79 protein-coding genes and 4 tRNA genes are annotated in these 86,816 nt (G+C 63.4%); 27 read left to right on the forward strand and 56 right to left on the reverse strand.

Going from position 1 to position 86,816, the window contains the following annotated elements; genetic code table 11:
• Positions 1 to 43: 43 nt before the first annotated feature.
• Positions 44 to 718: an ArsR/SmtB family transcription factor gene (locus tag ACO6D5_RS06290; protein WP_485824921.1), complete on the reverse strand. Its 675-nt coding sequence runs from the start codon at positions 716 to 718 to the stop codon at positions 44 to 46.
• Between the two features lie 69 nt (positions 719 to 787).
• Here ACO6D5_RS06290 and ACO6D5_RS06295 point away from each other — a divergent pair, with 69 nt between their 5' ends.
• Entirely contained in the window at positions 788 to 1,294 is a 507-nt protein-coding gene (locus tag ACO6D5_RS06295; protein ID WP_485824922.1) for a DUF2938 domain-containing protein, read from the forward strand.
• A 25-nt stretch (positions 1,295 to 1,319) separates the two neighbouring features.
• On the opposite strand, the gene ACO6D5_RS06300 is transcribed toward ACO6D5_RS06295, so the two are convergent.
• Positions 1,320 to 2,279: a helix-turn-helix domain-containing protein gene (locus tag ACO6D5_RS06300; protein ID WP_315527195.1), complete on the reverse strand. Its 960-nt coding sequence runs from the start codon at positions 2,277 to 2,279 to the stop codon at positions 1,320 to 1,322.
• 161 nt (positions 2,280 to 2,440) lie between these two features.
• Between ACO6D5_RS06300 and ACO6D5_RS06305 the strand changes: the two genes are divergently transcribed.
• Genes ACO6D5_RS06305 through ACO6D5_RS06330 form a run of 6 tightly spaced genes read left to right on the forward strand, consistent with a single transcriptional unit; the run spans position 2,441 to position 8,159 of the window.
• A complete protein-coding gene (locus tag ACO6D5_RS06305; RefSeq protein ID WP_485824923.1) occupies positions 2,441 to 3,349 on the forward strand; it encodes an alpha/beta fold hydrolase in 909 nt (302 codons plus the stop codon).
• A gap of 15 nt (positions 3,350 to 3,364) precedes the next feature.
• Positions 3,365 to 4,537, forward strand: a complete 1,173-nt coding sequence (locus ACO6D5_RS06310) for a substrate-binding domain-containing protein (RefSeq protein ID WP_485824924.1) — start codon at positions 3,365 to 3,367, stop codon at positions 4,535 to 4,537.
• 15 nt (positions 4,538 to 4,552) lie between these two features.
• Entirely contained in the window at positions 4,553 to 5,323 is a 771-nt protein-coding gene (locus ACO6D5_RS06315; RefSeq protein ID WP_485824925.1) for an ABC transporter ATP-binding protein, read from the forward strand.
• Positions 5,320 to 6,072 (forward strand): ABC transporter ATP-binding protein, encoded by a 753-nt coding sequence (locus tag ACO6D5_RS06320; protein ID WP_088588562.1) that lies wholly within the window; start codon positions 5,320 to 5,322, stop codon positions 6,070 to 6,072. Before ACO6D5_RS06315 ends, ACO6D5_RS06320 begins: the two co-directional genes overlap by 4 nt.
• Positions 6,069 to 7,079, forward strand: a complete 1,011-nt coding sequence (locus tag ACO6D5_RS06325; RefSeq protein WP_006227026.1) for a branched-chain amino acid ABC transporter permease — start codon at positions 6,069 to 6,071, stop codon at positions 7,077 to 7,079. Before ACO6D5_RS06320 ends, ACO6D5_RS06325 begins: the two co-directional genes overlap by 4 nt.
• Before the next feature lie 12 nt (positions 7,080 to 7,091).
• The gene (locus ACO6D5_RS06330; RefSeq protein WP_315527182.1) at positions 7,092 to 8,159 is read left to right on the forward strand and encodes a branched-chain amino acid ABC transporter permease; all 1,068 of its coding nucleotides are present in this window, start codon (positions 7,092 to 7,094) and stop codon (positions 8,157 to 8,159) included.
• Positions 8,160 to 8,206: 47 nt separating this feature from the next.
• On the opposite strand, the gene ACO6D5_RS06335 is transcribed toward ACO6D5_RS06330, so the two are convergent.
• The 17 genes from ACO6D5_RS06335 to ACO6D5_RS06415 all read right to left on the reverse strand — a co-directional run bounded on the left by ACO6D5_RS06335 (position 8,207) and on the right by ACO6D5_RS06415 (position 20,139).
• Complete coding sequence (locus tag ACO6D5_RS06335; protein WP_485824926.1) at positions 8,207 to 8,710, reverse strand: hypothetical protein; 504 nt, start codon at positions 8,708 to 8,710, stop codon at positions 8,207 to 8,209.
• 88 nt (positions 8,711 to 8,798) lie between these two features.
• Complete coding sequence (gene rpsQ / locus ACO6D5_RS06340; RefSeq protein WP_006227023.1) at positions 8,799 to 9,080, reverse strand: 30S ribosomal protein S17; 282 nt, start codon at positions 9,078 to 9,080, stop codon at positions 8,799 to 8,801.
• Between the two features lie 2 nt (positions 9,081 to 9,082).
• Positions 9,083 to 9,274 (reverse strand): 50S ribosomal protein L29, encoded by a 192-nt coding sequence (rpmC, locus tag ACO6D5_RS06345; protein WP_003806912.1) that lies wholly within the window; start codon positions 9,272 to 9,274, stop codon positions 9,083 to 9,085.
• A gap of 11 nt (positions 9,275 to 9,285) precedes the next feature.
• Positions 9,286 to 9,702 (reverse strand): 50S ribosomal protein L16, encoded by a 417-nt coding sequence (gene rplP, locus ACO6D5_RS06350; RefSeq protein ID WP_006216552.1) that lies wholly within the window; start codon positions 9,700 to 9,702, stop codon positions 9,286 to 9,288.
• 2 nt (positions 9,703 to 9,704) lie between these two features.
• A complete protein-coding gene (gene rpsC, locus ACO6D5_RS06355; RefSeq protein ID WP_006227022.1) occupies positions 9,705 to 10,499 on the reverse strand; it encodes a 30S ribosomal protein S3 in 795 nt (264 codons plus the stop codon).
• A gap of 9 nt (positions 10,500 to 10,508) precedes the next feature.
• Positions 10,509 to 10,838: a 50S ribosomal protein L22 gene (gene rplV / locus ACO6D5_RS06360; RefSeq protein WP_006227021.1), complete on the reverse strand. Its 330-nt coding sequence runs from the start codon at positions 10,836 to 10,838 to the stop codon at positions 10,509 to 10,511.
• Between the two features lie 3 nt (positions 10,839 to 10,841).
• Positions 10,842 to 11,117, reverse strand: coding sequence for a 30S ribosomal protein S19 (gene rpsS, locus ACO6D5_RS06365; RefSeq protein WP_006216555.1), 276 nt, complete (start codon positions 11,115 to 11,117; stop codon positions 10,842 to 10,844).
• A gap of 12 nt (positions 11,118 to 11,129) precedes the next feature.
• Complete coding sequence (rplB, locus tag ACO6D5_RS06370; RefSeq protein ID WP_006227020.1) at positions 11,130 to 11,957, reverse strand: 50S ribosomal protein L2; 828 nt, start codon at positions 11,955 to 11,957, stop codon at positions 11,130 to 11,132.
• Entirely contained in the window at positions 11,958 to 12,254 is a 297-nt protein-coding gene (rplW, locus tag ACO6D5_RS06375) for a 50S ribosomal protein L23 (protein ID WP_006216557.1), read from the reverse strand.
• Positions 12,251 to 12,871, reverse strand: a complete 621-nt coding sequence (rplD, locus tag ACO6D5_RS06380; RefSeq protein ID WP_006216558.1) for a 50S ribosomal protein L4 — start codon at positions 12,869 to 12,871, stop codon at positions 12,251 to 12,253. The genes rplW and rplD overlap by 4 nt, the downstream gene beginning before the upstream one ends.
• Positions 12,872 to 12,875: 4 nt before the next feature.
• Entirely contained in the window at positions 12,876 to 13,565 is a 690-nt protein-coding gene (gene rplC / locus ACO6D5_RS06385; RefSeq protein WP_006227019.1) for a 50S ribosomal protein L3, read from the reverse strand.
• A gap of 465 nt (positions 13,566 to 14,030) precedes the next feature.
• Positions 14,031 to 14,342, reverse strand: a complete 312-nt coding sequence (rpsJ, locus tag ACO6D5_RS06390) for a 30S ribosomal protein S10 (protein ID WP_003806903.1) — start codon at positions 14,340 to 14,342, stop codon at positions 14,031 to 14,033.
• Between the two features lie 74 nt (positions 14,343 to 14,416).
• Positions 14,417 to 15,607 carry an elongation factor Tu gene (gene tuf / locus ACO6D5_RS06395; protein WP_035214420.1) on the reverse strand — a complete coding sequence of 397 codons (1,191 nt, stop codon included), beginning with the start codon at positions 15,605 to 15,607 and terminating at the stop codon, positions 14,417 to 14,419.
• A gap of 75 nt (positions 15,608 to 15,682) precedes the next feature.
• Entirely contained in the window at positions 15,683 to 17,785 is a 2,103-nt protein-coding gene (gene fusA, locus ACO6D5_RS06400) for an elongation factor G (RefSeq protein ID WP_315846925.1), read from the reverse strand.
• A gap of 18 nt (positions 17,786 to 17,803) precedes the next feature.
• Entirely contained in the window at positions 17,804 to 18,274 is a 471-nt protein-coding gene (rpsG, locus tag ACO6D5_RS06405) for a 30S ribosomal protein S7 (RefSeq protein ID WP_006216561.1), read from the reverse strand.
• Between the two features lie 166 nt (positions 18,275 to 18,440).
• On the reverse strand, positions 18,441 to 18,818 hold the full coding sequence (gene rpsL / locus ACO6D5_RS06410; protein ID WP_005017264.1) for a 30S ribosomal protein S12: 378 nt from the start codon (positions 18,816 to 18,818) through the stop codon (positions 18,441 to 18,443).
• 619 nt (positions 18,819 to 19,437) lie between these two features.
• Positions 19,438 to 20,139 (reverse strand): response regulator transcription factor, encoded by a 702-nt coding sequence (locus tag ACO6D5_RS06415; RefSeq protein WP_485824927.1) that lies wholly within the window; start codon positions 20,137 to 20,139, stop codon positions 19,438 to 19,440.
• 267 nt (positions 20,140 to 20,406) lie between these two features.
• Here ACO6D5_RS06415 and ACO6D5_RS06420 point away from each other — a divergent pair, with 267 nt between their 5' ends.
• From ACO6D5_RS06420 to ACO6D5_RS06430, 3 genes are read left to right on the forward strand one after another with little or no spacing between them, the layout of a single operon-like run.
• Positions 20,407 to 21,123: a response regulator transcription factor gene (locus ACO6D5_RS06420; protein WP_485824928.1), complete on the forward strand. Its 717-nt coding sequence runs from the start codon at positions 20,407 to 20,409 to the stop codon at positions 21,121 to 21,123.
• Positions 21,124 to 21,158: 35 nt separating this feature from the next.
• Entirely contained in the window at positions 21,159 to 22,265 is a 1,107-nt protein-coding gene (locus ACO6D5_RS06425; protein ID WP_485824929.1) for a FecR domain-containing protein, read from the forward strand.
• A gap of 26 nt (positions 22,266 to 22,291) precedes the next feature.
• Positions 22,292 to 24,607: a CHASE2 domain-containing protein gene (locus tag ACO6D5_RS06430; protein ID WP_485824930.1), complete on the forward strand. Its 2,316-nt coding sequence runs from the start codon at positions 22,292 to 22,294 to the stop codon at positions 24,605 to 24,607.
• 13 nt (positions 24,608 to 24,620) lie between these two features.
• Here the strand turns inward: ACO6D5_RS06430 and ACO6D5_RS06435 are convergent, their stop codons facing one another.
• Entirely contained in the window at positions 24,621 to 25,877 is a 1,257-nt protein-coding gene (locus ACO6D5_RS06435; protein ID WP_485824931.1) for a serine/threonine-protein kinase, read from the reverse strand.
• A gap of 154 nt (positions 25,878 to 26,031) precedes the next feature.
• Here ACO6D5_RS06435 and ACO6D5_RS06440 point away from each other — a divergent pair, with 154 nt between their 5' ends.
• Positions 26,032 to 26,427, forward strand: coding sequence for a TssQ family T6SS-associated lipoprotein (locus ACO6D5_RS06440; RefSeq protein WP_315846919.1), 396 nt, complete (start codon positions 26,032 to 26,034; stop codon positions 26,425 to 26,427).
• Between the two features lie 125 nt (positions 26,428 to 26,552).
• Here ACO6D5_RS06440 and rpoC read toward each other — a convergent pair whose 3' ends face one another.
• The 17 genes from rpoC to hisN all read right to left on the reverse strand — a co-directional run bounded on the left by rpoC (position 26,553) and on the right by hisN (position 45,371).
• Positions 26,553 to 30,797 carry a DNA-directed RNA polymerase subunit beta' gene (gene rpoC / locus ACO6D5_RS06445; protein ID WP_485824932.1) on the reverse strand — a complete coding sequence of 1,415 codons (4,245 nt, stop codon included), beginning with the start codon at positions 30,795 to 30,797 and terminating at the stop codon, positions 26,553 to 26,555.
• On the reverse strand, positions 30,797 to 34,909 hold the full coding sequence (gene rpoB / locus ACO6D5_RS06450; RefSeq protein WP_485824933.1) for a DNA-directed RNA polymerase subunit beta: 4,113 nt from the start codon (positions 34,907 to 34,909) through the stop codon (positions 30,797 to 30,799). The genes rpoC and rpoB overlap by 1 nt, the downstream gene beginning before the upstream one ends.
• Before the next feature lie 161 nt (positions 34,910 to 35,070).
• Positions 35,071 to 35,451: a 50S ribosomal protein L7/L12 gene (gene rplL / locus ACO6D5_RS06455; protein WP_006227008.1), complete on the reverse strand. Its 381-nt coding sequence runs from the start codon at positions 35,449 to 35,451 to the stop codon at positions 35,071 to 35,073.
• 81 nt (positions 35,452 to 35,532) lie between these two features.
• Positions 35,533 to 36,057 carry a 50S ribosomal protein L10 gene (rplJ, locus tag ACO6D5_RS06460; protein WP_006227006.1) on the reverse strand — a complete coding sequence of 175 codons (525 nt, stop codon included), beginning with the start codon at positions 36,055 to 36,057 and terminating at the stop codon, positions 35,533 to 35,535.
• Positions 36,058 to 36,331: 274 nt separating this feature from the next.
• Positions 36,332 to 37,033, reverse strand: a complete 702-nt coding sequence (gene rplA, locus ACO6D5_RS06465) for a 50S ribosomal protein L1 (protein WP_006216574.1) — start codon at positions 37,031 to 37,033, stop codon at positions 36,332 to 36,334.
• Between the two features lie 2 nt (positions 37,034 to 37,035).
• Entirely contained in the window at positions 37,036 to 37,467 is a 432-nt protein-coding gene (rplK, locus tag ACO6D5_RS06470) for a 50S ribosomal protein L11 (RefSeq protein ID WP_006227005.1), read from the reverse strand.
• Positions 37,468 to 37,530: 63 nt separating this feature from the next.
• On the reverse strand, positions 37,531 to 38,064 hold the full coding sequence (nusG, locus tag ACO6D5_RS06475; RefSeq protein ID WP_006216576.1) for a transcription termination/antitermination protein NusG: 534 nt from the start codon (positions 38,062 to 38,064) through the stop codon (positions 37,531 to 37,533).
• Positions 38,065 to 38,073: 9 nt separating this feature from the next.
• Entirely contained in the window at positions 38,074 to 38,454 is a 381-nt protein-coding gene (gene secE / locus ACO6D5_RS06480) for a preprotein translocase subunit SecE (protein ID WP_006227004.1), read from the reverse strand.
• Positions 38,455 to 38,518: 64 nt separating this feature from the next.
• Positions 38,519 to 38,594 (reverse strand) — tRNA-Trp (locus ACO6D5_RS06485).
• 168 nt (positions 38,595 to 38,762) lie between these two features.
• On the reverse strand, positions 38,763 to 39,953 hold the full coding sequence (gene tuf / locus ACO6D5_RS06490) for an elongation factor Tu (protein ID WP_035214420.1): 1,191 nt from the start codon (positions 39,951 to 39,953) through the stop codon (positions 38,763 to 38,765).
• A 56-nt stretch (positions 39,954 to 40,009) separates the two neighbouring features.
• Positions 40,010 to 40,084: transfer RNA gene (locus tag ACO6D5_RS06495), tRNA-Thr, on the reverse strand.
• 12 nt (positions 40,085 to 40,096) lie between these two features.
• A tRNA-Gly gene (locus ACO6D5_RS06500) sits at positions 40,097 to 40,170 on the reverse strand.
• Positions 40,171 to 40,314: 144 nt separating this feature from the next.
• Positions 40,315 to 40,401, reverse strand: a tRNA-Tyr gene (locus tag ACO6D5_RS06505).
• A gap of 113 nt (positions 40,402 to 40,514) precedes the next feature.
• Positions 40,515 to 41,678: an iron-containing alcohol dehydrogenase gene (locus tag ACO6D5_RS06510; RefSeq protein WP_485824934.1), complete on the reverse strand. Its 1,164-nt coding sequence runs from the start codon at positions 41,676 to 41,678 to the stop codon at positions 40,515 to 40,517.
• 24 nt (positions 41,679 to 41,702) lie between these two features.
• Positions 41,703 to 43,091, reverse strand: a complete 1,389-nt coding sequence (locus ACO6D5_RS06515; RefSeq protein WP_485824935.1) for an aldehyde dehydrogenase family protein — start codon at positions 43,089 to 43,091, stop codon at positions 41,703 to 41,705.
• 29 nt (positions 43,092 to 43,120) lie between these two features.
• Positions 43,121 to 44,506 (reverse strand): glutamine synthetase, encoded by a 1,386-nt coding sequence (locus tag ACO6D5_RS06520; protein WP_315528988.1) that lies wholly within the window; start codon positions 44,504 to 44,506, stop codon positions 43,121 to 43,123.
• Between the two features lie 58 nt (positions 44,507 to 44,564).
• Positions 44,565 to 45,371 (reverse strand): histidinol-phosphatase, encoded by an 807-nt coding sequence (gene hisN, locus ACO6D5_RS06525; RefSeq protein ID WP_485824936.1) that lies wholly within the window; start codon positions 45,369 to 45,371, stop codon positions 44,565 to 44,567.
• Positions 45,372 to 45,529: 158 nt separating this feature from the next.
• Between hisN and ACO6D5_RS06530 the strand changes: the two genes are divergently transcribed.
• Genes ACO6D5_RS06530 through ACO6D5_RS06545 form a run of 4 tightly spaced genes read left to right on the forward strand, consistent with a single transcriptional unit; the run spans position 45,530 to position 50,037 of the window.
• On the forward strand, positions 45,530 to 46,531 hold the full coding sequence (locus tag ACO6D5_RS06530) for an ABC transporter substrate-binding protein (RefSeq protein ID WP_485824937.1): 1,002 nt from the start codon (positions 45,530 to 45,532) through the stop codon (positions 46,529 to 46,531).
• A gap of 14 nt (positions 46,532 to 46,545) precedes the next feature.
• A complete protein-coding gene (locus ACO6D5_RS06535; RefSeq protein WP_485824938.1) occupies positions 46,546 to 47,553 on the forward strand; it encodes an ABC transporter ATP-binding protein in 1,008 nt (335 codons plus the stop codon).
• Positions 47,554 to 47,575: 22 nt separating this feature from the next.
• Complete coding sequence (locus ACO6D5_RS06540; RefSeq protein ID WP_485824939.1) at positions 47,576 to 49,258, forward strand: ABC transporter permease subunit; 1,683 nt, start codon at positions 47,576 to 47,578, stop codon at positions 49,256 to 49,258.
• A gap of 17 nt (positions 49,259 to 49,275) precedes the next feature.
• Positions 49,276 to 50,037 (forward strand): DeoR family transcriptional regulator, encoded by a 762-nt coding sequence (locus ACO6D5_RS06545; protein ID WP_315529000.1) that lies wholly within the window; start codon positions 49,276 to 49,278, stop codon positions 50,035 to 50,037.
• A 29-nt stretch (positions 50,038 to 50,066) separates the two neighbouring features.
• Here the strand turns inward: ACO6D5_RS06545 and ACO6D5_RS06550 are convergent, their stop codons facing one another.
• The 4 genes from ACO6D5_RS06550 to ACO6D5_RS06565 form a co-directional block, all read right to left on the reverse strand.
• Positions 50,067 to 51,068: a Bug family tripartite tricarboxylate transporter substrate binding protein gene (locus ACO6D5_RS06550; protein WP_485824940.1), complete on the reverse strand. Its 1,002-nt coding sequence runs from the start codon at positions 51,066 to 51,068 to the stop codon at positions 50,067 to 50,069.
• A gap of 196 nt (positions 51,069 to 51,264) precedes the next feature.
• Complete coding sequence (locus tag ACO6D5_RS06555) at positions 51,265 to 52,860, reverse strand: rhodanese-like domain-containing protein (protein ID WP_485824959.1); 1,596 nt, start codon at positions 52,858 to 52,860, stop codon at positions 51,265 to 51,267.
• A complete protein-coding gene (metC, locus tag ACO6D5_RS06560; RefSeq protein ID WP_485824960.1) occupies positions 52,860 to 54,050 on the reverse strand; it encodes a cystathionine beta-lyase in 1,191 nt (396 codons plus the stop codon). The genes ACO6D5_RS06555 and metC overlap by 1 nt, the downstream gene beginning before the upstream one ends.
• Positions 54,051 to 54,052: 2 nt before the next feature.
• Positions 54,053 to 54,640, reverse strand: a complete 588-nt coding sequence (locus tag ACO6D5_RS06565) for a cysteine dioxygenase family protein (protein ID WP_088589901.1) — start codon at positions 54,638 to 54,640, stop codon at positions 54,053 to 54,055.
• Between the two features lie 117 nt (positions 54,641 to 54,757).
• Between ACO6D5_RS06565 and ACO6D5_RS06570 the strand changes: the two genes are divergently transcribed.
• Positions 54,758 to 55,651 carry a LysR substrate-binding domain-containing protein gene (locus ACO6D5_RS06570; RefSeq protein ID WP_485824941.1) on the forward strand — a complete coding sequence of 298 codons (894 nt, stop codon included), beginning with the start codon at positions 54,758 to 54,760 and terminating at the stop codon, positions 55,649 to 55,651.
• Here ACO6D5_RS06570 and ACO6D5_RS06575 read toward each other — a convergent pair.
• The 8 genes from ACO6D5_RS06575 to ACO6D5_RS06610 form a co-directional block, all read right to left on the reverse strand.
• A complete protein-coding gene (locus ACO6D5_RS06575) occupies positions 55,645 to 56,649 on the reverse strand; it encodes a type II asparaginase (protein WP_315529007.1) in 1,005 nt (334 codons plus the stop codon). The two genes, ACO6D5_RS06570 and ACO6D5_RS06575, sit on opposite strands and share 7 nt — an antisense overlap.
• Entirely contained in the window at positions 56,642 to 57,565 is a 924-nt protein-coding gene (locus ACO6D5_RS06580; RefSeq protein WP_485824942.1) for a ParB/RepB/Spo0J family partition protein, read from the reverse strand. Before ACO6D5_RS06580 ends, ACO6D5_RS06575 begins: the two co-directional genes overlap by 8 nt.
• 43 nt (positions 57,566 to 57,608) lie before the next feature.
• A complete protein-coding gene (locus ACO6D5_RS06585; protein ID WP_485824943.1) occupies positions 57,609 to 58,433 on the reverse strand; it encodes a GNAT family N-acetyltransferase in 825 nt (274 codons plus the stop codon).
• 8 nt (positions 58,434 to 58,441) lie between these two features.
• The gene (locus tag ACO6D5_RS06590; protein WP_006227953.1) at positions 58,442 to 59,242 is read right to left on the reverse strand and encodes a ParA family protein; all 801 of its coding nucleotides are present in this window, start codon (positions 59,240 to 59,242) and stop codon (positions 58,442 to 58,444) included.
• Positions 59,239 to 59,952, reverse strand: a complete 714-nt coding sequence (gene rsmG, locus ACO6D5_RS06595; protein WP_315529010.1) for a 16S rRNA (guanine(527)-N(7))-methyltransferase RsmG — start codon at positions 59,950 to 59,952, stop codon at positions 59,239 to 59,241. Before rsmG ends, ACO6D5_RS06590 begins: the two co-directional genes overlap by 4 nt.
• Positions 59,949 to 61,868, reverse strand: a complete 1,920-nt coding sequence (gene mnmG / locus ACO6D5_RS06600; RefSeq protein WP_485824944.1) for a tRNA uridine-5-carboxymethylaminomethyl(34) synthesis enzyme MnmG — start codon at positions 61,866 to 61,868, stop codon at positions 59,949 to 59,951. The genes rsmG and mnmG overlap by 4 nt, the downstream gene beginning before the upstream one ends.
• A 2,847-nt stretch (positions 61,869 to 64,715) precedes the next feature.
• The gene (locus tag ACO6D5_RS06605; protein WP_006216596.1) at positions 64,716 to 64,922 is read right to left on the reverse strand and encodes a cold-shock protein; all 207 of its coding nucleotides are present in this window, start codon (positions 64,920 to 64,922) and stop codon (positions 64,716 to 64,718) included.
• A gap of 234 nt (positions 64,923 to 65,156) precedes the next feature.
• Complete coding sequence (locus ACO6D5_RS06610; RefSeq protein WP_485824945.1) at positions 65,157 to 66,221, reverse strand: AbrB family transcriptional regulator; 1,065 nt, start codon at positions 66,219 to 66,221, stop codon at positions 65,157 to 65,159.
• An 84-nt stretch (positions 66,222 to 66,305) separates the two neighbouring features.
• Here ACO6D5_RS06610 and ACO6D5_RS06615 point away from each other — a divergent pair, with 84 nt between their 5' ends.
• Positions 66,306 to 67,472 (forward strand): pyridoxal phosphate-dependent aminotransferase, encoded by a 1,167-nt coding sequence (locus ACO6D5_RS06615; protein ID WP_485824946.1) that lies wholly within the window; start codon positions 66,306 to 66,308, stop codon positions 67,470 to 67,472.
• Positions 67,473 to 67,601: 129 nt separating this feature from the next.
• On the opposite strand, the gene ACO6D5_RS06620 is transcribed toward ACO6D5_RS06615, so the two are convergent.
• From ACO6D5_RS06620 to ACO6D5_RS06640, 5 genes are all read right to left on the reverse strand, one after another.
• A complete protein-coding gene (locus tag ACO6D5_RS06620; RefSeq protein ID WP_485824947.1) occupies positions 67,602 to 69,128 on the reverse strand; it encodes a tripartite tricarboxylate transporter permease in 1,527 nt (508 codons plus the stop codon).
• Entirely contained in the window at positions 69,125 to 69,562 is a 438-nt protein-coding gene (locus tag ACO6D5_RS06625) for a tripartite tricarboxylate transporter TctB family protein (protein ID WP_315529017.1), read from the reverse strand. The genes ACO6D5_RS06620 and ACO6D5_RS06625 overlap by 4 nt, the downstream gene beginning before the upstream one ends.
• A gap of 118 nt (positions 69,563 to 69,680) precedes the next feature.
• Positions 69,681 to 70,679, reverse strand: coding sequence for a Bug family tripartite tricarboxylate transporter substrate binding protein (locus ACO6D5_RS06630; protein ID WP_485824948.1), 999 nt, complete (start codon positions 70,677 to 70,679; stop codon positions 69,681 to 69,683).
• Positions 70,680 to 70,794: 115 nt separating this feature from the next.
• On the reverse strand, positions 70,795 to 72,279 hold the full coding sequence (locus ACO6D5_RS06635; RefSeq protein WP_485824949.1) for a sensor histidine kinase: 1,485 nt from the start codon (positions 72,277 to 72,279) through the stop codon (positions 70,795 to 70,797).
• Complete coding sequence (locus ACO6D5_RS06640) at positions 72,269 to 72,946, reverse strand: response regulator (protein ID WP_315529018.1); 678 nt, start codon at positions 72,944 to 72,946, stop codon at positions 72,269 to 72,271. The genes ACO6D5_RS06635 and ACO6D5_RS06640 overlap by 11 nt, the downstream gene beginning before the upstream one ends.
• Positions 72,947 to 73,435: 489 nt before the next feature.
• Here ACO6D5_RS06640 and ACO6D5_RS06645 point away from each other — a divergent pair, with 489 nt between their 5' ends.
• The gene (locus ACO6D5_RS06645; protein ID WP_315529020.1) at positions 73,436 to 74,812 is read left to right on the forward strand and encodes a ClcB-like voltage-gated chloride channel protein; all 1,377 of its coding nucleotides are present in this window, start codon (positions 73,436 to 73,438) and stop codon (positions 74,810 to 74,812) included.
• 10 nt (positions 74,813 to 74,822) lie between these two features.
• Here the strand turns inward: ACO6D5_RS06645 and ACO6D5_RS06650 are convergent, their stop codons facing one another.
• Both ACO6D5_RS06650 and mnmE read right to left on the reverse strand, forming a co-directional pair.
• Positions 74,823 to 75,284, reverse strand: a complete 462-nt coding sequence (locus ACO6D5_RS06650; RefSeq protein ID WP_315529023.1) for a GNAT family N-acetyltransferase — start codon at positions 75,282 to 75,284, stop codon at positions 74,823 to 74,825.
• A 1-nt stretch (position 75,285) separates the two neighbouring features.
• Positions 75,286 to 76,638, reverse strand: coding sequence for a tRNA uridine-5-carboxymethylaminomethyl(34) synthesis GTPase MnmE (mnmE, locus tag ACO6D5_RS06655; protein ID WP_485824950.1), 1,353 nt, complete (start codon positions 76,636 to 76,638; stop codon positions 75,286 to 75,288).
• Between the two features lie 116 nt (positions 76,639 to 76,754).
• Here mnmE and ACO6D5_RS06660 point away from each other — a divergent pair, with 116 nt between their 5' ends.
• The 9 genes from ACO6D5_RS06660 (at position 76,755) to ACO6D5_RS06700 (ending at position 86,788) form a co-directional block, all read left to right on the forward strand.
• The gene (locus ACO6D5_RS06660) at positions 76,755 to 78,341 is read left to right on the forward strand and encodes an ABC transporter substrate-binding protein (RefSeq protein ID WP_035214317.1); all 1,587 of its coding nucleotides are present in this window, start codon (positions 76,755 to 76,757) and stop codon (positions 78,339 to 78,341) included.
• 22 nt (positions 78,342 to 78,363) lie between these two features.
• Positions 78,364 to 79,338, forward strand: a complete 975-nt coding sequence (locus ACO6D5_RS06665; RefSeq protein ID WP_485824951.1) for an ABC transporter permease — start codon at positions 78,364 to 78,366, stop codon at positions 79,336 to 79,338.
• On the forward strand, positions 79,335 to 80,255 hold the full coding sequence (locus ACO6D5_RS06670) for an ABC transporter permease (protein WP_006228057.1): 921 nt from the start codon (positions 79,335 to 79,337) through the stop codon (positions 80,253 to 80,255). The genes ACO6D5_RS06665 and ACO6D5_RS06670 overlap by 4 nt, the downstream gene beginning before the upstream one ends.
• Before the next feature lie 11 nt (positions 80,256 to 80,266).
• Positions 80,267 to 81,277 carry an ABC transporter ATP-binding protein gene (locus tag ACO6D5_RS06675; RefSeq protein WP_485824952.1) on the forward strand — a complete coding sequence of 337 codons (1,011 nt, stop codon included), beginning with the start codon at positions 80,267 to 80,269 and terminating at the stop codon, positions 81,275 to 81,277.
• Positions 81,274 to 82,299 carry an oligopeptide/dipeptide ABC transporter ATP-binding protein gene (locus ACO6D5_RS06680; RefSeq protein WP_315529033.1) on the forward strand — a complete coding sequence of 342 codons (1,026 nt, stop codon included), beginning with the start codon at positions 81,274 to 81,276 and terminating at the stop codon, positions 82,297 to 82,299. Before ACO6D5_RS06675 ends, ACO6D5_RS06680 begins: the two co-directional genes overlap by 4 nt.
• A 245-nt stretch (positions 82,300 to 82,544) precedes the next feature.
• Positions 82,545 to 83,744: an amidohydrolase gene (locus ACO6D5_RS06685; RefSeq protein WP_315529035.1), complete on the forward strand. Its 1,200-nt coding sequence runs from the start codon at positions 82,545 to 82,547 to the stop codon at positions 83,742 to 83,744.
• Between the two features lie 201 nt (positions 83,745 to 83,945).
• Complete coding sequence (locus ACO6D5_RS06690) at positions 83,946 to 84,854, forward strand: TauD/TfdA family dioxygenase (protein ID WP_315529036.1); 909 nt, start codon at positions 83,946 to 83,948, stop codon at positions 84,852 to 84,854.
• Positions 84,855 to 84,900: 46 nt separating this feature from the next.
• Positions 84,901 to 85,944 (forward strand): ABC transporter substrate-binding protein, encoded by a 1,044-nt coding sequence (locus ACO6D5_RS06695; protein WP_485824953.1) that lies wholly within the window; start codon positions 84,901 to 84,903, stop codon positions 85,942 to 85,944.
• A gap of 1 nt (position 85,945) precedes the next feature.
• The gene (locus tag ACO6D5_RS06700) at positions 85,946 to 86,788 is read left to right on the forward strand and encodes an ABC transporter ATP-binding protein (protein ID WP_485824961.1); all 843 of its coding nucleotides are present in this window, start codon (positions 85,946 to 85,948) and stop codon (positions 86,786 to 86,788) included.
• Positions 86,789 to 86,816 lie beyond the last annotated feature (28 nt).

Consider the following 86,816-nt stretch of genomic DNA (forward strand, 5'->3'; position numbering starts at 1 on the left):
ATTGCGTCGCGGGGCTTTTCTATTATCTGGACGACGCAGGGGTTCATGCGGATGCGGCTTCCACCTGCAGGCCCGCCGCCTTCCACTCCGGGAAACCGGCGTCCAGCCGGCGCGCCGCCACGCCATGCGCGCGCAAAGCCGCCACGGCGTCGGTGGACAGCACGCAATAGGGCCCCCGACAGTAGGCGATGACATCGGCGCCCGCGGGCAGGTCGGCCAGTCGGTGTTCCAGGTCTTCGGTCGGGATATTGATGGCGCCCGGCAAATGGCCTTGGGCGAACTCATCAGGAGGCCGCACGTCCAGCAGCACGACGCCGCCGCTGTCCAGCATGCCCAGCAGATCCTCAATGGAGATGCCATCCAGCCGGTCACGCTGATGGATGCTGTCGGCGATGACTTCCCGGATCTCTGCATGCTGATGCTCGGCATAGCCGCGCAACGCGGCCAAGAGCGGCGCGATCGGGCCCGGCCCCAACCGGTACAGCACCCGCTTGCCGTCGCGCCGGGTCTGCACGAAGCCGGCGCGGCGCAGGTGCTGCAAATGCTGCGACGTATTGGCGACAGACAGCCCGGCCAGCTCGGCCAACCGTTCGACCGCGCGTTCGCCCTGCGCGATGTGCTCAAGCAAGGCCAGGCGATGGGCCTGCCCCAGGGTCTTGGCGATCTCGGCAAGCGCGTCAAAGCGCTGGGAAGGTTGAGGGCTGTCTGGTGGCTTCATTGACATCACGATATCATCGCTCTAACATTCAATCAATAAATTGAATGTATTAAATAAGGATGCCGCCTCGTGACCCCAGCCCTGCTTGAATTCCTCCAACGCGCCGTGCTGATCGGCGCGGGCGCCACGCTGGCGATGGACGTATGGGCGCTGTTCCTCAAGCGCTGCTTCGGCATCCCTTCCCTGAACTTCGCGATGGTGGGCCGATGGATCGGACATCTGCCCCGCGGCCGCTTCCGGCACGAGAACATCGCCCGTGCCGAACCCGTGCGCGGCGAAGCGTTGCTGGGCTGGGCCGCACATTACGGCATCGGCATCATCTTCGCCGCGATGCTGCTGGGCGTCGTGGGCGAGCCCTGGACGGCGCAACCCACGCTGGCGCCCGCCCTGCTGTTCGGCATCTTGAGCGTGGCGGCGCCCTTCTTCATCCTGCAGCCGGGCATGGGCGCCGGCATCGCGGCCAGCAAGACCCCGCGCCCGAACACGGCGCGCCTGCGCAGCCTGATCGCGCATGCCGTATTCGGTGCCGGCCTGTACCTGACCGCGTGGATATTGACGAAGGTCTACGGGGGCTGATGCCCCGCCGGGATCCCGGCGCGCCCTACGAACTTGCCCGCATGTCCCGCGGCGTCATGCCGAAACGCTGCTTGAACAGGCGGCTGAAATGCGAGGGATGCGAAAAGCCCACTTGGTACGCCAGTTCGGCGATGCTGCGATGGCGATGCTGCGGGCTCAGCAACAGGTCGCGGCATTTGTCCAGGCGCTGATCGAAGATGAAGGACTCCGCCGACAGGCCGCCTGCGCGCAGGATGCGGTGCAGGTAGGCCACCGACACGCCGCAGCCCTGCGCCACCTGCTGCGGCGACAACGCCGGGTCGGCCAGATGCTGCCGGATATAGGCCAGCACGCGCTGCCGGTGGGCCACCGTGACGCTGCTATCGGATTCCGACGCATGCCCCTGCCCCGACTGCACCAGGAACAGCACGATCAGGTCGATCAGGCGTTCGCCCAGTTCCGTCACTTCGGTATCGGACCAGCCCTCCATGCCCTTGAACAGGTGGTCCATATAGCTGGCCAGCATCGCGCCGCGCGGTGACCCGTCGTCGACGCGCAGCTTGTAGAAGGCGCCGATGCGGGAATCCCGTTGCGACAGCGCGCTGCGCGGGAACGACACGCTCAGGCTGCGATAGCCCGACGCCCCAACCGCCGTCGCCTGGTAGGGCAGGCTCTGGTTCATCAGGTACACGCAGCCCGGCTCCACCTGGAACTCGCGGCCCTGCTGCCGCACGGCCAACGGACCGGCCAGCGGCAGGCCGAAGGTATAGAACTCCTGGTCCAGCCGCGACACGTTGCCCGCCGTGCGCTCCAGCTTCTGTCCCTGATAGTGCAGGTCATTGAACTGCAGGCTGGCGCGGCGCGCGTAGCGCACATGCCCGGCAAAATGGGCCGGCATGCCGCCATGGACTTCGAACGGACCGAACGCATCCGACAGCGCCTCGCGCCATTGCTCGCGCCGCTCGGCGCCGGCGCTGGCCGAAATGGCGAATTCCGTATCGGACATGGCGCGGTCTCCTGTACGCGGCGGGAAGCGCAAATTGATCTTGCGTCTACAACTTCTTGACTCACCCTGCTCTGGGGTGCGCGGCGCATTGTGGATGCGTTTGGCGCAAGTCTATAGTCAGCCCGATAAGCACACAACCTGGACAACCCGGGAGGAGACTCATGGCACACGCGCCCGCAACGGCCGCCCGCCACACGCCGGCTTCGCGCTATCTGCGCTGCGAAGGCCGCGAGCTGCACGTGACCGAATGGGGCGACGCCGGCGCGCCCCCCGTCATCATGTGGCACGGCCTGGCCCGCACAGGCCGCGACTTCGACGAACTGGCCAACGCGCTGGCGGATGACTACCACGTCATCTGCCCCGACACGATCGGCCGCGGCCTGTCGCAGTGGAGCCCGGACCCCGTCGCCGAGTACCAACTGGATTTCTACGCGCGCCTGGCCCGTTCCCTCGCGGACAGCCTGTCGCTTGCGCGCGTGCGCTGGGTCGGCACGTCGATGGGTGGCGCCACCGGCATGCACGCCGCCGCCACGACGCTCTGCGGCCGGATCTCGCATCTGGTCGTCAACGACATCGGCCCCGAACTGCCCCAGCCCGCCATCGACCGTATCCTGGCGTACGCCGGCAATCCGCCCGCGTTCGACACCGTCACCGAACTGGAAGCCTGGCTGCGCGTCGCCTACAAGCCCTATGGGTGGCAAAGCGACGAGCAATGGCGCCGGATGGCCGAGACATCGGTACGCCGTCTGCCGGACGGCCGCGTCACCGCGCACTACGACCCTGCCATCGTGGGGCAGTTCAGCCATCACCCCGACGACTACAACCGCTGGCGCGGCTACGACTCGCTGCGCATGCCGGTGCTGCTGCTGCGCGGCGCCGAGTCCGATCTGCTGCTGCCCGAAGTCGCGCACGCGATGACGCAGCGCGGACCGCGCGCGACGCGCATCGACTTCCCCGATTGCGGCCATGCGCCTGCGCTGAACGTGGCGCCGCAGATCGACGCCATCCGCCGGTTCCTTGCCACGCCGGACCCCATGCATGACCACACGGCGGCCGGCCTCGCCCGCTGACAACAGGAGACATCCATGAATCGCATTCTGCTTGCCGCGCTGGCAGCCCTCTGCATGAATTCGGCGGCCGCGGCGAAAGACTTCGTCGTCGCCCACGTCTATGACAAGACGGGGCCGCTGGAGGCCTACGCCAAACAGACGCAGAACGGCCTGATGCTGGGCCTGGAATACGCCACCCAAGGCACGATGACCGTGGCGGGCCGCAAGATCCGCGTGATTGAAAAGGACAACCAGGGCAAGCCCGACGTGGCCCGCGCGCAGCTGGCGTCCGCCTACGCGGACGACAACGCCGACATCGCCGTCGGCCCGACCTCGTCCGGCGTGGCGCTGGCCATGCTGCCGATTGCCGAAGAGTATGAAAAGATCTTGCTGGTGGAACCCGCCGTGGCGGACTCCATCACGGGAGAAAAGTGGAACAAGTACATCTTCCGCACTGGCCGCAATTCGTCGCAGGACGCCATCGCCAACGCAGTGGCGTTCGACCAGGCGGGCACGTCCATCGCCATGCTGGCGCAAGACTATGCCTTCGGCCGCGACGGCGTGAAAGCCTTCAAGGGCGCGCTGAAGAACGCCAAGATCGTGCACGAGGAATACCTGCCCGCCAACGCCACCGATTTCACGGCGGGCGCGCAGCGGCTGTTCGATGCGTTGAAAGACAAGCCTGGCCGCAAGATCATTTTCATCCTGTGGGCGGGCGCGGGCAACCCCTTCAAGATCGCTGATCTGGACCCCAAGCGCTTCGGCATTGAAATCGCCACGGGCGGCAATACGCTGGCCGCGATGACGCCGCTGAAATCGCTGGCGGGCATGGAAGGCGCCACCTATTACTACTACGGCATTCCCAAGAATCCGATCAATGACTGGCTGGTCGCCGAACACCAGAAGCGCTACGGCCAGCCGCCCGACTTCTTCACGGCGGGCGGCATGTCGTCCGGGATCGCCATCGTGGCGGCCCTGAACAAGACCGCCGGCGATTCGGATACGGACAAGCTCATCAAGGCCATGGAGGGCATGAGCTTCGACACGCCCAAGGGCAAGATGACGTTCCGGCCCGAAGATCACCAGGCCATGCAAAGCATGTACCACTTCCGCATCAAGAACGATCCCTCGGTGCCATGGGCGGTGCAGGACCTGGTCAAGGAAATCACGCCCGACCAGATGAGCGTGCCGATCCAGAACAAACGCTGAAGGCACGCCGCTGCGATGTTGGAAACCCAATCGCTCACCATCCGTTTCGGCGGGCACGTGGCCGTCAATGACGTCAGCTGCAGTTATGCGCCTGGCACGCTGACGGCCATCGTCGGCCCCAACGGCGCGGGCAAGACCACCTACTTCAATTTGATCTCTGGCCAGTTGCGCGCAAGCGCCGGGTCGGTGCGGCTGAATGGCCGGGACCTGACCTCGCTGTCGGCGCCGGCACGCATGCACGCCGGCCTGGGCCGCGCGTTCCAGCTGACGCAGTTGTTCCCGCGTTTGTCGGTGCATGAGAACGTGCGCTTGGCGCTGCAATCGCGCCAGCAGGGCATGAGCTGGCGCCAGATCCGCTTCTGGCGCACCTGGGACGACGATCGCCAGCTCTTGGCCCGCGCGGATGCCTTGCTCGACCGCACCCGCTTGTCCGCGCGCCGCGACCACGCCGCCGCGGACCTGCCGCATGGCGACCAGCGCAAGCTGGAAATCGCGATGCTGATCGCGCTGGAACCACAGGTGTTCATGTTCGATGAGCCGACCGCCGGCATGAGCGTGGACGACGTGCCGGTGGTGTTGGAACTGATCCGCGAAATCAAGAACGACCGAACCAAGACGATCCTGCTGGTGGAGCACAAGATGGATGTGGTGCGCGAGCTGGCCGACCGGATCGTCGTGCTGCACAACGGCCGGTTGATGGCGGACGGCGACCCCGCCACCGTGATCGCCTCGCCCATCGTGCAGCAGGCCTATCTGGGCATGAGCCCGACGGAGACCCCGGCATGAGCGCCCCGATGCTGCTGGAACTGCAAGGGGTGCATACCCACATCGGCGCGTACCACATCCTGCACGGCGTCGACCTGGCTGTGCCATCCGCGGGCGTCACCATGCTGCTGGGCCGCAACGGCGCCGGCAAGACCACCACGCTGCGCACGATCATGGGATTGTGGCGGGCCTCGCAAGGCCAGGTGACGTTTGACGGCACGCCCATCGGCGGACCCGGCACACGCAAATCGCCGCCCGACATGGCGCGCATGGGCATGGCCTACGTGCCCGAGAACATGGGCATCTTTGCAGACTTGTCCGTGAAGGAGAACATCTTGCTCGCCGCGCGGCAGGCGCGCAGCGCAGACCAGCTCGACACCGCGCGGCTGGAATGGATCTTCGGTTTTTTTCCTGCGCTCAAGAAATTCTGGCTGCATCCAGCCGGCAAGCTGTCGGGCGGCCAGAAGCAGATGCTGGCGGTGGCCCGGGCCATCATCGAGCCGCGCCGGCTGCTGCTGATCGACGAGCCCAGCAAGGGGCTTGCGCCCGCCATCATCCAGAACATGATCGATGCCTTCCTCGAACTCAAGGAAGCGTCCACCACCATCCTGCTGGTCGAACAGAACTTCAACTTCGCGCAGCAGGTCGGCGATCATGTCGCGATCATGGACAACGGCCGCGTCGTCCATGCGGGCAGCATGCGCGAGCTCGCGCAAGACGAAGCACTACAGACACGCCTGCTTGGCCTGTCGTTGGGAAGCCATCAATGAGCACCCTGGATATCGATACCCCGTTGCCCCGCACCCGCGCGGACCTGCGCCCCGTGCTGCTCGTCGCCGCGCTGGCCGCCATCGCGTTGCCGCTGGTGGGCTCCTTTTCAACCTGGGTCACGCTGACGCTCGCGGGCCTGGCGATGGGCATGATCATCTTCATCGTGGCCTCGGGCATGACGCTGGTGTTCGGCCTGATGGACGTCCTGAACTTCGGGCACGGCCTCTTCATCGCCATCGGCGCCTACATGGCGGCGACGGTGCTTGGCGGCATGGCCGACTGGACCCAGACAGGCAGCCTGTGGATGAACCTGGCTGCGGTGCTGCCCGCCATGATCGTGGGCATGCTGGTGGCGGGTGCCGTGGGCCTGGCGTTCGAACGCGTGATCGTGCGGCCGGTGTATGGCCAGCACCTGAAGCAGATCCTGATCACCATGGGCGGCATGATCATCGGTGAAGAGATCATCAAGATGATCTGGGGACCGCAGACGCTGTCCCTGCCGCTGCCCGAGGCGTTGCGCGGCGCATTCCTGCTGGGAGATGCGGCGATCGAGAAGTTCCGGATCGTGGCGCTGGCCGTCGGCATCCTGGTACTGGGCGGCATGCTGTGGCTGCTGAACCGCACCAAGCTGGGTTTGTTGATACGCGCCGGCGTGGAAGACCGCGAAATGGTGGAAAGCCTGGGCTACCGCATCCGGCACCTGTTCGTCGGTGTCTTCGTCGCCGGGTCGATGCTCGCCGGGCTGGGCGGCGTGCTGTGGGGCATGTATCAACAGTCGGTGGTGCCGCAGCTGGGCGCGCAGGTGAACGTGCTGATCTTCATCGTGATCATGATCGGCGGGCTGGGCTCGACCGTGGGTTGCCTCATCGGGGCGCTGCTGGTGGGCCTGATGGCCAACTACACCGGCTTTCTCGTACCCAAAGCCGCCCTGTTCTCGAATATCGCGCTGATGGTCGCCATTCTGTTGTGGCGTCCACAAGGCGTATATCCGGTCACGAACCGCTAGGAGCCCGCCGACATGTCTTTCCGCCTGCTCTCCGGCGACCCGCCGCGCAGCACCCTCCTGGCGCTCGCGCTGATTGCCGTTGTCGCCCTGCTTGCCGCGGCGCCGTTTCTCTTTCCCGGCCCCAAATCGTTGGCGGTCGCCGCCAAGATCCTGGTGTTCGTGATCCTCGTGGCCAGTTACGACCTGCTGCTGGGCTACACGGGCATCGTGAGCTTCGCGCACACCATGTTCTTCGGCATCGGCGCCTACGGTGTGGCGATCGCCAGCATCCGGATGGAGCCAGGCTGGGCCGCGGTATTCGCCGGCGTCGGTGGCGCATTGGTCGTATCGCTGGCCTTCGCCCTGTTGATCGGGCTTGCCAGCCTGCGGGTGCGCGCGATCTTCTACGCCATGATCACGCTGGCGGTCGCGGCCGCGTTCCAGACGCTGGTGTCGCAGCTGTCGGACTTCACCGGCGGCGAAGACGGCCTGAATTTCAAGGTGCCCCAGATACTGCGTCCGGCGTTCCGGCCGCTGTCAGAACCGCTGTTCGGCGTCACGGTCGACGGCCGCATCATCACCTACTACCTGATCGCCGCGGTCTGCGCGGTACTGTTCCTGATGCTGCTGCGTATCGTGAATTCGCCGTTTGGCCGGGTGCTGCAAGCCATTCGCGAAAACCCCTTCCGCGCCGAAGCCATCGGGTATCGCACGGTGCTGTACCGCAGCCTGTCCAATCTGCTGGCGGCCGCCTTCGCCACGCTGGCCGGCGCCATGTACGCGCTTTGGCTGCGCTACAACGGCCCGGACACCTCGCTGTCGTTCGAGATCATGCTGAACATCCTGCTGATGCTGGTGATCGGTGGCATGGGCACCATGTACGGCGCCGTGGTGGGCGCCAGCCTCTTCGTGTTTGCGCAGAGCTATCTGCAGGACGGCCTGCACGTGATCCACGATGCCGTCTCCGGCGTGGCGCCGCTGGCCCTGCTGTTCGAGCCGGACCGCTGGCTGCTATGGCTGGGCATCCTGTTCGTGGTGTCGGTGTATTACTTCCCGACAGGCATCGCGGGACGGCTGCGCGAACTGGCGCGGCGGCATTGATTCCCATGAACGGAGCCACGCGCGGCGCCAGGGCGCGATCCGCCGCCCTACTTTCCGCTCTGGCGTAGCGTGTCTGCTTCGCGCCGCAGACCGTCGACACGCCGCTGCATCTCATCGATCTTGCCGCGGTCCAGTTGCGAGCCGGCCGGGGTCGGCGCCAGGGGCTTCATCGCGGAGCCGGTGTTCAACGGCATCATGGCAGGCGGCGCCGTCGCCGCATCCACGGGTTTCTGCTTGAGCAGCCGTTCAAGCAACATCAGTTGATTGCGCTGCGCCTGCAGCGCTTGCTCTTGCGACGCCAACGCCTGCTCGTCCTCGTTGTCCGTGCCGAAGATGGCGGCGTGGTCCGACGATCCAGCGGGAAGCTTGACGCGCGGCTCGGGCCCCGCGTTCAAGACGTTCTTGCCCGCGCGCGGATCATCCACCGGCGAGGCTGCCGTCACGTCGGCGCCGGAATCGGCGCGTTGCGCCGTGGCAGCGGTGGCCGCGCATAGCGCCGCGCCAAGCATGCCGGCCATCAGGGCGCTGCGCACGATGTCATTTACCCGCATTGGCATAGATCTCAAAGACGAAAAAAAACGGCAAGGGGTTTAGCCCTTGCCGTTTTATATCAGAACGGCGAACCGTTCCGATGACTACTTAGATGATACGTGCGGCTTCAACCAGACGCACCACACGCCACGACTTCGAGCGCGAGATGGGACGGCCTTCAGCGATTTCAACCGTATCGCCTTCGTTGAATTGGTTCGATTCGTCGTGTGCCTTGTACTTCGCGGAGCGCACGATGATCTTGCCGAAGATGGGGTGCTTGACGCGGCGCTCGACGAGCACAACGACAGTCTTGTCCATCTTGTTGCTGACGACCTTGCCAACCAGCGTACGCTGGCGCTTGGCCACTTGGGTGTTTTGAGTTTCGCTCATGTTTATTTCCCTGCCTTCTCGGTCAGCAAGGTACGAACGCGCGCAATGTCGCGACGCACGTTGCGCAGCTGGCTGGTGTTGGCCAGTTGCTGCGTGGCCTTCTGCATACGCAGACCGAATTGTGCCTTCAGCAGGCTTTCGAGCTCTTTGCCGAGCTCGGCGGCGTCTTTCGAACGGAGTTCGCTAGCTTTCATGTTAGTACTCCTTAAGCACCGATATGACGCGCGACGAACGTGGTCGAAATCGGCAGCTTGGCAGCGGCCAGGCGGAAAGCTTCACGCGCGATCTCTTCGCTCACACCTTCCATTTCGTAGAGCACTTTGCCGGGCTGAATTTCAGCGACCCAGTACTCAGGATTGCCCTTACCGTTACCCATACGGACTTCGGCGGGCTTCTGCGAGATGGGCTTATCCGGGAAAATGCGAATCCAGATACGGCCGCCACGCTTGATGTGACGATTGATAGCACGACGAGCGGCTTCGATCTGGCGAGCGGTCAGACGGCCACGGCCGGTGGCCTTCAGACCGAATTCGCCGAACGACACGTGGGTACCACGGGTCGCCAGACCGGTGTTGCGGCCCTTCTGCTCTTTGCGATACTTTCTGCGAGAGGGTTGCAGCATGGTTATTCTCCTTCAGGCGCCGGAGCAGCGTCCGCCTTGCGGGGACCACCACGACCACGACCACCCGGACGACCGGTGCGAGCACCGTCCGGACGATCACCACGCGGAGCGCGGCGCGGACGACGTTCTTCTTCGCGCGGGGCAGCGGTTTCCGGCGGCAATTCGCCGTTAGCCAGCATGTCGCCCTTGTAGACCCAGACCTTGATGCCGATCACGCCATAGGTCGTGTGGGCTTCGGAGGTGCCGTAGTCGATATTGGCCTTGAGGGTGTGCAGCGGCACACGGCCTTCGCGATACCACTCGGTGCGGGCAATTTCGATACCGTTCAGACGGCCGGCGCTCATGATCTTGATGCCTTGGGCACCCAGACGCATTGCGTTCTGCATCGCGCGCTTCATTGCGCGACGGAACATGATGCGCTTCTCGAGCTGTTGCGAGATCGAGTCGGCGATCAGTTGAGCATCGGTTTCCGGCTTGCGGATTTCTTCGATGTTGACGTGCACGGGCACGCCCATCAGACGCTGCAGATCAGCCTTCAGGCTTTCGATGTCTTCGCCGCGCTTGCCGATCACCACGCCCGGACGAGCCGAGTAGACGGTGATGCGGGCATTCTTGGCCGGACGCTCGATGATCACGCGACCAACGGAGGCGCTCTTGAGCTTCTTCTTCAGGTACTCGCGAACGCGAATGTCTTCGGCAAGCATCGTGCCGAAGGCCTTGTCGTCGGCGAACCAACGCGAGGACCAATTACGGGTGACCGCGAGACGGAACCCAGTGGGGTGAATTTTCTGACCCATCGTGACTCCTTAAGCTCCGACCTTGACCGTGATATGGCAGGTCTGCTTCTCGATACGGTTGCCGCGGCCCTTGGCGCGAGCGGAGAAGCGCTTCATCGACTGAGCCTTGTCCACAAAAATCGTGGTGACTTTCAGTTCGTCGATATCGGCGCCGTCGTTGTGCTCGGCGTTGGCGATGGCGGACTCGACAGCCTTCTTCAGGATGACGGCAGCCTTCTTCGGCGAGAAGGTGAGGATCTCCAGCGCACGGCCGACCTTCTGACCACGGATCAAGTCCGCAACCAGACGGGTCTTCTGTGCCGAGATGTGCACCCCACGGATAATGGCAGTAGTTTCCATCGCTTACCTCTTCGCCTTCTTGTCCGCAGCGTGACCCTTGAACGTACGGGTCAGCGCGAACTCGCCCAGCTTGTGACCGACCATGTTCTCGTTGATGTACACGGGGACATGCTGCTTGCCGTTGTGCACAGCGATCGTCAGACCGATGAACTCGGGCAGGATCGTGGAACGACGCGACCAGGTCTTGATCGGCTTCTTGTCTTTGCCCGCGACGGCCGTGTCCACCTTTTTGATCAGGTGAGCATCGACAAACGGGCCTTTCTTGATCGAACGTGACATAGTGTTCGCCTCTTACTTGCGCTTGCGCCGTTGGACGATCATATTGTTCGTCCGCTTGTTGCGACGGGTCTTGAAACCCTTCGCCGGAGTACCCCACGGGCTGACCGGTTCGCGTGCTTCACCGGTACGGCCTTCACCGCCACCGTGCGGGTGATCCACCGGGTTCATGGCAACGCCACGGACCGTCGGGCGGATACCACGCCAACGCATTGCACCGGCCTTGCCGATTTGGCGCAGGCTGTGTTCTTCGTTACCGACTTCACCAATGGTGGCGCGGCATTCGATGTGCACACGGCGGACTTCACCCGAGCGCAGACGAACCTGAGCGTAGATGCCTTCGCGAGCCAGCAGGACGGCGGAAGCGCCAGCCGAGCGGACCATCTGAGCACCCTTGCCAGGCAGCATTTCGACGCAGTGAATCGTCGTACCCACCGGGATGTTGCGGATCGGCAGGGTGTTGCCGGCGCGGATCGGGGCTTCGATGCCCGACAGCACAGTGGCACCCACTTCCAGACCACGCGGAGCGATGATGTAACGACGTTCGCCGTCGGCGTAGCACAGCAGAGCGATGTGCGCCGTACGGTTGGGGTCATATTCCAGACGCTCAACCTTCGCCGGGATACCGTCCTTATCACGACGGAAGTCGACCAAGCGGTAGTGTTGCTTGTGACCGCCGCCACGATGGCGGATCGTGATGTGACCGTTGTTGTTACGGCCAGAACCACGGGTCTTCTTTTCCAGCAGCGGCGCGTAGGGCTCACCCTTGTGCAGGTTGGGACTGACAACCTTCACCATGCCACGGCGGCCGGCCGAAGTCGGCTTAACTTTTACGAGGGCCATTTACTTCACCTCCGCAAAGTCGATTTCCTGGCCGTCCTTGAGCGACACGTAAGCCTTGCGCTCATTACGGCGACGGCCAACGAATCGGCCAAAGCGCTTGACTTTGCCCTTACGGTTGAGGACCTGCACGGACTCGACCTGCACCTTGAAGAGCAGTTCGACGGCAGCCTTGATTTCCGGCTTGGTAGCGTCAGCCACGACACGGAAAGCGACTTGCTGATTCTTCTCAGCGACGAACGTGGCCTTTTCGGTCACGATCGGAGCCAGAATGACTTGCATCAAGCGTTCAGCGTTCATCCCAGCATCTCCTCGAGTTGAGCGATGGCCGGCTTGGTGATCAGCACTTTCTTGTAGTGGACCAGCGACAACGGATCGGCATAACGGGGCTCGACAACAGCAACGTGCGGCAGGTTGCGGGTGGCGAGGTAAACATTCTCATCAACGCTGTCGGTGATGATCAGGACCGAGTCCAGGCCCAGGCTCTTCAGCTTTGCAGCAGCAGCCTTGGTCTTGGGCGATTCCAGATCAAACGATTCGACAACGGCGATACGGTCTTCACGAGCCAGTTGCGACAAGATCGAACGGATCCCGGCGCGGTACATCTTCTTGTTGACCTTCTGGCTGAAGTTCTCTTCGGGCGAGTTCGGGAAAATCCGACCACCGCCACGCCACAGCGGCGACGAAGTCATACCAGCGCGTGCGCGGCCGGTACCCTTCTGGCGCCAGGGCTTCTTGGTCGAGTGCTTAACTTCGGCACGATCCTTCTGAGCGCGGTTGCCGGCACGGGCATTGGCTTGGAAAGCCACCACGATCTGATGAATCAGTGCTTCGTTGAAGTCACGGCCGAAGATCGTATCGGGCGCGCTGAACGTAGCAGCGGCCTGACCTTGGTCGTTCAGGAGCTTGAGATCCATTTACTTACGCTCCCTTCTTGGCCGGGGCCTTGATGGCCGGGCGCACGACGATGTCGGCGCCAGCGTGGCCGGGGACAGCGCCCTTGACCAGCAGCAGGCCGCGCTCAACGTCAACGCGAACGACGTCGAGGTTTTGAACGGTGCGGGTGACATCACCCAGGTGACCAGCCATGCGCTTACCCGGGAAAATACGGCCCGGATCTTGTGCTTGACCAATCGAGCCGGGAACGCGGTGCGAACGGGAGTTACCGTGCGAAGCGCGTTGCGAACCGAAGTGGTGACGCTTGATGGTACCGGCGAAGCCTTTACCAATGGTCGTGCCCGTCACGTCGACCTGTTGGCCGGCTTCGAACACGGATTCCACGGCGATCACGGTACCGGCTGCAAATTCAGCAGCGCGGGCGGGATCCAGGCGGAATTCTTTGAGGATGCTACCGGCTTCAACGCCGGCTTTGGCGTAGTGGCCCGTTTGCGGCTGAACCACACGCGAGGCACGACGAGTGCCATAAGTCACTTGGATCGCGGCGTAGCCGTCGGTTTCCTGCGACTTAACTTGGGTCACGCGGTTGTTCGACACGTCCAGCACGGTCACCGGGATGGATTCACCTTCCTCGGTAAAAATGCGGGTCATGCCGACCTTGCGACCCACCAGCCCCAGCCGGTGAGCGGCGGGCGTGGGTGTCGAATTCGACATCGTTTTCTCCATTCCCGACTGCGATTGGTCGGGGCTAATCGGGCAAAAGGTAACGGCCTTTGCCCTACGACTATGTTTAACCTGGGTTGGGGAGTAATTTGGGGGGATCAGTTGGGTTTTAGCCCATCCCGCCATCCCGTTCCCATAGTCAGTCTTGCCACAAAATGGCAAGCTTGGCATATTAGCACGATTTTTCCAGTCAGCACAAGCACTTAGCCCTCTTGGGGCGTGTGCCCAGCGGCAGTTTTGCCACAGTGTGGCACGGCGCCGCCAGCGACCTCGAAAACAGGTCCCTGCTGGGACAGTGAGCGCCCGCTAACCTGCGGACAGGGCCGCGAAAGTTCGGACGCCATGCCTGCGGCGGATCACCGCCAAACACCGCTGAAAAAACAAAATGGCCGCACTCCCGAAGGAATACGGCCATTTTTTCGAGCCTACCGGCGAAGGTAGCAGGCCCGGTACGCCTTACTGCAGCGCGATTTCGACGTCGACGCCGGCCGGCAGGTCCAGACGCATCAGCGCGTCAACGGTCTTGTCGGTGGGATCAACGATGTCCATCAAGCGCTGATGGGTACGGATTTCGAACTGGTCACGCGACGTCTTGTTGACGTGCGGCGAACGCAGAACGTCGTAGCGACGGATACGCGTGGGCAGCGGCACCGGACCGCGGACGACGGCGCCGGTACGCTTGGCGGTGTCGACGATTTCAGCGGCCGATTGATCGATCAGCTTGTAATCGAAGGCTTTCAAGCGGATACGGATCTTTTGGTTTTTCATGGCGTTTCCTAAAGAACGAGAGGCGAAGGCGACGATGCGCCCTCGCTGATTGTTTGCTGCTTAAGTGATCCGAATTACTTCAGGATCTTGGCGACGACGCCGGCGCCGACGGTACGACCGCCTTCACGGATGGCGAAACGCAGACCTTCTTCCATGGCGATGGGAGCCAACAGCTTGACCGTCATGGCCACGTTGTCGCCCGGCAGAACCATTTCCTTGTCGGCCGGCAGCTCGATCGTGCCCGTCACGTCCGTCGTGCGGAAGTAGAACTGGGGACGATAGCCTTGGAAGAACGGAGTGTGACGGCCGCCTTCTTCCTTGGACAGGATGTACACCTCGGACGTGAAGTCCGTGTGCGGGGTGATCGAGCCCGGCTTGGCCAGAACTTGGCCGCGCTGGACGTCTTCACGCTTGGTGCCGCGCAGCAGGATGCCCACGTTGTCGCCGGCTTGACCTTGGTCGAGCAGCTTGCGGAACATTTCAACGCCCGTGCAAGTCGTCTTGACCGTCGGAACCAGACCCACGATTTCGATTTCTTCGCCGACCTTGACCACGCCGCGTTCGATACGGCCGGTCACCACCGTGCCACGACCCGAGATCGAGAACACGTCTTCAACCGGCATCAGGAACGCGCCGTCAACGGCACGCTCAGGCGTCGGGATGTACGAATCCAGAGCGGCAGCCAGGTTCATGATGGCCTGTTCGCCCAGTTCGCCCTTGTCGCCTTCCAGCGCCAGCTTGGCCGAACCCTTGACGATCGGGGTGTCATCACCCGGGAAGTCGTACTTCGACAGAAGTTCGCGAACTTCCATTTCCACCAGCTCGAGCAGCTCGGCGTCGTCAACCATGTCAGCCTTGTTCAGGAAGACGATGATGTACGGCACGCCAACTTGGCGGCTCAGCAGGATGTGTTCACGCGTTTGCGGCATCGGGCCGTCAGCGGCCGACACAACCAGGATCGCGCCGTCCATTTGCGCCGCGCCCGTGATCATGTTCTTCACATAGTCAGCGTGGCCCGGGCAGTCAACGTGCGCGTAGTGACGCGCTTCCGTTTCGTACTCGACGTGGGCGGTGTTGATCGTGATGCCGCGAGCCTTTTCTTCAGGAGTCGCATCGATCTGGTCGTAGCCCTTGGCTTCGCCACCGAACTTGTTCGACAGAACGGTCGTGATAGCTGCCGTCAACGTCGTTTTGCCGTGGTCAACGTGACCAATCGTACCCACGTTCACGTGCGGCTTGGTACGTTCAAACTTGCCTTTTGCCATGATCTCTATCCTTTAACTTTCAAGGAAACTTGAATCTGCCAGGCCGCCCGGATGGGCGGACCTGGCTAGGGTTATTTACTTGGCCCGAGCGGCGATGACTTCGTCAGCGACGTTCTTGGGAGCCTCGGAGTAATGCTTGAATTCCATCGTGTACGTGGCACGACCTTGCGTCAGCGAACGCAGGTTCGTGGCGTAACCGAACATCTCGGCCAGGGGCACTTCAGCCTTGATGGTCTTGCCGCCGCCGACCATGTCGTCCATGCCTTGGACCATGCCGCGACGCGAGGACAGATCGCCCATCACGGTACCAGCGTAGTCTTCCGGCGTTTCGACTTCAACGGCCATCATCGGTTCCAGCAGCACGGGGCTGGCCTTGCGCAGACCTTCCTTGAATGCCATGGAGCCGGCCATCTTGAACGCGTTTTCGTTCGAGTCCACATCGTGGTACGAACCGAAGAACAGCGTGACCTTGACGTCGACGATCGGGTAGCCAGCCAACACGCCCGAAGGCAGCGTTTCCTGGATGCCCTTGTCCACTGCGGGGATGTATTCGCGAGGAACCACACCGCCCTTGATGGCGTCCACGAATTCGAAACCACCGCCAGGAGGCAACGGCTCGACCTTCAGCACCACGTGACCGTACTGGCCGCGGCCGCCCGACTGCTTGACGAACTTGCCTTCCACTTCGTCGCAGGTCTTGCGGATGGTTTCACGGTAGGCCACTTGCGGCTTGCCGACGTTGGCTTCAACGCCGAACTCACGCTTCATGCGGTCGACCAGAATTTCCAGGTGAAGCTCGCCCATGCCGGAAATGATGGTTTGGCCGGATTCTTCGTCGCTGCGCACGCGGAACGACGGATCTTCCTGAGCCAGACGCGACAGCGCCAGACCCATCTTTTCCTGGTCAGCCTTCGACTTCGGTTCCACGGCCTGCGAAATCACGGGCTCGGGGAAAATCATGCGTTCGAGCAGGATGTGGGAGTCGATGTCGCACAGCGTTTCGCCGGTGGTCACGTCTTTCAGACCCACCACAGCGGCGATGTCGCCTGCCAACACTTCCTTGATTTCTTCGCGGTTGTTCGCGTGCATCTGCAGAATGCGGCCGATACGTTCCTTCTTGCCCTTGATGGGGTTGTAGACCGTATCGCCCGACTTCAGGACGCCCGAGTAAACGCGCACGAAGGTCAATTGACCCACGAACGGATCGCTCATCAGCTTGAATGCCAGAGCCGAGAACTTCTCGCCATCGTCAGCTTCACGCTTGACGGGATTGCCATCGTCGTCCATGCCGTCAACCGCGGGAATGTCCACGGGCGAAGGCAGGTAGTCGATGACGGCATCCAGCATGCGCTGCACGCCCTTGTTCTTGAAGGCGGTGCCGCACAGCATCGGCTGGATTTCGCCAGCGATGGTGCGTTGGCGGATGGCCAGGTTGATTTCTTCTTCGTCCAAGGAACCCGTTTCCAGGTACTTGTTCATCAGTTCTTCCGACGACTCAGCGGCGGCTTCAACCAGCTTTTCACGCCATTCGTTGGCTTGATCAACCAGTTCAGCGGGGATCTCGTGGTAGTCGAACTTGATGCCTTGGCTGGCTTCGTCCCAAATGATCGCCTTCATCTTGACCAGGTCGACCACGCCTTGGAACGTGTCTTCGGCACCGATCGGGATCACGATCGGCACGGGATTGGCGCGCAGGCGATTCTTCAGCTGGTCATAGACCTTGAAGAAGTTGGCGCCGGTGCGGTCCATCTTGTTGACGAAGGCCAGACGCGGCACGCCGTACTTGTTGGCTTGGCGCCACACGGTTTCGGACTGGGGCTGAACGCCACCCACTGCGCAGTAGACCATGCAAGCACCGTCCAGGACGCGCATGGAACGTTCCACCTCAATGGTGAAGTCCACGTGCCCCGGGGTGTCGATGATGTTGATGCGGTGTTCGGGATAGTTCTTCGCCATGCCACGCCAAAACGCCGTCGTTGCTGCCGACGTAATGGTGATGCCACGCTCTTGCTCTTGTTCCATCCAGTCCATGGTGGCTGCGCCATCATGCACTTCGCCAATCTTGTGATTGACGCCGGTGTAGAACAGGATACGTTCGGTCGTGGTGGTCTTCCCTGCATCGATGTGCGCAGAGATACCAATGTTGCGATAGCGCTCGATCGGGGTTTTGCGGGCCATGGTGGATTAGTCCTTAAATTACCAGCGGAAATGGCTGAAGGCCTTGTTGGCCTCTGCCATCTTGTGCGTGTCTTCGCGCTTCTTCATCGCGGCGCCACGACCTTCGGAGGCGTCGATCAGTTCGCCAGCAAGACGCAGATCCATCGACTTCTCGCCACGCTTCTTAGCGGCTTCACGGAGCCAACGCATAGCCAGGGCCAGGCGGCGCACGGGGCGCACTTCAACCGGCACTTGGTAGTTGGCACCGCCAACGCGGCGGCTCTTCACTTCGACGATCGGCTTGATGTTGTTGATCGCCAGGCTGAAAACTTCGATCGGCTCTTTGCCGGTCTTGGTTTGCACTTGCTCGAGGGCACCGTAAACGATGCGCTCGGCGACGGCCTTCTTGCCGTCCAGCATGACGACGTTCATGAACTTGGCGAGTTCGACGCTGCCGAACTTGGGATCGGGCAGAATCTCGCGCTTGGGTACTTCGCGACGACGGGGCATTGTTGCTTCCTTGTGTCTGTTCAGTTGAACCGTGTTTCATTACACGGCCATGGCCGCCCATTGGGACGACCCCTTACGTGCCGCACTCCATCCCAGAAACCGGAGGGCGCGGTCGCACTTCCCTAGTGACGGACTTCCGCCACGCGGGGGTACTGCTGACTCGTTATTAAGCCTTCTTCGGGCGCTTGGCGCCGTACTTCGAGCGGGCTTGCTTACGATCCTTGACGCCTTGCAGGTCGAGGGAACCGCGCACGATGTGATAACGCACACCGGGCAAGTCCTTCACACGACCGCCACGCACCAGAACCACCGAGTGCTCTTGCAGGTTGTGGCCTTCACCGCCGATGTACGAAATGACTTCGTAACCGTTGGTCAGACGCACTTTGGCAACCTTACGCAAAGCGGAGTTCGGCTTCTTGGGGGTGGTGGTGTACACGCGAGTGCACACGCCGCGGCGTTGCGGGCAGTTTTCGAGCGCGGGGCTCTTGCTTTTGATGATGCTGACTTCGCGCGGCTTGCGCACGAGTTGGCTAATGGTAGGCATGACCTTTGAAATCCCTTTTACGTACCACTGGTAAGTACTTACGTACTCGTCTCCTCAAGAGTGTCTTTCGGAGAAGGCAGTTCGCGCAAAACCGCCTCAAACGTTCATATACGTAAAAGAGCGGGCTTGCCAACAAACTATGACAAACGCACAAAACTGAGTACCTCGGGGGCAGTCGGACCGATGGACCCAAAATAAAAGGCTCGTGACGCACCTTGATTTCGGATCCTGGACTGTTTACCCTTTAGCGAACAGATTTTGCGCGCGAAATAAAGCAGTAAGCCCTTTAGCATAACTGAGATCAAGGGATGCTGTCAAAGAAATTTGTAAATGCCGCAGCGCGGCGCGCGGCCGGTGAAATGGCGGCGCAAAGACAACGGTTTCGGCGCGGGTCGTGAAAAATGGGGTCACGTACCCGGCAAATCGTGAAGCGGCGAATCGGTCTGAAAGCCGGTCTGAAAGCCGGTCTGAAAGCGGGCCTGAAATAGGCCTGACAACGAGCCTGAAACGAGTCCAAACGCGCCCGTGCCGGCCTGAAAGCCGCCGTGTTGCCCGGGTAAAACGAGTGTATGCAACCGGCGTCAGGCGTGTATGCGGGCAGGGTACCCGGGCGGCCGCGCTACTGGTCAGCGAATAGGTAACCGCTGCCGTAGACGGTGCGGATCGGCAGCATGACGCCGGCCAATTCCGCCTTGCGACGCAACCGGCTGACGATCACGTCGATGCTGCGCGACCCGCTGGAGCGCACTCCGCCCCCTTCCACCCGCAGTTCCTCGCCCAGCTCCGAGCGTCCCACCGCCCTGCCCGCCACTTCCAGCAGCGAACGCACGATCAGGCGCTCGTTGGCCGACAAGGAAATCGTGGCGCCAGACGGAGCGACCAGCGTCCAGCCCTGATCCCGCAGTTCCCACTGGCCGTTGGCCGTCTCGTCGGAAACGGGGTTTTCCTGGGCGGCGGGCAGGCGCCGGGCCAGGGCAAGCAGGATGCACGCAAGTTCGCGCGGATCCTGGGGATCGGTCAGGCAGGCGTCGGCGCCGCTTTGCAGGCAGCGCAGGCGGCTGTCCACGGACATGCCGCGGCCAGAAACCACAATTCCCATGGGAGACGAACCGTGCAGCCGCGCGACCAGCGCGTAACCGATTTCGCCCAACGTCCCGACATCCAGAACGACGGCATCGTAGATACCGCTATTGAGCAATCCGAACAGCTCCAGCGACGTCGAGCAGCCACGCGCGGAAATACCCGCCTGCAGCAAGGCGGACACGGCGGCGTTGCGAGCCACTTCGTCCGGCGACATCATAAGTATGCGCAATTGATTCATAGCTAATTTCCACCTCTAACCCGAAATCGCTACACGTTGCCGAAATGTGACAGCCAACGTGGGGCGATTGAGACAGTGTGGCGGCTTGTTACGCAACAACTCCAGTCAAGATTCGTTAACTTTGCAATGTTTGACAGTTCTTTCCACAACGTAGCCAGCCCCAGCTTCTCCCGAGTTATCATTCGATTACATAATTTCGCTCACCCCTCTTGCAGTAGGGCGCCAAAGGGCGCGCTTGCGTAGCAAGCCTTCGCGAGAACACGTTTGATGAAAATCGCGTCGCTGGAAGACGACCTCGATCAAGCCCGGCGCATCCACCAAGTGTTGACCGCCGCGGGATACACCTGCACCAGCTATCACCAGAGCCGTGACCTGCTGGCCGCCCTGCGCACCGAGAACTTCGATCTGGTGCTGCTGGACTGGCATCTGCCCGATATCGACGGTGACGATGTGGTGCGCTGGTTGCGCGCCAACGTCGGCCCGCGCGTGCCGGTCATTTTCCTGACGAACCGGTCCAGCGAAGACGACCTGGTGGAGGGTCTGCGCGCCGGCGCCGACGATTACATCGTCAAACCGCTTCGCCCCCTGGAGTTGCTGGCCCGCGTGGCGGCGTTGCTGCGCCGCAGCCAGATCGCCGAGCCCGCCAATGATTCGTTCGACGTCGCCAACTATCGCATCGAACCCGCGGCGCGCGTCATCTCGCTGAATGGCGCGGCGGTGTCGTTGGCGCCGAAGGAATTCGAGCTGGCGCTGCTGTTCTTTCGCAACCAGGGCCGCCTCATGTCGCGCGACGTCCTGGCCGAATGTGTCTGGAACCGGGAAATCCCCGCCACCTCGCGCACGCTGGACACGCACTTGTCGAACATCCGGCAAAAGCTTCAGCTGCGCCCTGAAAACGGCGTGCGTCTCACCTCGTCCTACGCCCTTGGCTACCGGCTGGAACTGATCGGCGCGTCGGAAGACAGCCCGGCGAACCCGTCGTAGACGCCTTCGCGCGCATCCCTGGAGAACAGAACGTCATGAGCCGCTGCCGCGCGCTTTCTTTGCTTGCCCTGCTTTCTTGTGCACTGACCGCCCCCGCCCACAGCCAGCCTGCCGGCGCCCTGGGCGAGGACTTCATCTATCGCGTGCGCCAAGGCGACACCCTGATCAACCTGGCGACGCAGTACACGCGCAACCAGGCCAACTGGGCGCCGCTGCAGACGCTGAACAAGGTGGTCGCACCGGAATTGCTGCCCATCGGGCTGGAGTTGCGCATCCCCTTGGCGATGATTCCCGAACGCGCCGCCGAGGCGCGCGTGCTGCACGTCAGCGGCCAGGCCAACATGAACGGCCAACCCCTGCGGCCGGGCCAGAACCTGGCCGAAGGCAGCACCGTGGTAACCGCGCAGAACGGCTTCGTGACGCTGGAGCTGGCCGACGGATCCAAGCTCACCCTGCCCGCCGGCGGCTCGGTCGAACTGGCGCGCCTGCGCCAATTCGAAGGCACCGCGCTGACAGACTCGGTCATCCACGTGCAGCGCGGCAGCGTGGAATCCACGGTCGCGCCCACCGGCCAAGGCGTCGGCCGCTTTGAAGTGCGCACTCCTGTCGCCGTCACCGGCGTGCGCGGCACGCGTTTCCGCGTGCAGAGCGGTGCGGGCGGCGTGCAAAGCGAAGTGCTGGAAGGCAGCGTGCGCTTGCAACCCCATGCGCCCGGCACCACGCCGGCCAAGCCGGTTGCGGTGGCGCGCGGCTATGGCGCCGCCGTGCGCAACGATGGCAGCGTGTCGGGCGTGCGCGAACTGCTGGCCGCCCCGCAACTCTCCGCCCCCGAACGTTCGGGCGGTGGCGGCTGGACCAGCACCTTCGCCCCCGTGGCGGGTGCCCAGCGCTATCTGGTGCGCGTATCGCGCGACGCCGACGGCACGCTTCCCGTATCGTCGGTCGCCTTCCCGACCAACGACATCCGCTTCACCGCGCCCGGCCCCGGCACTTACTACGTGTCGGTACGCGCCATCGATGACCTGGGCCTCAGCGGCCAGGATGCGGTGGCCACGTTCGAAGGCGCCAACCAACTGATGACCAGCTACGGGCTGGGTGTTGCCAGCGGCTCAGGTGAGCCTGTCATACTGACCGAATACTAGGGCCTGTCCACACGCAAAGGAGCCCCATGGCCGACGCTGCCGACGCCGTTGACCGGACCTCGCGCTCAGCGCTGTGGTTGACAGTCGTGCTGGCGGTGCTGGCGGCCGTGCTGGGTTCGCTCAACGGGCTGGGCCGGGTCGACCAGATCCTCTATGACCGCGTCGCGACGCTGACGGGGCGCCCCGCCGATCCCGACATCCTGATCGTCGCCATCGATGACGCCAGCATCGATACGCTGGGGCGCTGGCCATGGCGGCGCGCGATCCACGCGGCGCTGCTTGACCGCCTGCAAGGCGCGCGTGCCGTCGGCCTGGACTTGATCTTCGCGGAAAGCGACACCGTCAACCCCAACGACGACCGGATCCTTGCGGACAGCATCCGGCGCAACGGCCATACCGTCTTGCCCATCGTGCTGGACCGACTGGCGAATCCGTCTGCGATCGCCGCACCCATCCCCATCCTGGCGCAGGCGGCCGCTTCAAGCGGCTTCATCAACGCGCGCGTCGATTCCGACGGAGTGGTGCGGGAGGCCACGCCGGCCGCCGATTTCTCGGGCGAACGCCGGTTCCATCTTGCGCTGTCCATGCTCACGGTCGGCGGCCAGCCCGATAAGGCGCAACAGCTGCTGCAGCGGGCAGGGCCCGACGGCAACATCCTGATCCCCTACGCGGGATCGACGGCCCACATGCGCACCGTCTCGTACCTGTCGGTGCTGCGCGGCGACGTGCCGGCCGAAGCGTTGCGCGGCAAGTACGTGCTGGTCGGCGCCTGGGCCACCGGCCTGGGCGACGCCTACCCCACGCCGGTCTCGCACGACCTGAGCGGTATGTCAGGCGTCGAGATCATCGCCAACCTGCTGCAGGCGGCGCGCGACGACGTCTCGTACCTGCGGCCGGCCCCTGCCTGGAACGCGCTGTTCTCCGCCCTGCCAGTGCTGCTGGCCTGCCTGGCGTTATGGCGGCTGTCGCCCAAGCGCGCCCTGCTGGTCAGCGTTGCCTTGATCGCCGCCATCCTGCTGGCCTCCTGGATGCTGCTGGCCCATGCCTATCTCTGGTTTGCGCCGACCGCCGCCCTGGTGGGCGTGGCGCTGTGCTATCCGCTGTGGAGCTGGCGCAGCCAGGAAGCGGCCTTACGCTACATGGACAACGAACTGCGGCGGCTGCAGCGCGAGTACCCGCCCGTGCTGAACGAGGCCCGCGCCCAGCTCACCGGCCCCAACGCCTCGCTTGAAAGCCGCGTGGGCGAACTGCGGCGCGCTCTGGCACGGGTGCGGAACCTGCGGCGATTCCTGGCCGACGGCCTGGACGGCATGCCGGACGCGACGCTGGTCTTCGATCAGGAAGGCCACATGCAATTCCGCAATCAGGCCGCCGTCATGTACTTCCAGCGCCTGGGCATGCGGCCGCCGCGCGTGGGGCATCCCGCCACGCATCTGCTGGAGAAGACCATTTCGGACGATGCGACGCGGCAACGCGTGGCCGAGGCGCTAAGCGGGACCCCTCCTGCGGATGCCTCGTCGCCCTGGAGCGCCGATCTGGAAGTGCGCGACTACGCCGGACGCGACCTCATCCTGAAATGCGCCCCCATCCATACTGCCGAAGGCAACTTCGCCGGCACCGTCGCGACGCTGACCGATATCTCGCGCATCCGCCAAGCCGAGCGCCAGCGTGAAGAAACCCTGCGGTTCATCTCGCACGACATGCGCGCGCCGCAAAGCTCCATCCTGGCGCTCGTGGAAATGAAGCAGGAAGCCAGTTCACAGGACGACCAGGGAGAGACCCTGGCGCGTATCGCCACTCTGGCCAACCGGACGCTGCATCTTGTCGATGATTTCGTGCATCTGACGCGCGCGGAATCCATGACGATATGCGCCGTGGAACTGGACCTGGGCAGCCTGCTGCAGGATGGCGTGGACGAGTTCTGGGCGTCCGCTCACAAGCGCGACATCGCACTCGGCGTGCGATTGCCGTTGCCCGTGGCCTACACGCGCGGCGACCAGACCCTGTTGATGCGCGCCCTGTGCAACCTGATCGATAACGCCATCAAGTACAGCCCCCCTCAGACGCGCATCGAATGCGGCATCGAAGCCGAACCGGGTTTCTGGTGCGTGGACATTCGCGACCAGGGCCAGGGCATCGCCGAAGCGGACCTGGCCCGCCTGTTCGAACCGTTCTCCCGGGTAGGAGTCGAAACGCGCGGCGACGTCGGCGGCGCGGGACTGGGCCTGGCGTTCGTGCGCACGGTGGCCGAACGCCATGGCGGGTCGGTGGAGGTCGCGAGCGAGCTGGGCGTCGGCTCAGTGTTCACCTTGCGCCTGCCCGCGGCGCCCGAGGCGGCGTAACGCGCCCCCGCGCTTACTGGAAGGTGTGCGAGATCACCCCGGGCTTGCCGGCCTTGATCTCCAGTGTGCCCCGGTACGGCGGCAAGTCCGCATTCCGCAGCACCACCTGATACTTCCCCGGAATGAGCCGCAACTCTTTGACGGGCGGGCTGATGCCCCGCGCGATGCCATTGATCCACACCTCGCCCCAAGGACGGATATCCAGGCGTACCGTCACGGGGACGGCCAGCGGCTTGGGTTTGGGCGCCTCGTCGCTGGGAGCCACGGCGGCCGCCGGCGCTTGGGCGGCAGGGTCCGGCGTTTCCACCGAAGCCGTGGGCGCCAGGTCGGCGGCGCTGGGGACCGTCACGGCAGGCGCCTGTTCTGCGGACGGCTGCGTCGGCGCGGGAGGCTGCCACTGCGCGGTCGGCAACGGCTGCACGGATGCGACAGGCGGTATCGTCGCCTGCGGCGCTGGATGCACGGCAGGCGGGTTGGGCTGGACCAGTTCCGAATGCGTGATCAGGGCGTTGGGAGTCCCCATGCCCCAGTGGAACCAGGAATACGTGCCGATGCCGATCAGCGCCGCGACGCAAAGCAAAGCCAGCAAAGGGCGGCTGCGGCGGGCGGGCTTGGCCGCATTGGCCGTGGGCGGCGGCGCGTACGAAGCGCCCGCGGCCGCTTCGGCTTCGGCCGGCGCCGGTTCGATGTAAGCCGCCACGCCCAGCAGGGCGGCCAGTTCGGCCAGCGTCTGCGGACGGTCCGCCGGCGCCATGGCCAAGCCGGTGTCGATGACGGACAGGAAGTCCGGGCTGTACTTGGTCAGCCCCAGCGACACCAGAGGTTCGTAGGTATCTGCCGCGCGGCGCTCAGGCGCCGGTGGCGGACGATGCCCGGTCACCAGGGCATGCATCACCGCGCACAGGGCATAGACGTCGCTCCAGGGGCCGCGCGGCCATTCCATGGAGTCGGAATATAGTTCGAACGGCGCGAAACCCGGCGTAGGGCTGCGGCTGGCGCGGCGCGAACGCGCGACGACCAGTTCGGGCAACAGGTGCGCGCGCGCGCCTTCGTCCATCCCCACGGTGTCCATCGAGATGTCGCCACAGATCTCACCCTGCGCGTGCAGGGCGATCAGCGACGGCAGCAGATCCGACAGGAGCCGCTTGATTCGCGTTTCCGGCACGCCTCCCGCCATACTGGCGGCAATCGCGCTCAAGGGGCGCAAAGCAAGCGGCGCGGCGCCGGAAAAGGGGCCACGCGGCGTCAGGAGGCCGGTGGACGAAGGCATTATCGGAATTGCGCTCATGCGCGTAGTGTGCAAAGGTTGAATAGCCTGAATATTATCCAATCCGCAACATCAGGACATTGCCGAAAATGTCCGAGCGCATCAGGCTGTGGCACGATAGCGTATCGCCCAATCTTCCTACCCCCCCTTTGAAGCTATGAAAATTCGCTTTCTGAGCAGTTTGCTCGGCGCGTCGTTGATGCTGGCGGGCTGCGCCGGGATCCCGTCCTTGCAGCCCGAGGCCCCCGCCACGCCCGAAGCGTCGGCACAATTGCAACAAGTCCGCGACGCCTACGGTGCCGGACGCTACGGCGAGGTCATCCGCAGCGTCGCCACCTCGGACGCGCTGGCGACCTCCCCCCGCGCCATGCGCGTCGAAGCCTATAAGCTGCAGGCATTCAGCTATTGCGTCACCCGTTATGCCCAGTTGTGCGAAGACAGCTTCGCCCGCATCCTGGCGCTGGATCCCGCTTTTGAGCTTGCCCCCAACGAATCCGGCCACCCGTCCTGGGGGCCGGCCTTCCAGCGCGCCCGGACACAGGCCGGCAAGTAGCCGCCCGCCGATCCCGCCCCGAAAGGGCAACGCCAAAAGAAAAAGGCCGCTGATTCGCATCAGCGGCCTTTCTGCTTTCAGCCCCCGCGCCGGGACGGCGCGCGGGGGACTGCCGGGGGTTCCGCTTATTCGGCGGAGTCCTCGGTGCCGATATCGGAGGCCGGGGCGTCTGCGTCCGCACCCACCGTGACCGGCGAGTCTTCGAACGGGTTGGCCTGCTGGCGAGCGGCTTCGCGTTCCGCCGCCTCCAGCTCTTCCTTGTCGCGGCGTGCATGGTGGTAAGCCAGGCCGGTACCCGCCGGGATGAGGCGGCCGACGATGACGTTTTCCTTCAAGCCACGCAGGTCGTCGCGCTTGCCCATGATGGCGGCTTCGGTCAGGACCCGGGTGGTTTCCTGGAACGAAGCGGCCGAGATGAACGAGTCGGTCGACAGCGAGGCCTTCGTGATACCCAGCAGCACGTTGTCGTAGGTTGCCGGGATACGCTCTTCGGCAGCCATGCGATCGTTGGCGTTCAGCAGTTCAGAGCGCTCGACTTGCTCGCCCGGGATGAACTCGGTGTCGCCGGCATCAACGATGTTCACACGACGCAGCATCTGACGAACAATCACTTCAATGTGCTTGTCGTTGATCTTCACGCCTTGCAGACGGTACACGTCCTGCACTTCGTCGACGATGTAGGTCGCCAGCTTCTCGATGCCTTGCAGGCGCAGGATGTCGTGGGGATCGGCCGGGCCGTCCACGATCATTTCGCCCTTGTTCACCACTTGGCCGTCGTGCACCAGAACCTGCTTTTCCTTCGGAATCAGGAACTCGTGGCTCACGCCTTCCAGGTCGGTGATGACCAGACGCTGCTTGCCCTTGGTGTCCTTACCGAACGAAACCGTACCGGTCACGTCGGCGAGCATGCCGGCGTCCTTCGGCGAACGGGCTTCGAACAGTTCGGCCACACGCGGCAGACCGCCGGTAATGTCGCGGGTCTTTTGCGATTCTTGCGGAATACGCGCCAGAACTTCACCCACGGCAACCTGCTGGCCGTCGCGCACGGTAATCAGCGCGCCCACCGGGAACGAGATGTTCACCGAGTGATCGGTGCCGGCGATCTTGACGTCTTCGCCATTCTCGTTGACCAGCTTGATCTGCGGACGCATGACGATCTTGCCGCCACGGGTCTTCGGCGTGATGACGACGAGCGTCGACAGGCCGGTGACTTCGTCCACCTGCTTGGCAACGGTCACGCCTTCTTCGATGTTCTCGAAGCGGACGGCACCGCCGTATTCCGACACGATCGGACGGGTCAGCGGATCCCACGTCGCCAGACGCGCGCCCGCCTTCACGGCTTCGCCATCGCCCACCAGCACGGTCGCGCCGTACGGGATCTTGTGGCGTTCGCGTTCGCGGCCGTTGTCGTCGAAGATCGCCAGTTCGCCGGAGCGCGAGATCGCCACACGTTCGCCCTTGGCGTTCGTGACATAGCGCATCGTGCTGGCAAAACCGACCAGACCGCTGGACTTGGTTTCCACCGCGCTGGCCAGGGCCGAACGCGACGCCGCGCCACCGATGTGGAACGTACGCATCGTGAGCTGCGTGCCCGGTTCACCGATGGACTGTGCAGCGATAACGCCCACTGCCTCGCCCTGGTTGACCGGCGAACCGCGGCCCAGATCGCGACCGTAGCAATGTGCGCACAGACCGTGACGCGTTTCGCACGTCAGCGGGGTGCGGACCTTGACTTCGTCCACGCCGATGCGGTCGATGGTGTCGACCAGGTCTTCGTCCAGCAGGGTGCCGGCGACGATGGCCGTTTCCTGCGTGTCCGGGTTGATGATGTCCACGGCGGCAACACGACCCAGAATGCGGTCGCGCAGCGGCTCGATGACTTCACCGCCTTCCACCAGGGCCTTCATGTTGTAGCCCAGCGACGTACCGCAATCGTCCTCGGTGATCACCAAGTCTTGCGTCACGTCGACCAGACGACGGGTCAGGTAACCCGAGTTCGCGGTCTTCAGTGCCGTATCGGCCAGACCCTTACGCGCGCCGTGAGTCGAGATGAAGTACTGAAGCACGTTCAGGCCTTCACGGAAGTTCGCGGTAATGGGCGTTTCGATAATCGAGCCGTCCGGCTTGGCCATCAGGCCGCGCATACCGGCCAGCTGGCGGATCTGGGCGGCCGAACCGCGGGCGCCCGAGTCAGCCATCATGTAGATCGAGTTGAACGATTCCTGGCGCACTTCCTCGCCGTGACGGTTCACAACCGGCTCGGTGGCCAGTTGTTCCATCATCGCCTTGCCGACCTTGTCGCCGGCCTTGCCCCAGATGTCCACCACGTTGTTGTAGCGTTCTTGGGACGTGACCAGACCCGACGAGTATTGCTTGTCGATTTCCTTCACTTCGCGGCTGGCTTCAGCCAGGATGCCTTCCTTGGCGGTCGGGATCAGCATGTCGCCCATGGCGATCGAGATACCGCCGCGGGTCGCCAGCTTGAAGCCGGACTGCATCAGCTTGTCGGCGAAGATCACCGTGTCGCGCAGGCCGCAACGGCGGAACGACTGGTTGATCAGGCGCGAGATTTCCTTCTTCTTCAGTGCCTTGTTCAGCACCGTGAAGGGCAGGCCCTTCGGCAGAATTTCGGACAGCAGCGCACGGCCGACCGTCGTCTCGTGACGGCGGATAACCGGTTGCCATTCGCCGGCCTCGTCGCGCTCGTGCTCTTTCAGACGCACGGTCACGCGGGATTGCAGCTCGACTTCACCGTTGTCGTAGGCGCGTTGCACTTCAGCGACGTCGGTGAAGAAGATGCCTTCGCCGCGGCCGTTGATGCGCTCACGCGTCGTGTAGTACAGACCCAGCACGATGTCCTGGGACGGCACGATCGACGGTTCGCCGTTGGCCGGGAACAGCACGTTGTTCGACGCCAGCATCAGCGTGCGCGCTTCCAGCTGGGCTTCCAGCGACAGCGGCACGTGGACAGCCATCTGGTCACCGTCGAAGTCGGCGTTGAACGCCGCGCAAACCAGCGGGTGCAGCTGGATGGCCTTGCCTTCGATCAGGACCGGTTCGAACGCCTGGATGCCCAAACGGTGCAGCGTAGGCGCACGGTTCAGCATGACCGGGTGTTCGCGGATGACTTCTTCCAGGATGTCCCAGACCACCGGTTCCTGGCTTTCCACCAGCTTCTTGGCAGCCTTGATGGTCGTGGCCAGGCCCATCATCTCCAGACGATTGAAGATGAACGGCTTGAACAGTTCCAGGGCCATCAGCTTGGGCAGGCCGCACTGGTGCAGCTTGAGCTGCGGACCCACCACGATGACCGAACGGCCCGAGTAGTCGACGCGCTTGCCCAGCAGGTTCTGACGGAAACGACCGCTCTTGCCCTTGATCATGTCGGCCAAGGACTTCAGCTGGCGCTTGTTGGCGCCCGTCATGGCCTTGCCACGGCGACCGTTGTCCAGCAGCGAGTCAACGGCTTCCTGCAGCATCCGCTTTTCGTTGCGCAGGATGATTTCCGGCGCCTTGAGCTCCAGAAGGCGCTTCAAGCGGTTGTTGCGGTTGATGACGCGGCGGTACAGGTCGTTCAGGTCGGAGGTCGCGAAGCGGCCGCCGTCCAGCGGCACCAGCGGACGCAGGTCCGGCGGCAGCACGGGCAGCACTTCCATGACCATCCACTCGGCCTTGATGCCCGACTTCTGGAAGCCTTCCAGCACCTTCAGGCGCTTGGAGATCTTCTTGATCTTGGCTTCCGAGCTGGTGGCCTTCAGTTCGCCGCGCAGCGTTTCCACTTCGCGGTCGATGTCGATGGTGCGCAGCAGTTCGCGCACGGCTTCCGCGCCCATCAGGGCACGGAAGTCGTCGCCGTACTCTTCGGTCTTGGCGAGGAAATCGTCATCCGACATGATCTGGCCGCGCTTGAGCGGCGTCATGCCAGGTTCGATCACGCACCAGGCTTCGAAGTACAGAACGCGTTCGATGTCGCGCAGGGTCATGTCGAGCACCATGCCCAGACGCGACGGCAGGCTCTTCAGGAACCAGATGTGCGCAACCGGGCTGGCCAGCTCGATGTGGCCCATGCGTTCACGGCGAACCTTGGCAACGGTAACTTCAACGCCGCACTTCTCGCAGATCACGCCACGATGCTTCAAGCGCTTGTACTTGCCGCACAAGCACTCGTAGTCTTTGATCGGGCCAAAGATCTTCGAGCAGAACAGACCGTCACGCTCAGGCTTGAACGTGCGGTAGTTGATGGTCTCGGGCTTGCGAACTTCGCCGTAAGACCACGAACGGATCTTCTCGGGCGAGGCGATGCCGATCTTGATGGCATCGAATTGCTCGTCTTGCGAGACTTGCTTAAATAGGTCGAGTAGCGCTTTCATTAGTTACGCTCCAAATCCATGTCCAGGGCCAACGAGCGGATTTCCTTAACCAGCACGTTGAACGATTCCGGCATGCCGGCGTCGATGACGTGGTCGCCCTTGACGATGTTTTCGTAAACCTTGGTACGGCCAGTGATGTCGTCCGACTTCACCGTCAACATTTCTTGCAGGGTGTAGGCGGCGCCGTATGCTTCCAGCGCCCACACTTCCATTTCCCCGAAACGCTGACCACCGAACTGCGCCTTACCACCCAGCGGCTGCTGGGTCACAAGCGAGTACGGACCGGTGGAACGCGCGTGCATCTTGTCGTCGACCAAGTGGTGCAGCTTCAGGTAGTGCATGTAGCCGACCGTGACCGGGCGCTCGAACTTCTCGCCGGTGCGGCCGTCGTACAGCCATGCCTGGGTACGCGAAGGCGTCAACGCCATGCGCTCGGCGACGTCGTCCGGATAGGCCAGCTCCAGCATCGTGGTGATTTCCTCTTCGGTCGCGCCGTCGAAGACGGGCGTCGCGAACGGCACGCCGTTCTTGAGGTTCTGGGCCATTTCCATGACTTCTTCGTCGGTCAGCTCGTCGATGCGGGCGCCGGAACCGGTCGTGTTGTAGACCTTGTCCAGGTAGGCACGGACGTTCTTGACCTGCGCAGTGCGCTCGTCGCGCAGCAGATCGGCAATGCGGTGGCCCACGCCCTTGGCAGCCCAGCCCAAGTGCACTTCCAGCACCTGACCGACGTTCATCCGCGAGGGCACGCCCAGCGGGTTCAGAACGATGTCGGCCGGCGTGCCGTCAGCCATGTGCGGCATGTCTTCCACCGGGGTGATGCGCGAGACCACACCCTTGTTGCCGTGACGGCCTGCCATCTTGTCGCCAGGCTGCAGACGACGCTTCACGGCCAGGTAGACCTTGATCATCTTCAGCACGCCCGGGGGCAGCTCGTCGCCCTGCGTCAGCTTCTTGCGCTTCTCTTCGAAGGCCAGATCGAACTGGTGACGCTTCTGCTCCAGCGATTCCTTGGCTTGCTCCAGCACGACAGCGTGCGGCTCATCGGCCAGACGGATGTCGAACCACTGCCAGCGGTCCAGATCGGCCAGGTAAGCCTTGGTGATCGTGGCGCCCTTGGCCAGCTTGCGCGGGCCGCCGTTGACGGTCTTGTTGACCAGCATCTTTTCGATACGGTCGAACTGGTCGTTTTCAACGATGCGCAGCTGGTCGTTCAGGTCTTGGCGATAGCGGCGCAGTTCATCGTCGATGATGGACTGGGCGCGCTTGTCGCGCACGATGCCTTCACGCGTGAACACTTGCACGTCGATCACGGTACCGGTCATGCCCGAAGGCACGCGCAGCGAGGTGTCCTTAACGTCGGACGCCTTTTCACCGAAGATGGCGCGCAGCAGCTTCTCTTCCGGCGTCAGCTGGGTTTCGCCCTTCGGCGTGACCTTGCCGACCAGCACGTCGTCAGCGCTGACTTCGGCGCCGATGTACGTGATGCCCGAATCGTCCAGACGGTTCAGTTGCGTCTCAGCCAGGTTGCTGATGTCGCGCGTGATTTCTTCCGGACCGAGCTTCGTGTCGCGAGCGACAACCGTCAGTTCCTCGATGTGCACCGAGGTGTAGCGGTCATCAGCCACAACCTTTTCGGAGATCAAGATCGAGTCTTCGAAGTTGTAGCCGTTCCACGGCATGAACGCGATCAGCATGTTCTGACCCAGGGCGAGTTCGCCCAGGTCGGTCGATGCGCCGTCGGCCAGCACGTCACCCTTGGCGACCTTGTCGCCACGCTTGACGATAGGACGCTGGTTGATGTTCGTGTTCTGGTTCGAACGCGTGTACTTGATCAGGTTGTAGATATCGACACCGACTTCGCCGGCGACGTTTTCTTCGTCGTTCACGCGAATCACGACGCGCTCGGCGTCAACGTGGTCGACCAGGCCGCCACGCAGTGCTTGCACGGTCGTGCCCGAGTCAACGGCCACGGTGCGCTCGATACCCGTACCCACGACCGGCTTTTCCGGACGCAGGCAAGGCACGGCCTGACGTTGCATGTTGGCGCCCATCAGTGCGCGGTTCGCGTCGTCGTGCTCCAGGAACGGAATCAACGAGGCAGCAACCGACACGATCTGCGACGGAGCAACGTCCATGTAGTGCACGTTGGCCGGCGAGGTCAACATCGTTTCGCCTGCTTCACGGCAAGCAACCAGGTCGTCCACGAAGGCGCCCTGCTCGTCCAGCGCGGCGTTAGCCTGCGCGATGACGTAGTGGCTTTCTTCGATGGCCGACAGGTAATCGATCTGCTCGCTCACGCGGCCATCGATAATCTTGCGGTAAGGCGTTTCCAGGAAGCCGTACTCGTTCAAGCGAGCGTACAGCGCCATGGAGTTGATCAGGCCGATGTTCGGGCCTTCCGGCGTTTCGATCGGGCAGACGCGGCCGTAGTGGGTCGGGTGCACGTCGCGGACTTCGAAGCCGGCGCGCTCGCGGGTCAGACCGCCCGGGCCCAGTGCGGAAACACGACGCTTGTGCGTGATTTCCGACAGCGGGTTGGTCTGGTCCATGAACTGCGACAGCTGGCTCGAACCGAAGAACTCCTTGATGGCAGCCGAGATCGGCTTGGAGTTGATCAGGTCGTGCGGCATCAGGTTTTCCGTCTCGGCCTGGCCCAGACGTTCCTTGACGGCGCGCTCGACACGCACGAGGCCTGCGCGGAACTGGTTTTCGGCCAGTTCGCCCACGCAACGCACGCGGCGGTTGCCCAAGTGATCGATGTCATCGATCTGGCCACGGCCGTTACGCAGCTCAACCAGCACCTTGATGGTTTCAAGGATGTCTTCGTTGGTCAGCGTCATCGGGCCGGTGATGTCTTCACCACGGCCCAGACGGCTGTTGACCTTCATGCGGCCCACGCGCGACAGGTCGTACGTCTCTTCGCTGTAGAACAGACGCTGGAACAGCGCTTCCACCGCTTCTTCGGTGGGCGGCTCGCCAGGACGCATCATGCGGTAGATGGCAACGCGCGCGGCCATCTGGTCGGCGGTTTCATCGGTGCGCAGCGTTTGCGAGATGTACGGACCACGGTCCAGGTCGTTCGTGTAGAGCGCCTGAATGTCGTAGACGTTCGAGGCACGCAGGGCGCCCAGCACGCTTTCCGTGATTTCGTCGTTGGCATTGGCGATGACTTCGCCGGTGTCTTCATCGACGATGTTCTTGGCCAGCACGCGACCGTACAGGAAGTCTTCCGGCACGGAGATGCGCTGGATGCCGCCGGCAGCCAGGTCGCGCAGATGCTTGGCATTGATGCGCTTGTCTTTTTCGACGATGACCTTGCCATCGCGGTCCGAGATGTCGAAGCGGGCCATTTCGCCCTTCCAACGCTCGGGCACGAATTCCATCATCGCGCCTTCGCTCTTCAATTCGAAGTTATCGAAGTCGAAGAAGTTGGCCAGGATGGATTCCGGCGTCATGCCGATGGCCTTGCACAGGATCGTGACAGGCATCTTGCGACGACGGTCGACGCGGAAGAACAGGACGTCCTTCGGGTCGAATTCGAAGTCCAGCCACGAACCGCGGTAAGGAATCACGCGGGCCGAGAACAGGAGCTTGCCGGAGCTGTGCGTTTTGCCGCGGTCGTGTTCGAAGAACACGCCAGGCGAACGGTGCAGCTGCGACACGATGACACGCTCGGTGCCATTGATGACGAAGGAACCCGTGCCCGTCATGAGCGGAATTTCGCCCATGTAGACTTCCTGTTCCTTCACTTCCTTCACGGTCGGCTTGCTGACTTCGCGGTCAAGCAGCACCAGGCGGACCTTGGCTCGCAGGGGCGAGGCATAGGTCAGGCCACGTTGCTGACATTCCTTGACATCGAACACCGGTTCGCCGAGCACGTAGCTCACGAACTCCAAGCGCGCCATACCGTTGTGACTAACGATCGGGAAAATCGACGAGAACGCCGCCTGCAAACCGTCGGCTACGCGATCGGACGGGGCGGTATCCGCCTGCAGGAAAGTTAGGTAGGATTGAAGCTGTGTCGCCAAAAGGAAAGGAACGTTTTGAACGTCTTCACGCTTGGCGAAGCTTTTGCGGATGCGCTTTTTTTCGGTGTACGAGTAAGGCATGAGCACTCCGACTCGAGGTTGCATGGGCCGTCAACCACGGCCCTAGGTGATACGACTCCAGGAAACCCCTCTGAAAAGGCATGACCCCAGTAGGGGTTTCCTGGAAACGCAAAAGCCCGGGGACTGCAAACTGTGCTGTCCCCGGGCAGTTGACGCAGGTCTTACTTGACTTCGACCTTGGCGCCAGCTTCTTCCAGCTTCTTCTTGGCGGCTTCGGCGTCAGCCTTGGCCACAGCTTCCTTGACGGGCTTCGGAGCGCCGTCGACCAGGTCCTTGGCTTCCTTCAGACCCAGACCGGTCAGCTCGCGCACGGCCTTGATGACGCTAACCTTGTTCGCGCCGGCTTCCAGCAGGACGACGGTGAACTCGGTTTGCTCTTCAGCAGCGGCGGCAGCGCCACCAGCGGCCGGAGCAGCGACAGCGACAGCAGCGGCAGCAGCCGACACGCCGAACTTCTCTTCCATTTCCTTGATCAGCTCGGACAGCTCGAGCACGGTCATGCCAGCGATGGCGTCAAGGATTTCAGCTTTGTTAAGTGCCATTTTTCAGAACTCCAAATATTTTGGTAATGCCAGGGTTTGGGTGTCGCTTCGTCGTTCAGCGAATTCCGGACAGCAGGGCGATTAGGCCGCTGCCTTTTGGTCGCGCACAGCCGCGAGGCCACGGGCGAACTTGGTCGGAACTTCGTTGAGCGTACGCACGAATTGCGCGATGGGGGCTTGCATGGTGCCAAGCAGTTTCGACAGCAACTCTTCGCGGGACGGCATGGTGGCCAAGGCCTTCACACCATCTTGGGTCAGCAGGCTGTTGGGCAATGCGCCCGCCTTGATGACCAGCTTGTCGTTGCTTTTCGCGAAACCAGCGATGACCTTTGCCGCCGAAACCGGATCAGCGCTGATACCATAGATCAGCGGACCGGTCAGTTGCTCAGCCAACGGCTCGAAAGCCGTGCCGGCAACAGCACGACGGGCCAGCGAGTTCTTCAGAACACGCAGATACACGCCCGATTCACGCGCAGTTTTGCGCAGTACGGTGACAGAGGCGACGTCCAGACCACGGTACTCAGCGATAACAATCGATTGGGCCTTGGCGACTTCAGCCGAGACTTCCTCGATTACCACCGCTTTCTCTTGACGATTGAGACTCACGGTTTGAACACTCCATCAAAAGACGCCTGGGGCCTGAGCCTTGCGCGTCAACCGAATGCGGCGCCTGGTCGAGTTCTTCGTGTAAAGAAATCTTCCTGGGGACGCCGTCTACGCTGGATCCGAACTGTGTGAGCTTCGGGATTAAGCGGGGCAGCGGGGATGCTGCTTTCCATACGGAAGGGAGAACCCTTCCACTACCCTCGCTCCAGCGGTCTTTGACAGCAACATCCGGAGGAATCCGGATGCAGCCCAAAGTACGTTTACTGCTGTTGGCTTAGTTGGAAGCCGACAGCGAGGCAATTTCAACGCGAGCACCGCCGCCCATCGTGGACGAAACGGCCAGCTTGCGCAGGTAAATGCCCTTGGCAGCTGCGGGACGAGCCTTTTGCAGGGCGTCGACCAGAGCGGCCAGGTTGGTTTGCAGCTGTTCCACGCCGAACGACGCGCGGCCGATCGTTGCGTGGATGATGCCAGCCTTGTCGGTACGGTACTGAACCTGACCGGCCTTGGCGTTCTTGACAGCGGTCGCGACGTCCGGCGTCACGGTGCCGACCTTCGGGTTCGGCATCAGGCCACGGGGACCCAGGATCTGGCCCAGGGCACCCACGACACGCATCGTGTCGGGCGAAGCGATGACGACGTCAAAGTCCATTTGACCGGCCTTGATCTGGTCAGCCAGGTCATCCAGACCGACGATGTCGGCGCCGGCGGCCTTGGCGGCCTCAGCCTTTTCGCCTTGGGCGAACACGGCCACGCGGACCGACTTGCCGGTGCCGGCGGGCAGAACGACCGAACCGCGAACCAGTTGGTCCGACTTCTTCGGGTCGATGCCGAGCTGCACAGCCACGTCAATGGATTCATTGAACTTGGCGACAGCGGTTTCCTTGACCAGGGTCAGGGCTTCAGCGACCGGGTACAGCTTGGTACGGTCGATCTTTTGTGCAATAGCGGCGGCGCGCTTGGACAGTTTTGCCATGATTAGATCCCCTCAACCGTGATGCCCATGCTGCGGGCGCTGCCAGCGATCGTGCGCACAGCGGCGTCCAGATCAGCGGCGGTCAGATCGGGGCCCTTGGCCTTGGCGATTTCTTCAGCTTGAGCGCGGGTCAGCGTGCCGACCTTGTCGGTATGCGGCTTGGCCGAACCCTTTTGCACGCCAGCAGCCTTCTTGATGAGGACCGTCGCGGGCGGGGTCTTCATGATGAAGGTGAAGCTCTTGTCCGCGAAAGCGGTGATCACCACCGGAATCGGCAGACCAGGCTCCATGCCTTGGGTCTTGGCGTTGAACGCCTTGCAGAATTCCATGATGTTCAGGCCGCGTTGACCCAGTGCCGGGCCAATCGGGGGGGAGGGGTTAGCCTTACCAGCCGGTACTTGCAGCTTGATAAAGCCGACGATCTTCTTCGCCATGCTTTGCTCCTTGCGGGTTATATCGCCCGGACCTTATTGGCCTGGGCTCCCCGGGGGTTGAAATCAGGTCTTTTCGACCTGGCTGAAATCGAGTTCGACAGGCGTGGCGCGACCAAAAATGGTGACGGACACACGCACCTTGCTCTTTTCGTAATTGACTTCTTCGACGTTGCCGTTGAAGTCTGCAAACGGACCTTCCTTGACCCGAACCATCTCGCCCACTTCGAACAGGATCTTGGGGCGGGGTTTCTCGACACCCTCTTCCATCTGGGAGAGGATCTTCTCGACTTCCTTTTCGGAAATCGGGGTCGGACGGTTGCCCGAGCCACCCAAAAAGCCGGTGACGCGGTTCGTATTCTTGACCAAATGCCACGTTTCGTCGGTCAGGTCCATTTCGACCAGGACGTAACCGGGGAAAATGCGGCGTTCAGTGATCGACTTCTGACCACCCTTGACCTCGACGACTTCTTCGGAGGGCACAAGGATTCGGCCGAAAGACGTTTGCAAGGCGGCACGTTCGATACGCTCGACCAGGGCCTTGTGAACACTCTTTTCCATGCCGGAATACACATGGACGACATACCAACGCTTACTCATTCGCCGTCCTTATTTCCAGCCCAACAGCAGGCCGTAAAGAATCCATTCGATGCCCTTGTCGAGCACCCACATGAAAATGCCCATGACCGCCACGAACGCGAAAACGATACCCGTCATCTGGGTCGTTTCCTTGCGGGTGGGCCATGCGACACGCTTGACTTCGTTGTAGGACTCGCTGGCAAAGCTCAGGGTGCGGCGGCCGGGTTCGCTGAACCAGGCGATCACGGCTGCGATCACGAGGCCGCCGACGAACACGCCGATACGTGCAGGCATCGGTTGTGCGCTGAGCACGGAAAACCCGACGATGCCAGCAATAACGACGAGAACCGCCAGCCCGAGCTTGACCCGGTCGGCGGTACTGGTTACGGTTTCTACGCTGGTATTAGACATATTGCGACGCGAGCCGCCGTGAATGCGTAACTCGCGATGATCTCCCGCGGGTTTATCCTGGCGGTGGCAGGGGCAGTAGGAATCGAACCTACAACCTTCGGTTTTGGAGACCGACGCTCTGCCAATTGAGCTATGCCCCTAAAACACTACTGGCTTGCACTACATTCACTGACTACCCCGACCGGGCGCTCAAGGTCGCTTTTTTCAAGCTATTCGGCGCAAATGATCGCGGAGCCAAACATCATAACACTTTTACGGCAAAAATGGGTAGAGGGACTTTTCGTCCTCTCTACCCATCCGGGTATTGCTTACTTCAGGATCTTGGCGACGACGCCGGCGCCGACGGTACGACCGCCTTCACGGATGGCGAAACGCAGACCTTCTTCCATGGCGATGGGAGCCAACAGCTTGACCGTCATGGCCACGTTGTCGCCCGGCAGAACCATTTCCTTGTCGGCCGGCAGCTCGATCGTGCCCGTCACGTCCGTCGTGCGGAAGTAGAACTGGGGACGATAGCCTTGGAAGAACGGAGTGTGACGGCCGCCTTCTTCCTTGGACAGGATGTACACCTCGGACGTGAAGTCCGTGTGCGGGGTGATCGAGCCCGGCTTGGCCAGAACTTGGCCGCGCTGGACGTCTTCACGCTTGGTGCCGCGCAGCAGGATGCCCACGTTGTCGCCGGCTTGACCTTGGTCGAGCAGCTTGCGGAACATTTCAACGCCCGTGCAAGTCGTCTTGACCGTCGGAACCAGACCCACGATTTCGATTTCTTCGCCGACCTTGACCACGCCGCGTTCGATACGGCCGGTCACCACCGTGCCACGACCCGAGATCGAGAACACGTCTTCAACCGGCATCAGGAACGCGCCGTCAACGGCACGCTCAGGCGTCGGGATGTACGAATCCAGAGCGGCAGCCAGGTTCATGATGGCCTGTTCGCCCAGTTCGCCCTTGTCGCCTTCCAGCGCCAGCTTGGCCGAACCCTTGACGATCGGGGTGTCATCACCCGGGAAGTCGTACTTCGACAGAAGTTCGCGAACTTCCATTTCCACCAGCTCGAGCAGCTCGGCGTCGTCAACCATGTCAGCCTTGTTCAGGAAGACGATGATGTACGGCACGCCAACTTGGCGGCTCAGCAGGATGTGTTCACGCGTTTGCGGCATCGGGCCGTCAGCGGCCGACACAACCAGGATCGCGCCGTCCATTTGCGCCGCGCCCGTGATCATGTTCTTCACATAGTCAGCGTGGCCCGGGCAGTCAACGTGCGCGTAGTGACGCGCTTCCGTTTCGTACTCGACGTGGGCGGTGTTGATCGTGATGCCGCGAGCCTTTTCTTCAGGAGTCGCATCGATCTGGTCGTAGCCCTTGGCTTCGCCACCGAACTTGTTCGACAGAACGGTCGTGATAGCTGCCGTCAACGTCGTTTTGCCGTGGTCAACGTGACCAATCGTACCCACGTTCACGTGCGGCTTGGTACGTTCAAACTTGCCTTTTGCCATGGCTGACTCCTGACCTGGATTGCGCTTCAGACTGAAGAAAAGAACTTGGAAATTTGTGGTGCCCATGGCGCGGATCGAACGCGCGACCTCTCCCTTACCAAGGGAGTGCTCTACCACTGAGCCACATGGGCATTTAAAAATCTTGGAGCGGGTGAAGGGAATCGAACCCTCGTCGTAAGCTTGGAAGGCTTCTGCTCTACCATTGAGCTACACCCGCGGCATACCCATCACCTTCTCTTTCCCAAACCTTTCAAAATCAAGGCCTGGGGAACCTTACAACCTTCTTTGCGAAGGTCGCCCAGTTCCCTAGGCCTAATTTTAAAATCCAGGCAGACATCGCCTGGATTCAGAGTTGGGTCTCTGGTGGAGGAGATTGGATTCGAACCAATGTAGGCGCAAGGCCAACAGATTTACAGTCTGCCCCCTTTAACCACTCGGGCACCCCTCCAGCGGAGAACTTGAGATTATGAACACTTTCGAATCCGGTGTCAAACCCTTCGGATGAAAATATTCAAAAACTTTTGTTCAGCCACCCGCGTTTCCGCGCAGAGGGGGCGAAGCTTACAGGTTTCCGCGAATTGATGCACGCAAAAGTTGTGAATAGTCGTCGGCGGTAAAAATAATGGGGTTGGTTCCGCCTGAGGGATCTTCGCTGGCCATGCGCCCTATCCGCTCGGCCTGGGCCTCGTCGATGCCGATGTCGGCAAGGGTATGGGGAATGCCCACCACCTCGCGCAGATGCAGTACCCAGTCCAGCACCGCGCCCGGGCCCGTGGCGGGCAGATCCAGGTAACGGGCCAGCGCCTCAAGCCGGGGCGCCACCGCGTGCTGGTTCGCTTTCAGCACATAAGGCATCAGGATCGCGTTCAACATGCCGTGATGGGCGTCGTACAGCGCGCCCAGCGGATGCGCCAGCGCATGCATCGCGCCCAGCCCGCGCTGGAAAGCCGTGGCGCCCATGCTCGAAGCCACCAGCATCTGCTGGCGGGCCTGGAGGTCCGTGCCGTCGGCGACCGCCTGCGGCAGGTATTCCTTGACCAGGCGCATGCCTTCGATGGCAATACCCGCCGCAATCGGATGAAAGAACGGTGAGCAGTAGGCTTCCAGGTTGTGCGACAGGGCATCCATGCCGGTTGCGGCCGTGATTTTCGGCGGCAAGCCCACGGTCAGCTCGGGGTCCAGGATGACGATGGCAGGCAGCATGCGCGCATGGAAGATGATGCGCTTGACCTGTGCGGCTTCGTCCGTGATGACCGATGCGCGCCCCACTTCGGACCCGGTGCCTGCTGTGGTGGGCACTGCGACCACGGGCGCCATCCCGGCTACGTTCACGCGCTGATAGTTGTCGCCGATATCCTCGAAGTCCCACAGCGGCCGCTTCTGGCCCACCATCAGCGCAATCGCCTTGGCCGCGTCCAGCGCCGAACCGCCGCCGAATGCGATGACGCCGTCATGCCTGCCCTGCTTGTACGCCGCCACGCCGTCTTCGACGTTGCGGCCCGTCGGGTTGCCCTTGACCTCGTGGAAAAGGCCGCACTCCAGGCCCGCCTGGCGGCAGGCGCGCACGGCGTCGCTCACCATCGGCAACGCGGCAAGACCGGGATCCGTGACCAGCAAGGGCCGCCGCATGCCGAGTTCGGCGCACCAATCGGCAAGCTCCTTGACGCGGCCGGGACCCGCCTTGATGGCGGTGGGAAAGTTCCAGTTGACGCTTGGCACAGTCATGATTCGATTCCTGAAGGCGTCGGGTCAGACGCTGCGAAGATGAAAAGATTTGGCTTGCGTGAGCTGTTCGTAGCCGACGACCGATAAGGACACGCCACGCCCCGTGTTCTTGACGCCCGTCCAGGCCAGCGCGGGGTCCAGGTAGTCGCAACGGTTCATGAAGAAGGTGCCCGTGCGCACTTGCCGGCCCAGCGCCAACGCGGCGTCTTCGTCCTGAGTGAAGACCGCGGCCGTCAGTCCGTAGGGGCTGTCGTTCATCAACGCGACGGCCTCGTCGTCGGTGTCGACCGGCATGATGCCGACGACCGGACCGAAGCATTCGTCGTTCATGACGCGCATGCGATGGTTTACTCGCGTCAGCAATGCGGGCGCGACATAAGGAGAGCTTTTACTCGCATTTTGGAAATGTGAGGGATCAATCAGGTTTTGGGCGCCAGCCGCAACGGCTTCGCCGATGACTTCGCGGATATCGGCCGCCGCGCGGGCACGAACGACCGGGCCGAGCGTCGTATCGGCATGCAGCGGATTGCCCAGTACGTAAGTATTTGTCAGGGCAACGGCGCGTTCGACGAACTCTTCGTACTGCGGCCGGGCGACGTAGATGCGTTGGATGCCGCAGCAGGATTGGCCGGAATTGAAGAAGGCACCGTCGACCAGGGTTTCGACCGCGTGGTCCAACTTGGCGTCGGCGCGGACATAGGCCGGATCGTTGCCGCCCAGCTCCAGGCCTACGCCGATGAAACGCCCGGCAGCGCTCTCCTCGACGATGCGCCCGCCACGCACCGAACCCGTGAACGACACGTAGCCGATCTCGGGCGCGCGGATCAGCCGCTGGACGGTGTCGTGGTTGGCATGCAGGTACTGGAACACGCCCCGGGGCGCGCCGGCGTCGCGGAATGCGCGTTCGATCAGCTCGGCGCACAAGGGCGTCTGGTCGGAGTGCTTCAGAATGACGGTGTTGCCCGCCATCAAGGCCGGGACGATGCTGTTCACGGCCGTCAGCAACGGGTAATTCCACGGCGCGACGGTCAGGGCGACGCCGATGGGCTCGCGGCTGATGAAGCGGGTGAAGCCCGCCTGATCGGGCACGCGGACGGGCGCCAGCGCCACGTCGGCGATCGAGATCATGTGGCGCGCGCGCGCTTCGAAGCCGGCGACCTCGCCAGGCGTGTAGCGCAAGGGGCGCCCCATCTGGATCGTGATGGCCCGCGCGATCTCGTCCTTGGCCGCCACGAAGCGGTCGACCGCCGCCGACACGATGCGCCCCCGTTCCGCCACGCCCGCCGCCTGCCAGGCGGCTTGCGCGGACTGGGCCTGCGCCAGCGCGTGGGCGATCTGCGCTTCGCTGGCATAGGCGCGGCGCACGACCTCGCGCCCGTCGATGGGACTGATGGTGATGAGTTCCTGGGTCATGGTGGCCCTATGCAAGCAGTTGGACGGAATCAGATGATTTCGAAATAGCGCGCCAGCTCCCAGTCGGTGACGTGGCGCCGGAACTGGCGTTCTTCCCACTCGCGTGTCGCGGCGTAGTGCTCGACGAAGGGATCGCCGAACAGGTGGCGGGCCGCCTCGGATTCGCGCAGGCGCTGCGCGGCCTCCCATAAGGTCGTGGGCAGGTGCAGATGGGCCGGAAATTTCTGGGTGTAGGCGTTGCCTTGCACCATGGGCTCGGGCTTGAGCCCTTGCTCGATGCCGTACAGGCCCGAGGCCAGCGCGGCCGACAGCGCCAGGTAGGGATTGGCGTCCGCCGAGCCGATGCGCACTTCGACGCGTTGCGACTTGTCGCTGCCCGGGATGAGGCGCAGCGCGGTGGTGCGGTTTTCCATGCCCCAGGTGGCGTCCAGCGGCGCCCAATATCCGGGCACCAGACGCGAATAGCTGTTGATCGTCTGCGCGTACAGCGCCATGAACTCGGGCAGGTAGCGCTGTACGCCCGCCATGAAGGACGTCTGCGCCGCGCTCATGCCGTGCGGCTGGGATTCGTCGTAGAAGGCCGAGCGGCCGCTTTTCTTCTCGCGCAGGGACAGATGGATATGGCCGCTTTGGCCGGGATGGTCGTGCGACCATTTGGCCATGAAGGTGGCCATCAACCCGTTTTGCTGCGCCAGCGCCTTCGTGAAGGTCTTGAAGAGAAAAGCCTTGTCGCCGGCGGCGGCCGCCTGGTCCACCGCGATGGCCGCCTCCAGCACGCCCGGCCCCGTCTCGGTATGCAGGCCTTCAATGGGCATGTCCATGCGTTCGCACATGTCCAGCAGCTTGCGGTAGAAGTCGCCTTCGACCGTACTGCGCAGCATGGAATAGCCGAAATTGCCCGGCGTCCAGTTCTCCATGTTGCGGTAGTGCTTCGCGCGCACCGAATGCGGCGTTTCGCGGAACATGAAGAACTCGTACTCCAGCGCCGCGTAGACGTCGTACCCCATGCCGGCCGCCCGGTCCAGCGTGCGGTGCAGCAGCCGGCGCGGGCAGATGGCGCCCGCATCGCCTTCAAACTCCGCCAGGAACAGCAGCATGTCTTCGCCGCCGGGCCCCTGCTCAAGCGGCAGCCGGCGCCCGGTCTGCGGCACGATGCGCAACTTGGCGTCGGGGTAGGCGGTGTGCCAGCCGGTGTACTTGGTGTTGTCGTAGAGCTGGTCATCGAGGTCCCAGCCGAACACCACGTCGCAGAACGCCAGGCCGGAACGCAGCGCGCCCAGGAACTTGTCGCGCCGCAGGTACTTGCCCAGCATGACGCCATCGACGTCGGACAAGCCCACCTTGATATGCGAGAGCGGGCTGGCTTGCACCAGCCGCTCTGCGTCTTCCACCGTTGCTACCCCTAGTGCATGCATGCTCGTTCACCTTTGTGGCTGAAGCGTTGCGTTGACCTGCGGGCGGGCGGCGCGGCGTTCAGGTCATGGCCGCCCCCAGCACCCGCATCGCCTGGCGATGCAGCTGCGGCGTGGCGGCCGCGACGACGCGGCCCTGCGATTCGAGGCTGAGCGGCTGCCCCGACCAATCGGTTATGACGCCGCCCGCGCCTTCGATCACGGGCATCAGCGCCAGGTAGTCATAGGGTTGCAGGCCGGCCTCGACGACGAGGTCGACGTGGCCGCTGGCCAGCAGTCCGTAGCTGTAGCAATCGCCTCCGTAGCGGCGCATGCGCGCGGCGCCGGTCAAGGCGTCGAAGGCGGCCAGCTCGGCGCCTTCGAAGATGTCGGGCGAAGTCGCGTACAGGATGGCATTGCGAAGCTCGGTACAGGCGCTGGCCTGGCAGATCTCGCCGTTCAAGCGCGCCGGCGAATCGGCCGCGCCGATCCAGCGTTCCTGCAGCATGGGGATATCGATCAGGCCCAGCACGGGCCGGCCCCGGTGGAGGAGCGCCAGCAAGGTGCCCCACAAGGGGTTGCCCGAAATGAAGGCGCGCGTGCCGTCGATGGGATCCAGCGACCACACGAGTTCGGCTTCGGTATGCAGCGCGCCGAACTCTTCGCCGAAGATGCCGTGCTGCGGGTAGTGCTGCGCGATCGCCTCGCGCAGCGCAGCCTCGACTTCGCGGTCGGCCTGCGTGACGGGGCTTTCGTCCGCCTTGGTATCGATGGACAGCGGGTGCCGGAACCACTTGCGTGACAAGGGCCGGACGCGGTCCGCGAGGGTTTGCGCGAACGAGGAATATTCGGCCAATTGCTGCGCCGGCAGCGCGGCGGAGGTTTGCATCACAGTACTCCCAGGGGTTTTTCCAGTCTAGACACGTTGCCCCAAATTTGCAAATATACCTAAAACTGCAACCTCGCCCTCATCCAGAAAAATCGCCGTCCGCATCAGTAGCTCACACCGTTGCCGTGTATTCCCACCGGAGTTCCATCATGCAATGTATGAAGAAGCTTAGCGTTGTGGTTGCAGTAATTTCCCTAAGTTATGCACAGGCTGCCCAGGCCGGGCCCATCACGGTCTACACCGCGCTGGAAGAAGACGAGATCGCGGCCTACCTGAAGGCGGCCACCGCGGCCATGCCGGACGTGAAGGTCAACGTGCTGCGCCTGTCCACCGGCGACCTGGGCGCCCGGCTGATCGCCGAGGCCGCGAACCCGCAGCAGGATGTGATCTGGGGCTTTGCCGTCAGCAACATGCTGGACCCGCGCCTGCAGAACCTGCTGGAACCCTATGCGGCCAAGGGCATCGACGCCCTGCCCGCCCAATACAGGGGCGCGGACAACAAGTGGTTCGCCGCCACCGGCTACGTCGCCGCATTCTGTGTGAACACCGACCGGCTGAAATCCAAGAACCTGCCCATGCCCACGTCATGGGAGGACCTGGCCAATCCCGCCTACAAGGGCGAGATCGTCATCCCCAGCCCCGCCGCCTCGGGCACGGGCTACCTGCAGATCGTCGCGCTGCTGCAGGGACTGGGCCAGGAAAAGGGGTGGGCGCTGCTGAAGGACCTGGACAAGAACGTGGCGCAGTACACGCCGTCGGGGTCCCGCCCCTGCAAGATGGCGCGCGCCGGCGAATACGCGATTGGCGTTTCGTTCGCCTTCCCCGCCATGCAGTCGATCGAAGAAGGCTATCCCGTCAAGATGGTGATCCCCAAGCAATGGGTGGGCTACGAGCTGGAGGCGTCCGGCCTGATGAAGACGGCCAAGAACCCCGCGGATGCCAAGCGTTTCCTGGACTGGACGCTGTCGGCGCAGGCGGGGGGCCTCTACAGCAAATACAAGGAACTGGTCACCATTCCCGGCGCCGCCCCCAACAAGGCGGCCGAGGCCGCGGGCCTGCCCAAGGACCTGACCGCCGTGCTGTACCCGGTGGACTTCCAGAAGTCCGCGGCGGAGCGCGACGCCACGATCAAGACCTGGCAAGACACCATCAAGCGTTGAGGCCGGGAGACGCCATGTATCTGGAACTGCGCGGGATACGGAAAACCTTCGACGCGTCGGTGGCGCTGCAGGACATCGACCTGTCGGTCGGCGAACACGAATTCGTCTGCCTGCTGGGCCCCAGCGGTTGCGGCAAGACGACCTTGTTGCGCATCGTGGCGGGCCTGCTGCCGTTCGACCGCGGCACCATCACGCTGGGCGGGCGCGACCTCGGCGGATTGCCGGCGCGCAAGCGCGGGTTCGGCATCGTCTTCCAGTCGTATTCGCTGTTTCCCAACATGACGGTGGCCGAGAACGTGGGCTATGGCCTGCGCATCCGGGGCGAGCCGCGCGACCGCATCGCTGCGCGCGTGACTGAACTGCTGACGCTGATCAAGCTGCCCGACTATGCGCCGCGCTATCCGCACCAGCTGTCCGGCGGGCAGCAGCAGCGCGTGGCGCTGGCGCGCGCGCTGGCCGTGGACCCGGCGCTGATCCTGCTGGACGAACCGTTGTCGGCGTTGGATGCGCGCGTGCGCACCGACATGCGCGCTGAAATCCATGACGTGCAGCGCCGGTTGAAGATCCCCACGATCATGGTCACGCACGACCAGGAGGAAGCGCTGACGCTGGCCGACAAGATCGTTTGCATGAACGACGGGCGCATCGAACAGGTGGGGTCGCCATCCGACCTGTACCTGCGCCCCCGAACCCGCTTTGTCGCCAACTTCGTAGGCTTGAGCAATCTGCTGCCCACCGATTGGGTGCGCGAGGCCATGCCCCACCTGCTGGCGACGCGCCCCGAAGGCGCCAGCGACCGCTATGAGGCCTGCCTGCGCCCGGAGAACCTGCGCATCGCTGCTGACGCACAAGGTGCCGGCCGCGTGCAGGACATGACCTTCATGGGCAATCTGACCCGGTTGCGTGTCGCGTGGCTGGGACGCGAGCTGCTGGTGGAACAGCATGGCGCGGCGGGCCTGTCACGCGGCGCGTCAGTGCGGCTGGATATGGAACCGGGCCAATGCGCCTGGGTCAGCGCATGAGCGGCGCGGGCGGGGCTCGCCGATGAGCACGCTGCACGCCGGCGCGGCCGCGGCGGCGCCCGCCGGGCGCGCCCCCTGGTCGGGCGACCGGTTGCTGCTGTGGACCTGCGTGGCGATTCCGCTCGCGGGCCTGGCGCTGTTCTTCCTGTATCCATTGGCCACCGTGGCGTGGCGCAGCCTGGTGGAAAAGGACGGCTCGATCGGGCTGGGCAACTATGCCGAGGTGTTCGCCACCCGCGGCATCCTGACGGCTACCGCCAACAGCCTCGTCATGAGCGCCGCCACCACCGCCGTCAGCATCTCGCTGGGATTCGCCATCGCCTATGGCCTGGACCGCAGTTGCATGCGCGGCAAGGCGATCGTGCGGCTGGCGCTGGTGCTGCCCTTGCTGGCGCCGTCGCTGGTGCAAGGCCTGGGGCTGATCTTCATCCTGGGGCGCAACGGGCTGGTACACCGGTGGACGGGCTGGGAGGTCGACATCTACGGTTTCTGGGGCCTGTTGATCTCGAACGTGTTCTACGCCCTGCCCCAGGCCGTTCTGATCCTGCAGGCCGCGCTGCGCAACACGGACGCCCGCTACTACGACGCGGCCGAAGTCATGGGCGCCTCCAGCGCGCGCCAGTTCTTCGACATCACCTTGCCCAACTGCAAGTTCGGCCTGCTGAGCGCCGCCTTCGTGGTGTTCGTCATCACCATCACCGACTTCGGCAACGCGGCCGTGATCGGCGGCAATTACCGCGTGCTGGCCACGGAGATCTACAGCCAGGTGTCGGGCCAGATGAATTTCGGCATGGGCTCGGTGGTGGGCATCCTGCTGCTCTTGCCCTCGTTGATTTCAGTGCAGATCGAACGGGTGGCCTCGCAGCGCCAGTTCGGATCGGCATCGCCCAGCGGCCTGCGGGTGGCGCCCCAGCCTGCGCGGGCGCGCGATGCGGCGTTCGGTGTCGGCGTGCTGCTGGCCTGCGGCACGATCATCCTGACGGTGGCGACCGTGGTGTTCGCCAGCTTCATGCGGCTGTGGCCGTACCGCATGGAGTGGACGCTCAAGCACTACGACATCACCGTCAGCGGCGGCTACACGCCGCTATGGACATCGCTGTACCTGTCGCTGGCCGCGGCCGGCGGCGGCGTGCTGCTGCTGTTCTTCCTGTGCTTCGGCGTCTGCCGCATCGGACGGGGTTGGGCAAAACTCGTGTATCTGCTCTCCGTGCTGCCCGTCGGCGTGCCGGGCCTGGTGCTGGGGCTGTCCTACATCTTCGCGTTCAATGCGCCCGGCACGCCCCTGTACGCGCTGTACGGCAGCGCGGCGCTGATCGCCCTGTGCAATTTCTACCACTATCACACGCAGGGTTTCCTGACGATGATGACGGGGATGCGCGCCGTGCCGCAGGCCCTGGAGGAAGCCGTCAGCTGCCTGGGCGGGGGCACGGCGCAAGTGCTGCGCGACGCGGTGCTGCCGTTGATCGCACCCACCGTGCTGGGCGTGTTCTTCTTCCTGTTCATGCGATCGATGGTGACGCTGTCGGCCGTCATCTTCCTGGTGACGCCCACCGTCAGCGTGGCGCCGGTATCGGTGCTGCGCCTGGACGAGGCCGGGTTCGTTTCGCAGGCGGCGGCGTATTCCACGCTTATCATGCTGGTCGTTGGAGGTTCTCTGCTGGCCATGCGCGCGTTGATCGCCGGGGCGGCGCGGCGGCGGAGATAGATTAGGAAGCATCGGATATGTGGCAAGAAGAGCGGTATCAGAGAATCCGCGCCCTGCTGTCGTCATTGCAGCAGGTATCGACCGACCGCATCGTCGGCGAACTCGGCGTGTCGCGCGAGACCGTCAGGCGCGATCTGCTTGAACTGGAGGCCATGGGCGAATTACGTCGCGTGCATGGCGGCGCCGTGCCGGTGCACAGCGAACCGCCGATCGCCGAGCGCGTGCACACGCGCGTCAAATACAAGCGCGCGATCGCGCGCGCGGCGGCCGGTCTCGTGGCGAGCGGACAGACCCTGTTCCTGGACGCGGGCAGCACCACCAGCGTGCTGGCCGACGAACTGGCCAAGCTGTCCGGCCTGACCATCATCACGAACTCGTTCGACGTCGCGCTGAAAGTGGGCGCGGCGGGCAACGGCGCCAACCAGCTGATCATGCTGGGCGGCGCGGTCGGCGGCCCGGTCTGCGCCACCGCTGGCGACATCACCATCGCGGAGATCCACCGCTACCGCGCCGACCTGGCGTTGCTGTCGCCGGTTGGCGTGGATGCGGAGTGCGGCGCCACCAACTACGACCTGCGCGAGGCGGAAGTCGCACGCGCGATGACGGCCAATGCCAAGCAACTGGTGCTGTTGGCCGACTTCAGCAAGATCGGCCTGTGCAGCCGCGTGTCGTTTTGCGGCGCGGACCGCATCGGCCATCTGGTGACCAACACCAGCGCGCAGAAATCCCCTGCCTTTGCCGCCTTGAAGGCGGCCGTGGGCAACGTGCTGGCGGTGTAGGCCGGCGCCGCCGCGCCGGCTGTGGCGCCTCAGTCGAGCGACACGCCTGCGGTCTTCACCATGTCCGCCCAGTACACCGTGTCTTGCTGCAAACGCGTCTTGAACGCGTCGGGCTGGCTGCCCACCGGCCAGCTGCCGCCGCTGTTGATCTTGGCGATCACGTTGGGCGACTTCATGGCCTGGGCCACGGCCTGCGCCAGGTAGGCGACGCGCTCGGGCGGTGTGCCGGCGGGCGCGAACAAGCCATACCAATCGTCGGCGGTGATGCCGTCCAGGCCGCTTTGCTTGAGGGTAGGCGCGCCCTTGAAGACGCCGATGCTGTTTTCATGGCTCAAGGCCAGGATGCGCAGCTTGCCTGCCGTCACCATCGGTTCGGCCGACGCGGGCGAGGTGATCAACATATCCACCGTGCCGCCCATCAGATCGGTGATCGCGGGCGCGGCGCCGCGGTACGGCACGTGCACCAGGTTCACGCCCGCCTTTTTCGACACCAGCGCGCCCATCAGATGGCTCATGGTGCCGTTGCCGGGCGTCGCGTACGTGACGATGCCGGGCTGCTTGCGCGCGGCATCCAGGTAGTCGGCCAGCGTCTTGTACGGGCTTTCGGTACGCGCCACCAGCACGAGCGGCGCAGACGTGATCTGCGAGATCGGCGTGAAGTCCTTGACCGGATCGAAGCCCACATTCTTGTACAGGCGCGGGTTGACGGCCATGACGCTGGTCTGCGACATCACGAGGGTGTAGCCATCCGGCTTGGCCCGCGACACCTGCGCGGTGCCGACGTTGCCGCCCGCCCCCGAGCGGTTTTCCACCACGACGCTCTGGCCGACGATGGCGCCCAGTTCCTGCGCGATCAGCCGCGCCACGCCATCATTGCCGCCGCCGGGCGGAAACGGCGAGACCACGGTGATGGCCTGTTTGGGATAGTCGGCCGGCGCCTTCAGCGTCTGGGCGCTGGCGCTCGCGCTCCACATCAGGCCGGCCATGGCCAGGGCGGCTGTCCCGCAAGCGTGCAATGCATGGTGCTTCATCTGGATTTCCCCTTGTATCGGCGGCCGGATTACTCGGCCGTCCTTTGCATTCCGGTTCGCCATGAACCGTCCGCACCCCGTCGGCAAATGCCGCCGGGGCGTATTGATCGGGTTGATGCGTCTGTTGTCGCGCCACGCAGCCTCTGCGGGCCACGTTGGCGCTTGCGCCCTCGTCGGGCGGCGTCAATGCACGGCGTCAGCCGGCCGGAAAGCGGTAGCCCGCCAGTTCACGTTCGTCGATCTGCTTGACCAGGTTGGTCTCCCAGGACAGATACTGCCGGGCGGCCGCCTTGTTGCCGTCGTGGCGGTCATGCACGAAAAAGAGGTAATCGATGCACTCGCTGTCGGCTGGCACGTCGGGCGTGGAGACCAGCGGGATGCCCGCTGCCGACCAACTGGCGGGGGTGCCCGTGTTGACCTGGATGTCCGTCACGCCCCTGTCGCGCAGGTCTTCGGCGGCCCACGCGGCCACGGCGGCCTCTTCGGCCAGCAGGATGACGGGGCGGGCAGGATCCAGATCCAGGCGGTCCAGGCGCGGGCGGATTGACCAGGCAGCGCCCGTGATGTGACTGGCGCGATAGCGCATGCCCGGTCGCAGGTCGACGGCCTGCGCGCCTTGCGCCAATGCGGCGGCCAGCCCGGCATCGGACAGCGCCGGGAGGGCGGGTGCATGCACAGCCGTCACATCGTTCGTCAAGGCGGCGCGCATGCCCTCTTGCAGCACGCACGCGTCCCAACCCATTTGCCGAAGCCAGCTGGCCACCACCGGCGCGCGCACGCCTTCGGCGTCGAATACGACGATGCGGGCGCCGCGCACGGCCAGGTACTGGTCGGTGGCCTGCACCAGTTGACCGCCCGGCGTGTGCTGCGCGCCTGGCAAGGAACCCGAGGCGAATTCCTCGGCGCTACGCACATCGCACAGGAAGGTGCTGCGCGAAGCGTCACGCAGCCATGCCTGCACTGTGCCGGCGTCGACCATCGGCACGCCGTGGCGCTCGGCCAATTGCGCCGAACGGGCAGCAAGCGCCGGCAACTCGTCGGCCGCAATACCGTCGTCATAGCGGCGGCGCGCACCGTGCTCCAGCTGCAGGTCTTCCAGATACCAGCCTTGCGTGCCGTTTTCCAGCGCATAGACGGGGTTGGGCACGCCCAGGTTGATGAGGGTCTGCGCACCGATGATGCTGCGCGTGCGGCCCGCGCAGTTGATGACGATCGTGGTGTTGGGGTCCTTGGCCAGCGTGTGGGCGCGCAGCGCCAGTTCGCCGTTCGGGCAGCAGATGCCGCCAGGGATGCTCATCTTCTGGTATTCGGCGTACGGCCGTCCGTCCAGCACGATCAGATCGTCGCCGCGCCGCTGGCGTTCAGCCAGTTCGCGGGCGCCGATGCGTGGTGTGTGGAAGACTTCTTCGGCCAGTTCGCCGAACGTCTTGCTGGGCACGTTCACGCCGGCAAACGCGGCATAGCCGTCCTGCTGCCATTGCGCGATGCCGCCGGCCAGGCGATGCACCTGGCGATAACCCAGCGCTGCCAAGGCGCGGGCAGCGCGTTCGGCGGTGGTGTCGCCGCCGCCGTTGTCATACACCGCCACGCGCACGTCGCGGCGTGGGGCCAGGCGCACGATGTCGATCTCAAGCCGGCTGTAGGGCACGGGCGCGGCGTAGAACAGGTGCGCCTCGCCGTATTGGCCGTGTTCGCGCACATCCAGCAAGGCGATCTCGCGGCCGTCGTGCAGCCATTGCTTGAGCGTATGCGAGTCGACGTCTGCGGCGGAAGGGGCGGAATGGGGATGCATCATGAAATCCGGAGGGAACGGGAGGTTTGGGTAAGCGCGGACAAGCCTTGTTCAAGGTCGCCGATCAGGTCTTCGGGGTCTTCCAGGCCGATATGCAGCCGCAGCATGGCGCCGCGTGGCGTCGGGTCCGGCAGCGCCCGCGAGCTCAGCTGCACCGGGATCACCAGGCTTTCAAAGCCGCCCCACGACGCGCCGATGCCGAACAGGCGCAGGCTGTCGATCAGCCGCTCGGCATGCGCCGAGTCGAACGCTTCAGCCAGCTCGACCGTCAACAGGCCATTGGCGCCCGTGCAATCGCGCTGCCAGAGCGCATGCGACGGATCGCCGGGCAATGCCGGGCACAGCACGCGCGCGACTTCGGCGCGCCCCTGCAGCCATTGCGCGACCCGCAAGGCGTTGCGAGCGTGCTGCGCCATGCGCAGCGGCAACGAGCGCATGCCGCGCAGCACCAGGAACGCGTCGTCGGCCCCCACCGTCTGGCCAAAATCGATGGAAGCGCGTTCCAGTGCCCGCCAGGCACGGCGGTTGACGACGGCCGCGCCCATCATCACATCGGCATGGCCGCCCAGGTATTTGGTCGCCGCCAGCAGGGAGATATCGGCGCCCAAGGTCAGCGGTTTGTATATCAAACCCGACGCCCACGTGTTATCCACAGCCAGCCAGCAATCGTGTTTTTTCGCAGCTGTGGATAACTCGGAGAGGTCCGGCATGTCGTACGTCAGCGACCCGGGCGACTCCGCATAGATCATGCGGGTGTTCGGCCGGATCAGCGCTTCGATGCCAGCGCCGTCGGGCCGATAGAAGGTGTATTCGATGCCCAGCCGCGTCAGGTGCTCGGCGCAAAAGCGGCGCACCGGTTCATACACCGCGTCGGTCACCAGCACGTGATCGCCCGCCCGCAGATATGCCAGCAGAACCGTCGCGATGGCGGCCTGCCCGGTGGGATAGAGCGCCGCGCGATAGCCCTGTTCAAGCTCGACCAGCGCGTCTTCGAGTGCATGCGTGCTGTCGGTGCCGCGCGCGCCGTAAGACGGCAGGCGTTCCTGTTCGCGGCGTTCCCGCGTGTCGCGCCAGGCCGCGACACTGTCGAAGACATAGGTGCTGGCGCGCGTGACGGGGGTGTTCACCCATCCTTGATGGGGACGCCCTGCGCGCAGCAAACGCGTTGCGGACCGGTAGGGCTTGTTCATGGTCAGCGGCGGGTCTTCACGCCGATCGGCATGATCTTGCACGTGCCGGCTTCCAGGTCGAAGCCCAGGCGTTCATTCAGCGTCTCCAGCGCGCGGCCGTACATGTGCAGGTGGCGGATGACGCTGTCGCCCTGGATCTCGACGGCATGGATGTCGTCGGGCATCAGGGCGATGCCGGCGCCCGGGCCGACCACGACCGTGCCCGTCTTCGCCAGGCGGCCCACGCCCGGCACCGAGCCGTCGTCGGTACGGTCATAGACGTAGTTGTATTCCACGCCTTCCACGGCAGCGATACAGGCCCAGGTCGTGTGGTTATGCGGCACGATCTTGTTGCCGGGACGCATGACGTTCAGATAGAGCGCGTAGCTCTTGTCGTCGTCTTCGGCGATCAGGTAGCGCGCCTGGCGTTCGCCGTCTTCCGGGGCGGCGTACCGGTCGCCCGCCCACCAATCGGTATGGCTGGCCAACCCCACCAGCTCTTGCAGCACCTCGTCCAGGCTGTCGCGGTTCAGCCCCTTATTTCCTACAGTTTTTTTAATATTTCCGATGGCGGCATCGATGCCGGCTTGATGGGGATGCGCAGTGCTCACTTTGTCTTTTCCTCTTGTTTCATGAGTTATTGCACTTACTGTATCGCCCGCATCCTGTGCCAACAATTTAAATTGCCTTAACATTCCATTAGCAACGCTAATACTTTTGAGCCCGACATGCGCAACCTGGATCTGGACCTGCTTCGCACGCTGACGGCCATCGCCCAGCACGACACCTTTTCGGAAGCCGCCAACCGGCTGCACAAGACGCAGTCGGCCATCACCCAGCAGATGCAGCGGCTGGAATCCACCATCGGCCTGCCGCTCTTCGAAAAGCAGGGGCGCAACAAGGTGCTGTCTTCGCACGGGCGCCGCCTGGTGGAGTACGCGCGCCACATGCTGGCCATCAACGACGAGGCGCTGCGCGCCCTGCAGGACGGGCCGCTGGAGGGGGACCTGCGACTCGGCGCGCCGCTGGACGTGGCGGACACCATCCTGCCCACGCTGCTGACGCACATCGCGCGCTCAGCGCCGCGCGTGAAACTGGAGATCCGGGTGGACCGCAGCCCCTTCCTGATGGATGCGTTGCACGCCGGTGAAATCGACCTGACGATCTCCACCCGCTTCGACCAGGACTTTGAAGGCGTGGCGCTTCGCACCTCCCCCACCGTCTGGCTGGCCTCGGCCGACTATGTGCATGACGTACACGCGCCGGTGCCGCTGGTACTGGCCGACGAGCCCAGCATCTTCCGCCGGCTGGCCCTGAACGCGTTGGAGCAGGCGCGCGTGCGTTGGCACACCAACTATGTGGCGCCGAATCTGGTGGGGATCAAAGCCGCGCTGCGCGCCGGGCTGGGCGTGACGGCCCGCAGCGTGGAACTGCTGGGGCCGGAAATGCGGGTGCTGGGGGAAAAGGAAGGGCTGCCGCCCTTGCCGGACGTGACCTACTTCCTGTGGATAAGGCGTGATCTGATCAATCCGCTGACGCGGCAGGTCTACGACATGCTGCGGGCAAACCTCGGCCTGGCGCAGCAAGGCGACGCAGCCAGCGCGCCGCCGCGCGATCAATAACGCTCGAAGATCGCCTGCAGGGCGGCCGGGTCGCGCGTGACGGACAGGCCCAGCATCAGCAGGATGCGCGCCTTTTGCGGATTCAGGTCGCCCGCGGCGACAAAGCCCAGGCTGGCGTCGTCCAGTTCCACGTCGCGGGCCACGAAGCCGCTGCCCGTGCGGCTGGCGCGCACGACGGCCGTGCCGTCGGCGACCGCCCGGCTCAGGGCGTCGATGCCCAGGTCCGTGGCATTGCCGTCGCCCACGCCGGCCAGCACGATGCCGTCAGCCACGTCGGCCAGGAAATCGATCAGGTCTGCCTGCAGGTTGGCATAGGCGTAGACGATGTCCACGCGCGGCCAGCCGGCCTTTTCCAATAATGCGAGTGAAAACTCGCTTTGTGTGGTGTGCGTGGTGGTGTTGCGCGAATAGAAGCACGGCGCGCCGCCATGCATGACGCCGGCGCGGCCGCGATTGGGCGACGCGAAGGCGCACAGGCCCGCGCTGGCGATCTTCTGGATCTCGCGTGCGTAATGCACGTCTTCGTTCATGACGACGAGCGGCCCGCGGCCGCGCGCGTCGGGATGGCGCGCCAGCGCCACCGCGTTGTACAGGTTGGCCGGGCCTTCGGCGCCCAGCGCCGTAGCCGGACGCATCGCGCCCACCAGCACGACGGGTTTGTCGTGCTGAATCACCAGGCTCAGGAAGTACGCGGTTTCTTCAAGCGTGTCCGTGCCGTGGGTGATGACGATGCCGGCCACCGAGGCATCCTCGCACAACGTGTCCACGCGCTCGGCCAGCGCGCGCCAGACCTCGTGCGTCATGTTCTGGCTGCCGACGTTGGCCACCTGCTCGGCGCGGATCTCGGCGATGCCGGCCAGCTGCGGCACCGCCGCCAACAAGTCGTTGACGGAGAACGAACCGGCCTTGTAGCCGGCCGAGGTCGCGTCCGCCTGCGCGCCCGCGATGGTGCCGCCAGTGGCCAGCACCGCGACAACCGGCAGCGCGTGCTCAGGCATCCACGACTCCGGACAGGCCTTGGCGTTCCAGCAGCGAATTCAGGTGTTCCCACCCATGGAAGTCGATGACGATCTGGCCCTTTTCCTTGGCGCCCACCTTCAGGGCGACGCGGGTGCCCAGGTGATCGGACAGGGCCTCTTCCAGGCGCGTCAGGTCGCGCGAGACGCCGTTGGCCTTTTTGCGGGGCGATGCCGCTGATTCGCTTTCCTTGGCGGTCTTCGCGACAAGCTTTTCGGCTTCGCGCACGGACAGGCGGCGCGCGATGATCTGGTTGGCCAACTGGATCTGCGTGGCGGCATCGACCGCCAGCAGTGCGCGGGCATGGCCCATGTCGACGTCGCCGGCCAGCAGCATCGTCTGCACGGGCGCCGCCAGGTTCAGCAGGCGCAGCAGGTTGCTGGTGGCGGAACGCGAGCGGCCGATCGCTTGCGCGGCCTGCTCGTGCGTCAGGCCGAATTCGTCCAGCAGGCGGCGCACGCCGTGCGCCTCTTCCAGCGGGTTCAGGTCTTCACGCTGGATGTTCTCGATCAGCGCCATGACGGCCGCATTTTCGTCGGCCACGTCGCGCACAAGCACCGGCACTTCCTTCAAGCCGGCCAGCTGGGCGGCGCGAAAGCGTCGTTCGCCCGCGATGATCTCGTAATTGCCGGGCGCGGTTTCGCCCAGCGCGCGCACAAGAATGGGTTGCATGATGCCTTGCGTGCGGATCGACTCGGCCAGCTCACCCAAGGCGCCCTCGTCCATGCGCGTGCGCGGCTGATATTTGCCGGCGCGCATCTTCGAGATGGGCAAGGTGGATGGCGGACCCTCGGGCTTGGCCGCGACGGCCTTGCCGATGTTGTCGATCGCCGGCGCGTCTGCGCCCAGCAAGGCGTCCAGTCCGCGACCCAATCCCTTGGGTTTCTTGGTGGCCATAGTTAAATCCTCTTTCCTTCTGTTTTTGTATCCCGAGCCAGGCTCAGGCGTCCGTCTGCTCGGCGGGCAGACGGTACCAATACGCGTAACAGTCTTTGAAACCGTAGCGGCCATACAAGGCCCGCGCGGCTGTATTCTCCGGCTCGACTTGCAGGTACGCCGTCGTGGCGCCGCCGGCGGCGCCTTCGGTCAATAGGTAGTCCACCAGGGCATCGGCGTAGCCTTTACGCCGTTGCCCCGGGTCGGTGACGATGTCGAACAGGCCCACGAGGTCATCGTCGCGGACGGCCAAGCCCGCGGCAACGCACTGACCTGCCGCGTCCCATGCCAGCACCGGCAGCTTATCCACAGCCAGCCCTTGCAGACGCGCTTGATGTTCACCGATATGCTCAGGCGCCGAGCCACGCATGGCCCCGACCGCCTGCGCGAAGCGGCCGGTGTCGACTTTCCTGAAATGCAGGCCGCCCCGGACGCTGGGCCTGGGGGCGAGCGACATGCTCATGACTCGGGTCTCACCGGTAAAGGTATAGCCGCGGGCCTCCAGCTCGGCGTCCAGCGAAAAATCGGGGCCGATGGAGGTAATGCGCAGCACCATGGGCAAGCCATGGCGCGCATACAACGAAGAACAATACGCCAGCCGCTCGTCCAGCGGACGTGTGGATAACCCCAGCACATTGATGCTGCGCACACGCTTGGCTTCCGAGTGCGCAAAGCGCACCAGCCAACCATCATAGAGCACCTGCGCGCCGACCGCCGTCGCGTTCAGCGCGGCCTCTTCCAGCCGCGCGCGCAGACTGTCGCGCACGTCGGCAGGCGGCGTGCGGGAGACATGCGTTGCGGTGGGAGAAAAGAGCGCTGCGACAGACATGGCAAGGCTTACTTCAGGTCTTTCCTGACACGCTCGATCATTTCGGCGCCAAACGAGATATAGGCCTGCGCGCCGCGTGACGCACGGTCATACACGACGCCCGGCATGCCGTAACTGGGTGCTTCGGCAAGGCGCACGTTGCGCGGCACGACGGTCTTGAAGACCTTGTCGCCAAAGTGGGCCTCGAGCTGAGCGGACACTTGCTGTTGCAGCGTCATGCGCGGGTCGAACATCACACGCAACAAACCGATGACGCGCAAGTCGTCATTGATGTTGCGGTGGACGCGCTTGATGGTGTTGACGAGATCGGACAAACCCTCCAGCGCGAAGTACTCGCACTGCATCGGGATGATCACGCCATGGGCGGCAGCCAGTCCGTTGAGCGTCAGCAAGGACAGCGTCGGCGGGCAGTCGATCAGCACGAAATCGTATTGGCCGGCGACCGTGTCGAGCGCGGCCTTCAATTGGCGCTCGCGCTCGTCCATCTGCACCAGGTCGATCTCGGCGCCGGACAGTTCGCGGTTGGCGGGCAGGACGTCATAGCCACCGGATTCCGACTTCACGCGGGCCTGCTCGATAGTAGCCTCGCCGATCAGCACCTGGTACAGATTCGATTCCAGCGCATTCTTGTCGATGCCGCTGCCCATCGTGGCATTGCCTTGCGGGTCCAGGTCCACCAGCAGCACGCGCTGATTGTGCGTGGCAAGGCCCGCCGCCAGATTGATGGCGGTCGTCGTCTTGCCCACACCACCCTTTTGGTTGGCGATGCAGAAGACGCGGGCGGTTGTGCTGGGGGGTAAGTTCTTCATAGGGTTCCTTGACTGCGTCCTTCACCGCGCTCTTCGCCGCGGCGCATCCAGATCAGGCAGCGTTCTGCTTGCAGCTCCGGTACCCGGAGCGGCTGAATATGGTCGACTTGCCATTCCCCGCGCGCATGCAGCGCCTGAATCTCTTCATCGGGGACCTTGCCCTTCATGGCGACGAGGGTACCATCGATGCGCACATGGCGACCCGCGAGCTGCGCAAAATCGTCCAGCGATGCGAAGGCGCGGGAGGTGACGATGTCGCACTCGGCCGGCTCCAGCGTTTCGATGCGCGCATGGCGCGCCTGCAGGTTGGGCAAAGCCAGCGCGCCGCTCATCTGGCGCACGAATGCGGTTTTCTTTTCAACGGCGTCGATGCACGTCACGGACCACATGGGCCGCATGATCGCGAGGACGACGCCAGGCAGGCCGCCACCCGATCCCACGTCGTAGACCTTGGCGGGGGCGCCAGCGGCGCCCAGCGCCTCGCTGAACGGCCCCACGGCGGCCAGGCTGTCGAACAGATGCTGGATCAGCATCTGCTGGGGATCGCGGATGGCGGTGAGGTTGTAGGTCCGGTTCCAGCGCTGCATCTGGGACAGGTACGCAAGCAGCTTGTCGTGCGCGGCGGCATCGGCAGGCAGCCCCAGCTGTTCGCATGCGCGAGACAGGCGGCCGGCCATGTCAGCGCCGGCCTGATCGATACGGGCGGTCATGCGGCTTGCTTGCGCGAGCCGTAGTGCAGGCGCTTCAGGTGAATCAGCAGCAACGAGATTGCCGCGGGGGTCACGCCGGAGATGCGTGCGGCCTGGCCGACGGTTTCCGGGCGATGCGTCTTCAACTTCTGGCGCACTTCGAACGAAAGGCTGGTCACGGCGTCATAGTCCACGTCCGCGGGGATAGGCTGCTGCTCGTGCGAAATCTGCTTTTGGACTTCGTCTTGCTGGCGCGCGATATAGCCGGCGTACTTCACCTGGATCTCGACCTGCTCGGCCAAGACCTCATCTTCCACCACGCCCGGGCCGGCCAGCAGCGAGCCGTCCGCATTGCGCGTAGCCATCAATGCTTCATAGGAAACATTCGGGCGTTTCAGCAGGTCGGATAGTGAGTACTCACGTTCAATCGCCTTGCCTAGCAGCGGTTCGGCAATCTCGGCGGGCAGGATCCGCGGATTGACCCACGAGGACTTCAGCCGTTCGACTTCCGCGGCCACCGCGTCGCGCTTGCGATTGAATGCGTCCCAGCGGGCGTCGTCGACGATGCCCAGCTGGCGGCCGATTTCGGTCAGGCGCAAGTCGGCGTTGTCTTCGCGCAGGCTCAGGCGATATTCGGCGCGCGAGGTGAACATGCGATAGGGCTCGGTCACGCCGCGGGTGACCAGGTCGTCGACCAGCACACCCAGATAGGCTTCGTCGCGACGCGGCGTCCAGGGGTCACGCCCCAGCGACTGCAGCGCAGCGTTGACGCCGGCCAGCAGCCCTTGAGCAGCGGCCTCTTCGTATCCCGTCGTGCCATTGATCTGGCCGGCGAAGAACAGGCCGGCGATCGCCTTGGTCTCGAGCGTGCTCTTCAATCCACGTGGATCGAAGTAGTCGTATTCGATCGCATATCCCGGGCGCATGATGTGCGCGTTCTCCAAACCCCGCAGGGAATGGATCAGGTCCAGCTGCACGTCGAAGGGCAAGCTGGTCGACACGCCGTTGGGATAAACCTCGTGCGTATCCAGGCCTTCCGGTTCAAGAAATACCTGATGGGATTCCTTGTCGGCAAAGCGATGGATCTTGTCTTCGATGGACGGGCAGTAGCGCGGACCCACGCCCTCAATGACGCCGCTGTACATCGGCGAGCGGTCCAGGCCGCCGCGGATGATGTCGTGCGTGCGGGCGTTGGTGTGCGTGATCCAGCACGGCAGCTGGCGCGGGTGCATGGCCACATTGCCCATGTACGAGAACACGGGGATAGGATCCAGGTCGCCCGGTTGCTCTTCCAGGATGCTGTAGTTGATCGAACGTCCGTCGATGCGCGGCGGGGTACCCGTCTTCAGGCGGCCCTGCGGAAGCTTGAGCTCCTTCAGGCGCTGCCCAAGCGAGATTGCCGGCGGATCGCCAGCGCGGCCACCCGAGTAGTTCTGCAGCCCCACGTGGATCAAGCCGTTCAGAAACGTGCCAGCGGTCAGCACGACCGTCCGCGCACGGAACTTCAGGCCAACCTGCGTCACGGCGCCCACGACGCGATCGCCTTCCACCATCAGATCTTCGACCGCCTGCTGGAACAGCCACAAGTTTGGCTGGTTCTCCAGGCGACCCCGAATGGCCTGACGGTATAGCACCCGGTCGGCTTGAGCGCGGGTAGCGCGAACCGCCGGGCCCTTCGACCCGTTCAGGATGCGGAACTGGATCCCCGCTTCGTCCGTTGCCAAGGCCATCGCGCCACCCAGGGCGTCGACCTCTTTGACAAGGTGGCCCTTGCCGATCCCGCCGATGGAGGGATTGCAAGACATTTGGCCAAGGGTCTCGATGTTGTGCGTCAGCAGTAGCGTCTGGGCGCCAGCGCGTGCTGCCGCCAGCGCCGCTTCAGTGCCGGCGTGGCCGCCACCGACGACGATGACATCGAATTCGCGGGGATAGTCCATGATGGGGAGGGGAGATAAGAAAGCGTTCGGTGCTCATTATAGAGGCAGGGGTGGCATGTTTCACGTGAAACATGGATCCGAGTGCGGATGGCCTCCCTACCCTGCCCGCTTCGCGTCGGGATTTGACAACGAAGGTCTACGGTACGGGTTGAATATGTCGGCATCTGCCGGTGTTTTGCTGCGATGTTTCACGTGGAACAGGCTGGCTGGCAGAGTCGGCGGCGGCGCTCTGCTGCGCTCGGCAGGTTTCGGGCAAGCACATGTTCCACGTGAAACCTTCCCCGCTCCGGGTAGTTGCGCCGCCGCCGGACCAGCGGTGCAGGGATCCAGATCCTTCGTCCTAGCGGCACATGAGGCCGATGTTGGCATTTGCCGACTATTGGTGTGGAGTCAGGAGTGAAATTTCCGACCTGCCTGTAGGACTTACGAACGCGTAGGCAACGAGATTTCGCTGCGTCCAAGACATGTTCCACGTGAAACATAGCCACTCTTTCATCGAACAGGGACCCGAATCGATGGCTCAGGCAACGCGGGATCCAGACCACCCGAACCAGGCCAGGGACCAGCCAGCGACATGTTTCACGTGGAACATTCCTATAGCGACCGGCACCAGGAGAATCAAACCCGATCCTCACTGCCGCAGGCAATATGTTCCACGTGAAACAGTCAGCGAATCAGCCAACGGCGTCTCGCATCGCGCTCTTTAGTGCTATGAGCAGCAGCATTCCATGTGGAACATCAGTAGCCGCTAATCAGACACACGGCATTCCTAAGAGTAAAACTACAGATATCGCATCGGCCTGCTATCGCCCGCAGGACGCGCGAGCCTCATGTTTCACGTGAAACATCCAATTAAAGGTTAGCAACGCGCAAGGTCAAACTCCATCAAGGCAGCGTTGCCCACACTGACATGATGTTCCACGTGGAACATTAGACGAATTGCCACCCGGCAGGCGTATACGCATTTGGGGATTTTGGGGCTTGTTCCACGTGGAACATCCCGGCCGGCATACACCTCAACCATCGGTCACCTTCGCAAAATTTCCGCGACCCGCATCCCTGTTCCACGTGAAACACGCCTTGTATGTCGTTCGTGAAACCGGCCCAGGCTCCGCGTTGAGCATGTTCCACGTGAAACACGCCAAATTTGGGGACACGGATATCGCGTCTGATCGCCAGAAATCTGAATTTCTCACTACATGAATGATCAAACGCCGACGAACGCACTCGAAGAAACAAGCCAAACGCAAAAAAGTTGAAGGAACAGAAAACACATCAAAAAAAGGATTTTCTGCCCCCTACCCTACCCCCTGGCGAAAATATCGTTGATTTTTGTCGTTTCACGTGAAACGTGCGTCAGCGTTTGAGAGCAATGACGGTCCAGCATCGACGAGATGCATCGCGCGGCGCGAAAAGCAAAGCGATCAAAGCCGGACATTTATTCGACGGGATGCAGACGAAATATTCAGGCCTGCACACGAACGTGTTTATTCACAGCATGCAGTGGATATCTCGGCCGAGACAAAAACGCCGCGAATTGCTCCGGCCAACAGCGCTTTCAAGTTATCAACATCCAACTGCCGTCTGCGAGATGCCGTAAGCCCGAATTCACGTGGAACAACTTTGGGGATAACTCCGAAAACCGGCGGCAACGGCCGGCCGAAAATGCCGAGAAAATAATCACCCCGGCTAATCGCGCAGATCGTCGAAAACCCACAAATATCCAACGCATCTCATAGGAGAAAAGTGCCTGACGCCCCATAACGTGATCGTCAAAACGAGGCAAATAAGCACCGCCTCCAAGCGCTGCTGAACCCGCCAAAAAGACGTGGAAAACTTTGTGGATAAGATTCAACTATCGGGTCCATAACCCTTAATCAATCGCCCCGAAACCCGGCAGGCAGATCAAGGGAACTCCCGCCCCTTCAGCTAGTCAAAACGCCGCGATTCACGATGCGGCGGTTTATCAACATCGTTATCCCGCAACGCCTGCACCCATCCCATCCCGCGTAGTTACCGCAGCACATCGCCTATGCCACACCAGGACCTTTGACACCACAACTATCTTGCTGGAGCCCAAGGCGGCGCGCCATCATCCATTTGGCTGAGGCGCAATATTTCATGTGAATCCCTGTGGAAAACTTGATATCCGTTTTCCGAGAGCGAATTCCAGCGAAACCGAATCCCGAAAACCTTCTCCCGATCAACGGCCAACATCGATTGCGGCGGGACCAACGGCAATCCAAAAGCGGCCTAAATCGTCCGTCGAATAATCGCTATCCCCATTTCTATCCACAGGCAAAGCTCCCTCGATTTGGGCAAATCAAGGGGGGTGTCTGTGCATAACCGGGATGGGGATATCTTTGTGAACAACCCCCTAATTCACGCCGCAAAAAGGCTGAGGACGCCGGTATCCGATAATCGGCATGCTCGCCTGGCCGACGGGCGCCCAGCTTGAAAAAGCGCGCGAAAGGCCCGTATTCCCTGGGAAAGAGCCCTGTTTCACGTAGCGCGGCGGCGTCCCGTTCCTGCTGACCGCCGTCAATTCGGCTAGTTTGAATTGCCTCTCGGCAAAACTGAAAATCTGTGCAAAACCTTGCACGCCAAGACACCTGTGCTTCATTACTGCGCACCGGGATTCAAATTCCCAAAAATAATTATCCACAGACTTATCCACGGCCGGAGGATATGTTAGTGAACACTAACTATCGTGTCTGCGTGGGCCGAAAGGCGAAGCGATGACAGCGGAAAACTTCCCGCCCAAATGAAACAACGCCCCAGACTCGAAAGTCTTGGGGCGTTGTAGCCAGGTCGGACCTGGCGGACGGGAAAGTGGGATTTCCCGATTTAGAGCGGGCGAATTTCGGCCGCTTGAGGTCCTTTCGGACCATCCTTAACTTCGAATTCGACTTCCTGCCCTTCGTTCAGGCTGCGATAGCCGCGGCCCTGGATGGCGGAAAAGTGTGCGAAAACGTCGGTGCCACCAACGTCCGGCGTAATGAAACCGTAACCCTTGTCAGCGTTGAACCATTTAACTTTGCCCTTCTGAGCCATTTTTTCTAGCGTCCTGTAATTGAATCGAAGTGCAATGAATCAAGGACGCCGTGAGAACTGAACGACCGGTAGAAATACCTGCGTTGCTGCTGCGTTCCCGCTCATCGCCAAGCAACAGAACGAGTCCGCGCGCTGCTTGAATCAACTGCGGAATCAGCATACTCACCCCACATTACCGGCTCATATTGTTGTTTACCCCAATGTCGCTTTTTTCTGACTGGAGACGAAGACCCGCTACGCGGAATTTGCCTGCCTGCGCGCCAGAAACGCGTAGATCGGGCCTGTCACGATCACCACGAACACCATGCGCGTGACATGGAAAGCGGTGACCACGGGTACGCCCAACTGCAGCACCTTGGCCGTGATCGCCATCTCGGCGATACCGCCCGGCGTCGTCCCCAGGATCAAGGTCGGCACGGGCGCCGCCGACCAGTACGACAACAGCGCGCCCAGCCCGAACGCCAACGCCAATGCGCCGACCGTGAAGGTGGCCACCACCGCGATGAAGCGGGGCGCGGCGCGGAAGAAATCCGGCCGATAACGGTCGCCCAGCGACCAGCCGATGAACAGCTGCCCGATCTTCGGCACGAAGTCCGGCAAAGCCGACAATTCCACGCCGGAAGCGGTCAGCAACATCGCCACCAGCATGGGCCCCAGCACCCAAGGATTCGGCAGGCGCAGCTTCATGAAGAACAGGCCGCCGATGCAGGTCAAGGCCACCAGCGCGGCCAAGCCCGCGCCATGCACCGTCTTGGGACCCGGCACCGTGGGATCCAGCCCCGCCACGCCCCACCATTGAAAGATGAACGGCACCGTCACCACCACCAGCAACACGCGTACGCTGTGCGCCGTGGCCACGCGGTCGATACGTGCGCCGTGCCGCTCCGCCAGGCTGGCCATTTCGCTGGCGCCGCCGATCGCCGACGAGAACCAGGCGGTCTTGAAATCGGCATCCGTGAAGCGGCGCAGCATCGCGGTGCCCATGAAGGCAAGCGCCAGCGCGAACAACATTCCCACGATGATGGGCCCGGCGTTGGTGCCGATATGGCCAAGCACCTGCGGCGTGAAGTACAGCCCCAGCGATGTGCCGATCACCCACTGCCCGCCATTGCGCGCGGGCCGCGGGCAGGCCGTGCCCAACCCCGCGATCCGCGTGGCTGCCGTCACCAGCAGTGCGCCCAGCATCCACGGCAAGGGCAAGTGCGCCCATACCGCCAGCAATGCGCCTGCCAGCGCAATCGACAAGCCCCCCAGCACCCTCAACAACATGTTTTGACCCACGATCCCATCCACGTGCATAGCTAATACGAAAAACGAATTATGAGTTAGTGGGATACTTACGAAAACTTTCTTTGCCTACCAGCGTTCATCTTCGCGTCCACCATGATCCGATCCAAACTTCCCGACGTCGGCACCACCATCTTCACCGTGATGAGCCGCCTGGCCATCGAACACAAGGCCATCAACCTGGGCCAGGGCTTTCCGGACTTCGATCCGGATCCCGCGCTGTGCGCGCTGGTGACCCGCGCGATGGCCGAGGGCCACAACCAGTACCCGTACATGCCTGGCGTGGCGCCGCTGCGCGAAGCCATCGCCGCCAAGACGCGCGAACTGTACGGCCATGCCTATGACCCGGAAACCGAAATCACCGTCACCAGCGGCGCCACCGAAGCCCTGATGGCCACGGTGCTGGCCGCGGTGAACAGCGGCGACGAAGTGGTCGTCATCGAACCCTGCTACGACTCCTATCTGCCGGCGATCCGCCTGGCAGGCGGCACGGCAGTGCCTGTGCCGCTGCGCGCCCCCACCGAAGCCGACCCCTACTACCGCATCGACTGGCAGCGTGTGCGCGACGCCATCACGTCCAAGACGCGTCTGCTGATGCTGAACTTTCCGCACAACCCCACCGGCGCCGTGCTTGAAGAAAGCGACCTGGACGCGCTGGAAGCCATCGTGCGCGACACCGGCGTGCTGCTGGTGTCCGACGAGGTCTATGAACACATCGTCTTCGATGGCAAGCCGCATGCCAGCGTGGCGCGCCGCCCACTGCTGGCCGAGCACGCCTTCGTGATCTCGTCGTTCGGCAAGACTTACCACACCACCGGTTGGAAGATCGGCTATTGCTGCGCCCCCCGCCAGTTGAGCGCCGAGCTGCGCAAGGTGCACCAATTCATGGTGTTCACCGTGCCCTCGCCCATGCAATTCGCGTTGGCCGAATTCATGCGCGATCCCAAACCCTACCTGGACTTGCCGGCGTTCTATCAGGCCAAGCGCGACCGCCTGTCGCAAGGCCTGGCCAAGACGCGCTTCCGTCCGCTGCCCAGCCCCGGCACATTCTTCCTGCTGGCCGACTACAGCCAGATATCCAGGCAAAACGAAGCCGACTTCGCCCGAGACCTGACCGTCAATCATGGCGTGACCGTGATTCCCGTGTCGGCCTTCTATCGCCAGCCCGACGCCGCGGAATCCAACCATCGCATCGTTCGCTTCTGCTTCGCGAAGAAAGACGCGACGCTGGATGCCGCGCTGGAGCGTTTGGCGCAGGTCTAGTTCCCAATAAACGAATATGAGTATTTACTCATATTCATAAAAAAAGGGGCGCCGCGAAGCGCCCCTTGCAATTTCCGGCCAAGCCGCTTGCGGGCGGCAAGCCTTGCGGCCCGCCCCCATCGCAGCGCGTCAAGCCGGTCCAGCGGCAATCTTCCTGGCGCGACGCAACCGGCGCATCAACTGTGGCACCACCACCACCGCGGCAGCGCCTATCCACATCGAAATCGACACCGGGCTTGCGAACAGCACGCCCACATCGCCGTCGGTCATCGACAACGCGCGGCGCAGGTTCTGCTCCATCATGTTGCCCAAGACCACACCCAGCACCAGCGGCGCCATCGGCACGCCGAACTTGCGCAGGAAATAGCCTAACGCGCCGATCCCCGCCACCAGCAACAGGTCGAACGTGCCCGCGTTGATCGCGTAGACGCCGATGTAGCTGATGCACAGGATGCCGGGCACCATCAGCCAGCCCGGAACCGACAGCACCTTCGAGAAGAAACGCACCAGCGGCACGTTCATGATGAACAGCAGCACGTTGGCGACAAAGAGCGATGCGATCAGGCCCCACACCAGCTCCGGCTTGGTTTCGAAGAGCACCGGGCCAGGGGTGATGTTGTAGAGCGTCAGCGCGCCCATCATGACCGCGGTGGTGCCGGACCCCGGCACGCCCAACGTCAGCATCGGCACGAAGGAGCCAATGGCCGATGCCGTGGCGGCGGCTTCCGGCGCGACCAGCCCGCGCATGTCGCCCTTGCCGAATTTCGCGTCCGGATCCTTGGCTTCGATGATGCGCTTTTCCTGCGAGTACGCGACAGCCGCGGCCACGCTGGCGCCTGCGCCCGGCAACACGCCCACGCCGAAACCCACCAGCGCGCTGCGCACCACGCTCCACCACGTGAACGCCATCTCTTTCAGGTTGAAGAGCTTGCGGCCGCTGGGCTTGACCTCGACGCTGTGGCCCGCCATCACCTTTTCCAGCATCTCCAGCATCTCGCTGACCGCGAACAACGCGATCACCACCACCACGAAATCGATGCCGTCGGCCAGGTGCACCGATTCGAAGGTATAGCGGTATACGCCCGAGTTCGCGTCCACCCCGACTACCGAAATCGACAAGCCGATCATCGCAGCCAGCACGCCCTTGACGGGCTGCTTGCCCAACAAGCTGGTCAGGCAGCAAAACGCGAAGATCATCAACACGAAGTACTCGGCGGGGCCAAACGCCAGCGCCCACTTGGCAAGCCTCGGCGCAAGCAGGATGATGCCCACCACCGACACGATGGCGCCGAAGAACGCCGACCACGCCGACAGCGACAAGGCCACGTTCGCCAGGCCCTGACGCGCCAGCGGATAGCCGTCCAGCGTGGTCATGATGGCACTGGCTTCGCCCGGCACGTTCAGCAGGATGGCCGTGATGCGGCCGCCGTACTCGGCGCCTACGTAGACGGCCGCCAGCAGGATCAGCGCCGTTTCCGGCGGCAGGTTCATGGCGAAGGCGATCGGTATCAGCATCGCGACCCCGTTCACCGGGCCCAGTCCCGGCAAGACGCCGACCATGGTGCCGATGAACGAGCCGATCATGGCCACGAGGATGTTCGTCAGCGAAAAGGCAACGCCAAAGCCGATCGACAGATGATCAAGAATGCCGCTCATAGCAGGACCTCCAGCAGTCCGCCCGGCAGGACAACGTCCAGCACCTTGTCGAACAGCACGAAAAAGAAAAGGCTCATGACGACGCCGCCGATGGCGCACTTGACCCAGCCGCCGCCGAACAGGCGCCCGACGAACACCGTCATCAGCGAGGTCGCGATCACGAAGCCCAGCCACTGGAACAGGAAGGCATAGGCCACGGTGAATGCCATCATCAGCGCGATGCGTCCGTTGGCGCCGGGCGGGTTGGCTTCGACGGCATGGCCGCCCTTGTAGACCAGCCACAGGCCGCACAGGCCGATGATGCCGGCCAGCAGCAATGGGAAGGCGCGCGGGCCCACGGGTTCGTAGGCGAAGGGGGCTTCGATGCCCCACCCCGCCGCCGTCATGAAGGCGGCCAGCGCCAGGGCGCCAACGCCTAGGATTCGATCATTCATGATCACTTTTCCGTTGTTGTGGAACCGCGCGACGCAGCTGTCCCCGCCACCGCCGGAACCGACCGGCGGCGGGGGAGCCCGAATGGGCGCGATCAGGAGGGAAAGCCTTGCGGCCGGCTTACTTCTTGACCAGGCCGAAGGAATCGGCCAGTTCGCCGTAGACCTTCACCTGGTTCTTCACGTAGGCGTCCAGCTCGGGACCCGTCTTGTTGAACGGGAACAGGCCTTGTTGTTGACGCAACTTGTCGAACTCGGGCGAAGCGGTGGCGGTGTTGAACGCCTTGACCCAGAACTGGTAGTCGTTGTCCGACACCTTCGGGCCCACATAGAAGCCGCGGATGATCGGCCAGACGATGTCGTAGCCCTGCTCCTTGGCGGTGGGCACGGTGCCCAGCTTGCCCGGCAGGCGCTGGTCGTTGAACACGGCCAGCACGCGGATAGGGGCGCCGCCTTCCAGCATGGTGAAGGCTTCGGCCGCATCGCCCATGTAGGCCTGGATGTGGCCACCGCGCAAAGCGGTGACGGCTTCGCCGCCGCCTTCAAACGCCACGAAACGCATCTTCTTGAAATCCACGCCGGCGGCCTTGGCGGTCAGCGCGGCCTTCATCCAGTCCTGGCTGCCCACGGTGCCGCCCGCGCCCAGCACGATCTTGGTCGGATCCTGCTTGAAGGCATCCATCAGGCTCTTCAGGTCGGTATACGGGGAATCGTTGCGCACCACGGCCACGCCGTAGTCCGTGCCGATGGCGGCCAGCCAGCGCACGTCATCGACGTTGTACTTGCCGAACTTGCCCTGGGCCAGGTTCAAGAGCGATCCGCCCGAGAACGCGACGATGGTGCCGGGTTCGTTGGGATGCTGGGCCACGATGTTGTTGTAGGCCACCGCGCCGATCCCGCCCGGCATGTAGACGATGCGCATGGTGCTCTTGAGCGCCCCGCTTTGCTTCAGCCCCTCGGTGGCCAGGCGGCAGGTCAGGTCGAAACCGCCGCCGGGCTGGGCCGGCGCGATGCATTCCGGGCGGCGCGGCTCGTCGGCAGCGTGGGCGGTGCCCAGGGAAAGGGTAATCGCGCCAAGCGCCGCCAGGGCGGCCATGCGCAGCTTCAGGCTGGTCTGCATTCTTGCGTCTCCGTGTTTTATAGGTCTTGGTCTGGCTGGATGGCCGCGCGGCGTGGTGACGCCTGATCGGACCCAGCGGACGCTACCGTACAAAACCGAAGCTTTCCAATACCTTTCAAAAACTGCCGTTTTCGTGCTGCGGCGCAGCATCCGTCGCCGGTTCAAGGGAAAACACCAACGCCGCTCGCAGGCCGGGCAACGGCGCGCGGTTTTCCAGGATCAGCTTGGCGCCCAGGATATCGGCGATGGTGCCCACGATGGCCAGCCCCAGGCCGGCGCCCGGCTTGTTCTTGCCTGCCGCGCCCCGGCGAAAGCGCACGCAGGCCCGGGCAATGTCCTCGGCCGACATGCCGGGGCCGTCGTCTTCGACGATCAGGCGGGGCAGGCCGTCGCCCGCCTGCACCGTCACGGTGACCTCGCCCGCCGGCGAGGCGTAACGGATGGCGTTGTCGACCAGGTTGGTGGCCGCCTCGCGCAGCAGCCACTCGGTGCCGCTCACCAGGACCGGGCGGACCGCCGCCTCCAGGCCGATGTCCAGCTGACGGGCGCGGGCAGCCGGCAGCAGACTCCGGATCACCCCGTCGGCCAGGTCCACCATGTCGACCATTTCGGCGGTGAACCCACCTTCGGCCAGGGAAGCGTCCTTAGCGCGCGCCAGCGCGAGCATCTGGTTGGTGGTGCGTACGGCCCTGTCCAACCCCTCCTGCATCGCCAGAAGGGCTGTACGGACCTCCTGGGGGTCTGTTTCGCGCAAGGCATAGGCCGTCTGGGTCCGTAAAACCGATAACGGGGTGCGCAATTGGTGGGAGGCATCGTCCAGGAACTGGCTCTGGACCCTCGCCTGAGCCGCAAAACGGGCCATGTGGAGGTTTACAGCCGCAACCAGGGGCAGGACCTCACCTGGCATCTCGGAGGCGCTGACGGGGCTTAAATCGTCTCCAGAACGCCCTTCGACCTCCTGGCGCAGCCGCACCAGGGGGCGCAAGGCCATGAAAACCCCCAGGATGATCACCAGCACGCTGATCAGGATCACCGCCAGGTCACGCTCTACCGACCGTACCAGCACCTTGTGCAGGAAGGCCTGCCGGCTTTCCAGGCCCTCGGCGACCTGCACAATAATGCGTCCGCCTTCGTTCGCGTAGAGCGGGGGATCCATCGGACGCGCCAGCGCCGCAACCCTGACGGGCGTCCCCTGATAGGTCGCATAGAAAAAACGCGGTTCGCCAGACACGAGCGGCTGGTCCGGCATGGGCAGCTCCGGATGCCCGATTTCGGCCAGCCCGTCCTCAGTCGCCACCCGGTAGAACACGCTGCCATTGGCCGTCAGCTCGAAAAATTCCAGCATCAGGTAAGGCTGTTCCATGGCTAATCCACCGCTGGCTGTGGATATGTTGTGGTCGATTGCGCGAAGCGCTCCGGCAAGAGATCGGTCGTACGCAATGTCGACCTGGTTGCGCAGCTGGTGGTTCGACAGCCACAGCGCAGCCATCATCACGAACACCAGCGTGGGGATCAGCCACCAGAGCAACTGCGTCTTCAGCGTCCGATTTCGTTTTTTTGCGGCGAAAAAAGCGATTTTTTTTGGACTTCTAGTTGTCAACAAGGTTCTCCAGGCAGTAGCCCATGCCTCGCATGGTCACGATCTGCACACCGGTTTCCGCCAATTTTTTGCGCAAACGGTGAACCAGGACTTCGATGGCTTCCAGGTTGATGTCCGCATCGTCGGTCAGGATGCGGTCAAGGATCTGCTGCTTGTTGATGGGTTCGCCACTTTTCTGGATCAACACCCGAAGTACCGCGTGTTCACGTGGGGATAACTGCAAAGTCTGTCCCGAGACCGTGAATTTTTGCGCTGCAGACTCGAAAACCAGGTTTCCAAGAGCCAAGCGCGGATGTTCGCGCCCTCGGCTGCGCCGGATCAGTGCGATCAAACGCGCTTCCAACTCTTCCACAACAAACGGTTTGGGCAGGAAATCGTCGGCGCCTTGGTGAAGTGTTCCGATTTTTTCGGCTAGTGAATCGCGCGCGGTCAAGACCAACACCGGCGTACGGTCGTCTCGCGCGCGAATCTTCGCCAGCAAAGTATGGCCATCCATGCCGGGAAGTCCCAAATCGAGGATGACCGCATCGAATTCTTCGATTGCCAACCTTCTTTCGGCGACCAGTCCGTCGTCAGCCCATTCAACGACAAAGCCCGCATGTCTGGCCAGGCTTCTGGAAAGCCAACGGGCAAGTTCGGCTTCGTCTTCTATCAGGAGGATGCGCATGGACGGAGTCCGGGGGGGAGTGGCTGGGCGGAATGGGAAAGCATGTTTGGCTTTTCCTTTATTTCTCTTTATATAAAGACTAATGATTAATAAGGCCTGTGGATAACTACCTTAACCTTGAAAACCTCATTCTTTTCATCAGCTTGCAGCCGTTTTTGCCTGTGCAAGAACTCTGTGTGGGAAAAAAGTTGAAGTTGGACAACATTTCGGCCACCCCCAAAAACCTCCGCTTGTTCAACTTGCCTCCACACAATGTGCACAACCTGGCTACTTAGGAGTTATCCACAGGGCGATTTCTGGAAACGGGGTAGGAAAGCGGCACTTTTACCTCGAAAAACCGCCTGTTGCCTACCCGGTTTTTTGCCCTTGCAGGGGGCCAAAATCGCCCTCTGAGGCGTTGGCGGAACCGGGGATTCGAGGGGGTGTCCGCCTGGTTTCTTGACAGGGGACTGAACAAAAAGTGAGCAACTTCCGCCGTAGAATTCCGCCATGGCTACAGAAATCAGAATCAGGAAATTGGGCTGGGCGAAGGGCTTGAGAAGCCGTTTATTGGCCGACAACCTGCCCGCAACCTTGTGCGCGGCGGCCTTGATGGGCCTGTTCGGCGCGTTGGCGACGGTGGTGTTCCGGGAGCTGCTGGGCTGGACCCAGATGCTGCTGGCCGGCGAAGACATCCCCCACGGCATGGTGTCATTGGCTCGTGGGCTGGACCCCTGGCAGCGCTTGCTGATGCCCGCCGTTGGCGGTGCGATAGCCGGCGTTATCCTGCAAATGGCAGCAAGATGGCTGCCGAAACGGGGCGCGGCAGACTATATGGAAGCGATATCCGTCGGCCGGGGCGTCATTGGACTGCGCCAGACGCTTGCGCGCAGCCTGTCGTCCATTTTTTCCATCAGCTCGGGCGCCTCCATTGGCCGGGAAGGTCCAATGGTGCAGTTGGCGGCCATGTTTTCATCATTGACCGGGCGATTTCTGCTATTGCCGCCCCGCCATTTGCGGCTATTGGTGGCCTGCGGGGCCACGGCGGGCATTACCTCCGCCTATAACGCGCCGATCGCCGGTGCGCTGTTCATCTCGGAAATCGTCTTTGGCGTGATTTCATCGGCCACGCTGGTGCCGCTGGTCGTGTCATCGGTAGTGGCCAACATCGTCACGCGCCAGATCCTGCATTACGACGCGGTGTTCCATATGCCGCACTTCGAATTCGTGTCCGGCTGGGAGGTCGTGAACTACCTGGGGCTGGGCGTGGCTGCCGGCCTGGTCGCCCCGCAATTCCTGCGTTTCCTGGATCTGTCGCGCGCCGCCTTTTCCCGCCTGCCCTTGCCCCTTTGGATCCGCATGGCCTTGGGGGGATTGATCGTGGGGGCGCTGTCGGTGCTGAACCCCGAGGTGTGGGGCAACGGTTATAGCGTCGTCAACAGCTTGCTGCATACCCCGTGGGCCTGGCAGGCGGTGGCCGCAATCCTGTTGATGAAGATCGTGGCTACGGGCGCAAGCGTCGGCTCGGGCGCGGTGGGCGGCGTGTTCACGCCGACGCTGTTCGTGGGGGCGGCGCTGGGCGCGCTGTACGCAAGCGGCTTGCAGGCCGTGCTGCCGGCGGGCGACGTGTCGGCGATTTCCAGCTATGCCGTCGTGGGCATGGGGGCGCTGTTGGCGGCGACGACCTATGCGCCGCTGATGTCGATCCTGATGATATTCGAGATGACGCTAAGCTATGAAGTGATGCTGCCGCTGATGCTGGCTTGCATTACCGGCTACGTGATCGCGCATCGCATACGGCCGGAATCGGTGTATGCGAAGTCGCTGGCGAACAATCGCCGCGCGCAGCAAGCCGTATCCGACGGCGCTAAAAATAAAGGCGAGTAAAAGCTCGTGTTTATTCAGGTAGGGGTGGGGGGTTCAGATGCTTGGTCATGAAGACGCGATGCAAGCCCTGCTCTTTCGCGCGGTGCGTCTCCACGTAGCCATACCGCAGATAGATGGCGATGTTCTCCGTCATCCTTTCTTGCGTGTACAGGCGGATGCGCGAGTACCCGGCCCGGCGAGCGGCATCTTCGGCGTATAGCATCAGGATGCGGCCATAGCCTTTGCCTTGCGCCGCGGGGGAGACCGCGATGTTGTCCAGCAGCAGACAGCCGGGCTCCGGGATCAAGACCAGCACGGCGCGAATGGCGCCCTCTTCTTCCAGGACATGCACCACGCCTTCGGCGACACGCGCCGGGTAATCGTCGAGCATGGGGCCGGGCGTTGCGCCGATGCGCGCGATATACGGCGTGTAGGCATCCGCGACGATCTGTTCAATGGCGGGGATGTCGCCGGGCGCGGCAGGTCTGATCACGCTATTTCCCGATGCAGAAGCTGGAGAAGATTTCGCCCAGCAGGTCGTCGCTGGTGAATTTTCCGGTAATGCTGGACAGGCTGTCGTGCGCCAGCCGAAGCTCTTCCGCGAACAGGTCCAGCACCCGGTCGTCCTGGCCGGCATGTTCGCCTGCAAGCGCCAGATGCTCGGCCGCGTCTTGCAGGGCATGCAAGTGGCGTTCGCGCGCCAGCCAGGGCGATTCGGCGCCCGGGTTCCAGCCGGCGATGTTCAGCAGTTCGGCGCGTAGTGCATCCAGGCCCGCGCCGCGTTTGGCGGAGATGCCCAACTCGCCCGGCGCCGGCGTGAAAGCGGTGGATAACAGGTCCACCTTGTTGAATACCTTCAGCACCGGCGTGCGCGGCGGCAGGCGTGCGGTGATCTGCGCGTCCAGCTCGTCGCCGGGCTGGGTGGCGTCCTGCAGGTGCAAGATGACGTCCGCGCGTTCGATTTCCTGCCAGGTGCGGGCGATGCCGATGCTTTCGACGGTGTCTTCGGTTTCCCGCAGGCCCGCCGTGTCCACAATATGCAGCGGCACGCCGTCGATATGGATTTCCTGCACCACTTTGTCGCGTGTCGTGCCCGCAATCGGCGTGACGATGGCGATATCGTCGCCCGCCAGCGCGTTGAGCAGGCTGGACTTGCCGACGTTGGGCTGGCCGGCCAGTACCACGTGCAGGCCCTCGCGCAGGATGACGCCCTGGCGCGCTTGCGCGATCAGGTTGGACAGGTCCGCCGTCAGCGCATCCAGCGTCGGCCGGGCCTGGTATTTCTCAAGGAAGTCGATCTCTTCTTCGGGGAAATCCAGTGTCGCTTCGACCAGCATCCGCAGGTGGATGATGCGGTCTGACAGGTCGTTCACGCGCGCCGAGAATTCGCCCGACAGCGAGGCCACGGCGCCGCGCGCAGCGGCCACTGACGAGGCTTCGATCAGGTCCGCCACGGCTTCGGCCTGGGCCAGGTCCATGCGGTCGTTCAAAAAGGCGCGGCGCGTGAATTCGCCGGGTTCCGCCAGGCGCAGGCCAAGGTCTCGGCCGGCCGCCAGGCAGCTGTCCAGCACGCGGCGCAGCACGGCGGGGCCGCCATGGCCTTGCAGCTCCAGCACGTCTTCGCCGGTATAGGAATGGGGGGCGCGGAAGTAGATTGCGATGCCCTCGTCCAGCAGTTCGCCGTCCACCGATTTGAACGGCAGGTAATGCGCGTGGCGCGGCGTAAGTTCGCGCTGGAACAGCCGGCGCACCAATTCGGACAGGTCCGCACCAGAAACGCGCACGACGCCGATGCCGCCTCGTCCGGGGGCGGTGGCAATAGCGGCAATGGGGGAGTAAGCGGACATATCTGAACAGGGGGAGATGCGAGAACAATAGGGGAATATAACTGTTGCGCGGCTCCTTGTTTGCTGGTTAATGTGCCCCAGAGGTTCAAAACCCGAAACAACTCTGGGAGATCACGATGGCATCTCGGTTTTCGCGTGTCTTGGCCTGCGGCTCTGCCGCGGTGATGTTGGCCTTTGGCACATTCAGTTCCGCAATGGCTCGCGATCTGGTGATCGCCCTGAAGACCGAGCCCTCATCAATGGATCCGCAGTATCACGCGCTGACGCCGAATACGCAGATCTCCCAAACCATTTTCGACACGCTGGTCGCCACCGATGCGCAATTGAAGCCGCAGCCCGGGCTGGCGGAATCGTGGACCGTGGACGGCAAGGTCTGGACGTTCAAGCTGCGGCCTGGCGTGAAGTTCTCGGACGGCACGCCGTTCACCGCCGAAGACGTGGTGTTCACGTATGACCGCGTGCCCAAGGTACCGAACAGCCCGTCGCCGTTCACGCTGTACCTGGGTTCGGTGGCCAAGACGGAAGCGGTCGACCCGATGACCGTGCGCATCACCACCAAGGAAGTCGCGCCGAACCTGCTGGTGAACCTGGCGCAGTTGCCGATCATGTCGAAGAAGGCCGCCTCCGGCCCCGCGGCGGAAGGCAAGACCACCACCGAACTGAACAGCGGCGATGGGTTGGTGGGAACGGGCCCGTACAAGTTCGTGTCGTGGAAGCGCGGCGCGGAATTCGTGCTGGCGCGCAATGACAATTACTGGGGCAAGAAGCCCGAATGGGACCGCGTGGTCTACCGGCCCATCAGCAATGCCGCCGCGCGCGTGGCCGCGCTGTTGGCCGGCGACGTGGACATGATCGAAGATCCCCCCACCGACGATCTGCCCAAGCTCAAGGGCGACAAGAAGCTGTACGTCGAGGAAACGCCGTCGGTACGCGTCGTGTACGTGGCGCTGGACCAGTATGCGGAACCTTCGCCCGGCATCCAGGGCACGGACAAGAATCCGATGAAGGACAAGCGGGTGCGTGAAGCGCTGTCGCTGGCGATCAACCGCGACGCGCTGGTCGAGCGCGTGATGGGCGGCGTGGCGCTGCCGGCCGGCAACTTGCTGCCCTACCCCATGGTCGGCTCCAGCAAGGAACATTCCAAGGCGCCCAAGGCCGACGTCGAAAAAGCCAAGGCACTGCTCAAGGAAGCCGGTTACCCCAACGGCTTTTCGATCACGCTGGGCTCACCCTCGGGCCGCTACGTCAACGATTCGAAAGTGGCGCAGGCCATCGCGTCGATGTGGACGCGCATCGGCGTGAAGACCAGCGTGGACGCGATGGCGCCCCCGGTGTTCTTCAAGAACCGCGACAGCTATGCATTCTCGGCCTATCTGGCCGGCTGGTCGGTGACCAGCGGCGAGATGTCCAACGCGCTGACCTCCCTGCTGGTGACCCGCAACCCGGAGGCGGGCCTGGGCACCACCAACCGCAGCCGCTATTCCAACCCGAAGATGGATGAACTGGTGAAGGAAGCGTCGTCCACGATGGATGACGCCAAGCGCGCCGACCTGCTGGCGAAGGCCAGCAATATCGCCATGGACGACTACGCCATGCTGCCGGTGCACTTCGAACTGTCGGTGTGGGCCATGAAGGGAGACATCCGTTATCAGGGCCGTCCCGACCAGGTCACGCTTGCGCAGTTCGCAACCCTGAAGAAGTAACGCGCAACGCGGGCGGTCTCTAGTGCTGGCAACAATCGTAAGAAGGCTGCTGCAAACCATCGTCGTCATGCTCGTCATGTCGGCGTTGGTCTTTGCAGGCATCTACATGGTGGGCGATCCGGTGTCGATGCTGGCCAGCCCCGAGGCGACTGAAGCGCAGCGCGCCGCGATCAGCGCATCGCTGGGCCTGGACCAGCCGCTGTGGCGGCAATACCTGATCTTCATGGGCCAGGCGGTGCGCGGCGATTTCGGCAACAGCTTCCTGACCGGCGAGCCGGCCATGCACCTGATCCTGGAGCGCATGCCGGCCACGGTGGAACTGGCCTGTGTGGCCATGCTGCTGTCGGTGCTGATCGGCGTGCCGCTGGGCATCCTTGCGGGGCTCAAGCCGCAAGCGCCCGGCTCGCGCGCCATCATGACGGGATCTGTGCTGGGCTTTTCGCTACCCAACTTCTGGGTCGGCCTGATGCTGATCATGGTGTTCGCCGTGATACTGGGCTGGGTGCCGGCCGGCGGGCGCGGCAGGACGGTCAGCATCGGTTCGCTGGAATTGAGCGTGCTGACGCTCAACGGCTGGCTGAGCCTGGCCCTGCCCGCCGCCACCATCGCGTTCGCCAAGTGCGCGATGATCATCCGCGTGACGCGCGCGGCCACGCGCGAAGCGCTGCCCATGGATTACATCAAGTTCGCGCGGGCCAAGGGGCTGTCGGAAAAGCGCGTGCTGGGCGTGCATCTGTTGAAGAACATCCTGATCCCGGTGGTGACCGTCGCCGGGCTGGAATTCGGACAGGTGATGGCGTTTGCCGTCGTGACGGAGACGGTGTTTTCGTGGCCGGGGATGGGCAAGCTGCTGATCGATTCCATCATCAACCTGGATCGTCCGGTAGTGGTCGCGTATCTGCTGCTGATCGTGTTCTTCCTGGTCATGTTGAATCTGGTGGTGGACATCATCTACACGGTGCTGGACCCCCGCGTACGTTTGGATAGCCGCCGATGAACAGCCCTGCCACTGCTGCCGCGCCTGCCGCAGCCATCAAGGAACAGACGCCCTGGCGGCGTTTCGTATCGGATTTCTTCGCCAGCAAACTGGCCACGCTGGGCCTGGTGATGCTTGTCGTGATCGTGGGCGCCGCCTTGCTGGCGCCGTGGATCGCGCCGCAGAATCCGTATGACCTGGCGTCGCTGGACATCATGGATTCCAAGCTCAAGCCGGGCAGCGAAAGCGGCGACGGCTCCATGCACTATCTGCTGGGCACCGACGGGCAAGCGCGCGACCTGTTTTCGGCCATCCTCTATGGCATGCGCACCAGCCTGCTGGTGGCCACCGTGTCGGTGCTGGCGGCGTTTGGCATCGGCGCCACCGTGGGATTGATCGCCGCCTATTTCGGCGGCCGCATCGATGCGCTGTTGATGCGGATTGTGGATATCCAGTTGTCGTTTCCCGCCATTCTCGTGGCGCTGATGTTGCTGGCGATTCTGGGCAAGGGTGTGGATAAGGTGATCATCGCGCTGATCGTCGTGCAATGGGCGTATTTCGCCCGTGCGGCGCGCGGCGCGGCGCTGGTTGAACGCGGCAAGGAGTATGTGGAGGCCGCGCGCTGCATGTCCTTGTCTTGGGGGCGCGTGCTGTTTCGCCACGTGTTGCCTAACTGTATGCCGCCGCTCATCGTGATCGCCACGATCGACCTGGCGCACGCGATCGCGCTGGAGGCCACGCTGTCGTTCCTGGGCGTGGGCGTGCCGGTGACCGAGCCGTCGCTGGGCATGCTGATCTACAACGGCTTCGAATACCTGTTGTCGGGCCAGTATTGGATATCGTTCTTTCCCGGCATTGCGTTGGCGCTGGCCATCATCGCCATCAACCTGGTGGGGGACCACTTGCGCGACGTGCTCAACCCGCGCCACGCGAATTGAGGGCGGACGCGATGCAGACGCAAGCTGTGGATAAACCGCTGGCGACGCCCCCGCCCATTCTTGAGGTGCAGGGCCTGAAGACGCATTTCTTCACGCGCAACGGCATCGTGAAAGCGGTGGACGGCGTGGACCTGACGCTTGCGGAAGGCGAGATCCTGGGGCTGGTGGGGGAATCGGGATCGGGAAAAAGCATCACGGGCTTCTCGCTGATGGGCTTGCTGGACGAGCCGGGCCGCATCGTGGACGGACACCTGCGGCTGAACGGCGAAGACCTGCGCGGAGCGTCGCCCGCGCGGTGGCGCCAGTTGCGGGGCCAGGAGATCGCGATGATCTTCCAAGACCCGATGATGACGCTGAATCCGGTGCTGCGCGTGGATACGCAGATGATCGAAGCGGTGCAGGCGCACCATAAGGTGTCGCGCGAACAGGCGCGCCAGCGCGCCTTGCAGACGCTGACGATGGTGGGCATCCCGTCGCCGCAGGAACGCCTGCGCACCTATCCGCACCAGTTGTCGGGCGGCATGCGCCAGCGCGTTGCCATCGCGATCGCGCTGCTGAATTCGCCGCGCCTGATCATCGCGGACGAACCCACGACCGCGCTGGACGTGACGATCCAGGGCCAGATCCTTTTCGAAGTGCAGAAGCTGTGCCGCGAGACGGGCACGGGCCTGGTCTGGATCACGCACGACCTGGCGGTGGTGGCCGGCCTGGCGGACCGGGTGTCCGTGATGTACGCGGGCCGCGTCGTCGAGACCGGCAGCACGCATGATGTGATCACTCATCCCATGCATCCGTACACGCATGGGCTCATCGCTTCCATCCCCACGCCGGAATCGCGCGGCAGGCCGCTGGTGCCGATTCCAGGCATGACGCCGTCGCTCTTGAACCTGCCCGTCGGCTGTGCGTTCCGCGGGCGCTGCCCGCGCGCGACTGACGCCTGTCTGATCGAACCGCAGCCTGTGGAAGTCCGCCCGGCGCAATGGGTGCGCTGCTGGCACGCCGGAGAGGCAGACATCAAATGAGCGCAGCAGAACGCGGCGGCGCCGCCCCCACCTCCATCTTGTCCCTGCGCGGTGTTGAACTCCGCTTCGTCCAGCCCGTGGATCTGGCCGGACGCATCGCGAACCTGCTGGGCGCGGGTCTGAAGACGCAGGTGGTGCACGCCGTGGGCGGTGTGGACCTGGAAGTGCAGCGCGGCGAAGTGATCGGCATCGTCGGCGAATCGGGCTGCGGAAAATCCACATTGGGCCGCATCGTGTCGGGCATATTGCCGCCTTCGTCCGGCGACGTGCACTACCAGGGCAAGGCGGTCAAGGCGATGACGGGCACGGAGCGGCGCGCCTACGAGCTGGGCGTGCAGATGATCTTCCAGGATCCCTACGCATCCCTCAACCCGCGCATGCGGGTGCGCGAGATCATCGGCGAGGCGCCGGTGGCGCATGGCCTGATTCGTGCGCGCGACAAGGCGGAATACGTGGCGGGGCTGATGCGCCAGGTGGGGTTGGACCCGGCGTTTGCGCAGCGCTACCCGCATCAGTTTTCGGGCGGGCAGCGCCAGCGCATCGGCATCGCACGGGCCCTGGCGCTGAAGCCCTCGGTGATCGTCTGCGACGAGGCCGTGGCCGCGCTGGACGTGTCCATCCAGGCCCAGGTGCTGAACCTCTTCGAGCAGCTGCGCGACGATCTGGACCTGACGTATCTGTTCATCAGCCACAACCTTGCCGTGGTCAGCCATATCTCGGACCGCGTGGCCATCATGTATCTGGGCCGCGTGGTGGAGCTTGCACCTACCGACACCGTATTCCAGCGCGCCAACCATCCGTATACGCAGGCGCTGCTGAAAGAACTGCCGACGTTGACGCCAGGGCGGCGCAACTACCAGCCGATCAAGGGCGAACTGCCGTCGCCGCTGGACCCGCCCACCGGTTGCGCGTTCCACCCCCGTTGCCCGCACGCAATGCCGCGTTGCAAGACGGAACGGCCACTGTTGAGGGAGATCGCGCCGGGCCAACACAGCGCCTGCCATTTGAACGACGCGGCGTAGGCGTCATTCACACGGCTACTGGACGTAGGATGGGTGAAGCGCGAGAATCGCCAGTTAAGAACGCAAGAATCCAGCGCGCGAAACCCATCCATCTGAGGTTGCGTTGGGGCTGGATCTGCCAAGAATTCAATGTTGCATGATGGGTTGCGCGCGCCGGGCAGCAATGTTCTTGCTTACGAACTCTCGCGCTCCACCCCTCCTACTTGTCAAACCTTTCGCTATCGCCGAACTCTATTCCTACTGCCATGAAAACCATCGCCGAAATTGAACGCGCGCATCCCGAACTGACCGCGTTGCGCCGCGATATCCATGCCCACCCCGAACTGGCCTTCCAGGAGACGCGCACGTCGAACCTGGTGGCCGAACGCCTGCGTGAATGGGGCCTGGAAGTGCACACGGGGCTGGGAAAGACCGGCGTGGTGGGCGTGTTGCGCGCCGGCAGCGGCAAGGGGACGGTCGGCCTGCGCGCCGACATGGATGCGCTGCCCATGCCCGAACACAACCGTTTCGCGCATAAGTCCACCATCAGCGGCCGCATGCACGGCTGTGGCCATGACGGCCATACCGCAATGCTGCTGGGCGCGGCGCAATACCTGTCCACGCACCGCAATTTCGATGGCACGGTTGTGTTCATCTTCCAGCCCGCCGAGGAAGGCGGCAATGCGGGTGCGCGCGCCATGATGCAGGACGGCCTGTTCGATAAATTCCCTTGCGATGCCGTATTCGGCATCCACAACATGCCCGGCATGCCGGTCAACCAGTTCGGATTCCGTGCGGGCCCGACGATGGCGTCCAGCAACCGCTGGGACATCGTCATCAAGGGCGTGGGTGGACATGCGGCGCAGCCCCATGCGTCGGTCGACCCGATCATCGTCGCGGCCGACATGGTGCATGCCCTGCAGACGGTGATTTCGCGCAGCAAAAACCCGCTGGACCAGGCGGTGCTGTCGATCACGCAGATCCATGCCGGCGATGCCTATAACGTGATTCCGGGCGAAGCGGTGCTGCGCGGCACGGTGCGCACGTATTCCGTGGAAACGCTGGACAAGATCGAAGCGGACATGCGGCGCATCGCCACCACCCTGCCCCAGGTGTACGGCGGCACGGGCGAACTGGACTTCGTGCGCGCCTATCCGCCGCTGGTCAACTGGGAAAAGGAAACGGCCTTTGCGGCCAAGGTCGCCGAAGACGCGTTCGGCGCCGAGAACGTGCTGCGCGACATGCCGCCGTTCATGGGCGCCGAGGATTTTTCCTTCTTCCTGGAAGCGATCCCCGGCGCGTACCTGTTCCTGGGCAACGGCGACGGCGACCACCGGATGGAAAGCTATCACGGCATGGGCCCTTGCCAATTGCACAACCCGAATTACGACTTCAATGACGCCTTGCTGCCGGTGGGCGCGACGTATTGGGTGAAGCTGGTCGAGGCCTACCTGCCGGCCGCCTGATGCGGGTTGGCAACCTGCGCCTTAACACCGATGCGCTATTTGCTTATAGGCGTTTGGCATGAGGCCGCGGGGCTTTCCCTCGCGGCCTTTTCTATATGACGTGAAGCTTTGTTCAAACGCCAATAACTTCGTTTGAGATACAAGGCGCGCTTTCCATAATCGATCGTTCCAGACATGCCGCAAGGCGAACCGGAGCGATCGATGTCCCAGAGCAACGCCTTGCGGCGCGAAGTAGACGCCGCCCCCGTCCCCCCTGCGCAGTCCTTTGAACTGCGTCCCCTGCCCGGCCCCGTGGGCGCCGAGATCATCGGCCTGGACTTGTCGCGCGACCTGACCGCGGCTGATTTCGCCCGCGTGCATCAAGCGCATCTGGACCATCACCTGCTGGTGTTTCGCGACCAGCGCATCACGCCGCAGCAGCATATCGATTTCAGCCGCCGTTTTGGCCGCTTGATGATCCACGTGCTGCATCAATTCCACCTGGCAAACCACCCCGAGATCCTGATCGTCTCCAACATCGTGGAAGACGGCAAGCCGATCGGCTTGGGCGACGCCGGCAAGTACTGGCATTCGGATATTTCGTACAAGGAACTGCCCAGCCTGGGTTCGCTGCTGCACGCGCAGGAACTGCCGGCAGAAGGCGGCGACACCTTGTTCGCCAACATGCATCTGGCCTACGACACCTTGCCTGCCGCGCTGCGAAACGCGATCGAGGGAAAGCGCGCCGTGCATTCCTATCTGGCCCAATACGGGCAGTTGCAGAAGGAAGGCAACTGGCGCCCTGCCTTGAGCGCGCAGCAGATCGCGCAGGTGCAGGAAGTGGTGCATCCGGTGGTGCGTACGCACCCCGAGAACGGCCGCCGCGCGCTGTTTGTGAGCGAAGGCTTCACGACGCGCATCGTCGATGTGCCCGAAGACGAGAGCCGCGCGCTGCTGGCCGAATTGTTCGCGCACAGCGTGCGCGCCGAGAACATCTATCGCCATCGCTGGCAGCCGCATGACCTCGTGTTCTGGGACAACCGATCGCTGATCCACCTGGCCGGCGGCACGCCGGATCATCTGCGGCGCAAGTTGTACCGGACCACCATCGAAGGCGACACGCCTTTCTGAAAAGCACGCGGTTTCTGACGCAAAGCACTTATCCACAGGGAACACCATGCGCATGTCTTCAGCACGACGGGACCGACTGGTCCAAACCGTTACCGGCGCCGCCCTGGCGTTGATTCTGGGGGTGCTGGCGCTGGCGTCGCCCACGCCCGCCTTGGCCGAAGGGCGCATCCGCATCGCGGAGCAATACGGCATCGTGTACCTGCTGCTGAACGTGGCGCGCGACCAGCAATTGATTGAAAAGCACGGCAAGGCCGAAGGTGTGGATATCTCGGTCGAGTGGGCCAAGCTGTCTGGCGGCTCGGCCGTGAACGATGCGCTGTTGTCGGGGGCTGTGGATATCGCGGGGGCGGGCGTCGGACCGCTGCTGACGATCTGGGACCGCACGCACGGCAAGCAGAACGTGAAAGGCGTGGCATCGCTGGGCAACTTTCCTTATTACCTCGTCACGAACAACCCCAACGTGAAGACCATTGCCGACTTCACGGACAAGGACCGCATCGCGGTGCCGGCCGTGGGCGTGTCGGTGCAGTCGCGCGTGCTGCAGCTGGCGTCGGCCAAGCTGTGGGGCGACGCGCAGTTCAACAAGCTGGACAAGATCTCGGTGGCGCTGCCGCATCCGGATGCGGCGGCGGCGATCATCGCCGGCGGCACGGAAATCACGGGCCATTTCGGCAATCCGCCATTCCAGGAGCAAGAGCTGGCCGAGAACCCCAAGGCCCGCATCGTGCTGAATTCCTACGACGTGCTGGGCGGCCCCAGTTCGTCCACCGTGCTGTTCGCCACCGAGAAATTCCGCAAGGAAAACCCCAAGACCTACAAGGCATTCCAGGAAGCGCTGAAGGAAGCCGCGGCCTTTGCCGCCGCCAATCCGGAGAAGGCCGCCGATATCTACCTGCGCGTCACGGGCGCCAAGCAGGACCGCGACTTCCTGATCAAGGTGATCAAGAACTCCGACGTGCAATTCAAGCTGGAGCCGCAGAACACCTTTGCGCTGGCGGAGTTCATGCACAAGGTGGGCGCCATCAAGAATGCGCCGGCCAGTTGGCGCGACTACTTCTTCGATGATCCGCTGACGGCGCATGGCAGTTGATATGCCGGTGACCGCCGCCAGGCCTGTGGATAACGTTGACAAGGCGTCGCCGCTGCTGGCTGTGGATAAGGTGACGATCGAATATAAGACGCGTGAACGGCGCGTCCGCGCCACGCATCAGGTCAGTTTTGACGTCCACGACGCGGACCGTTTCATCCTGCTTGGACCGTCCGGTTGCGGCAAATCAACGCTGCTCAAGGCGGTGGCCGGCTTCCTGCCGCCGACTGAAGGAAGCATCTCGATCGACGGGCAGGCGGTGCAAGGCCCGGGCCCGGACCGCATCGTCGTGTTCCAGGAATTCGACCAGTTGCCGCCGTGGAAGACGTTGCGGCAGAACGTGGCATTTCCGCTGCTGGCCTCGCGCAAGCTGGGCCGGCGCGAAGCAGATGAGCGCGCTATGCACTATCTGGACAAGGTGGGTCTGGCCGCGTTCGCGGACGCTTATCCCCACACGCTTTCCGGCGGTATGAAGCAGCGCGTGGCGATTGCCCGCGCACTTGCCATGCAGCCGCGCGTCCTGCTGATGGACGAGCCCTTTGCCGCGCTGGACGCCCTGACCCGCCGCCGCATGCAGGAAGAGCTGATGGCCTTGTGGGAAGACGTGCGCTTTACCCTGCTGTTCGTTACGCATTCGATCGAAGAGGCCCTGGTGCTGGGCAGCCGCGTGCTGCTGCTGTCGCCTCATCCCGGGCGCGTGCGCGCCGAATTGAACGCGCACGCCTTCGGGCTGCACAGCCAGGGCTCGGCCGCCTTCCAATCGGCGGCCAAGCGCATCCATGACCTGTTGTTCGAGTCGCCCCTGCCGCTGTCCGATCCGGCGCAGGCCGAGCGTGTGGCGGCTTGAGGTCGCCGCGCGTGCCGCTTCCCGAGTT

This window comes from Achromobacter sp. (assembly GCF_057314935.1).

Bases quoted from the DNA above. Each gene is read 5' to 3' on its own strand.
- ACO6D5_RS06310 (WP_485824924.1), top strand. From the start codon at position 3,365: ATGAATCGCATTCTGCTTGCCGCGCTGGCAGCCCTCTGCATGAATTCG.
- ACO6D5_RS06570 (WP_485824941.1), top strand. From the start codon at position 54,758: ATGCGCAACCTGGATCTGGACCTGCTTCGCACGCTGACGGCCATCGCC.
- rplD (WP_006216558.1), bottom strand. From the start codon at position 12,871: ATGGATCTCAAGCTCCTGAACGACCAAGGTCAGGCCGCTGCTACGTTC.
- ACO6D5_RS06685 (WP_315529035.1), top strand. From the start codon at position 82,545: ATGAAAACCATCGCCGAAATTGAACGCGCGCATCCCGAACTGACCGCG.
- rplP (WP_006216552.1), bottom strand. From the start codon at position 9,702: ATGCTGCAACCCTCTCGCAGAAAGTATCGCAAAGAGCAGAAGGGCCGC.
- rpsC (WP_006227022.1), bottom strand. From the start codon at position 10,499: ATGGGTCAGAAAATTCACCCCACTGGGTTCCGTCTCGCGGTCACCCGT.
- rpoC (WP_485824932.1), bottom strand. From the start codon at position 30,797: ATGAAAGCGCTACTCGACCTATTTAAGCAAGTCTCGCAAGACGAGCAA.
- rpsS (WP_006216555.1), bottom strand. From the start codon at position 11,117: ATGTCACGTTCGATCAAGAAAGGCCCGTTTGTCGATGCTCACCTGATC.
- ACO6D5_RS06425 (WP_485824929.1), top strand. From the start codon at position 21,159: ATGAGCCGCTGCCGCGCGCTTTCTTTGCTTGCCCTGCTTTCTTGTGCA.
- metC (WP_485824960.1), bottom strand. From the start codon at position 54,050: ATGAACAAGCCCTACCGGTCCGCAACGCGTTTGCTGCGCGCAGGGCGT.
- rpsJ (WP_003806903.1), bottom strand. From the start codon at position 14,342: ATGAAAAACCAAAAGATCCGTATCCGCTTGAAAGCCTTCGATTACAAG.
- rpmC (WP_003806912.1), bottom strand. From the start codon at position 9,274: ATGAAAGCTAGCGAACTCCGTTCGAAAGACGCCGCCGAGCTCGGCAAA.
- ACO6D5_RS06415 (WP_485824927.1), bottom strand. From the start codon at position 20,139: ATGAATCAATTGCGCATACTTATGATGTCGCCGGACGAAGTGGCTCGC.
- ACO6D5_RS06335 (WP_485824926.1), bottom strand. From the start codon at position 8,710: ATGCGGGTAAATGACATCGTGCGCAGCGCCCTGATGGCCGGCATGCTT.
- fusA (WP_315846925.1), bottom strand. From the start codon at position 17,785: ATGGCCCGCAAAACCCCGATCGAGCGCTATCGCAACATTGGTATCTCT.
- rplB (WP_006227020.1), bottom strand. From the start codon at position 11,957: ATGGCCCTCGTAAAAGTTAAGCCGACTTCGGCCGGCCGCCGTGGCATG.
- ACO6D5_RS06325 (WP_006227026.1), top strand. From the start codon at position 6,069: ATGAGCACCCTGGATATCGATACCCCGTTGCCCCGCACCCGCGCGGAC.
- ACO6D5_RS06640 (WP_315529018.1), bottom strand. From the start codon at position 72,946: ATGCGCATCCTCCTGATAGAAGACGAAGCCGAACTTGCCCGTTGGCTT.
- rpoB (WP_485824933.1), bottom strand. From the start codon at position 34,909: ATGCCTTACTCGTACACCGAAAAAAAGCGCATCCGCAAAAGCTTCGCC.
- rplC (WP_006227019.1), bottom strand. From the start codon at position 13,565: ATGTCGAATTCGACACCCACGCCCGCCGCTCACCGGCTGGGGCTGGTG.
- ACO6D5_RS06575 (WP_315529007.1), bottom strand. From the start codon at position 56,649: ATGCCTGAGCACGCGCTGCCGGTTGTCGCGGTGCTGGCCACTGGCGGC.
- rpsQ (WP_006227023.1), bottom strand. From the start codon at position 9,080: ATGAGCGAAACTCAAAACACCCAAGTGGCCAAGCGCCAGCGTACGCTG.
- tuf (WP_035214420.1), bottom strand. From the start codon at position 15,607: ATGGCAAAAGGCAAGTTTGAACGTACCAAGCCGCACGTGAACGTGGGT.
- ACO6D5_RS06680 (WP_315529033.1), top strand. From the start codon at position 81,274: ATGAGCGCAGCAGAACGCGGCGGCGCCGCCCCCACCTCCATCTTGTCC.
- ACO6D5_RS06630 (WP_485824948.1), bottom strand. From the start codon at position 70,679: ATGCAGACCAGCCTGAAGCTGCGCATGGCCGCCCTGGCGGCGCTTGGC.
- ACO6D5_RS06645 (WP_315529020.1), top strand. From the start codon at position 73,436: ATGGCTACAGAAATCAGAATCAGGAAATTGGGCTGGGCGAAGGGCTTG.
- ACO6D5_RS06545 (WP_315529000.1), top strand. From the start codon at position 49,276: ATGTGGCAAGAAGAGCGGTATCAGAGAATCCGCGCCCTGCTGTCGTCA.
- rplL (WP_006227008.1), bottom strand. From the start codon at position 35,451: ATGGCACTTAACAAAGCTGAAATCCTTGACGCCATCGCTGGCATGACC.
- ACO6D5_RS06615 (WP_485824946.1), top strand. From the start codon at position 66,306: ATGATCCGATCCAAACTTCCCGACGTCGGCACCACCATCTTCACCGTG.
- ACO6D5_RS06315 (WP_485824925.1), top strand. From the start codon at position 4,553: ATGTTGGAAACCCAATCGCTCACCATCCGTTTCGGCGGGCACGTGGCC.
- mnmE (WP_485824950.1), bottom strand. From the start codon at position 76,638: ATGTCCGCTTACTCCCCCATTGCCGCTATTGCCACCGCCCCCGGACGA.
- rplK (WP_006227005.1), bottom strand. From the start codon at position 37,467: ATGGCGAAGAAGATCGTCGGCTTTATCAAGCTGCAAGTACCGGCTGGT.
- nusG (WP_006216576.1), bottom strand. From the start codon at position 38,064: ATGAGTAAGCGTTGGTATGTCGTCCATGTGTATTCCGGCATGGAAAAG.
- ACO6D5_RS06520 (WP_315528988.1), bottom strand. From the start codon at position 44,506: ATGCATGCACTAGGGGTAGCAACGGTGGAAGACGCAGAGCGGCTGGTG.
- ACO6D5_RS06620 (WP_485824947.1), bottom strand. From the start codon at position 69,128: ATGAGCGGCATTCTTGATCATCTGTCGATCGGCTTTGGCGTTGCCTTT.
- ACO6D5_RS06610 (WP_485824945.1), bottom strand. From the start codon at position 66,221: ATGCACGTGGATGGGATCGTGGGTCAAAACATGTTGTTGAGGGTGCTG.
- ACO6D5_RS06555 (WP_485824959.1), bottom strand. From the start codon at position 52,860: ATGCATCCCCATTCCGCCCCTTCCGCCGCAGACGTCGACTCGCATACG.
- ACO6D5_RS06300 (WP_315527195.1), bottom strand. From the start codon at position 2,279: ATGTCCGATACGGAATTCGCCATTTCGGCCAGCGCCGGCGCCGAGCGG.
- ACO6D5_RS06320 (WP_088588562.1), top strand. From the start codon at position 5,320: ATGAGCGCCCCGATGCTGCTGGAACTGCAAGGGGTGCATACCCACATC.
- ACO6D5_RS06675 (WP_485824952.1), top strand. From the start codon at position 80,267: ATGCAGACGCAAGCTGTGGATAAACCGCTGGCGACGCCCCCGCCCATT.
- secE (WP_006227004.1), bottom strand. From the start codon at position 38,454: ATGTCTAATACCAGCGTAGAAACCGTAACCAGTACCGCCGACCGGGTC.
- ACO6D5_RS06510 (WP_485824934.1), bottom strand. From the start codon at position 41,678: ATGACTGTGCCAAGCGTCAACTGGAACTTTCCCACCGCCATCAAGGCG.
- ACO6D5_RS06695 (WP_485824953.1), top strand. From the start codon at position 84,901: ATGCGCATGTCTTCAGCACGACGGGACCGACTGGTCCAAACCGTTACC.
- rplW (WP_006216557.1), bottom strand. From the start codon at position 12,254: ATGAACGCTGAACGCTTGATGCAAGTCATTCTGGCTCCGATCGTGACC.
- ACO6D5_RS06535 (WP_485824938.1), top strand. From the start codon at position 46,546: ATGTATCTGGAACTGCGCGGGATACGGAAAACCTTCGACGCGTCGGTG.
- rsmG (WP_315529010.1), bottom strand. From the start codon at position 59,952: ATGACCGCCCGTATCGATCAGGCCGGCGCTGACATGGCCGGCCGCCTG.
- ACO6D5_RS06585 (WP_485824943.1), bottom strand. From the start codon at position 58,433: ATGTCTGTCGCAGCGCTCTTTTCTCCCACCGCAACGCATGTCTCCCGC.
- ACO6D5_RS06580 (WP_485824942.1), bottom strand. From the start codon at position 57,565: ATGGCCACCAAGAAACCCAAGGGATTGGGTCGCGGACTGGACGCCTTG.
- rpsL (WP_005017264.1), bottom strand. From the start codon at position 18,818: ATGCCTACCATTAGCCAACTCGTGCGCAAGCCGCGCGAAGTCAGCATC.
- ACO6D5_RS06690 (WP_315529036.1), top strand. From the start codon at position 83,946: ATGTCCCAGAGCAACGCCTTGCGGCGCGAAGTAGACGCCGCCCCCGTC.
- mnmG (WP_485824944.1), bottom strand. From the start codon at position 61,868: ATGGACTATCCCCGCGAATTCGATGTCATCGTCGTCGGTGGCGGCCAC.
- ACO6D5_RS06590 (WP_006227953.1), bottom strand. From the start codon at position 59,242: ATGAAGAACTTACCCCCCAGCACAACCGCCCGCGTCTTCTGCATCGCC.
- tuf (WP_035214420.1), bottom strand. From the start codon at position 39,953: ATGGCAAAAGGCAAGTTTGAACGTACCAAGCCGCACGTGAACGTGGGT.
- ACO6D5_RS06660 (WP_035214317.1), top strand. From the start codon at position 76,755: ATGGCATCTCGGTTTTCGCGTGTCTTGGCCTGCGGCTCTGCCGCGGTG.
- rpsG (WP_006216561.1), bottom strand. From the start codon at position 18,274: ATGCCCCGTCGTCGCGAAGTACCCAAGCGCGAGATTCTGCCCGATCCC.
- rplA (WP_006216574.1), bottom strand. From the start codon at position 37,033: ATGGCAAAACTGTCCAAGCGCGCCGCCGCTATTGCACAAAAGATCGAC.
- ACO6D5_RS06330 (WP_315527182.1), top strand. From the start codon at position 7,092: ATGTCTTTCCGCCTGCTCTCCGGCGACCCGCCGCGCAGCACCCTCCTG.
- ACO6D5_RS06430 (WP_485824930.1), top strand. From the start codon at position 22,292: ATGGCCGACGCTGCCGACGCCGTTGACCGGACCTCGCGCTCAGCGCTG.
- ACO6D5_RS06670 (WP_006228057.1), top strand. From the start codon at position 79,335: ATGAACAGCCCTGCCACTGCTGCCGCGCCTGCCGCAGCCATCAAGGAA.
- ACO6D5_RS06540 (WP_485824939.1), top strand. From the start codon at position 47,576: ATGAGCACGCTGCACGCCGGCGCGGCCGCGGCGGCGCCCGCCGGGCGC.
- ACO6D5_RS06530 (WP_485824937.1), top strand. From the start codon at position 45,530: ATGAAGAAGCTTAGCGTTGTGGTTGCAGTAATTTCCCTAAGTTATGCA.
- ACO6D5_RS06290 (WP_485824921.1), bottom strand. From the start codon at position 718: ATGAAGCCACCAGACAGCCCTCAACCTTCCCAGCGCTTTGACGCGCTT.
- hisN (WP_485824936.1), bottom strand. From the start codon at position 45,371: ATGCAAACCTCCGCCGCGCTGCCGGCGCAGCAATTGGCCGAATATTCC.
- ACO6D5_RS06700 (WP_485824961.1), top strand. From the start codon at position 85,946: ATGCCGGTGACCGCCGCCAGGCCTGTGGATAACGTTGACAAGGCGTCG.
- ACO6D5_RS06440 (WP_315846919.1), top strand. From the start codon at position 26,032: ATGAAAATTCGCTTTCTGAGCAGTTTGCTCGGCGCGTCGTTGATGCTG.
- ACO6D5_RS06515 (WP_485824935.1), bottom strand. From the start codon at position 43,091: ATGACCCAGGAACTCATCACCATCAGTCCCATCGACGGGCGCGAGGTC.
- rplV (WP_006227021.1), bottom strand. From the start codon at position 10,838: ATGGAAACTACTGCCATTATCCGTGGGGTGCACATCTCGGCACAGAAG.
- ACO6D5_RS06550 (WP_485824940.1), bottom strand. From the start codon at position 51,068: ATGAAGCACCATGCATTGCACGCTTGCGGGACAGCCGCCCTGGCCATG.
- ACO6D5_RS06435 (WP_485824931.1), bottom strand. From the start codon at position 25,877: ATGCCTTCGTCCACCGGCCTCCTGACGCCGCGTGGCCCCTTTTCCGGC.
- ACO6D5_RS06420 (WP_485824928.1), top strand. From the start codon at position 20,407: ATGAAAATCGCGTCGCTGGAAGACGACCTCGATCAAGCCCGGCGCATC.
- ACO6D5_RS06625 (WP_315529017.1), bottom strand. From the start codon at position 69,562: ATGAATGATCGAATCCTAGGCGTTGGCGCCCTGGCGCTGGCCGCCTTC.
- ACO6D5_RS06305 (WP_485824923.1), top strand. From the start codon at position 2,441: ATGGCACACGCGCCCGCAACGGCCGCCCGCCACACGCCGGCTTCGCGC.
- ACO6D5_RS06605 (WP_006216596.1), bottom strand. From the start codon at position 64,922: ATGGCTCAGAAGGGCAAAGTTAAATGGTTCAACGCTGACAAGGGTTAC.